Here is a 112,194-nt window from a genome sequence, read left to right on the forward strand (position 1 = left end):
TCCTGCTGCTGCAGCACATTCGGTGCACCGTGCACCGCACCACTGCTGAGTGCCATGCTCTGCTCGCTGGCCGCACGGGTGTCCACCGCCGCGCGGCAGGCAGCCGGGTCACCGGCGGTGCCCTGTACGGCAAACATGCGCTCGCCGTTGGTGCTGGGCACCACCGAATCGATGCGCTGCATGCCGCTGGCCTGCGCTTCCTTGGTCAGTGCAGCGGCGGCGGCCTCCAGTGCATGGCGGTCCTTGAAGGTGCCTGCCGGCAGGCCTTCCATGCCCTTCACGGCCTGGTTGTACATCGGGTTCTGCGGATGGCGCTCGTCATTGAGCAGCGGGCGCTCGCGCGCGTCCTTGATCGCATCCAGCGTCTTCGGGCCGATGATGCCGTCCACTGCCAGACCGTTGTCCTTCTGCAGCTGGCGCACGGCAGCCTCGGTGTTGCGACCGAACTTTCCATCCTCGACCAGTGGCTTGCCATCAGCACCCACATAGCCCAGGTGGCCCAGCTGTTCCTGCGCCCTGCGCACACCTTCGCCGTGTGCACCCTGCTTATGCACTTCGTTGCTGGTCTGCGGCTTTTCCTGCGCTGCCGGCTTCGGCTCGGCCGCACCCTTGGCCTGCGCCTGCTCGTGCGTCTGGCTGCGGTTTTCCAGCAGGTCGCGTGCCTGGTGCAGCGGATCGGAGGCGAACAGCTTCCAGTTCGGGTGGTCCTTCACCTGCTTGAGGTAGTCCTCCACCGGCATGGTATGCACGCCCAGCTTGCCGGTCGACTGGCTGATCAGCAGCTTGTCGGTGTTCGGGTCACGCACCACCATCACGATGTGGTCGATGCCATTCCAGTGCTCGTGCTTGGTCTTGGCCGTATCCAGGCCGATCACCATGCCTTCCTTCAGCGCATGCGGCTTGAGGATGTCGTCGCGCTTGAGCAGCACGCCGGAGTCCTTGTAGGCCTCATGCACGATACCGCCGGAGCCGGCGAAGCCCAGCTTGATCTTGTCGGCGTCGGCGAACACCGCATGGCCGGCTTTCTGGTTGATCTCATCCTGGGTCTTGTTGAGCATCGTGCCGACCCAGCCAGAGCAGTCGATGTAGCCTTGGTCGACGTTCTTGCCGGTGACACCCTTGCCACGGTAGTACTGGCTGGACTCGATGTTGATCGCGTACTTGACGTTGTCGTACTTCACGCCGGCGTTGTAGGCCGCATCCAGCGAAATGCCGGGTGCATCCGGCTTGGCTGCTGCGGCCGTGGCGGTAGCGGCGATGGCTGCGGCACCGGCGGCGACAGCGGCCTGCGCGGCGGGGGTCACGGTCTGCGTCGGTGCGGCCTGCACCGGTGCCGGACGCGCCTGGGCCTCGGTGATCGGTGCGATGTTCTTTTCCGGGATGCTGATCGCGTCGTACTTGCGGTCGTAGTACTGGGCGAAGGTGCTGGCCAGGTCGCGATCATTCATCGTGCGCATCTCGGCGCGCGTATGCCCGGTCAGCGCTTCGACGTCACCGCCGATCTGGCCCATGATGCGCGGGCGCATGTCGATCGGATCGCCGTGGCCGTCGCGCACGACGCCGAACGTGCCGGTGGCGATCGCGGTCTGGATCGAACCGTAGCCGGCCGCACCCTGCTGGTGTGCCAGATACAGGTCAAGGCCGCTCGGCTTGTCATCACCGGACAGGTAGGGATGGCCGGTGCGGTCATGGCGCTTTTCCATGTCCACCAGGTTGCGCTTGAACATCTCCGCTGCCGCTTCGGTATTGCGGGTCGGGTCGTACTCGTGGCCGGTCAGGCCGTACTGCTTGGCCGACGACGGCAGGAACTGGAACAGGCCCTTGGCATCGGTCTTGTCGTTGTGCGCGCGCTCGTTGAAGCGGCCACCGGTCTCGATGTGGGCAAAGCGCAGGAAGTCCTCGCTGGCGATGCCCTTGCGCTGTGCCACCTGCTCGATGATGTCGAGAACTTCCTTTTTGCTGTAGTCACGTTGTGCCATGACACTTCCTCTGGGGTTGATGGAGCGGCCTTTGCCGCGATACGCCAACCGGACTCATCCGTGAGTCTTCAACATGTCGGTCAACAGGTGCTGCGGGGTGGTGCGTCTTACTTTTCGACGTAGGCCTTGCGGGCAGCGTCGTAGTGGTACTGGCGCGCGTCGGCCGCACCCAGCGCACGGGTCTGGCCCGGGCCGGAAATGGTGGTGCCGGTGGCGGTGACCGTGATGGTGGGCAGGTCGCTGCCGGCGACGGCGCTGAAGGCCAGTACGCCTCGGTTGCTGACGCATGGCATCACCTGGCCCTCGTCGCAGGCGGCCGAATTGTCTTCGCCAGTGATCACCGTGCCCGCGCTGGCCCAGACCTGGCCGTCTTCGGACTTCTCGTAGTCCGGGTTGAATACCAGCACGGTGTAGCTTTCGATGCTGGTACCGGTGGCGAAGGTGCTGGTCGGCACCGCCAGCACCAGCTTGCCGGCCGGAGTGCGGTATTCCAGCGGCTTGCGCTTGCTGTCGATGTCCGGCGCGGTGCCATAGGCGCCGACGGTACCGATCCACGGTTCGGCGCCCTTGAACACCCAGGGACGATCCGGCTTGTCGCCGGTCAGGGTGAAGGTGGCTTCGGTCAGGGTGACCTGGCTGTCCGGACCGGCTTCGTCTTCGCCGGGCTTGCCGTACTTCTGCGGTGTGTTCCAGGCAAAGCCGGTGTAATAGCGGGTGCCGGCCAGTTCGAAGGCATGGCCGAACCAGAAGGTGGCGACACTGCCATTGGCTACTTCATACGAAACGGCGCCATCGCCGTCGACGTCGTAGATGAAATACAGCACGCTGCCGGCATCGGGGGGCGTGGCGGTGGCCGTGGTGGCGGGTGTGGCGGAGCTCTGCATCGGGGCAACATCCTGTCGTGGCGCGGTGGCGCCCTGTGGTGACGCGGTCGAAGGCGAGGGGGTGCAGGCGCTGGCAAGCAGCGCAACGAGCAGGCCGGCGAACGTCGCACACAGGCGTGGGCGGACACGGGCCAAGCGGGATTCCGGAAGGATCTTCATGCACCTCTCCATGGTTTGCGGGCGTCGGGCAGGAAGGCCAACGCAGAACACGCCCCGCCCTCGATGAGGGGGAACGTCGTGATGAGCCGGTCGATTCCTTCGACCTCGCATAGGAAAACCCATCGACGCGGATGATGGCACAGATGCGACGGCGATCACAGGGGGCAGGGAGGAGCCTCCCGCCAGAGAACTGCGAACGGTGTCTCAGATCCTGCCGTCGCGCAGGTAGTCGAACAGCTCCGCGTCGCCCTTCAGCCCGAGCTTGAGCATGGCGTCACCCTTCTGGCGGCTGATGGTGCTGACGCTCTTGTGCAGCTGCAGCGAGATTTCCTTGACCGTCATGCCGGTGCCGAGCAGCCGCAGCACCTCCACTTCGCGCGGCGACAACGGCTTGCCGTCACCCTCGCGCATGCGCCAGCTGCCGGCTTCCTCCACCCGCTCGCGCAGGCTGCGGCTGATGTAGGACTGGCCGCGATAGACCGCCTGGATCGCCTGCGGCAGTTCATCCATCGACGAACTCTTGTCGACCAGGCCGAGCACGCCGCTGTCGAGCACCATGCGCAGGATCGCCAGGTTGTTGGAGACGCTGAGCATGAGCACCGGCAGGTCGGGATGGCGGCGGCGGATCATGCCGATCATGGCGAAGCCATCGGCCTGCGGGCTGCCAGGCATCGAGTAGTCGGTGACCAGCAGGTCGCAGGGCTGGGTCGTCAGCAGGGTCATCAGCGCCTGGGCGCTGTCGGCCTCGCCAACGACTCGGCCAACGCCGCTGGATTCGATGACGGCGCGGGTACCGATGCGGACCACGGGGTGATCGTCTGCGATGATGATGCGCAAGGTCATGCTCTAGTATGGCCACCGGCACGCCGGACCGCGACCGTCGCGGTCCCTGGCAGGACTTCCAGGAGATCGTTGCAGATGCGCAGCTGGGCGGCTCGTGGACTGATCCTGTTGACGACCCTGCTGGCGCTGCCGGCGCTGGCCCAGCCTGCGTCCACGCCGGGGCCGTTGCCGCTCAGCCCCCTGCAGCGCGAGTACCTGGCCGCACATCCTGTTGTCGTTGTTGGACAGTATGACAGTGGCTGGCCTCCTTTTGAGTCGATCCAGGACGGGAAGCAGGTGGGCCTGGGCCCGGACTACCTGACGCTTTCGGCCCGGCAGCTTGGCCTGAAGGTGGAGACGCGCCGTTTTGCGGACTGGCCCTCCGTGCTGGATGCGGCATGTCGCGGCGAGATCGACGTGGTAATGAACATCGCGCTCAGCGCCGAGCGTACCCGTTGCATGGTCTACACCGCTGCCTATGCCGAGGCACCGTTGGCCATGGTCGGACGTCCCCAGGACCTGCGTGCATCGGAAGCCCCCGATCTTGATGGCCTGCGCGTTGTGGTCGAGCAGGACTTCATGACCGGACCGCAGGTGCGTGCGCGGTTCCCAAGGGCACGACAACTTGTCGCAGACAACACGCTGACGGCCTTGCGTATGGTCAGAGACGACAAAGCCGACATTTTCATCGGCAATGCCTACGTGGCAACGGAACTGATCGCCGCCAACGGGTTGAAGGGTGTGGCGTTGCTGCGGCCCAGCGATCTGCCGCCGGAGCAGTTGCATTTCGGTGTGCCCAACAGCAAACAGCCGTTGTCCGAGGCACTGGACCTGGCGCTTGCCGCCGTCAGCGAAGCGCAGCGTGACGCCCTGGCGCAGCGCTGGCTGCCACCGCCGCAGTGGTCGGCGTCGGCGCAGCTGGCATTGAGCCAGGCCGAGAAACGCGTGCTGCAGCAACCCTTGAAGATCGGCTTTGCGCCCAACGCCGCGCCGCTGTCGTTCGCCGACAGGAATGGCAAGCCCAGTGGCCTGACCAACGAATACCTGCAGCGCCTGCTGCAGGCCGGCGCCAACCTGCAGGTCGAAAACAGCCATGACTGGTACGAGGTGCGCGAGAAGGCGCGCCGCGGGGAACTGCAGGCGGTGATCGGCATTCCTGCCGATTCGAACTATCTCGGGCCGGAATGGGTGTTCAGCCAACCCTTCATCACCGTGCCCAATGTGATCGTCACCCGCACTGACAGTCCGTCGATGCTGGGTCTGTCGGACCTGGACGGCAAACGCGTGCTGCTGTCCGATCCGGAGCGCATCCGCGGCTATGTGCAGCAACAGGCGCCTTCGGTGAAGATCGTCGCCGCGCGCAGCGCTGAACAGGCCCTGCAACGCCTTGCCGATGGTGAGGCCGATGCCTACGTGGGCAACCTGGCGCTGGTCGACCAGTTGCTGCGCACCCGCTTTCCGGGGCGCCTGCAGCTGGCCGCACCAGCCGGATTCAACGACCAGCTGACACTGGCCGTGGAGCGCCGCCATGCGGCCCTGGCAACGACCTTCGACCGCCTGCTGCTGCAGATGGGCCCCCGCCGCCGCGAAGCCCTGCGCGGCGATTGGCTGTCGGTGGAATACCGTGGGGGGGTGGACTGGGGCACGCTGCTGCGCTGGGGTCTTCCCCTGTTGCTGGTGCTGGCCACTGCGGTGGCGGTGCATGGGCTGGGCCACTGGCGGTTGCGCCGCGAAGTGGCCGGCCGCCGTGAGCTGGAACAGCGCCTCGCCGAGGTGACCGACAACCTGCCAGCCATCGTTTACCAGGCCCGCCGCGAAGCGGATGGCACCCTGAGCTTCCCCTTCATTGCCGGCGATGTGCAGTCGATGTTCGGCATCAGCCGGCAGCAGGCGGAGTCGGATGGACAGGCGCTGCTGGCGTGCATCGATGCCGAGGACCGCGAAAAGGTGCTGCACGCGATGGACCTCGCGGCGCGCAACTTTGCACCGCTTTCCTTCGAGTTCCGTATCCATGGCGACGGAAGCGCGCCCTGCTGGGTGCGCAGCCAGGCACATCCGTATTCAACGGAAGCGGGCGCGGTGACCTGGAGTGGCTACTGGGTGGACGTGAGCCAGGCGCGCGCGCAGGCCGACGCGCTGGCCGCAGCGATGGTCGAAGCCGAGCAGGCTGCAGCAGCGAAATCACGCTTCCTGGCCACCATGAGCCATGAAATCCGCACACCGATGAGCGGTGTGCTGGGTATGTTGGAAGTGCTGGCGCATTCGCCGCTGGACGCCGAACAGCAACGCATCCTCGGCGTGATCGAAGACTCGGCGCAGATGCTGCGGCAGATCCTGGACGACATCCTCGACTATTCGCGGATGGAAGCGGGCGCGCTGCGCCTGGAGCCGGTACCGCTGCCGGTGCGGCCACTGCTGGAAGGGGTCCATCGATTGTTGTTGCCGCAGGCCACGGCGCGCGGGCTGGATCTGCAGCTGGACATCGACGAACAACTGGCCCAGGCCCATGAAGTGGATGGCGTGCGCCTGCGCCAGATCGTGTTCAATCTGCTCAGCAACGCCATCAAATTCACCGTGAAGGGCTCGGTGCGGCTGCAGCTGGAGGTGTTGGGGCCTACTGCCGAGGATGGCAGCCAGCCGCTGCGCCTGAGCGTCACCGACACCGGCATCGGCATCGCGCCGGAACAGCTGCCGACCCTGTTCGAACCCTTCACCCAGGCCGGTGCGTACATCCAGCGCGACCATGGGGGCACCGGGCTGGGCCTGAGCATCTGCCGGCGCCTGGTGCAGAAGATGGACGGCGAACTGAAGCTCGAAAGCACGCTGGGCGAAGGGACGCGGGTTGACGTGCTGCTGTCGCTGGTGGAGGCGCGCAGCGAGGATGTGATCGCGCTGCAGGCCGAGCATCAGCAGATCGCGCTGCTGCCCCCTGATCTGCGCCAGGCACGGGTGATGGTCATTGAAGACCATCCCACCAACCAGGCGATGATGGCCTGGCGCCTGCAGCAGCTGGGCGTGCCGCACGTGCTGGTCGATGACGGGCAACAGGCACTGGACCGGCTGGCGGAGGAATCCTTCGATCTGGTCATCACCGATTGCCGCATGCCGGTGCTGGATGGATTCGGCTTCACCCGCCTGCTGCGCGAGCGCGAGGGGCGCAACGGCCAGCCACGGATGCCGGTGCTGGCGCTGACCGCCAGCGTGCTTGACGATGACGCACGCCGCTGCCGCGAAGCCGGCATGGACGACGTGCTGGCCAAGCCGTTGTCGCTGGCGACGCTGCGGCAGGCACTGCTGCGCTGGTTGCCGCGCGCCGAGGGTGCTGAAGATGACCCGGCCACCGTGGACAGCGATGACGATGAGTCCGATGGTGACGAGGGGCTACCCGACCTGGCGACCCTTCAACGGCGCTTCGGTTCGCGCGAGATCGCCCGGCAGCTGCACGACAGCCTGGTCAAGGCCAGCAACGAGGACATCGCGGCCCTGCAGCGCGCGCTGCACGAAGGCGACCGGGTGACGGCCGCGTTGCACCTGCATCGGCAGGCCGGTGCGCTGGGCGCGGTGGGTGCGCGTAGCCTGGCCGATCGCGCCAACGCGCTGGTGGAACGGTTGCAGGCCGCAGGCGATGCGGAGATCGCATCGACGATCGCCGACGCGGGGCAGTTCGTGGCGCATCTGCAGCAACAGCTACAGCGCTTGGCTCATTGAGCTGCGTGTTCCTGCAGGTAGGCGATCACAAGTGCGCGACGCTCCGGGCTGGGGAACGCGTTGTACATGCGCGTACCGGGCACCAGATGGGTGGGCGACTGCAGGAAGGTGTCCAGGGTCTGCGCACTCCACACGAAGTCGGCATGGCGCATGCCCTGCGAATATCCGTAGTCGGGCAGGCTGCCCGCACGGCGGCCGATCACCCCATGCAGATTGGGACCGAAACGATGGATGCCGCCCGCCTTGACGGTGTGGCAGCCGGCACACAGTTCGAACGCCTGTTGCATGGCCTGCTGGCGCGCCTGTTCGGGCGTACTGGGCGCAGCCGGCGGGCGCTGGCACGCACTGGCGACCAGGATCGTGGCAACAACGGGAAGCAGACGATGGGCACGCATGGACGAGCAGGATAACGGGCGCACGCGCCGTGGGGCTGCGACCGGCCGTCGCAGCCCCATCGCCGGTCACATGCCGGAGTAGTTCGGTCCGCCGCCGCCCTGCGGGGTCACCCAGACGATGTTCTGGGTCGGATCCTTGATGTCGCAGGTCTTGCAGTGCACGCAGTTCTGCGCGTTGATCTGCAGCCGCGCATCGTTGCCGTCGCCGACGAATTCGTACACGCCCGCCGGGCAGTAGCGCGCTTCCGGACCGGCGTACTCGGCCAGGTTCACCTTCACCGGGATGCTCGCATCCTTCAGCGTCAGGTGGCTGGGCTGGTTCTCGTCGTGGTTGGTGCTGCTGAGGAACACCGAGCTGAGGCGGTCGAAGGTCAGCACGCCATCGGGCTTGGGATAGGCAATGCGCGTGTGCTTGGATGCCGGCTCCAGGCAGGCGTGGTCCGGGATGCTGTGGCGCAGGGTCCACGGTGGGTTGCGCACGCCCAGCTTCGGCAGCAGCCACTGCTCGATGCCGGTCATCAGCGTGGCCACGGTCTGGCCCTTCTTGAACCACTGCTTGAAGTTCTTGGACAGCTTCAGTTCGTCGTGCAGCCAGCTGGTTTCAAAGGCGGCCGGGTAGGCGCTGAGCTCATCGTGCTGGCGATCGGCCACCAGCGCGTCGAAGGCGGCATCGGCGCACAGCATGCCGGTCTTGATCGCGGCGTGGCTGCCCTTGATGCGGCTGACGTTGAGGTAGCCGGCTTCGCAGCCGACCAGCGCGCCGCCCGGGAACACGGTCTTGGGCAGCGACATCAGGCCACCGGCGGTGATCGCACGCGCGCCGTAGCCGATGCGGGTGCCGCCTTCCAGATGCTTGCGGATCGACGGATGGGTCTTGAAGCGCTGGAATTCCTCGAACGGGCTCAACCACGGGTTCTTGTAGTCCAGGCCGACCACGTAGCCGATGGCAACCTTGCCGCCGTCGGCGTGGTACAGGAAGGCACCGCCGTAGGTGTCGGTATCCAGCGGCCAGCCGGCGGCGTGCACCACCAGGCCCGGTTCATGCTTGGCCGGGTCGATCTGCCACAGTTCCTTGATGCCGATGCCGTAGGCCTGCGGATCCTTGCCTTCGTCCAGCTTGAAACGGCTGATCAGCTGGCGGCCGAGGTGGCCGCGCGCGCCTTCGGCGAACACCGTGTACTTCGCATGCAGGGCCATGCCGCGCTCGAAGGCCGGACCGATCGTGCCGTCCTTTTCGATGCCCATGTCGCCGGTAGCCACGCCGATCACCGCGCCGTCATCGCCGTACAGCACTTCGGCGGCGGCGAAGCCGGGGAAGATCGCCACTTCCAGCGCCTCGGCCTGCTGCGCCAGCCAGCGGGTGACTTCGCCCAGGCTGATGATGTAGTTGCCTTCGTTGTGGAAGCACTCGGGCAACAGCGCGTGCGGGGTGGTGCGCGCGCCGGTCTCGCTGAGGAACAGGAACTCGTCGCGGGTGACCTTCTGCTTCAGCGGTGCGCCGCGCTCGGCCCAGTCCGGGAACAGTTCGGTCAGCGCGCGCGGGTCCATCACCGCGCCGGACAGCACGTGCGCGCCGGGTTCGGAGCCCTTCTCCAGCACGCATACCGACAGTTCGCGGCCGGCGTCGATCGCACGTTGGCGCAGGCGGATCGCGGTGGCCAGGCCGGCCGGGCCGGCACCGACGACGACCACGTCGAATTCCATGACTTCACGCGGGGGCAGGGCGTTGGCTTCAGCACTCATCGATTGCATGACTCGTGGGTAGTGCCGGCATCGGGGCCACCGGCGGTTGCCTGGGAATCGCGCGTGCAGCCACGGGCGAAACGGTTGTTTGAATGTGTCAGGGTACCGGGACGGGCGTGATCGAGCTAGATCGCCGATGTTCACATCGCAATTGCTGCAATGCAGCGTAATGCGCGTGGTCTGGCAGGTGCCAACCTTGGTGGACGTGAGCGGAAACACCAGCGCCGACCAGGGTCGGCCTCTACCCGCACACCAACTCCGCCCGGATGGCCGACAATGGCGGCAGTCCCGACTGCGTGTGAGTGCCATGGCTTTGGATCCGTACGACCTGTTCGATGTCCGTTCCCTGCTCAGCGAGGAAGAGCGCGCGGTACAGGAGAGCGTGGCCCGCTTCACCAACGAGCGCGTGCTGCCGATCATCGGTGATGCCTTCGACCAGGCACGGTTCCCGTCGGAACTGGTGCCGGAGATCGCCGCGCTTGGGCTGCTCGGCGCCACGCTGCCGGCCGAGTACGGCGGCGGCGACATGGGGGCGGTGAGTTACGGGCTGATCTGCCAGGAGCTGGAGCGCGGCGATTCGGGCCTGCGCAGCTTCGTGTCGGTGCAGAGCTCGCTATGCATGTACCCGATCTTTGCTTACGGCAGCGAAGAACAGCGCCGGCAATGGCTGCCGGCGATGGCCCGCGGCGAACTGATCGGCTGCTTCGGCCTGACCGAGGCACATGGCGGTTCCGACCCGGCCAGCATGAAGACCCGCGCGGTGCGCGATGGCAGCGACTGGCGCATCAACGGCAGCAAGATGTGGATCACCAGCGGGCCGGTGGCCGACCTGGCCATCGTCTGGGCACAGACCGAAGACGGCATCCAGGGCTTCGTGCTGGAGAAGGGCATGCCCGGCTTCACCACCCAGGAAATCAAGCACAAGATGAGCCTGCGCGCGTCGCTGACCGGCGCGCTGTTCTTCGACGACGTGCGCGTGCCCGACAGCCACCGCCTGTCGAACGTGAAGGGGCTGAAGGGGCCGCTGGGCTGCCTGACCCAGGCGCGTTTCGGCATCAGCTGGGGCCCGATCGGCTCGGCCATCGCCTGCCTGGACGAAGCGCTGGGCTATGCCAAGGAGCGCGTCCTGTTCGGCCGTCCGTTGGCCGCCACGCAGAGCGCGCAGATCAAGCTGGCCGACATGGCCAGGCGCATCACCATGGCGCAGCTGCTGGCGTTGCAGCTGGGCCGCCTGAAGGAAGCCGGGCAGGTGCAACCGCAGCAGGTCAGCCTGGCCAAGTGGAACAACTGCCGCATGGCGATCGACATCGCCCGCGAATGCCGCGACCTGCTGGGCGGCGCCGGCATCACCACCGAGCACGTGGCGATCCGCCATGCGCTGAACCTGGAATCGGTGATCACCTATGAAGGCACCGAGACCGTGCACCAGCTGGTGATCGGCCGCGAGCTGACCGGCATCAACGCGTTCTGAGCGGGGTGGGGAACAGCCATCCACGCATGGCGTGGATCTACCCGCGGCTGTTGGGTCCGCCTTGAAGCGGGCCGAGGAGCGCAGGGTACCGGTGCGCAGCACCGGCTCGCGGATGGCGGCGCGTTTCTTTGGTTACTTTCTTGATGGCGCACATTCATGTGCGCCACCCTACGGGCCGGCTACGCCGTTCCGCGCTGCTCCTGCAGCGCGGTGCGCGAGCAAAGAAAGTGACAAACGCGAACTACGCCCCGCCAGCAAACCCATGCTGGCGCCACGCCTCGTACATCACCACCGCAACGGTGTTGGACAGGTTGAGGCTGCGGTTGTCCGGCCGCATCGGCAGGCGCAGCCGGCGACCATCGGGCAGGGCATCAAGCACGTCCTGCGGCAGGCCACGACTTTCCGGGCCGAACAGGAAGGCATCACCGTCTTCGAACGCCACGCTGTCATAGCGGACGCTGGCACGCGTACTCAGGGCGAACAACCGCTTCGGTGCGATCCGCGCCAGCGCAGTGTCCAGGTCCGGATGCACCTGCAGGCGCGAGTACTCGTGGTAGTCCAGGCCGGCGCGCTTGAGCTGCTTGTCTTCCAGTGCGAAGCCGAGCGGCTCGACCAGGTGCAGCTGCGCGCCGGTGTTGGCGCAGAGCCGGATCACATTGCCAGTGTTGGGCGGGATTTCCGGTTGGAACAGGATCACGTGGAACTGGGGCGCGGCATTCATCGGCGCAGTGTACCTGCGACGGCGGCCGCCTTTACGACGCACGCCCCGCGCGGGGCAGGGCGGACGTCGCTTACGGGCGCAGCAGGACCTGGGCGGTTTCGGCAGCGAAGGCCTGCAGCTGGGCGGCGCTCGGACGCACCTGCAGGGCCGGCAGGTTGACGATCACCTGGTTGGCGACGCTGGTGGCGGCCGCTGCCAGGGTGGCGGCGTAGCGCTGGGCTTCCTGCTCGGCAGCCAGGGCGACACGCTGCTCCAGGCTCGGGCGCACTTCAACCGAGGCCAGGGTGGTGATCGGCAGTGCGGCGGCGACCGGGCTGGCGATGAAGCCGCCGCGCTCGGCCAGCTGGTCGACACTCGGACGCACTTCGACAGTGGCCAGGGTCGGGATGCCGCTGGCCTGTTCCCAGGCCTGCTGGACCAGCTGGTCGGCGGCCGGGCGGACCTGCACGGTGGACAGGGTCTTGATGGATTCGGAGGCCTGCACCGACGAAACAACCGCGGTGCCGGCGATCAGGGCGATGGCGATGGCAATGGTCTTGGCGTTCATGACGGGGCCTGTTTAGTGTTGGTGAGCAGTGGTGTGGTAGTAAGGTAGAACACCAGTTCTGGGGATGCAAGCGGAATTTTCGATTTCCTGCTTGTGTTCAGTCTTCAGTCAGCTTTCGTCTGAAGCCCTTCCTGGCGCAGGAAGTACAAAGCAATCCCCGTGCCAACTTTTAGTCGTTGATTCATAAGGGTTTTATGGATCGCCGAAAGTGTCCGCAGGGCGGACACCTGTCCATTCCGGGGCTGCGGACACTGTCCGGACGTGAATCACCGCCGTTCGTGACCCGGGAACGGCCAATCACGAAGGCCGATAGGCCGATCACCCCCAGTGACTGGTGGCCGATACCGGTGGCCGCACGCCCGCGCTAGGATCGGGATTCACCTATGTGACCAAGGACCCGGATATGTCGCTCACCCTGCGCCCGCGCGCCGCGCTGCTCGCTGTTGCTCTCAGTACTGCTCTCGGCACGCTTGCGCCGACCTACGCGCTGGCGGCCAAGCCGGCCGCGACCAGCAAGGTCGATATCCCGTTCGAGCAGTTCACCCTGCCCAACGGCCTGCGGGTGGTGGTGCATACCGATCGCAAGGCACCGATCGTTGCGGTCAACATCTGGTACCACGTCGGCAGCAAGGACGAGCCCGCCGGCCGTACCGGCTTCGCGCATCTGTTTGAACACCTGATGTTCCAGAGCAGCGAGAACCACGACGGCGAGTACTTCGAGCCCTTCAAGCAGGTGGGCGCCACCGGCCAGAACGGCACCACCAATACCGACCGCACCAACTATTTCGAGAACGTGCCGACCACCGCGCTGGACATGGCGCTGTGGATGGAATCGGACCGCATGGGCCATCTGGTTGGCGCGATCGACCAGGCTGCGCTCGACGAACAGCGTGGCGTGGTGCAGAACGAGAAGCGCCAGGGCGAGAACCAGCCCTATGGCCAGGTGTGGGAACAGCTCAACCGCGCGCTGTATCCGGTGGGCCACCCGTACCACCACAGCGTGATCGGCTCGATGAACGATCTCAACGCCGCTTCGCTGGACGACGTCAAGACCTGGTTCCGCACCTGGTACGGGCCGAACAACGCGGTGCTGGTGCTGGCCGGTGACATCGACCTGGCCACGGCCAAGGAAAAGGCCGCCAAGTACTTCGGCAGCATCCCGGCCGGCCCGACCATGGCGCAGCCGAAGGTGGACGTTGCCAAGCGCCCGGCCGACACCCGCGAGGTGATGACCGACAAGGTGCCGCAGGCGCGCATCTACCGCGCCTGGAACGTGGCGCAGGTCGGCACCACCGACGTCGACCAGCTGCAGCTGCTGGCCTATGTGCTCGGCGGCGCCAAGTCTTCGCGCCTGAGCCAGCGCCTGCAGCACCAGGACAAGCTGGTCGACAACATCAGCGCTGGCGCCTACGCCTCGCAGCTGGGTTCCAACTTCATGGTGATGGCCACGGTGAAGCAGGGCCAGGACCCGGCCAAGGTCGAAAAGATCATCGATGAGGAAATCGAGCGCCTGCTCAAGGAGGGCCCGACCGCCGAAGAACTGGCACGTGCCAAGACCGGCTCCCGGGCAGGTTTCATCCGCGGCATCGAGCGCATCGGCGGCTTCGGCGGCAAGGCAGACGCGCTGGCCGAATGCACGGTCTACACCGGCGACCCGGGCTGCTTCCGCACCTCGCTGGCCAACATCGACAAGGCCACCGCTGCCGACCTCAAGCGCCTGGGCGCGCAGTGGCTGGACAAGGGCAGCCACACCTTGGTGGTCGAGCCGGGTGAACGCGTTGCGCTGAAGGAAGATCCTTCGCAGGCGCCGAAGCCGTTCAACGTGCCGGCCGTGGACAGCAAGTACAGCACCCTGCCCGAGCAGGTGGACCGCAAGGCCGGCGTGCCTCAGACCCGCGAGTTCCCGCAGTTGAAGTTCCCGGCCCTGCAGCGCGCCACGCTGAAGAACGGCACCCAGGTGGTGCTGGCCGAGCGCCATGAAATTCCGGTGGTGCAGTTCAGCTACCAGTTCCCGGGCGGTTTCACCGCTGACCAGGGCCGCAAGCCGGGCACCGCCAACTTCACCATGAGCCTGATGACCGAAGGCGCCGGCAAGCTGGGGTCGCTGGCCTTCGCCGATGCAGCCGATGCGCTGGGTGCGGACCTTGATGCGTCCGCCGGCCTGGATTCGGTGGATGTGGAACTGTCCGCGCTGAAGGAGAACCTGGTGCCGTCGTTGGCGCTGTATGCCAGCCTGCTGCGCGAGCCGCGCTTCGAGCAGAGCGAGATCGAGCGGGTCAAGGCGACCTGGATCGCCGGCATCCAGCAGGAGAAGGTCAATCCGGGTGCGGTGGCGATGCGCGTGCTGCCGCCGCTGCTGTACGGGAAGGGCCATCCGTACGCGATCCCGTTCACCGGCAGCGGTGACGAAGCGGCGATCAGCAGCCTGGGCCGCGAGGACCTGGTCGACTTCCACCGCGACTGGCTGCGTCCGCAGGACGGCACCCTGATCGTGGTTGGCGATACCACCCTGGCCGAGATCGTGCCGCTGCTGGACAAGCAGCTGGGCGACTGGAAGGCCACCGGTGATGCGCCGACGATCAAGGCCACCACCGCCGTGGCGCTGCCGAAGAGCCCGCGCGTGTTCCTGATCGACCAGCCGGGCGCGGTGCAGGCCAACCTGTTCGCCGGCCAGGTCGTGCCGCCGTCCAGCGACGCCAGCTCGACCCGCTTCGACATCGCCAACGGCGTGATCGGTGGTGACTTCACTTCGCGCCTGAACATGAACCTGCGCGAGGACAAGCACTGGTCCTACGGCGCCCGCACCAGCGCCAGCAACACCGTGGGCCAGCGCCCGTGGATGGCGATGGCACCGGTGCAGATCGACAAGACCGGCCCGGCCATGGCGGAAATGCGCAAGGAGATCGCCGAGTTCGCCAACGGCAGCAAGCCGGCGACCGACGCGGAAGTGGCGCGCATCCGCAACATCCAGACGCTGAGCCTGCCCGGCGCCTACGAGACAGCCAGCGCGGTGGCCGCGACCATCGGCACGATCGTGCAGTTCAAGCGTCCGGACGACTACGTGCTGCGCCGCAAGGCCGAGATCGAAGCGATGACCCCGGCACAGGTGCAGCAGGCGGCAGCGGAGATCAAGCCGCAGGCGCTGACCTGGGTGGTGGTGGGTGACCTCAAGCAGACCGAAGCGGCCGTGCGCGCCTTGAACCTGGGCGAAGTGACCGTGATCGATGCCGAAGGCAACCCGGTCAAGAAGTAAGGGATGTGCCTGCCCGCTCCGGCGGGCAGGCCTCCGGTGGTAGTGCCGGCCGCTGGCCGGCAACCTCACGATGGGGGCTCACCGGCTATCCCTGATTCAGACGGTTCAGGCACACTCCTGACATTCCCTTCCAGGATCCTGCCCATGCGCGTTCTGCTGCTGTCGTCCCTGTTGCTCACCGTCACCGCCTGCACCTGGGTGCCGATCGAACCGGCCGGCAAGGCGACCCGCGTGCTGCCGGCAGGCCCGGTACCGGCCGGCTGCATCTCCAAGGGCGAAGTGGTGGTGACCGTGAAGAGCAAGGTCGGCTTCTACAACCGCAACCCGCTGCGCGTGCAGGAAGAGCTGGAAACCCTGGCCCGCAACGAGGCCCCGACCACCGGCGCCAATGTCGTGCAGGCCGCTGCGGCCCCGGCCGATGGCAGCCAGCGCTTCGCCGCCTTCCAGTGCCCGCCGCGCTGAATCCTTCACCATACGGCCAAGGCTGAATTCGTAAAGATGCGGTGAAGGGCCGGGGGGTTATAGAATAGCGCCCCCTTTGCCTGAGCCTTGGCGCTAACCTCGATGCTCTTCAAGAATGTCTCGATTGCCGGCCTGGCTCACGTTGATGCGCCGCACACGCTGACGACCAAGGAAATCAACGAACGCCTGCAGCCGACGCTGGATCGCCTTGGTATCCGTACCGACGTCCTCGGCGACATCGCCGGCATCCACGCGCGCCGCCTGTGGGACAACGGCGTCCTGGCGTCCGATGCGGCCACCATGGCTGGCCGCAAGGCGCTGGAAGACGCAGGCATCGATGCGACGCAGGTCGGCCTGTTGATCAACACCTCGGTCAGCCGTGACTACCTGGAGCCGTCCACCGCTTCCATCGTGTCCGGCAACCTCGGTGTCAGCGACGAGTGCATGACCTTCGACGTCGCCAATGCCTGCCTGGCCTTCATCAACGGCATGGACATCGCTGCGCGCATGCTTGAGCGCGGTGAGATCGACTATGCGCTGGTGGTGGATGGCGAGACCGCCAACCTGGTGTACGAAAAGACCCTGGAGCGGATGACCGCGCCGGACGTCACCGCCGACGACTTCCGCAACGAGCTGGCGGCGCTGACCACCGGTTCCGGTGCGGCCGCGATGGTGATGGCCCGTTCGGAGCTGGTCCCCGACGCGCCGCGCTACAAGGGTGGCGTGACCCGCTCGGCCACCGAGTGGAACCAGCTGTGCCTGGGCAACCTGGACCGCATGGTCACCGACACCCGCATGCTGCTGATCGAAGGCATCAAGCTGGCCCAGAAGACCTTCGCCGCCGCCAAGATCGCACTGGGCTGGGCAGTGGAAGAGCTGGACCAGTTCGTCATCCACCAGGTCAGCCAGCCGCACACCGCTGCGTTCATCAAGAATTTCGGCATCGATCCGAAGAAGGTCATGACCATCTTCGGTGAGCACGGCAACATCGGTCCGGCCTCGGTGCCGATCGTGCTGAGCAAGCTCAAGCAGCTGGGCAAGCTGAAGAAGGGCGATCGCATCGCGCTTCTGGGCATTGGTTCTGGCCTGAACTGCTCGATGGCTGAAGTGGTCTGGTAAGCAGCCCGCTGCGTTGATTCCAAGGGCCGGTTTACCGGCCCTTTTTACAGGTGCGATCCGATGTCCCAGCTTCCCGGTTACCCCGCCCACCCGCAGCGTTTCGAGGTCCGCCCCGGCCTGTCGATGAACTATCTCGACGAGGGCCCGCGCGACGGCGAGGTAGTGGTGATGGTGCACGGCAACCCGTCGTGGAGCTATTACTGGCGCACGCTGGTGGCCGGCCTGTCGGACAAATACCGCTGCATCGTGCCGGACCATATCGGCATGGGCCTGTCGGACAAGCCCGACGACAGCCGCTACGAGTACACGCTGCAGTCCCGCGTGGATGATCTGGATGCGCTGCTGAAGCATCTGGGCATCACCGGCCCGGTGACGCTGGCCGTGCACGACTGGGGTGGCATGATCGGCTTCGGCTGGGCGCTGTCGCACCACGACCAGGTCAAGCGCCTGGTGGTGCTCAACACCGCCGCGTTCCCGATGCCGGCGGCGAAGAAGATGCCGTGGCAGATCGCGCTGGGGCGGCACTGGAAGATCGGCGAGTGGATCATCCGCACCTTCAATGCGTTCTCGTCCGGTGCCTCGTGGCTGGGCGTGGAGCGGAAGATGCCGGCCGACGTGCGCCGCGCCTACGTGTCGCCGTACAACAGTTACGCCAACCGCATCAGCACCATCCGCTTCATGCAGGACATCCCGCTGTCGCCGGCCGACAAGGCGTGGTCACTGCTGGAGCGCGCCGGCAAGGCGCTGCCGTCGTTCGCCGATCGTCCGGCCTTCCTCGGCTGGGGCCTGCGTGATTTCGTGTTCGACCACCACTTCCTGAAGGGCTTCCAGGCGGCGTTGCCGAAGGCGCAGGTGCATGCCTTCGAGGATGCCGGCCACTACGTGCTGGAAGACAAGCATGAAGTGCTGGTGCCGGAGATCCGGGCGTTCCTGGACAAGAACCCGATCTGAAGAGTGTGCCGACCAACGGTCGGCACCCACCGGGAGAATGAACGGGTGGGTGCCGGCCGCTGGTCGGCACGCCTGGGGAAGGGATGGGTGGGTGCCGACCGTTGGTCGGCACGCATGTCATGCCGCAATCGGCGCCTGTGGCGAGGGGCTGTTGCCGTTGTCGTCCGGGTGGTCGTCGTCGTTGTCCGCGCCGTCGCGCCAGCGCCAGTCGGCCAGGGTCAGCGGATCCAGCCCATAGGCGATGCGGGCCTTGTCGCACTGCGGGCTGGCCTTGCCGTATTCCCACGATGCATCCACCTCGCGGCACACGCTGGGGCGGTTGGGGTGGATCGTGCAGCGCGAATAGACGCCGATCTGCGCGTCCAGCGCCACGCAGCGCACCGGCTTGGAATGGGTGCCGCGCATGCACAGGCGGTGCGGGTCGAGCACCTCGGTGAGCTGGTGCGGCACGCCGCCGGGGGTGACCTCGTCCGATTCCATCCAGTGGAAGGCCACGCGGTACTGGGTGCAGCAGGCGCCGCAGGTCATGCAGGGATGTTGCATGGGCAAACCGCCTCGGGCGGCATCGGGGAAGGGACGAGGATGCGGATTTTCCACGCTGGCGGCCGCCGCGCAAGAAATTCCGTAAGCGGCGACAATGAACGGATGAACCGATCCTGCAACATCGCCGCGCGGCTGCCCGAGCTGGCGCGTGAACGCCCCGACCAGATCGCCATCCGCTGCCCCGGGCGCCGCGGCGCCGGCAACGGCATGGCGGCCTACGACGTGACCCTGGATTACCGCCAGCTGGACGCCCGCAGCGATGCGATGGCGGCCGGCCTGGCCGGTTACGGGATCGGCCGCGGGGTGCGCACGGTGGTGATGGTGCGGCCGTCGCCGGAGTTCTTCCTGTTGATGTTCGCCCTGTTCAAGCTGGGCGCGGTGCCGGTGCTGGTCGATCCGGGCATCGACAAGCGCGCGCTGAAGCAGTGCCTGGACGAGGCACAGCCGCAGGCCTTCATCGGCATCCCGCTGGCCCACGTGGCGCGGCTGGCGCTGCGCTGGGCGCCTTCGGCGACCCGTCTTGTCACGGTCGGTCGCCGCCTGGGCTGGGGCGGTACCACGCTGGCCGCGCTGGAGCGTGCCGGCGCCAACAGCGGCCCGATGCTGGCCGACACCGATGGCGAGGACACGGCGGCGATCCTGTTCACCAGCGGCTCCACCGGCGTGCCCAAGGGCGTGGTCTACCGCCACCGCCACTTCGTCGGCCAGATCGAGCTGCTGGGCAGCGCCTTCGGCATGGAGGCGGGCGGGGTGGACCTGCCGACCTTCCCGCCGTTTGCGCTGTTCGATCCGGCACTGGGCCTGACCTCGGTGATTCCGGACATGGACCCGACCCGGCCGGCCCAGGCCGACCCGGCGCGCCTGCATGACGCCATTCAGCGCTTCGGCGTGACCCAGCTGTTCGGCTCGCCCGCGCTGATGCGGGTGCTGGCGCGGCACGGGCGGCCGTTGCCGACGGTGACCCGGGTGACTTCGGCCGGTGCGCCGGTGCCGCCGGACGTGGTCGCCACCATTCGCAGCCTGTTGCCGGCCGATGCCCAGTTCTGGACGCCGTATGGCGCGACCGAGTGCCTGCCGGTGGCGGTGGTCGAGGCGCGCGAGCTGGAGCGTACGCGCGCGGCCACCGAGGGCGGTGCCGGCACCTGCGTCGGCAGCGTGGTCGTACCGAACGAAGTACGCATCATCGCCATCGACGATGCGCCGCTGCCGGACTGGTCGCAGGCGCGCGTACTGGCCGTGGGCGAGATCGGTGAGATCACCGTGGCCGGGCCGACGGCCACCGACAGTTATTTCAACCGTCCGCAGGCGACGGCGGCGGCGAAGATCAGCGAAACCCTGGCCGATGGCAGCGTTCGCATCGTGCATCGCATGGGCGATGTCGGCTACTTCGATGCGCAGGGACGGCTGTGGTTCTGTGGCCGCAAGACCCATCGCGTGGAAACCGCCCACGGTCCGCTGTACACCGAACAGGTCGAGCCGGTGTTCAACACCGTACCCGGCGTGGCACGCACGGCGCTGGTGGGCGTCGGCGCGGCCGGTGCGCAGGTGCCGGTGCTGTGCGTGGAGCTGCAGCGTGGCCAGTCCGACAGCCCTGCCCTGCGCGAGGCGCTGCATGCCACGGCCGCTGCGCGTCTGCCCGAGATGAAGCTGGAACACGTGCTGATGCATCCGGCGTTCCCCGTCGATATCCGTCACAACGCCAAGATCGGCCGCGAGAAGCTCGCCGTCTGGGCACGCGCCGAACTGGAGAAGCGCGCATGAAGATCCTGGTCACCGGTGGTGGTGGTTTCCTTGGCCAGGCGCTGTGCCGTGGCCTGGTCGAACGTGGCCACCAGGTGCTGGCATTCAACCGCAGCCACTACCCGGAACTGCAGGCGCTGGGCGTGGGCCAGATCCGCGGTGACCTGGCCGATCCGCAGGCGGTGCTGCATGCGGTGGCCGGCGTCGATGCGGTGTTCCACAACGGTGCCAAGGCGGGTGCGTGGGGCAGCTATGACAGCTACCACCAGGCCAACGTGGTCGGCACCGACAACGTCATCGCCGCCTGCCGTGCGCATGGCATCGGCAGGCTGGTCTACACCTCCACGCCCAGCGTGACCCACCGCGCCACGCACCCGGTGGAAGGACTGGGTGCGGACGAAGTGCCGTATGGCGAGGATTTCCAGGCGCCCTACGCGGCGACCAAGGCGATTGCCGAACAGCGCGTGCTGGCGGCCAATGACGCGACCCTGGCAACCGTGGCGTTGCGTCCGCGGTTGATCTGGGGCCCGGGCGACCAGCAGCTGGTGCCACGCCTGGCCGATCGTGCACGTGCTGGCCGTTTGCGCCTGGTGGGCGACGGCAACAACAAGGTCGATACCACGTACATCGACAACGCCGCGCTGGCGCATTTCCTCGCCTTCGAGGCGCTGGCACCGGGCGCGGCCTGCGCCGGCAAGGCGTACTTCATTTCCAATGGCGAACCGCTGCCGATGCGCGAGCTGGTCAACAAGCTGCTGCAGGCGGTGGGCGCTCCAACCGTGGACAAGGCGATCAGCTTCAAGACGGCGTATCGGATCGGCGCGATCTGCGAGCGGCTGTGGCCGCTGCTGCGCCTGCGTGGCGAGCCGCCGCTGACGCGCTTCCTGGCCGAGCAGCTGTGCACGCCGCACTGGTACAGCATGGAGCCGGCGCGCCGTGATTTCGGCTACGTGCCGCAGGTCAGCATCGAAGAAGGGCTGCGACGACTGAAGGCCGCATCATGACGGCGGCATCACCGCGCTGAAGCCTTCATTACGCGCAGAGATCGCCATCACCGGTTGCACACCGGCAGATGCGCAGGATGGACACAACGCCACCCACGGCCGACCACCTGCGAGGAGCACCATGCTGCATTACGCCGTCATCTTCTTTGTCATCGCCATCATCGCCGCCGTGCTCGGTTTCTCCGGCATCGCCGGTGCCGCCAGCAACATCGCCTGGATCCTGTTCGTGGTGTTCCTGGTGCTGGCGGTGATCTCGATGTTCCGCAAGCGCACATGACCGCTTGAGCAGTAGTGCCGGCCGCTGGCCGGCAACCTCGATTACCCGGGGTTGCCGACCGGCGGCCGGCACTGCCGAAGCGCGGTCAGCGCACCGCGCTGTGCAATCGGCGATCGGCGTCGTGCCGCTCCATCGCCAGTTCGATCAGGCGCGTGATAAGCGCCGTGTAGCCCACGCCACTAGCGCCCCACAGCTTCGGATACATGCTGATGCGGGTGAAGCCGGGCAGCGTGTTGACCTCGTTGATGACGATCCGACCATCCGCGGTCAGGAACACATCCACGCGCGCCATGCCGGCGCATTCCAGTACCTGGTACGCCTGAAGCGCGATGTCCTGGATACGCGCCTGCGTCGCCGCGTCGATCGCGGCCGGCACCACCACTTCGGCGCCATCTTCGTTGATGTACTTGGTGTCGTAGGCGTAGAACTCGTCGTGCAGCACCACCTCGCCACAGATGCTGGCCTGCGGCCGCTCGTTGCCCAGCACCGCGCATTCGATCTCGCGGCCGACCACGGCCGATTCCACCAGAACCTTGTGGTCGTAGCGCAGCGCAGTCCGCAATGCCTCGGCGAAACCGTCGGCGTCCTTCACCTTGCTCACGCCCACCGATGAGCCCTGGTTGGCCGGCTTCACGAACAGCGGCAGGCCGAGTGCCGCGATCAGTGCATCGACATCGACCGCATCGGCTTCATGGCGGCGGATGCACACCCACGGCGCCACCTGCAGGCCGGCATCGCGCAGCAGGCGCTTGGTTACATCCTTGTCCATGGCCACCGCCGAACCCAGTACCGGCGAGCCGACGAAGGGCAGGTTGGCCATACGCAGCAGGCCCTGCAGCGCACCGTCCTCGCCCAGCGGACCATGCACGATCGGCAGCACCACATCGATCTGCCCCAGCGCGCTGCCCGCATCGGTCGGTTGCAGCTGGGCCTGCTCGGTGCCGGGCAGAACCGCCAGCGCGGTACCGGAAGGATGCAGGGCGATGCGCGCCGGATCCTCGGCATTGAGCAGGAAGGTGTCCGGCTGGCTCAGGTGCCACTGGCCCTGCTTGTCGATGCCGATCAGCACCGGTTCGAAGCGCTCGCGGTCGAGCGCGTCGAGAATGTTCTTCGCCGACTGCAGCGAAACTTCGTGTTCGGAAGACCTGCCACCGAAGATGATGCCAACCCGTGTCCGTGCCATGGAAATGCGATGTCCTGTGCGTTGCGTGGCTCCATAGCATGAACCTTCGTCGGCCTTCCGCGTGAGGCACAGATGAACCACAAATCCCTTCGCACGCGTCAATTGCGCATGCCCCTGATCTACCGTGTCGACCAAGGTCGACACCTACCAACCGACCGAGGTTGCCGGCCAGCGGCCGGCACTACCGCAAATGGCTACCGGAAACCTGTCGAAGGCGGGGCGGTGTGGGTTTGCGGGGTGTGAGCCGCATGGATGCGGCGACCAAGCCCCCAAGGACGGGTTCACGGCGGCCCCGCAAACCCACACCGCCCCGCCTCCCCACAGGACGTCGGCTTTTGATGTTGCCGTTGCGTCTGCGGGTGCCGGGCGGCAGCCCGGCCCAAGCCCCCCACCCACGCAGGTAGAATGCGCACATGGCTCTTTCCCTGCTCAAGTCCCTCAAGCCGGTCGCTGGCCGCGCTCTGCAGATCGCCCTGAACCGCGCGCTGGCGCTGGATCCGGATACCCGCCACGCACTGGCCAGCCTCGACGGTCGCCATATCGACCTGACCCTGGACGCGCCGCCGCTGGCAATGCGCATCAGCGTCGACGGCGACCAGTTGCGGGTTGGCCCGGTGGATGCGCAGGAAGCCGACCTGGCCGTGCGCAGCAGCCTGGCCGGCGTGCTGGCACAGCTGCCGCTGCTGGCGCGTGCCCGCCAGGGCGCTGACAACGGCAAGGGGCGCGTGCGCGTGGCCGGCGATGCCGAGCTGGCGCGCCGCCTGCAGCAGCTGGCCAAGGGCTTCGATCCGGACTGGCAGCAGCCGTTCGTCAGCGTGTTCGGCGACGTGCTGGGCGTGCAGGTGGCCAACACCCTGCGCAGCGCCCTGCAGCATGCCCGCCAGGGTGCGATCGACCTCGCCCATAGCGCCGCTGAATTCATCACCGAGGAATCGCGCGACGTGGTACCACGTGCCGAGCTGGATGCCTTCCACGATGACGTGGACGTGCTGCGCGACGATGTCGAGCGCCTCGGCGCACGCGTGCAGCGCCTGCGGGGTGCCGCATGAAGGCGCTGCTGCGGGCCAGCCGCATCGGCCGGGTGATCCTGCGTTATCGCCTCGACGACCTGCTGCAGGGCACCCCGGCCGAGCGCTGGCTGCGCCTGGCCAAGCCGTTCGTGCCGCGCGCATCGGCCGCCATCGCGGCACAGTCGCGGGGTGCACGCCTGCGCCTGGCGCTGCAGGACCTGGGGCCGATCTTCGTCAAGTTCGGGCAGATCCTGTCCACCCGTCGCGACCTGGTGCCGCCGGACGTGGCCAATGAACTGACCCTGCTGCAGGACCGGGTCAAGCCCTTCGACGGCGACGCGGCACGCCGCATCGTCGAGGAAGCGCTTGGCCTGCCGGTCAGCGAAGCCTTCGCCAGTTTCGATACAGAACCGCTGGCCTCGGCGTCGATCGCGCAGGTGCACGCGGCCACCTTGGCCGATGGCCGCCAGGTGGTGGTCAAGGTGCTGCGCCCGGGCATCGAAAAGCAGATCGACGCCGACATCGCCCTGCTCAACTCGCTGGCGACGCTGGTCGAGCGCACCCATCCGCGCGCCGACAAGATCCGCCCGCGCGAAGTGGTGGCCGAGGTGGAGAACACCCTGGCCGCCGAGCTGGACCTGCAGCGCGAAGGCGCCAATGCCAGCGTGCTGCGCCGTTTCTGGGAGAACTCCGACGACCTGTACGTACCGGAAGTGATCTGGAGCCATACCGCCGAGCGCGCGCTGACCTTGGAGCGCGTATGGGGCATTCCTTCCGACGACATCGCCGCGCTGGACAAGGCCGGCATCGACCGCAAGGCGCTGGCCGCCAAAGGCGTGCGGGTGTTCTACACCCAGGTGTTCCGCGACAACTTTTTCCATGCCGACGCGCACGCCGGCAACATCTGGGTCGACATCGATCCGATGCGCCGCGACAACCCGCGCTTCATCGCGCTGGACTTCGGCATCATGGGCCAGCTCTCGCAGGAAGATCAGTACTACCTGGCCGAGAATTTCATGGCCATCTTCAACCGCGACTACCGCCGCATCGCCGAACTGCACGTGCAGGCGCGCTGGATGCCTGACAACGTGCGCATCGATGATCTTGAAGCGGCTGTGCGTTCGGTATGCGAGCCGTACTTCACCCGCCCGCTGTCGCAGATCTCGCTGGCCGAGGTGCTGATGAAGCTGTTCCGCGTGGCCCAGCGCTATCAGTTGACGTTGCAGCCGCAGTTGATCCTGCTGCAGAAGACCCTGCTCAACATCGAAGGCGTCGGCCGCCAGCTCGATCCGCAGATCGACATCTGGGCCGTGGCCAAGCCGGTGCTGGCGAAAATCCTGCGCGAGCGCTACAGCCCGCGCCGCGTGGTGCGCGAGATCGGCAAGCGCCTGCCGGAAATCATGACCCATGCCCCAGACATGCCGCGCCTGGTGCACGCCTGGCTGACCCAGCAGGTGGAAGGTCGCCATGAACTGGCGATGCGCTCGCGCGATCTGGTTGCGCTCGATGCGAGCCTGCAGCGCCTGCAGAAGCATGCGGTCGGTGCGATCACCGGCGTCGGCCTGCTGGCGATCGCCGCGTTGATGTACGTGCTGCAGCCGCCGGGCTGGTACTGGGGCGACGTGCCGGCGTGGAGCTGGGTGTCCGGTGCGGTTGGAGCGTTCGCACTGGCGCGTGCGTGGTGGCGATGACCGCAGCCTGCTGAAGCAGCGACGACGGCGGACCGTCGTCGCCGATGGGCTTACCAGCGGTAGCCCAGGCCCACCTGCGAATGCAGGCTCTGGAAACGATCCAGGCGCGTCTTGTGCCAGGTCTTGCCCAGCCCGACGTCGAGTACCAGGTGCTCTCCCAGCGGCTGGCTGCGGCGCAGGAACACGCGCCGGGCATCGTGCTCGCGCAGCAACAGCGGATCGGCCTCGGCGCTGTAGCCGGAGGTACCGCTGCCCAGCCACAGTTGGGTCGAGCCACGCCCCTGGGCATCTTTCAGCCGTAGCGACACGGTGGTGCCGTACCCGTCGGGGCCGTTGGACTGGCGATGGCGCTCATGCTTGATCGAGGCCATCACCCGCGGAAAGTAGTGCGAAGCACCCACCGACCAGCCGCTCACGTAGCCGCTGCCGTGGTACTCGGCGTACTTGCCGCCCACGCTCAGCACGGTCTGTCCGGCCACCTTCCACAGCATGTCCTGGTTGATCTGGCGGTTGACGAAGACCGGATCGTCGTTGGACGCAATCACCGACGTACGCGTGGCGACGGTGGCTGACCAGTCGTGATGCAACGAACCCTGCACCCGGTTTCCGCTGTAGCGCGAAGTGCCGTAATCGCGCTCGCCGTGGGCCAGGCCCAGGTGCCAGCGGCTGGCGCCGGTGCGACCTGCCACATCCATTGTCTGCACGTCGCGCTTGCCGAAGCCTTCGTTGTAATCGGTGTGGTCCAGCTGCAGGGAAACACGGTCGACGCCGGCATGGGCGCTGGCGGCGGCCAGCAGCAGGGCGCACGGCAGTACGCCACGATTGATGAATCGCATGGTGATTACTCCAGGGGTTGGGAATGCAGGTGTTGCAGCAGGCGATAGCGGCCTGCGGGCAGGTTCCGTTCCACGGTGATCCGCGGACCGAACTGGCTGCCCGGTGCGACGATGCGACCGGGCAGGATGATCACGCCGACGCCCAGCGCCGCGCCTTCGCCAATCCATGCGCCGAGCTTGTCGCGCTGGCTGTCGACGATCTGGCCATCGACATGCACGGCGATCGACGCGCCGTCGAGGCGGTGATTGCTTGTGCGTACGAGAGCGCCAAGATATGCGTCGTCGTCGATGCGGCTGTCACCGATGAAGCACTGCGGACCGATGCTGACCCGCTGGCCGACCACGGCGTTCTTGAGTTCGCTGGCAAAGCCGATGCGGGTGCCATCGCCGATACGCAGCGGACCACGCAGCAGCGCATGATTGCCGATCAGACAGTCGCGTCCGATCAACACCGGACCCTGGATGTGGGCGCCGTGGCAGATGCGGCTGCCGACGCCGACACTCACCGCGCCGCGTACCGTGGCTTGTGGCGATATGTCCGCGCATGGATCGAGGTGGGGCTGTAGCAATGCCAGTTCGCTGGCCATTGCTTCCAGTTCACTCCACCACATGCGGATACCTCGTTGGCTTGTCGCGTGCGGGCTCGCGGCCGGTGAACAGCCCCTTCAGTCCGTGGATCAGCCAGACCGCATAGGCCAGCAGCACATACAGCACGGAGAACGCTGCCGCCGGTACCAGCCATGGACGCCGGTGGTGCACGGCACTGACCACACCCAATGCCATCACGATGCCGATCCAGACCAGCGGCACCATCGCCACTACCAGGCCAGCGGGGCCATGCACCGTAGCGGCGCCAAATCCCACCTGCAGCCCAGCGGCGATCCCCGCCAGCGCCAGCAGGATCATCGGCAGGATGCTGAAGAGCCCGAAGCGGGTCAGCAGCAACCGCCGATGCAGGCGCATGCATACGGCGTAGCCGACGATCCAGCGCCGCCAGCGTCGCCATTCCTCCACCAACGTGCTGCATTCCTGCGGGTACACCACGCAGCGGATGCTCTGCCGCACCCGGTAGCCCTGGGCCACCAGCGACCAGGACATGTCCAGGTCTTCGACCCGGGTGCGGTCGGAAAAACCTACCTTGCGCAGCACGCTGGTGCGGAACAGCCCGCAGGAGCCGGAGACAATGAACGGCGCTCCGCCGAGCCACTGCTGGAAGCTGCGCTTGATGACGATCATCGGCAGCTTCAGGCTGGCCCGCACGTGCGGAAGAAAGCCGGCGCCCTGCAGGCAGGACGATGGCACACCACCCACTGCGTCGGCACCCCGTTCGATTTCCGCCAGCAGGTGGCCCAGGCCGGTACTGCGCGGATCGATGCGGGTGTCAGCATCGGTCAGGAACACCTGGGCGGTGGTCACATGCTGCAGCCCGTGCATCAACGCGCCGCCCTTGCCCGTGTTGGACTGGTGCACGGCGAGCAGTCGCCCCGGCCATTGCAGCTGCAGTGCGTCCAACACCTGCGCGGTGGAATCGGTGGAGCCATCGTTCACGCAGATCACCCGCGCGATGTACGGATTCTGCAGCAGATCGGTGAGCGAACGCTGCAGGCATGGTGCTTCGTTGTAGGCAGGCACGATCGCATCGATGCTGCGCAGCTGCCCGCTGGGCCTGCGCGTTGCGTGGACCAGCAGGCGCACGACGATGAAGGCGCACATCGCCAGGAACAGCAGGGTCTTCATCACAGCACCAGCCGATGGGGCAGGAAGCCCTCGCTGGGGCCGATGCCCACCTGCTGGCCGCGGAACTGGGCATGGCAGCGCAGGTGGCTTTCCTGCATGTAATGGCGATCGCCCTGGCTGGCGTGTTCGCGTAGTGCGCGGATCTTCAGCTCCAACTGCACGCTGATGTCTTCAAACACCTGCGGTGCGAACTGCGGCAGCGTGCTTGGGCTTTCGTAGCACAGGATCTGCGGGACGCTGCGACAGGCGACGATCGAGGCTTCATGGACGGTGCGATGATCCTGGTGATGGTCTTCACCACACATCGTGTAGACGCGTTGCGGTTGGATGGCTTCGCACGCCTGTTCCAGGGCGCTGATGATGGCGTTGCGGCAGGACGGGAAACAGGTATCCGGAAAATCATGCTGCAGCACCTGCCAGGCGCCGAGTCGCCGCAGCGCGCGATGCGACTCGTCGCTGCGATCAGCGCCATCGTGACAACCGCGTCCACCCCGGCTGAGTACCAGGGCATGGATGCGGGCGCCGGCGAAGGCGAGCTTGGCCAAGCTGCCGCCACAGCCCAGTTCGATGTCATCAGGGTGGGCGCCGATTGCCAGGATGTCGTGGGCCATGGCCATGTCCTTGCGGGAATCCAGGGGAAATGCGGCAGATGCGTTGAATGCACTGCAGCGGGCGCGGACTATCGCAATGGCCCGGTGAAACAGGGACTAAGAAAATTACGAAAATGTGTCGACGCTCCCCCCAGGCTTTGCTGCGCAACGAGAAGGACAGGTGCAGCGTCCGCCACCGACTGTTGACGGTGGAGTCCATAGGAGGTGGATGACGTCAATGCGCGGATACGGACACGCGCTGTGGAAGCAGCGAGAATGGTGCTGGCGCATCGCCATCCGGCGATTGCCCGTACCGCGGAGATCGAGCCGATGGACCTGGCTGCACTGAAGGATGAACTGGCCCGCTTCGGCACCAGCAACGATGCGCGCGAAACCGAGCGCGACCGCCGCATGCTCAACATCACCGCCGACACCGGTGAACTGCTGTCGGTGCTGGTGCGTTTCGGCAACGCACGGCGCGTGCTGGAGATCGGCACGTCCAACGGCTATTCCACGTTGTGGCTGGCCGAGGCCGCCGCTGCCATCGACGGCCACGTAACCACGCTGGAGTTCGCCGCCGACAAGGTGGCGATGGCCCGCACGAATTTCGCCCGCAGTGGATTGGGCGAGCGCATCAACCTGGTCCACGGTGATGCCGGGCAGTGGCTGGCGCAGGCCGACGAGGGCTGCATCGACCTGCTGTTCCTGGATTCGAATCGCGGGCAGTACGCGGGCTGGTGGCCGCAACTGCGTCGGGTACTGCGCCCCGGCGGCCTGCTGGTGGTCGACAACGCCACCTCGCATGCCGGTGAGATGGCGCCGCTGCGCGCCCTGCTGGCCGCCGACGCGGCGTTCACCACCAGCCTGGTGCCGGTGGGCAATGGCGAACTGCTGGCGCTGCGCAACACCTGACCGGGCGTCACCCCGGTAGCACGGGTCGCTGGCCTGGTGCGGTAGTGCCGGCCGCTGGCCGGCAACCGCAGTCATCGGGCGACCTCGACGTCGACGTTGCCGGCCAGCAGCCGGCACTACCCTATTCAGCGTGTCATCCGGATAATCGCGCGGTGAGCACCGAACCTGACACCCTCGCCGCGGTCGAGATTGAAACCGCGCCCCTGCAGCTGCTGCACCTGGATGAACGGCTGGCCGTGGTCAACAAGCCGGCCGGGCTGATGGTCCATGACAGCAAGCTGGCCCGTGGCGAAGATGATTTCCTCGCCGATCGCCTGCGCGAGCAGCTGGGCCGGCCGATCTTCCTGGTCCACCGCCTGGATCGCGCCACCAGCGGCTGCCTGTTGCTGGCCTTCGACCGTGATACGGCCAGTGCGCTGGGCAAGTCGCTGATGGGCGGGGAGGTAAGCAAGGATTACCTGGCCGTCTGCCGTGGCTGGCCGGCCGAGGAGGCGTGGCAGGTCGACCACGACCTGGACGGCGGTCCCGGCAAGCCGGTGAAGAAGCCGGCGGTCACCGACTTCCAGCGCTTGGCTACCGGCGAACTGTCGGTACCGGTGGGCGAGTTCACCAGCTCGCGCTATGCGCTGCTGCGCTGCCAGCCGCTGACCGGGCGCTTCCGGCAGATCCGCCGGCATCTGAAGCACCTGTCACATCACCTGATCGGCGATACCAGCCATGGTGATGGCCGGCACAACCGCAACTTCCGCATGCAGGGTGTGCACCGCATGCTGCTGCACGCCGAGCGGTTGCGCTTCCCGCATCCGGATGGCGGCACGCTGGACGTGCGCGCCCCGGTCGACGGTGAATTCCAGAAGGCGCTGGACCTGTTCGGTTGGCAGGTCGTCGACGCCTGAGGGTGGTGCCGGGGCTCTGGCCGGCCGGGCTCTCGTAGAACTCGGCCATGGCCAGCACGTCTTCCTTGCTGAAGGTCTTCTTGTACAGGTCCACGTACATCGGCCGCAGCTGCTGCCACGACAGTGCCTGGCGCAGGGTCTGGCTGGTACGGGCCTGGATGCGCTGCAGCTGTTCCTGCTGCTGGGCGTTGAGCTTGCGCTGTGCGGCGACCTGCTGGAACTGCTGCTGCTGCATCGCTTCGATCTGCGGCAGCATGGTGTCGATCATGCTCTGCGCACGCGAGGCCGACAGCAGGCGGTTGATGTCGCCATCGGTGGGGGCTGCGGCCAGCACCGGTGCGCTTGCTGCGGCCAGCACCAGCAGCAGGGCCGCGCGGCGCAACAGGGAGGGAACGAAGCGGATCATGCGGAGCGTCCTGCAGTACACGGGATGGCAAGCATACCCCCGGCAAAGGCGAAGGCGGCGTGTTCGGTGCCTGATCGGCGGCATACGGGGCGTGATGGCAGCCACGGCAACGCGGCTGCCGCTACAATGCGCGGATGGGCAGTGGACCGGTCATCATCAGCGCGCAGCTTGAAATCCCCGACGGCGAGATCGTCGAGCGTTTCGTGCGTGCCAGTGGTGCCGGCGGCCAGAACGTCAACAAGGTCTCCACCGCGGTGGAACTGCGTTTCGACGTGGCCGGTTCGCCCTCGTTGCCCGAGCCGCTGCGCGAGCGCCTGTTGGCGCGGCGCGACCGGCGCATGACCGGCGAAGGCGTGCTGGTCATCGACGCGCAACGTTTCCGCACCCAGGATCGCAATCGCGAGGATGCGCGCGAGCGGCTGGCGGCCTTCATCCAGGCCGGGCTGAGCGTGCCCAAACCACGCAAGGCCACCAAGCCGACCTTAGGGTCGAAACTGCGTCGTCTGGACGCCAAACGCGGGCGCGCGCAGATCAAGCGCGGGCGCTCATCACGTGACTGGGAGTGATTGCTTGAACAACCCGACGCCGTTGCTGCCGGCCATTCCGCCGAACATGCCGCAGGTCAAGCCCAACCGTTTCCTGCGCTGGCTGGCGCGCTGCACGCTGCGCATGGGCGGCTGGAAAGTGACCGGTACGCTGCCGAACGTCCCCAGGCTGGTCTTCATCATCGCTCCGCATTCGTCCAACTGGGACGGGCTGTGGGGCATGGCCGCCAAGATCGCACTGGGCATGAAAGTGAAGGTGCTGGGCAAGGCCTCGCTGTTCTGGTGGCCACTGGGCCCGCTGCTGCACAAGCTGGGCGTGATCCCGCTGGATCGCAGCTCGCCGCAGGGCACTGTCGGCCAGGCCGTGGACCTGCTGCGCAACAACGAGAAGATGTGGTTCGCCATCACCCCCGAGGGCACCCGCAAGGCCGTGAAGGACTGGAAGGCCGGCTTCCTGAAGATTGCGCGGATGGCCGACGTGCCGATTCTGGCCGCGTATTTCCACTACCCGGAAAAGACCATCGGCATCGGCCCGCTGTTCACGCCGACCGGCGATGATGCCGCAGACATGGCGACCATCCGCGAGTTCTACCGGCCCTGGATCGGCAAGACCCGCGGCACGGTCTGAGCCAGCCGCTGCCGGCAGCGTAGACGCCACGTCCGGCACATGCCGGGCGCCCGTGACAGGAGTAGGGTGGACGGCTGCCATCCCGTACCGTCTGCCCAAGGAGCGTTTTACATGTCGCGTACCGTAGTCCTGGCCGCCGCCATCAGCCTGGCGCTGGCGGCCTGTTCCGGCAAGGAGTCCACCCCCGTGTCCGAAGCCCAGAATGCACCGGCCCAGCAGCCGGCCGAAGCCTCCACCAACCCGCTGCTGGCCGCCAGCAGCCTGCCGTTCCAGGCACCGCCGTTCGACAAGATCAAGGACAGCGATTACCTGCCGGCCTTCGAAGAAGGCATGCGCCTGCATCTGGCCGACGTGCGCAAGATCGCGGACAGCGCCGAGCCGGCCACCTTCGACAACACCATCGTGGCGATGGAGCGCAGCGGCGAGACCCTGACCCGCGTGGCGCGCATCTTCTTCGGCCTGGTCCAGGCCGATACCAACGATGCCCGCCAGAAGATCCAGGAAGAAGTGGCGCCGAAGCTGGCCGCGCACCAGGACGAGATCAACCTCGATCCGAAGCTGTTCGCCCGCGTGAAGTCGCTGTACGACCAGCGCGAGACGCTGGGCCTGGATCCGGTGCAGAAGCGCCTGGTCGAGCATTACTACGATGGCCTGGTGCGCTCGGGCGCACAGCTGTCCGACGCCGACAAGGCAAGCCTGCGCAAGCTCAACGTGGAAGAAACCACGCTGTCCACCCAGTTCCACACCCGTCTGGTGGCTGCAACCGCCGCTGCTGCGGTCGTGGTGGACGACAAGGCCAAGCTGGCTGGCCTGGACGAGGGCGCGGTCAACAATGCCGCCGCCGCCGCCAAGGACCGCAAGCTGGATGGCAAGTTCCTGCTGCCGCTGCAGAACACCACCCAGCAGCCGGTGCTCGGTTCGCTGACCGACCGCGACCAGCGCGCCGCCGTGCTGAAGGCTTCGGAAACCCGTGCCGAGCGTGGCGATGCCAACGATACCCGGCAGACCGTGCAGCGCCTGGCCCAGCTGCGTGCGCAGAAGGCCAAGCTGCTCGGCTTCGACACCTTCGCCGACTACCAGCTGGGCGACCAGATGGCCAAGACCCCGGCGGCCGCACTGAAGCTGCTGACCGACACCGTGCCTGCCGCCACCGCCAAGGCGCGTGCCGAAGCCGGTGAGATCCAGAAGGTGATCGACGCCCAGAAGGGTGGTTTCCAGGTGGCCGCCTCGGATTGGGATTTCTACGCCGAGCAGGTGCGCAAGGCCAAGTACGATCTGGACGAGTCGCAGATCAAGCCGTACTTCGAGCTGGACAACGTGCTGCAGAACGGCGTCTTCTACGCCGCCACTCAGCTGTACGGCATCACCTTCAAGCCGCGCACCGACATTCCGACCTACAACCCGGACATGAAGGTGTACGAAGTGTTCGACAAGGACGGCACCTCGCTGGCCCTGTTCTACACCGACTACTTCAAGCGTGACAGCAAGTCCGGTGGCGCCTGGATGGACGTGTTCGTCGAACAGGACGGCCTGACCGGTGCCAAGCCGGTGGTCTACAACGTCTGCAACTTCACCAAGCCGGCCGCTGGCCAGCCTGCGCTGATCAGCTTCGACGACGTCACCACGATGTTCCATGAGTTCGGCCATGCACTGCACGGCATGTTCTCGAACGTGAAGTACCCGTCGATCGCCGGCACCGCCACCTCGCGCGACTTCGTCGAGTTCCCGTCGCAGTTCAACGAACACTGGGCGCTGGACCCGAAGGTGTTCGCCAACTACGCCAAGCACTACAAGACCGGCGAAGCGATGCCGCAGGAACTGGTCGACAAGATCCTCAAGGCACGCAGCTTCAATCAGGGCTATGCGACCACCGAGTACCTGTCGGCCGCACTGCTCGACCTGGCCTGGCACACGCAGAAGGCCGATGCCCCGCTGCAGGATGTCGGCGCCTTCGAAGCCAGCGCGCTGAAGAAGTTCAAGGTCGACCTGCCGCAGGTGCCGCCGCGTTACCGCACCACCTACTTCGACCACATCTGGGGTGGCGGTTACTCGGCCGGCTACTACGCCTACTTCTGGGCGGAAGTGCTGGACCATGACGCCTACCAGTGGTTCACCGAACACGGTGGCCTGACCGCCGCCAACGGCCAGGAATTCCGCGACAAGATCCTCTCGCGCGGCAACAGCGTGGAGCTGTCGACCCTGTACCGCGATTTCCGCGGCAAGGACCCGTCGGTGGAGCCGCTGCTGAAGTTCCGCGGCCTGAAGTAAGCGCGGCCTGAAGTACGAAAGAAAAAACGGCGGGGGCAACCCCGCCGTTTTTCGTTGTGCTGCTCATCCACGCATGGCGTGGATCCATGTGTCGACCAAGGTCGACACCCACCAAGAGCAGGCCATCACGTCCCTACATGCACCCGGTTCGCCTGCTCGGCCAACCCCAGGTGATCCAGCGCGATATCCAGCGCCAGTACATAGCTTTGCGCGCCGTACCCGGCGGCGATGCCGAGGCGCTGGCCCACGCCAGCCGGCAGGCACGGCTCGGCCACCGCGCCATCGTCATGCACCTCCACGTACGCGTTGTGCAGGTACGGCAGCAGCCGCTGCAGGCGCAGGCTGTCGGCACATGCGCCCGGATCCAGCAGCGTCACCTCGCCACGGCTGTGATCGGCCACGCGCAGCGCGTCCAGCAGTTCCTGCTCCGAACCGCAGGCGCGGATCGCCACGCTGGTGCCCGCATCGATCGCGCGGTGCACCAGTGATTTCAGTACCGGCGCCGGCAGCGGCGCGGCGGTGCGGATCAACGCGCCAGCCGCTTCCGGGCCACGGATGATGAAGATCGACATGGCTCAGCCCTCCCGTGCCAGGCGACGGCTGACGATGGCCAATGACAGCGGATAACCCGCCTGCTGGCTGCGCTGGTCGACCACCACGGCGGCCGGGCCGTGCTGCAGGCGCAGGCGCGCCTCCAGACCGGGCTGGTGCGGCGACTGCAGTTCGATGTACTCCGCCGGCAGACCGTCCAGCGCTGCCTGCAGCGCACCACCCTCGGCACACCATTGCGCCTCGTCGGCGACGCCGACATCAAGCAGCACCCAGTCCGCGGTGCGCGCCTGCGGCTGGCACAGGCACTGGCGCACATCGGCCAGGCTGGCGCAGTCGGTGCACAGCACCGGATGGCCGGACAACTCGGCCGGCAGCAGCGGACGCGGCACCGACGGCGACGCATGCCGGATCACCAGGAGGGTCATACAACACCTTGCGCAAAGCGCCCTGCGGCGCGGTAGGCATACGATGCGCGTGGGGGCCGTAAAGGTGCGATGCCCAGTGCCCGGCCCGGGCGTAAAACCTTCATAACGTCCGGCCGGAATGCACCCGGTGGATGCCGACCGTTGATCGGCACGGGCATGGAGACCGGCATGATGCCCGGGAACCTCACGCCTTCCCTTGCGGTCTGACGCCCACCCACCACCCGGAGCCTGACATGGATGCTGTAGCCCGTCCGCCGTTCCCAGAGCGCGCGCTCACTTGGCTGAAGAAGGAGGCACTGCCGCTGCTGGTGATGCTGGGCCTGCTCGCCGCCGCCCGCGACACCCTCGCCAACCACTACGTCGTGCCCAGCGGTTCGATGCAGCCGACGCTGCAACCGGGTGACCGGGTGGTGGTGGACATGCGCGCCTACGGCCTGCGCCTGCCGTTCACCAGCCAGGAACTGCTGGCTACCGGCACGCCGCAGCGGGGTGAGGTGGCCGTGTTCGATTCACCGGCCGACGGCACCCGCCTGATCAAGCGCGTCGCCGCCGTGGCCGGCGACCACGTGCAGCTGCGCGATGGCCACCTGAGCATCAACGGCCAGCCGCTGCAGATCGCTGACCTGGCCGACACCGAAGCTTTCGGAGAGCGCCGCGCCAGCCTCGATCTGGACAGCGGCGGTGGCCCGGACATCGCGGACCTGCAGGTGCCCGCCGGCAAGGTGCTGGTGCTGGGCGACCATCGTGGCAACAGTTTCGACGGTCGCTTCTTCGGCTTCGTCGATGCGGACAAGATCTATGGCCGCGCGGTGGCGGTGTACTACCGCCGCGGCGACGGCTTCGAGTGGCAGCGGCTGTAAGCTGATCGATATGCCAGAAGTATCAATCATGACCTAATAGGTTATGGATCGACTGGATGGGCGGGCCTAGTCTGGGGCCCGTCCCCTCCAATCCGGCCGCCCCCACGGCCCACCGCTCCCATGACTGGCGATACTCCGGCGGCCCTCGCCGACCGTCCCCGTACTGACGACGCTCCCGTCGACACCCGTATCCAGCAGGGAACGCCGGCCTTCCGCCGCACCGCGCTGGCGCTGTTTTTGGCTGGCTTCTCGACCTTCGGCCTGCTGTACACGGTGCAGCCACTGCTGCCCGAGTTCAGTCGCCACTTCGGTGTGTCTGCTGCCGGCAGCGCGATGTCGCTGTCGCTGACCACCGGCACCCTGGCCGTGGCCATGCTGCTGGCGGGCCTGCTGTCCGATGCGGTCGGCCGGCGCCCGCTGATGATCGTTGCGTTGCTGGCGTCGGCCACGCTGTCGCTGTGCGCCGCACTGGTCGACGACTGGGCCACGCTGCTGGTGCTGCGCACCTTGCTGGGGCTGGCGTTGAGCGGCGTGCCAGCGGTGGCGATGACCTACCTGGTGGAAGAGATGGACAGCCGCGCGCTGGGCCTGGCGATGGGCCTGTACATCGGCGGCAACGCCATCGGTGGCATGAGCGGGCGCCTGCTGGCCGGCATCATCGCCGACCACTGGGGCTGGCGCTGGGGCATCGGCGTGGTCTCGATCATCGCCATCGCCAGCACCGTGCTGCTGTGGCTGCAGCTGCCGCCGTCGCGCCACTTCCAGGCCAGTCGCAGTGGCCTGCGCCAGCTGCCCGCGCGCTGGCGCACGCTGTTCGCCGATCCCGGCCTGCCGTGGCTGTTCGCCACCTCGTTCGTGCTGATGGGTGTGTTCGTCACCCTCTACAACTACCTCGGCTACCACCTGCTGGCGCCGCCGTACCACCTTAGCCAAACCGTGGTCGGGTTGATCTTCAGCGTGTACCTCGTCGGCACCTTCAGTTCGGCGTGGATGGGCCAGCAGGCTACGCGCTATGGGCGCGGTCGCATCCTGTCGATCTCCTTCGGCCTGATCGCCGCCGGCATCGTGCTGCTGGCGATGCCGTGGCTGTCGGCGATGGCCGTGGGTATCGCGCTGGTCACGTTCGGTTTCTTCGGCGGCCATTCGGTGGCCAGCAGCTGGGTCGGCAGTCGCGCTGGTTCGATGCGTGCGGAAGCGTCGGCGCTGTACCTGTTCGCCTATTACCTGGGTTCAAGCGTGCTGGGCGGCGTGGGCGGCCTGGCCTATGCCGCGTGGGACTGGCTGGGCGTGTGCGCATTCGCCGCGCTGTTGACCCTGATCGGCGGTGGCATCGTGTGGGCGCTGCAGCAGCGCGCGCCGCAGCCGGTGACCGCCTGACTTCCTGCAAAGGGTAGTGCCGGCCGCTGGCCGGCAACCTCGTGAGCTGCGCAACCATCGAACAGTTGCCGGCCACTTCCGAATGCGCGCCAGCATCGGCCAGCGGCACGAAGCGTGCACCTTCCACCCGGATGTGGTCGCACGACGAAGGCAGGATCGCCGCACCCAGTCCCGCAGCAGCCAGACTGATCAACGTCGACGCCTCACCGGCCTCCTGCACGATGCGCGGCGTAAAGCCCGCCGCCGCACACAACGCGATCATGTGGTCATGGATGCCCGCCCCGGCGCTGCGGCGGAATGCCACGAACGGTTCCTGCGCCAGATCCCGCAACGCCAGCGTCCCGCCTTTCGACAGGCGACGCAGGGCAGGGTGGTCGGCATGCAGGATCAACGCCAGTGGATCGACGAACAGGCTGTGCGCCACCAGCTCGGCCGGCAGCGTGCGCTTGCGGATGATGCCCACATCCAGGCTGCCATCGAGCAGCGCGTCGATCTGCTGCAGGGTGTTCATCTCGCTCAACTGCAGCCGCACCTGCGGATACTGCTGGCGGTACTGCAGGATCGAACGCGGAATCTGCGGTGACAACGGCGTGGCCCGGGTCAGGCCGATACGCAGCTCACCCTGCTCGCCACGCTGCGCGCGCTGCACTTCATCCACCGCCGATTCCACCTGCTGCACGATGCTGCGCGCACGTTCCTGCAGCAGTTCCCCCGCAGCCGTCAGCTGCACACGCCGGTGGCTGCGCACGAACAACCGCGCACCGATCAGTTCCTCCAGCTGCCGGATCTGCTGGCTGAGCGGAGGCTGTGACATCCCCAACCGCTCGGCCGCCTGGCCGAAGTGCAGGGTATCGGCAACGGCAAGGAAGTAGCGCAGGTGGCGAAGTTCGATGGACATGGATGCAGTCTATCCAGCCCGACGCCGGGAATCGTCATCCACGCATGGCGTGGATCAACCGTGTCGACCAAGGTCGACACCCACCAAGAGCAGGCCATGCCGTTCCGACAGATCGCGGAAATCTGTCAGAGGTGGGGCGGTGTGGGTGGGCAGGACCGTTGGCGCCATGGATGGCGCCATCGAGCCCCCATGGAAGGGTTTACGGCGTGTCCTGCCCACCCACACCACCCCGCCATCCACGGAATGCAGGCCGTTGCCGTTGCCTCTGCCGTTGCCGTCGATTCGGCAGGTGCAGGGCGCAGCCCTGCCGACAACCCCTCACCGCTCCGAATGCCCGCTCTGGTCGTAATCGCGCGGACTGAACAGCTCCGGCTGGATCAACTCGACGAACGCCCGCGCCTGCGCCGACAGCGCCTTGCCGCGCCGCACGATCACCCCATAACTCCGCTCCGGGAACCAGCGCTTCATCGACCGTGCGGCCAACCGTTCGCGGTCAGCATCGTTCAGGCACAGCGCCGGCACGATGGAAATACCCATGCCCATCGCCACGTACTGCTTGATCACTTCCCAGCCGCCCACCTCCAGCGCAACGGTGTAGGCGATGCGGTGACGCTGGAACACCTGGTCCACCAGCCGGTAGGTGATCTGCCGTTTTGGCGGCAGCACCAGCGGGTAACGGGCGATGTCGGCCAGTTCCAGCTCGCCACCGCTGGCCAGTGGATGGTCATGCGGGGCGATCAGGACCTGTTCGAAACGGTAGGCCGGCGCATAGCTGAGGTCGGCCGGCACATCGGTCATCGAGCCGATCGCCAGGTCGGCGGCATCCTCGCGCAGCAGGTCGGTGCCGTCGGCGCTGATGGCGTTGTGCAGGGTCAGGCGTACGTCAGGGTAATGCTGGCGGAAGCGTTCGACGATCTTCGGCAGCAGGTACAGGATGGTCGAACTGTTGGCGGCGATGTTCAGCTCGCCCGCGTCCAGCCCGCGCACCTTGTCGCGGAAGCGCGCTTCCAAGCCGTCCAGGCTCTCCACCAGCGGCTGTGCCATTTCATACAACAGCTGGCCCTCGCGACTGGGGACCAGCCGCCGGCCGCTGCGCTCGAACAGGGGGACTCCCAGCTCGCGCTCCAGCGCCTGCAACTGCAGGCTGATGGCCGGTTGGCTGACGAAAAGTGCCTCAGCCGCCCGTGAGACCGAGCCCAGGCGCACCGTCTGGCAGAACGCGCGCAGCGGCTTCAGCCGATCGGATTTGTAGGAAAAACGAGGACTTGGCGAGGTGCGTGTGGTCATGGCGTCACAAGTATTAGCACAAGTTATGTAAAGCATTGCAAAAACTGTTTTGTCAAATACAGGGCTCCAGCCGCACGGTGGAGTCGTTCCCCCACGCTGGAGTTCTGCCATGTCCGCCGTCGCTTCCGCTGTTCCCTCCACCGCCGCCAAGGCCACGCCGGGCATCGCCCTGGCGACCCAGGTGGCGGGCCAGGCCACCGTGCTGCCGGCGCCGTTGCTGGCCCTGCTGGTGTCCCTGCACCGGGCAGTGGAACCCGGTCGGCAGGCGCGGCTGCAGGCCCGTCGCGAGCGCCAGGCGTTCTTCGACCAGGGCGGCCTGCCGGACTTCCGCCAGGACACCACCGCGATCCGCAGCGGTGACTGGACGGTGGCGCCGCTGCCGGCCGCGCTGCAGGACCGTCGCGTCGAGATCACCGGCCCGACCGACCCGAAGATGGTCATCAACGCGCTGAACTCCGGCGCCAAGGTGTTCATGGCCGACTTCGAGGATTCGACCTCGCCGACCTGGCGCAACCTGCTGGCCGGTCAGCAGTCGCTGGCCGCTGCGGTGCGCGGCGACCTGCAGTACACCGCACCCAATGGCAAGCATTACGCACTGCGCCCCTACGATGAGCAGGCGGTGCTGATCGTGCGTCCGCGCGGCTGGCACCTGGACGAAAAGCATGTGCGCGTGGATGGCCAGTTCCTCGCCGGCGGCCTGTTCGACGCGGCGGTGTTTGCCTTCCACAATGCGCGCGCGCTGCAGTCCAGGGACCGCGGCCCGTATTTCTACCTGCCCAAGCTGCAGAGCATGGAAGAGGCGGCGCTGTGGGAGACCGCGCTGTCGCACATCGAAGGCATGCTCGGCCTGCCGCACGGGCAGATCAAGGTGACCGTGCTGATCGAGACGCTGCCGGCGGTGTTCGAGATGGACGAGATCCTGCATGCGCTGCGCGATCGCATCGTCGGCCTCAACTGCGGGCGCTGGGATTACATCTTCTCGTACCTGAAGACCTTCCGCCGCCACGCTGACCGCGTGCTGCCCGAGCGTGGCCAGGTGACGATGACCCAGCCGTTCCTGAAGGCGTATTCGGAACTGCTGATCCAGACCTGCCATCGCCGCGGTGCACACGCGATGGGCGGCATGGCCGCGCAGATTCCGATCAACAACGATGCCGCCGCCAACGAGCAGGCGATGGCGCGGGTGCGTGCCGACAAGCTGCGCGAAGTGACTGCTGGCCACGACGGCACGTGGGTCGCCCATCCGGCGCTGATTCCGGTGGCGATGGCGATCTTCGACGAGCACATGCCCACGCCCAACCAGCACCACGTGCTGCGCCAGGATGTGCGCGTGGGTCGCGATGAACTGATCGCGCGGCCGCCGGGCACGATCACCCGCGCTGGCTTCGAAGGCAATGTCGAAGTCTGCGTGCGCTACCTGGCTGCATGGCTGGATGGCAACGGCTGCGTGCCGATCCACCACCTGATGGAGGACGCGGCCACCGCCGAGATCAGCCGCAGCCAGCTGTGGCAGTGGCTGCATACCCCGGGCCAGCAGCTGGACGACGGCACTGCCATCGATCTGGCGCTGCTCGATACCACCCTGGCGCAGCTGCCCGCGCGCCTCGGCGACACCTCGGCGCTGCCCGGTGGCGGCCGCATCGAAGAAGCCATCACCCTGCTGGCCGAGTTGAGCCGCAGCAACGAACTGACCGACTTCCTGACCCTGCCGGCGTACGCGCGCATCGACTGACCGCTGCATGCCGGTTTTCCCGCCGCTTCCTTCCCCGCTGCATCCGCACGAACCGAACTGGAGATAGACATGAGCACGCTGCCCACTGCCGAACAGATCCAGCACGACTGGGACACCAATCCGCGCTGGGAAGGCATCCAGCGCAACTACAGCGCCGCCGACGTGGTGCGCCTGCGTGGCACCGTCCATATCGAGCATTCGCTGGCCCGGCTGGGCGCGGAAAAGCTGTGGAAGTCGCTGCATGAGCGTGACTTCGTCAACGCGCTCGGCGCGCTGACCGGCAACCAGGCCATGCAGCAGGTGAAGGCCGGGCTGAAGGCGATCTACCTGTCCGGCTGGCAGGTGGCGGCCGATGCCAACCTGGCCGGGCAGATGTACCCGGACCAGTCGTTGTACCCGGCCGATTCGGTGCCGGCGGTGGTCAAGCGCATCAACAACACGCTGCTGCGTGCTGACCAGCTGCACCATGCCGAAGGCAAGGATGACATCGACTTCCTGCAGCCGATCGTGGCCGACGCCGAAGCCGGTTTCGGCGGCGTGCTCAACGCCTTCGAGCTGATGAAGGCGATGATCGAAGCCGGTGCCGCCGGCGTGCACTTCGAAGACCAGCTGGCCTCGGTGAAGAAGTGCGGGCACATGGGCGGCAAGGTGCTGGTGCCGACCCGCGAGGCGATCGAGAAGCTCAACGCCGCGCGGCTGGCCGCCGACGTGCTGGGCGTGCCGACCCTGCTGGTGGCGCGTACCGACGCCGAGGCGGCTGATCTGCTGACCAGCGACATCGATGGCAACGACAAGCCATTCGCCACCGGCGAGCGCACCGTGGAGGGCTTCTACAAGACCCGCAACGGCCTGGACCAGGCCATCAGCCGCGGCCTGGCCTACGCACCGTATGCCGACCTGGTGTGGTGCGAGACCGGCAAGCCGGACCTGGAATTCGCGCGGAAGTTCGCCGAGGCGATCCATGCGAAGTTCCCGGGCAAGCTGCTGGCCTACAACTGCTCGCCCAGCTTCAACTGGAAGAAGAACCTGGACGACGCCACCATCGCCAGGTTCCAGAAGGAGCTGGGCAGCTACGGCTACAAGTTCCAGTTCATCACCCTGGCCGGTTTCCATGCGCTGAACTACGGCATGTTCAATCTGGCCCACGGCTATGCGCGCCGGCAGATGAGCGCCTTCGTGGAGCTGCAGGAAGCCGAGTTCGAAGCGGCCGAGCGCGGCTTCACCGCGGTCAAGCACCAGCGCGAGGTCGGCACCGGCTACTTCGATGCGGTGACCCAGGCGATCCAGCAGGGGCAGTCCTCGACCACCGCGCTGACCGGCTCGACCGAGGAAGAGCAGTTCCATGGCGAGCGCAGCGAACGGGCTGCGTGATCCGGTCATGCCGGCCGCTGGCCGGCAACCTTCTGTGTTCCCGCAGTCCTTGATGCGGTCGGCCAGCAGCCGGCACGACCAGGGCTCGGGCTGATCAGGGTGGCCAGGGAAGGGCCAGACGACGCCGGCAGATCGGGGGATCTGCCGGCGTTGTTGTATCTGCGGCTGCTGCGACAATCGGCGTCGCGGTCACCGCAAGATATTGATATGGCTTGCTTTCTCCCCGCAGTCAACGGGGGTGAACGGGCAACTCTGCGGCATGCAGGGCGGGGCACCGCGTCTTCACAAAAATGAGAAGCGGCGCACAGTTTGATTCACTGATATGCTCCGCGGCTCACCAGGGGACGCTGGCGGCGGGTGCAGGGAATGACCGGCAGGGGTGCGGCCGAGAACATCGACACGACAACCGGTATCGCCAAGGTGGCGATGGCCGAGATCGTGCATGCGCTGCTTTCCGAAGAAGAGGTTGCCCTGTTCGCCCGGTTTGCCCAGCCCTGCAGGCTGCAGGCGGGCCAGTGGCTGTTCCACCGCGGCCATCGCGGCGAGTGCATGTACATCATCCTGGAAGGCCTGATCGAGCTGGATTTCGGCGAGGACCTGGTGCTCAAGACACTCGGCCGGCATGAGTTCTTCGGTGAGCTCGGCCTGTTGATGGGCGACCATCCGCGCAGCGCCAGCGCGCGGGTGATGGCCGACTGCCACGTGCTGGAGCTGGGACCGGCTGATTTCCATCGCCTGGTCGAGTCCGACCCGGGGCTGGTGGCCTACTTCCTGCGGCGCACGATCCTGCGCGTGCTGACCAACGAGCAGGCCCTGATCAGCCAGCTGCGGCGGCGCAACCATGACCTGGAAGCCGCGCTGGACAACCTGTACATCACCACCCACCAGCTGACCCACACGCGTGAGCTGGTGCGCACCGACGAACTGACCGGCCTGCACAACCGCCGTGGCCTGGCCCTGTTCCTGCAGGAATGCCGCACGCAGGAAGAGGGGCCGCCGCAGGCGCTGCTGCTGATCGATTGCGACCGCTTCAAGCAGATCAACGACCGCCACGGCCACCAGGCCGGCGACCGGGTGCTGCAGAGCATGGGCAACATCCTGCGCTCGATGGCCGGCGAACATGACCTGGCCTGCCGCCTGGGCGGCGACGAGTTCTGCCTGATCCTGCGCCGGGCCAATGTCGAGATCGTGCAGCACGCGGCCGAGTTCATCCTCAGCGCGGTGCACGGCCTGCTCGAGCGCAGCCATGGCACCCCCCACGTCAGCCTGGCCAGCATCGGGGCCAGCCTGCTGGCCCCTGACGCGGACTGGAGCGAGTGGTACGCTCGCGCCGATCGTGCGCTGTACCAAGCCAAGCGCGCAGGCGGCAACTGCCTGCGGTGGACCGATGGTCCGGATGGACAATGAGCGGAGATCCAGGCGATGAATGGCGACAACGGAACGTCGACCCCGCATAACGCCCAACTGCGGGCGCTGCTTTTTACCGACCTGTGCGATTCGCTGCAGCTGGTGGAGCGTATCGGCGATGTCGCCGCCGCCGAATTCTTTCAGCAGCATGACCGCCTGGTCCTGGGGCTGCAGCAGCACTGGAACGGCCAGCTGATCGATCGGTCCGATGGACTGTTCGTTCTGTTTGAGCGCCCCATCGATGGCATTGGTTTTGCGATTTCCTACCAGAACGCCGTCGACGCGATGGGCCACGAGCGCGGCATCGTGCTGCGCGCGCGCGCCGGCCTGCACGTGGGTGACGTGCTGTTGTGGGACAACAGTGCCGAGGCCGTCGCCCACGGCGCAAAACCGGTGGAAGTCGAGGGTCTGGCCAAGCCCATGGCCGCGCGTTTGATGCAGCTGGCGTGGCCTGGACAGGTGCTGCTGTCCTCAGCGGCCGAACAGATGGCGCGGCGGGCCGGCAGCGAGTTGCCTTGGACGGCGGACGAACTGCGTTGGAAGGATCATGGCCTTTGGCGCTTCAAGGGCATCGGCGAACGCCAGCAGGTGTTCGAAGTCGGCATCCGGGGCCGCGCGCCGCTGCGCCGGCCGCGCTCGGGTGACAAGGCCTGGCGGGATCTGCCGCTGTGGCGTCGCCCCGCTGCGCTGCTGACAGAGGCGACGCTGGCGGTGACGCTGGCCGTGGTGATGTGGGCGCTGTTGCGGCCAGCGCCGGCGATCGCGTTCGCCGAGCGCGACTGGGTGATCCTGGCGGCGGTCAGCAACAGCACGGCCTACCCGCAGCTGGATTCCAGCCTGGAACAGGCGCTCTACATCAGCCTGGGGCAGTCGCGCTTCGTCAATATTCTCAGCGAACTGAAGGTGCGTGACACCCTGCAGTTGATGCAGCGCCCGGCCAATGCACGGCTGGACCGCGCACTGGCGATCGAGGTCGCGTTGCGCGATGGCGCGCGCGCGGTGCTGATGCCCAACGTGCTCGAACTCAACGGCAAGGTGCGGGTGGGTGTGGAGGTCGTGGACCCACGTAGTGGGCAGACGGTGTACACGCATTTCGCCGATGGCAATGGCCTGGATTCGATCCTGGCTTCCACCGATACCGTGGTGAAGGCACTGCGCAGCGACCTGGGTGAGGCGCTGCACGATGTCAGCCGCGAGCAGAAACCACTGCCAACGGTGGCCACCGCCAATCTTGATGCGCTGCATGCCTATGCCAAGGGCAGCGATGCGTTGGCGCAGGAGCGTTTCGACGAAGCGTTGCTGTTCTTCCAGCAGGCCACTCGCCTGGATCCCCAGTTCACCTTTGCCTACATCGGGCAGATGCGGCTGCAGTACGCCATGGGCAACGTGTCGGCGGCTGGCGAACTGTACCGCCAGGCGGTGTCGGGGCGCACGCGCTTGAGCGCGCGCGACCAGCTGTACCTGGACGCCTGGGGTGCGGATTTCAGTGGTGCACCCCCGCAGCGCAGTGCGGAAAAGTGGCGGATGCTGACCCAGCTGTATCCGGACGATCCGGCCGGCTGGATGAATCACGCGATGGCCCTGTTTGCCTATGGCGACTATGACGGCGCGCTGGCCGACATGATGCCGCTGCTGGAACGCCATCAGACGCATCGCGCGCTGGTCCTGTCCTTCGTTGGCCGCACCCAGCTTGCGCGTGGCGAGGTCAAGGCCGCCGTCGCTGCGTTCAAGGAAGCAGGCGCGTTGCCGAACTGGCACGGCGACATGCTGGAGGCGGTCGCGCTGCTGCTGGATGGGGAGGTACAGAAGGCGCACGAACGCAGTGAAGCCATCACGTCGCGCGGGCTCGGCGCACGCATGGAGTACAGCGGGCTCCTCGCCCTGCAGGGGCGGGCCAATGATGCGGCCGCTGAGATGACGCAGGCCGTGAAGCAGTGTGCCGATGTGCCGGAGCTGTGCGACATCCTGGCCCTGCAGTCGCTGGCATGGACTGCACAGGCCGACGGCAGCGGGTCCCGGCTGCAGTACGCACGATTGCTGGACCGCACCCTGGCGGCAGTCGATGAGGGTGTCGGCGCCGCACCGCGCCATCGCGCTTTCATTGCGCTGTCGGTGGCCTACCACTTGCAGCGCGCCGGCCTGGACGCCGAGCTGCGCTCCCGCCGGCCTGCACTGCAGGCGCTGGTTGAACGCAGTACTGACCCGCGGCTGCAGGAACTATGGCTGCTGCTTCGCGCGCGTGGTGAGCTGGATGCCGGCAATGCAGAGGCCGCTTCGGCACTGTTGAAGCCGCTGGCCAACGGCACGCTGTACCAGTGGCATGTACTGCAGCTGGATATCGATCGCGCGCTCGGCCGCGATCTGGCCGTGCAGCGCCGGGAGCGCTGGTTGCGCCAGCGCACGGGCATGGCCTTCGCCGAAGACGCCGGTGCCCTGGTTCTGCTGCCATTGAATGTGGCCGACGCGCGCCGGCTGGCCGATGCGGCCAGCCCGCAGCAGGCAGGAGCACCCTGAGGGGGCGTCAGTCCTGCAGTCCCTTCAGGCCGCTTTCGAACATGAAGGGCACCTTGAACGGTCCCGTGGCGGCCAAGCGCTCGCTCAGCAGCGCCGCCGCCCGGGCAAATTCCTCCTTGCCGCCCAGCGAGTCCAGCGGCGTGTTGCAGGCGGCCACGCTGTCGGCGTCTGCGCCCAGCGTAATCAGGGCCTTCGCCGGGTCGGCGGCAAACGCGCTGCGGAAGGCATCGTCGCTGGCCAGGTGCTTGAGCAGGGTCTGGACCACTTCAGGGGAAAGAGGAGAACGGGACATGGTTCACTACCGGCAGGGAGGGGAAAAAAACAGTATCGGCTGGGCGCAGCGGGAATTGATGGTGCGTATCAGCCACCACGCTATCATCGCCGGCCACCCACGCTTCCGGATGCGCATCGAATGAACTTCCGTCGCTGCAGGACGATGATCGTCGAACCGCTGGAGCGGGCGCGTTTCGACCTGGATGCGCTGCTTGCCGGCGGCAGTGGCGTTGGCTTCGAACAATCCTTGCAGGTACGCGCCGCGCATCTGCCGGCGCCACGTACGGTCGATGCGGTCAGCTGCCTGTGGCTGCTCCAGTGCAGCGCGGAGCAGTGGCAGCCACTACCGGCAGAGCCGCAGGCACGGCAACGCGTGCTGTCGCTGCTGGAGCAGGGCCTGCTGATCAGCGATGATCCGGTGCATGCCGAGGCAGCAGCGGTCGAACAGCAGGTACGTGACAGCCAATGGTGGCCGCTATCGGCGCTGCACTACCAGCATTCGCGATGGGATGGCGTGGACAGTGTCGGCGACATGGAGCGCAGCCAGCTTATGACCGCGCAGGACCTGGTGCGCAGCTTCGGCCCGCCGCCCGCCGAAGCGCCGGCCCGGCTGCCCGGTGCATGGCCCTTGCCACGCAGTGACGAGGACCCGATGCAGGCGCAGCTGCAGGCGCGTGCGACCTGCCGCAACTTCGACGGTGCGCGCGCCGTGCCGTTGCCGATGCTGGCCCGGCTGCTGCAGCAGGTGCTGATGGCGCAGGCGCAGGTGGAAACCGAACCCGGTGTGCGCTTCCTCAAGAAGAACATTCCATCGGCCGGCAGCCTGCATCCATTGGAAGCGTATGTAGTGGCGCGCAATGTGGAAGGACTGCCGCCGGGCCTCTATCACTACCATGCCACCGCACACGAACTGGGCCCGATAGCGGTGCCGCCCGGCGACCTGGACAGCTTCTGCCAACGCCTGCTGGCCGGTCAGCACTGGTTCGCCAACGCCCCGGTGCAGCTGATCCTGGTGTGCCGCTTCGAGCGCATGTTCTGGAAGTACCGTGGCCATGCCAAGGCCTATCGCGCGCTCACTCTGGATGCTGGCCACGTATCGCAGGCGATCTACAGCGCGGCAACCGCGCAGGGGCTGGGCGCATTCGTCACTGCGGCGATCAACGAGGCCGAGGCCGAGCGGGCGCTGGGCCTGCAGCCGATGGCCGAGGGCGTACTGGCGGTGTGTGGCGTTGGCTGGCGTGCAGCGGAGCGGGTGACGGCCGAACTGGACCCGCTTGGCCAGGTGTGGCCGGTCACGCGTTGATCGACAACGCGTGACCGGACGGCATCACACCGCTTCGAAATCCACCAGCACCGCACCATCCCCCACCTGGTCACCGGCCTTGGCGCGATAACCCTTCACCGTGCCATCGGCCGGTGCCTGCAGCGTGTGCTCCATCTTCATCGCTTCCAGCACCACCAACGGGGTGCCGCGCTTCACCTGCGTGCCTGCCGCCACCAGTGTCGCCACGATCCTGCCGGGCATCGGTGCCAGCAGGCTGCCGGCGTCGGCGCTGGCCTGTTCCGATTCGCCCACCGGGTCGTGCAGGGTGAAGCGGTGCTGGCCATCGCTGCCGAACAGGTACAGCTGGTCGCCGTCGCGCTGCAGCTGCAACCGCCAGCGACGGTCGTCCAGCTGCACCAACAGGGTGTGGCCATCGGCATGGCCGACGACCTGTTTCGGCGCGGCGTCACCGCACTGCACACGCCAGCCATCGGCCGTGGCCCACACCTTCAGCGTGTGCGCCCGCTCTTCCTGCTGCAGCGGCACCAAGCGCGCGGCAGGCACGCCCAGCCGCCAGCCATCCTGTGCCTGCCACGGTGAATGCGGGTCGCGTGCATCGGCGGCAGCGGCCGGTGTGCTTGCTACCGCGGCGATCGCTGCCAGTTCCCACAGCGCCTGCTCACCGTCACCGGTCATCGCCAGTGCGGCCTGCTCACGCTCGATCAGCGCGGTATCCAGCTTGGCGTTGGCGAACGAGTCGGTCTGCACCAGGCGCCGCAGGAAACCGGCATTGGTGGTTACGCCCACCACCTGGCAGTCGGCCAGGGCCTGGCTCATGCGCCGCAGCGCGGCGTCGCGGTCCACGTCCCAGACGATCAGCTTGGCGATCATCGGGTCGTAGTACGGGGTGATGCTGTCGCCTTCTTCCACACCAGTGTCCACCCGCACGTTGGCCGACGGGGTCGGCAGGCGCAGGCGGCGCAGGGTGCCGGTGGAGGGCAGGAAGCCGCGGTCGGCATCTTCGGCATACAGGCGTGCTTCGAGAGCGTGGCCGTGGATGGCCAGTTCGTCCTGGCGCTTGGGCAGCGGCTGGCCAGCGGCCACGCGCAGCTGCCACTCCACCAGGTCGGTGCCGGTGATGAACTCGGTGACCGGGTGTTCGACCTGCAGCCGGGTGTTCATTTCCATGAAGTAGAAATCGCCGTCCGGGCCGGCGATGAACTCCACCGTGCCGGCACCGACGTAGCCCACAGCGCGCGCGGCATCGACGGCGGCCTTGCCCATCGCGGCGCGGCGGTCGGCGCTCATGCCCGGGGCCGGTGCTTCTTCCAGCACCTTCTGGTGGCGGCGCTGCACCGAGCAGTCGCGCTCGAACAGATACACCGCCTCACCCTGGCCACCGCCGAATACCTGGATTTCGATATGGCGCGGGCGCTCGACATACTTCTCGACCAGCACGTGGTCGTTGCCGAACGCCGAGGCCGCCTCGCGCTGGCAGCTGGCCAGCGCATCGACGAAGTCCTCGCTGCGCTCGACCTTGCGCATGCCCTTGCCGCCGCCGCCGGCGCTGGCCTTGATCAGCACCGGATAGCCGATGCCGTCGGCCTGGGTGCGCAGGAATTCCGGCGCCTGCTGGTCGCCGTGGTAGCCCGGCGTCAGCGGCACGCCGGCCTTGGCCATCAGTGCCTTGGCAGCACTCTTGTCACCCATCGCGCGGATCGCACTGGCGGGCGGGCCGATGAAGGCGATGCCGGCCGCCACGCAGGCGTCGGCGAAGTCGGCGTTCTCGGACAAGAAGCCATAACCCGGATGGATGGCCTGCGCGCCGGTGCGGCGTGCGGCCTCGAGGATGGCATCACTGCGCAGGTAGCTCTCGCGCGCGGCCGCCGGGCCGATGTGGATGGCTTCGTCTGCCAGCCGCACGTGGCGCGCATTGCGGTCGGCATCGGAATACACCGCCACGGTGGCGATGCCGAGGCGGCGGCAGGTGGCGATGACGCGGCAGGCGATCTCGCCGCGGTTGGCGATCAGGACTTTGCTGAACATGGCAACAGACTCGGTCATGGCACAGGTCACATGCGGAACACGCCGAAGCGCGTCTGCTGCGGGGGAGCGTTGAGGCTGGCCGACAAGGCCAGGGCCAGTACCCGGCGGGTATCGACCGGATCGATCACGCCGTCGTCCCACAGGCGCGCACTGGCGTAGTACGGGTGGCCCTGCTGCTCGAACTGGTCGCGGATCGGTGCCTTGAACGCATCCTCTTCCTCGCCCGGCCACTGCCCGCCCTTGGCTTCGATGCCATCACGCTTGACCGTGGCCAGCACGCTGGCGGCCTGTTCGCCGCCCATCACGCCGATGCGTGCGTTCGGCCACATCCACAGGAAGTTGGGCGAGTACGCGCGGCCGCACATGCCGTAGTTGCCGGCACCGAACGAACCACCGATCACCACGGTGAACTTGGGTACCTTGGCGCAGGCCACCGCCATCACCAGCTTGGCCCCGTCCTTGGCGATGCCACCCTGTTCGTACTTGCGGCCGACCATGAAGCCGGTGATGTTCTGCAGGAACACCAGCGGAATGTTGCGCTGGGTGCACAGCTCGATGAAGTGCGCGCCCTTCAGCGCGGACTCGGAGAACAGGATGCCGTTGTTGGCGATGATGCCGATCGGATAGCCGTGCAGATGGGCGAAGCCGGTGACCAGCGTGGCGCCATAGCGCGGCTTGAACTCGTCAAAGCGCGAGCCGTCGACCAGTCGCGCGATCACTTCGCGCACGTCGTAGGGCTTGCGCGTATCGGCCGGGATCACCCCGTACAGTTCGTGCGCCGGCAGCAGCGGTTCTTCCACCGGCTGCAGTGCCATCGCGGCTTCGGGCTTGCGCCAGTTGAGCTGGGCGATGATCGCGCGCACCCGTGCCAACGCCTGCAGGTCGTTGTCGGCCATGTGGTCGGCCACACCGGAAATGCGCGTGTGCACGTCGGCACCGCCCAGTTCTTCGGCCGTCACCACTTCACCGGTGGCCGCCTTCACCAGCGGCGGGCCGCCGAGGAAGATGGTGCCCTGCTCGCGCACGATCACCGTCTCGTCGCTCATCGCCGGCACGTAGGCACCACCGGCGGTGCAGCTGCCCATCACGCAGGCGATCTGCGGGATGCCCTGCGCGGAGAGATTGGCCTGGTTGTAGAAGATGCGGCCGAAATGGTCGCGGTCCGGGAACACCTCGTCCTGCAGCGGCAGGAAGGCGCCACCGGAATCGACCAGGTAGATGCACGGCAGGTGGTTCTGCTCGGCGATCTCCTGCGCGCGCAGGTGTTTCTTCACTGTCACCGGGTAATAGGTGCCGCCCTTGACCGTGGCATCGTTGGCCACGATCACGCACTCCACGCCGCTCACCCGGCCAATGCCTGCGACCACGCCGGCGGCGGGCACGGCATCGTCATACATGCCGTGCGCGGCCAGCGGTGCGATCTCCAGGAACGCGCTGCCCGGGTCGAGCAGCGCATCGATGCGGTCACGCACCAGCAGCTTGCCGCGTGCGGTGTGCTTGGCCCGCGCCGCCTCGCTGCCACCCAGGGCGGTGCGGGCGAGGGTGGCGTGCAGGTCGTCGACTACGGCCTGCATCGCCGCGCGGTTGCTTTCAAACGTTTCGCTGCCCGGTTGCAGCTGGCTGCCTAGGATGCTCATGGGGTGCCTTACAGGGTGCGCTGGAACAGTTCGCGGCCGATCAGCATGCGGCGGATCTCCGAGGTGCCGGCGCCGATTTCATACAGCTTGGCGTCGCGCCACAAGCGGCCGGTCGGATATTCATTGATGTAGCCGTTGCCGCCAAGGATCTGGATCGCCTGGCCGGTCAGCCACGTTGCCTTCTCGGCGGCGTACAGGATCGCGCCGGCCGCATCCTGGCGGGTGGTACGGCCCTGGTCGCAGGCGCGCGCCACGGCATACACATAGGCGCGGCAGGCACCAAGGCCCACGTACATGTCGGCGATCTTGGCCTGGATCAGCTGGAAGCTGCCGATCGGCTCACCGAACTGGTGGCGTTCGTGCACGTACGGCATGACCACGTCCATGGCTGCAGCCATCAGGCCCAGCGGGCCGCCGGACAGCACCACGCGCTCGTAGTCCAGGCCGGACATCAGCACGCGCACCCCGCCGCCGACCGCCCCCAGCACGTTTTCTTCGGGAATCTCGCAATCCTGGAACACCAGTTCGCAGGTGGGCGAGGAGCGCATGCCCAGCTTGTCCAGCTTCTGCGCGGTGGAGAAGCCCTTCATGCCCTTCTCGACCAGGAAGGCGGTGATGCCCTTGGCACCGGCGTCCATGTCGGTCTTGGCGTAGACCACCAGCACGTCGGCGTCAGGGCCATTGGTGATCCACATCTTGTTGCCGTTGAGCACGTAGCGGTCGCCGCGCTTGTCCGCGCGCAGCTTCATCGACACCACGTCCGAACCCGCGCCCGGTTCGCTCATCGCCAGCGCACCGATCTTGGCGCCGCTGCACAGGTCCGGCAGGAAGCGCTGCTTCTGCGCCTCGGTGCCGTTCTTGCGCAGCTGGTTCACGCACAGGTTCGAATGCGCGCCGTAGGACAGGCCGATGCCACCGGAAGCACGCGAGACTTCTTCCATCGCCACCACGTGGGCCAGGTAGCCCATGCCGGTGCCGCCGTATTCTTCTTCCACGGTCAAGCCCAGCAGGCCCTGCTCGCCCAGCTTGGGCCATAGTGCCAACGGGAACTGGTTGGTCGCATCGGTCTCGGCCGCGAGCGGCGCGATCTCGGCAGCGGCAAAATGGGCCACGCTCTGGCGCAGCAGGTCGATATCTTCGCCGAGGTCGAAGTTCAGGGATGGCACGTGCATTGCGATGGCTCCACGAGGGAAGGTGGGGAATGGACGCACCCGGAAGGGGAAGCGGGCGGCCGTTCACAGCAGCGGCCCGCGCGGGCGATTGGACCCCAGCGTAGCGGGGTTCGGGTAAGAAGTGAATACAAATTCAAAAATTGAAACCAGACTCAGAACATGGCCTACAAACGCTCAGCATTGATGGAAGAACGCCTGGCCGGGGCCCGTGAACGGATCCTGCTGGCCACCCGCGAACTGGTCGCCACCGGCGGCTGGCGCAACGCGCCGGTAACCGCCGTGGCCACCCAGGCCGGGGTCTCCACCGGCCTGATCTACCGCCACTTCCCGTCCAAGGCCGAGCTGTTCGTGGAAGTGCTCAACGCTGCCGTGGCCCATGAGGTGGCGATCATGGAGCGCATCGCCAGTGCGCCGCAGCCGGCCAGCGTGCGCCTGCGCCAGGCCATCACCGCCTTCGTCCGCCGTGCCCTGGCCGGCCCGGGCCTGGCCCATGCCTTCATCGTCGAGCCGGTGGATCCGGATGTGGAAGCCGAGCGCATGCGCGGCCGTCGTGCCTTCGGTGACGTGTTCCTGCGCCTGGTGGAAGAGGGCGTGGTGGCCGGTGAACTGCCGGCGCAGGACGCGCATGCTGCCGCCGCCTGCCTGGTGGGTGCCTTCACCGAAGCGATGGTCGGCCCGACCGCGCCCAGCCGCGAAGCGCACCGCGACGAGGACGCACTGGTCGAGGCCATCTGCAGTTTCTGCCTGCGGGCTGTTGGCGCAGGGTGATGCCGCTGTTGCGCGTTCGTCGGGGTGCCGCCGCATGCTGCGCCGCACCAGCCCTGACGCCTGTTGTCGTGCGCGGCGTGCGTTCTATACTCGGCCCATCACGCAGTCGCTCAGCCGTGGTCCAACGACTATCAGCCAGGGGTAACGAAGAGTGCGGAATTACGATCTGGAGTTCCTGAAACGCTTCTCCATGGTGATCGCGCTGTTGATGGCCATCACCCTCGGTCTGATCCTCCTGGCCGCCTTCATCCACACCCGGATTCCGCCCGAGGTGTCGCCCACCGCCGCCAAACGCACCGAACAGCGCATTTCGCCTACCGGTGCGGTGTACGCCGGCAGCACCGGCGCGGCCGCGCAGGCTGCAGCGCATGCCGCCGCGCTGGCCAAGGCCGCCTCGCAGGTGGCCTACGGCGGTACCAAGGACGGCAAGGTGATCTTCGACAACCTGTGCACCGCCTGCCATACCACTGGCGTGGGCATGGCGCCGACGCTGGACCACTCGCACTGGGACAAGCGCCTGGCGCAGGGCAAGGACACCCTCTACAAGCACGCCATCGAGGGCTACACCGGCCCCGACGGCGGCATCATGCCGCCCAAGGGCGGCAACCCGGCGCTCACCGAGGAGCAGATCCACGCCACCGTGGACTGGATGCTGGGCAATCTGAAATAGCGGACGCCGCCGCGGCCGCTGGTGGTGCCGGCCGCTGGCCGGCAGCCACGCATCGCGTGAAGGTCATGAGGCCCAGCCACAGGTTGCGCCGACCTCGGCGCCTGCGCCACGCAGCCCAGCCACCGTCACCCTGGCCGCCGCGCCGGCCGACTGGCGTGCACTGGATGGACAGCACGTGCGCATCGCCGCGCCGCTCACCCTGGCCGGCACCGATGGCCTGGAACGCTTCGGCCAGCTCACCGTCGCCTTCGATGGCCGCCTGTGGCAGCCGACCGAAGTGGCCGCGCCCGGCAGTGCCGGGATCGAACAGGTGATGGCCGACAACCAGCGCCGCCGCCTGCTGCTGGACGATGGCAGCAATGTGCGTGATCCGGCCAGCGTCGCCTACCTGCCGGGCAACCCGGTGCTGCGTACCGGCATGCAGCTGCGCAACGTGGAAGGCACCGTGCGCGTGGACGCGCAGGGCCGGCCCAGCCTGCAGGTGGATGGTGTACTGAAGCTGCCTGACCTGCAGCGCCCGGCCGTGCCGACCGTGCCCGGCAGCCTGCATATCGCCGCGTTCAACCTGGAGAATTTCTTCAATGGTGACGGCAAGGGCGGTGGGTTCCCGACCCTGCGCGGCGCGCGCACGCTGGACGAGCACAAGGCGCAGGTCGGCAAGCTGGTCGCCACCGTCAACGCGCTGGGCGCCGACATCGCCGCGCTGATGGAACTGGAGAACGACGGTTATGGCCCGCAGTCGGCCATCGCCGAACTGGTGGATGCGCTCAATGCCAGCCTCGCCGCAGACAAACAGTGGGCGTTCGTCGATGCCGGCCAAGGCCCCGGCAGCAATCCGATCCGCGTCGGCATCATCTACCGCAAGAGCGAATTCAAGCCGCTCGGCACGCCGCTGACCAAGCTCGACGGTCCCTTCGTCGAACACAGCCGTGCGCCGCTGGCACAGGCCTTCCAGGGCAAGGGCGCACCGTTCATGGTGGTCGCCAACCACTTCAAGTCCAAGGGCTGCCGTGATGCCAGTGGCGCCGACGCCGACCGCAATGACGGGCAGGGCTGCTGGAACGCCACCCGCGTGGAATCGGCCAGGCAGCTCCACACCTGGGTGCAGGCCGAAGCCGCGCGCCTGAAGGTGAAGGACGTGGTGCTGATGGGCGACTTCAACGCCTACGCGATGGAAGATCCGATCCGCACCCTGCACGACCTGGGCTGGCAGGATGCCTTCAAGGTGGCCAAGGTCGAACAGCCCTACAGCTACGTCTACAACGGCTACACCGGCCGCCTCGATCACGCGCTGCTCAGCCCGACCATGGTCAAGCGACTCGCCGGCGCCGCCGAGTGGCACAGCAATGCCGACGAGCAGGACGCCAGCGGCTACCAGGGCCGCAACGTGCAGGGCCCGTGGCGCAGCTCCGACCACGACCCGCTGCTGCTGGGCTTCGACAAGTAAGCCCTCGCCGGGGTCGGATCCCATTCCCACGGAATGGGCTCTGACCCCGGGCATCACTTACCCCCAGGCGATCAACCCGATCGCCAGCACCGCCAGCGCCAGGCCGGCCCGGTTCCAGCGCGTGGTCGGCTCGCCGAAGGCGAACACACCCACCAGCGCACCCAGCACCACTACGCCGATGTTCATGCCGGCGAACACGGTGGCCGGGCTGTCCGGCATCGACTGGTGCGCATGCACGTAGAACAGGATGTTGCCGCCATTGAGCAGGCCCAGCAGTGCACCCGCACCCAGGTTGCGCCAGGCCAGGCGGCTGCGCCCACTGAAATGCCGCCACAACTGCAGCGCCAGCATCAGTACGAAGGCCACGCTGAAACTGGCCAGCACCGCGGCCATCGACGGCGTGCCCGACAGCGCCACCTGCTTCAGCAGCACATCCACCACCGCAAAGCCGGCCCACACGGCCAGCAACCAGCCCCAGCCGCCGGCTGAAGCGGCCACCGCGGGACCGCGCGAGCGCAGGCTGATGGCCACCATCGCCAGCAGGCCCAGGCCCAGCCCGACCAGCTTCCACGGCGTTGCGGTCTGCCCGAAGAACAGGAACGCCGCCGCCAGCGACAGCAGCAGCGACAAGCGCTGCGCCACGTCACTGCGGACGATGCCGGCCACCGCCACCGCGCGGCCCAGCACCAGGAAGATCGAGGGCAGCACCACCGCCAGTGCCAGCAGCGAAACCCACGGCGCATGCGGGGCGCGCAAGGCGTCCAGCGGCGGCTGCAACACCACTGCTGTCATCGTCGCGGCGACCAGATAGTTCCAGGTCACCATCTGTGCAACATCCAGCTGGCGACGGCCAGCCAGCTTCAACAACACCGAAACCAGCACACTGCAGATCACGGCCAGGGACAGGTAGAACATGGGGCGGGCACAGGGCTGGGGCGGGGGACGTTATCATGGTGCCATGCACAAGCCCTCGTTCCCTGTCGCCGCTGGCGAAACCGCATGCCTGGTGCTGGATGGCCCGGTTGGTCCGCTGGAAGTGGTCGTCGACCTGCCCAAGGCCGATGTGCCGATGCAGCCGATCGTGGCCGTCATCTGCCATCCGCTGTCCACCGAAGGCGGCACCCTGCACAACAAGGTGGTCACCATGACCGCCACCACCCTGCGCGAGCTGGGCATTGCCACGGTGCGCTTCAACTTCCGCAGCGTCGGCGGCTCTGCCGGTGAATTCGACCATGGCGTGGGCGAGCAGGAGGACCTCAAGGCCGTCACCGCCTGGGTCCGCCAGCAGCGCCCGGACGACCGCCTGTGGCTGGCCGGTTTCAGCTTCGGCGCGTTCGTTTCGCTGAAGGCTGCCGCCGAGCTGCAGCCCGAAGCGCTGATCTCGATCGCGCCGCCGGCGGGCCGTTGGGACTTCGATGGCATCGCGCCGCCGGCCCGCTGGCTGGTGATCCAGGGCGAGCGGGATGAAATCGTCGACCCGCAGGCCGTGTTCCAGTGGCTGGACACCCTCGATGCCCCGCATGAACTGGTGCGCATGCCCGAAACCAGCCACTTCTTCCACCGCAAGCTGATCGACCTGCGCGGCGCGCTCACCCACGGCGTCAAGCATTGGCTGGGCACGGCGGCATGAGCGAGGTGGAACTGACCCCGACGCAGCGTTATGCGGCCGGGGTGGAACGCGGCGATTGGCAGAACGACCCGGCCCAGCATGCGGCCCTGGCCGAGCTGGACCGGATCCATCTGGCCCTAGTGGACAGCGCCGAGGACGGCTGGCTGGACCGCCTGTCCTCGTTCTGGAAGAAGCCCGAGCCGGTCAAGGGCCTGTACTTCTGGGGCGGCGTCGGCCGCGGCAAGACCTTCCTGGTTGACCTGTTCTACGACGGCCTGCCGATCAAGCAGAAGTACCGCACCCACTTCCATCGGTTCATGCGCAACGTCCACGAGCGCCTGCGCGAGCACCAGGGCCAGAGCGACCCGCTGGCGAAGATCGCCCAGGAATGGCGCAGCAACCTGCGCGTGCTGGTGCTGGACGAATTCTTCGTCACCGACATCGGCGATGCCATGTTGCTGGCGCGCCTGCTGGAGCGGATGTTCGCCGAGGGCGTGACCCTGGTCACCACCTCCAACACGGCGGTGGAAAACCTGTACCTCAACGGCCTGCAGCGCGAGAGCTTCATGCCGGCCATCGGCCTGCTGCAGCGCTACTGCGTGGAGCTGTACGCCGAGGGCACCGAGGATTACCGCATGCGCGCGCTGACCCGCTCGCCGGTGTACCGCGCGCCGCTGGCCGCCGACAGTGACACCTGGCTGGCCACGCGCTGGGGCGAACTGAGCGGCGGCCAACCGGCCAAGGCGGGCAACATCGAGATCGAGAGCCGCAAGATCCCGGTGCGCGCGCGTGGCAAGAGCATTGCCTGGTTCGACTTCGCCGCGCTGTGTGAAGGCCCGCGTGGGCCGTCGGATTACATCGAGATCGCGCACGAGTTCAACACCGTGCTGCTGGGCGGCATTCCGGCCTTCGATCGCCTGAACGAGGATGCCGCGCGCCGCTTCGTCAATCTGATCGACGAACTGTACGACCGCCACGTCAACCTGGTCTGCACCGCCAGCACCTCGCCGGTCGAGCTGTACACCGGTACCCGCCTGCAGGGCGCGTTCGAGCGCACGGCCTCGCGCCTGATCGAAATGCAGAGCGCCGAGTACCTGGGTACCCCGCACCGGGCGTGAGGGATAGTGCCGGCCGCTGGCCGGCATCTGCTCGATGTTTCCAATGGGCATGATGTTGCCGGCCAGCGGCCGGCACTACCTGATGCCGCCCCGTCCACCGGCTGCCCACTGTCTGCCCACCACCTATCCACAGACTTGTCCCTCGCCTGCGTGGTCCTGTCATGTGAAGCTGGCATTGTTCTGCTGGTGGGGTGCTGATTACCGCTACCACGACGCTTTTCGGGCTTGACTGCGCAGCCCGTTCCAGCAGGTCCAAAGCGTCCAAACCGGGCGCCGCTGGCACGATCCTTGCGGCGCAAGGGATTGCCGAATTTCACTACATTTGGCGTTGACGGGCCCCACTACCCCCACTATCTTGTGGCTGTCGGTTGTGGGGACCCCAAGCCGCCGGGTCCATGGAATGGATCGCCGGACCCTCCGGTGATACGCCCTCCATGCCCGCAGCGGCACCGGTCAGCACTGCCAGCGGCAGCCACAGGCGCAGGGTCTCAATCCCTGCGACACCGGTCTGCCACCCTGGGCTGTCATGTCCCGGGCCGCGTCACCCGATGCTCCGAGCCACCATCCATCACGCCAAGAGGACACACGCCGTGACCACCGAGACCAGCGCCACCATCGAGAAGGAAAGCGAATTCCTGTTGACGTCGCCGCCGACGTCCAACGCGATGAGTGTGACCAAGCGCAATGGCACGACCGAACTGGTGGATCTGAACAAGATCGTCCGCGCGGTGCAGCGTTCCTCAGAAGGCCTGCACGCCGTCGATCCGATGCGTGTGGCCACCCGCACCATTTCCGGCCTGTACAACGGCGCCACCACGCAGGAGCTGGACGAACTGTCCATCCGCACCGCGGCGCTGCTGATCGGCGAAGAGCCCGAGTACGGCCGCCTGGCCGCGCGCCTGCTGGCCAACTTCATCGCCAAGGAAGTGTCCAACCAGGAAATCCACGCGTTCTCGCAGTCCGTGGGTCGTGGCCACGAAGTGGGCCTGATCAACGACCGCCTGCTGAACTTCGTGCAGACCAACGCACGCAAGCTCAACGATGCCATCGACATCTCGCTGGACCTGAACTTCGATTACTTCGGCCTGCGTACCCTGTACGACCGCTACCTGCTGCGCCACCCGCACACCCGCAAGGTGATCGAGACCCCGCAGCAGTTCTTCCTGCGCATCGCCAGCGCGCTGAGCGAGGACGTGCCGGAAACCCTGGCGCTGTACAAGCGCATGGGCAACCTGGACTACCTGCCGTCCAGCCCGACCCTGTTCAACTCCGGCACCACCCACGAGCAGCTGTCCTCGTGCTTCCTGCTGGACTCGCCGCAGGATTCGCTGGAATCGATCTACTCCAAGTACGGCGACATTGCCCAGCTGTCCAAGTTCTCCGGCGGCATCGGCGTCAGCTACACCCGCGTGCGTTCGCGTGGCTCGCTGATCAAGTCGACCAACGGCCACTCCAACGGCATCGTGCCGTGGCTGAAGACCATGGATTCGTCGGTGGCTGCGGTGAACCAGGGCGGCAAGCGCAAGGGCGCGGCCTGCGTGTACCTGGAAACCTGGCACGCCGACATCGAGGACTTCCTCGAGCTGCGTGACAACACCGGCGACGAATCGCGCCGTGCGCACAACCTGAACCTGGCCAACTGGATCCCGGACCTGTTCATGAAGCGTGTCGAATCGGACCAGGAATGGTCGCTGTTCGATCCGCGCGTGGTGCCTGAATTCACCGATCTGTTCGGCGAAGCCTTCGAGGCCGCCTACCTGCAGGCCGAAGCACAGGGCAAGGCCAACCGCACCATCTCCGCGCGCAAGCTGTACTCGCGGATGATGCGCACCCTGGCCGAGACCGGCAACGGCTGGATGACCTTCAAGGACAAGTGCAACCGCGCCAGCAACCAGACCCTGCGCGCCGGCAACGTGATCCACCTGTCCAACCTGTGCACCGAGATCCTGGAAGTCACCTCGGCTGAAGAAACCGCGGTGTGCAATCTGGGTTCGATCAACCTGGGCAACCACTTCGACGGCAACGGCGAGTTCGATTTCGACAAGCTGGCCGACACCGTGCGCCTGGCCGTGCGCCAGCTGGACCGCGTGATCGACCTGAACTTCTACCCGATCGAATCGGCACGCCGCGGCAACCTGCGCTGGCGTCCGGTCGGCCTGGGCTGCATGGGCCTGCAGGACGTGTTCTTCCGCAAGCGCCTGCCGTTCGATGGCGCCGAAGCCCGCGCGCTGTCGAAGAAGATTGCCGAGACCATCTACTTCCACGCGCTGGAAACCTCGGTCGAACTGGCCCAGGAACGCGGCAAGCACCCGTCCTTCGCCGACACCCGTGCGGCCAGCGGCGAGCTTCAGTTCGATGCGTGGAACGTGGTGCCGGAAGATGCCGCGCGCTGGGATGCCCTGCGTGAGCGCATCAAGGAACACGGCCTGCGCAACTCGCTGATGATCGCGATCGCCCCGACCGCCACCATCGCCTCCATCGCCGGTTGCTACGAGTGCGTGGAACCGCAGGTGTCCAACCTGTTCAAGCGCGAGACGCTGTCCGGTGACTTCCTGCAGGTGAACCGTTACCTGGTGAACGAGCTGAAGAAGCTGGGCCACTGGACCCCGGAAATGCGCGATGCGATCAAGCTGGCCGACGGCTCGATCCAGGCCATCACCCAGATTCCGGAAACGCTGCGCCACGTCTACCGCACTGCATGGGAACTGCCGATGCGTTCGCTGATCGACATGGCCGCCGACCGTGGCGCCTTCATCGACCAGTCCGCCTCGCTCAACCTGTTCATGGAAAGCCCGAGCATCGGCGCGATGTCCTCCATGTACATGTACGCCTGGAAGCAGGGCATCAAGACCACCTACTACCTACGTTCGCGTCCGGCCACCAAGATCGCCAAGACCACCGTCAGCCACACGGCCAGCGTTGCGCCGGAAAAGGTGTTCAGCCCGGAGGAGGCCATCGCCTGCTCGCTGGAGAACCCGGAAGCCTGCGAAGCCTGCCAGTAACACCGCGCGGTGGATTAACGCGCGGTGGGTGCCGACCGTTGGTCGGCACTGCTGCTCGACTACGGAAATAACAAGGTAGCGCCGGGCCATGCCCGGCGTTTTGACCCGAGAAGACAAGGAAACACCCATGGCCGACAAGCCCAAGCAGATGCTGCTCGATCCCGGTTTTGAACTGACCCTGCGCCCGATGCGCTACCCGCAGTTCTATGACATGTACCGGAATGCGATCAAGAACACCTGGACGGTGGAAGAGATCAACTTCCAGATCGACATCAGCGACCTGCACAGCAAGATGTCGCCGGGCGAGCGCCACCTGATCCACCGCCTGGTCGCCTTCTTCGCCACCGGCGATTCGATCGTGTCCAACAACCTGGTGCTGAACCTGTACCAGCACTTGAACGCGCCCGAAGCGCGCATGTACCTGTCGCGCCAGCTGTATGAAGAAGCGCTGCACGTGCAGTTCTACCTGACCCTGCTGGACAACTACCTGCCGGATCCGGACGAGCGCGTCAAAGCCTTCGCCGCGGTGGAGAACATCGACTCGATCAAGAAGAAGGCCGATTTCTGCTTCAAGTGGATCGATTCGATCCAGGACCTGAAGCGCATCGAGACCCGCGAAGAGCGCCGCCAGTTCCTGCTCAACCAGATCTGCTTCGCGGCGTGCATCGAAGGCCTGTTCTTCTTCGCCGCCTTCGCCTACGTGTACTACTTCCGTTCGCGCGGCCTGCTCAACGGCCTGGCTTCGGGCACCAACTGGGTGTTCCGCGACGAAAGCGCGCACATGGAGTTCGCCTTCGAGTGCGTGGACGTGATCCGCGAGGAAGAGCCGGACCTGTTTGACGACAAGATGAAGCAGGATGTCTACGACATGCTGGCCGAGGCCATCGAGTGTGAAGTGCAGTTCGCCGAGGACGTGCTGTCCGGTGGCGTGGCAGGCATCTCCACCCGTGACATGCGCCAGTACCTGCAGCACTGCGCCGACAACCATTTCCATCGCCTGGGCATGGAGCGCAAGTACAACGTGCGCAACCCGCTGAGCTTCATGGAGCTGCAGGACGTGCAGGAACTGACCAACTTCTTCGAACGCCGCGCCTCGGCCTACCAGGTGGGCGTGAAGGGCGAAGTCGCCTTCGACATGAACTTCTGATCGATCCGATCAGGTCTGTCGCGAAAACCCCGGCAAACGCCGGGGTTTTTCGTTTTTACGGTAGCGCCGGGCCAAGCCCGGCGAGCGCGCAGCGCGGAAGTTTTTTTCATGGACGCATGCCCATGCCCATGCCCGAGCCGTTGCCACCGGGCGCGTGGACTATGGATTCACATGCCACTATCGCCAGCTTTGAAGACTGTGGATCGATTTACCGAGCCGACTTGCCACATCGGCGACTGAGTGCCCACGGCCAATGACCTGCTTGACTCCGACGTCGTGCTAGATTCGCCAAAGTGGGACTCCCGCGAGAGGTACTTTCATGGATGCATGGGTCGAGAAATGCGCTTCTTCATCAAAAGGTGGACTTCGGCGCCGCCCCTGGGTAGCAGGGTATCGCTGCCTCACAATCACTATTGCAGCGTTGGTACTGTCAGCGTGCTCGAGCGGCGCGCCAGCCCTGTCGCATCATTTGAATCAAAGACAGTCCGTCAAATCAGGGAGTGAAACTGGTATGGAGCGATTCAAGAGCGACATCGAGCGTTTGACCAGCGTGCGTTTTGATGATGTCGATGCATTGAATGAACAGCTTCACACGCACCTGGGAGAGCCGACTCGACAGGGCTTGAGGGACGAGCGGATCGCAGAACGCGGAATGTTGGGTGACCTTGAGGTCCGGAACATCACGCTGAGAAGTCCTGCCGACGATCCTGCGCATGCGAACCTGATCTTTGAGGTCGTGCCACCGAGCATTGTGCTCAAGGAAATCATCTGGGAGGACTCCACCCTGTATCCACCTCACCCCGATGCGCCTGATTCCCGCCCTTACTGGTCCGTGCAGGTGAACAGTGCCACGGTCGTGCTCGGGCTCGCCTCTGACAACGTGACGCTGACCTACGTATCGATCAGGCAGCGCTGACCCCCTGTCATTGCGGAGGAGCCGCACCATGGAGCGTACTGAAGAAGTTGGACTGCCACAGCAGCAGGAGGGGGGGCGCCCAGGAGCCGCACGTCGTCCTACATCGCCATTGGCCGACCCCTCGTTTACGCCGATTCTGGCGAAATCCACAACACTTCAAGCGGGTCTCGCCCAAGCAGGACGCGACGGTCTGGATGTTGTCTGGGGGCAAGCCGGTGGCGGCACCTATCTTGTTCCCGGTGTGAAGATCGTTATTGACGAGAACGCGATCGGGCAAGGCCCCAGAATTGCACGTTCTCTTTCTCACGAAGTTGGGCACCATCTCTTCACCGAAGGCCCAGATCGGACTTCCAAGCAATCTTATGTAAACAGCATGTTGCGAGGAGAAGCAGCCGCGACTCTCAGCAATGTCCAGGTCCAGCGCGAAATTGTCGCGGCTGGTGGACCGGATATTGGCGTGTCAGGCACGGGTAATCGACCACAGCAGTATGGGGCTATTGCAGTTGAACTCCAGGCCGGGCGGATCAATCGTAGCCAAGCGCTTGGACAGATCGCTGAGGTATTCAAGACGGAGGTTCCGTCAGTTGGCCGTCATGCGAATTACGAGCTTTACTACGGCGCCTACTATGATCAACACATAGCACCCCCGCAGCGGCGGCAGCGCAGGCCGGAGCCAGAACTTGACGCCGAAAGCACTGCGGTTGCGGAGAGAGTTGGCACTTCCATCGACGACTCGCCGTCGCTGCATCGAGTTTCTTCTTCAACAGCTGAACTCGGTGATGCAGACCGTTCTCTCTATATGCAGATTAGGGCTGGTGTGGAACGCCTGGACGCCGAGCATGGGAAGCCGTGGGACGAGTCGAGCCAGCGGATGACCGCAAGCCTGTTGGTACTGGCGAAGGAGCAGGGGCTTTCGCGGGTTGATCATGTTGTGCTCAACAACCCGACAGAAAGCCTGGCTCGTGGGGAGAGGGTCTTTATAGTGGAGGGGGCAATGGATGATCCTGCCCATCGCCGAGGACACATGAATACGATGGATGCGCTTCGTGCGCCTGAAGCGGAGTCGCTGCGGCGTGCTGATGCGTTGAGTCAATCGCAAGCAGCGAGCCTTGAACAACAGCCGGCACAGCATGTTCATATGCAGGACGGTCCATCGTTCTTGAGATAGGAGTATCGCTGCGGCATCGGAGGCGTCCATGTCCCGGCGCACAGTGCAGACTTCATGGAGAAGCCTGTCATGTCCCCACGAGGCGTGAAGGTGGGGTAGGCGATGCCCGCTGTTCCCTTCCGCTAAGGCTGCAGGGGCGTCAGGTGAAAAAGGCGACGCTGTGCAGGGTCATCACCGCCGCCCATCCACCGCCATGCGCACGGCCAACCCGGCCAGCACCGTGCCCATGAACCACCGTTGCACCGCCTGCCAGGTGGGACGCGCAGCCAGGAAGCCGGCGATGCTGCCGGCCATCATCGCGATGATGCCGTTCACGCTCACGCTGACCAGCAGCTGGGTGGAACCCAGCACCAGCGACTGCATCAGCACGCCGCCTTCGCTGTCCGGGTGCAGGAACTGCGGCAGCAGGGACAGGTACATCACCGCGACCTTGGGGTTCAGCACGTTGGTCAGGAAACCCATCGCGAACAGCTTGCGTGGGCCGTCCACCGGCAGGTCACGCACCGCGAACGGCGAGCGGCCGCCGGGCTTCAGCGCCTGCCACGCCAGGTACAGCAGGTACAGCGCGCCGCCGATGCGCAGCGCATCGTAGGCGAACGGCACGGTCATCAGCAGCGCGGTGATGCCCAGCGCCGCGCACAGCATGTAGAACACGAAGCCCAGCGCCACCCCGCCCAGCGAAATCAGCCCGGCCACGCGGCCCTGGCAGATCGAGCGCGAGATCACGTAGATCATGTTCGGCCCGGGTGTCAGCACCATGGCCAGCGAGACAAGGGCGAAGGCCAGCAGGTCGGACGTGGCGGGCATGGTGGGTTCACGCAGTGGGGGTGCCGAAGTGTAGCGCCGCCTGCACATCACCTGCCTTAAAATCCGTCTCACCCCACACCCGAACCGCCCCCATGACCCCCATCCCCGAGACCGTGCCGCCGACCGAAGTGCGCATGGCCGAAATCGTCTTTCCCAACCACACCAACCACATGGGCACCCTGTTCGGTGGCCAGGCACTGGCATGGATGGACAAGGCCGCCTTCCTCGCCGCCGCCCGCTACTCGCGCCGCACCGTGGTGACCGCGCGCAGCGACCAGGTCGATTTCAAGCTGCCGATCCGCATCGGCCAGATGGTGGAGACGATCGGCCGCATCGTCGAGGTTGGCCGCAGCTCGATGAAGGTCGAGGTGGAGCTGATCGCCGAGGACCTGCACAGCGGCGAGCGCAAGCTGTGCACCCGTGGCCACTTCGTGATGATCGCCCTGGGCGACGATGGCCACCCGGTGACCGTGCCGCAGCTGCCCGGCGCGCCGGCGGCCTGAGCCGATGCTTGCGGGGGCGCCGGTGCGCCCCCATCTGGCTGCCATGACCCCGCCGCTCACCGACTTCATCGACCGCGCCCAGCGCCTGTTCGTGCTGACCGGGGCCGGCTGCAGCACCGCCTCGGGCATCCCCGATTACCGCGATGCCGATGGCCAGTGGAAGCGCACGCCGCCGGTGACCTACCAGGCCTTCATGGGTGAGGCCGCCACCCGCCAGCGCTACTGGGCGCGCAGCCTGCTGGGGTGGCCGCGCTTCGGCCAGGCCCGGCCCAACGGCACCCACCAGGCGCTGGCCGCACTGGAGGACAGCGGCAAGCTGCAGGTGCTGCTGACCCAGAACGTGGATGGCCTGCACCAGCGCGCGGGCAGCCAGAACGTGATCGACCTGCATGGCCGCCTGGACCTGGTGCGTTGCATGGGCTGCGAACGCCGCAGCGAGCGTGAGGCGTTCCAGCAGCGGCTGCTGCAGGCCAACCCCGGCTGGGAATTGCTGCAGGCCGGTATCGCGCCCGACGGTGACGCCGATCTGGAAACCGACTTCTCCGCGTTTGCGGTGCCCGACTGCCCGCACTGCGGTGGCCTGCTGAAGCCGGACGTAGTGTTCTTCGGCGAAAACGTGCCGCGTGAGCGCGTGGCTACGGTGCATGAGCACCTGCAGCAGGCGGATGCAGTGCTGGTGGTGGGTTCCTCGCTGATGGTCTATTCCGGCTTCCGCTTCGTGCAGGCGGCGGCCAAGGCGGGTCTGCCGGTGGCCGCGCTGAACCGTGGCCGCACCCGTGCCGACGACCTGCTGCAGTTCAAGGACGAGCGCGACTGCGCCGAGGCGCTGGCCGGGTTCGTCATCGGGTAGCGCCGGGCCATGCCCGGCGGAAACGGGCTGCCGCGCTGTGCGCTCGCCGGGCGTGGCCCGGCGCTACCCACAACGCGCCCCCACGAAACAGCGATCCACCCACACGGTTGATCTATCGGCCGCACAGCGGTGCAATACGCACCCCCTTTGGTACACCCCCCACTGCCGTGAGCCAGCTGTTTTCGCCGATCTCCTTCGGCCCCCTGACCCTGTCCAACCGCATCGTCGTCGCGCCGATGTGCCAGTACTCCGCCGAAGACGGCCGCGCCAGCGACTGGCACGCCATGCATCTGGGCAACCTGGCGCAGTCCGGCGCGGGCCTGCTGATCCTGGAGGCCACCGCGGTCGAAGCGCGCGGCCGCATCAGCTGGGCCGATCTGGGCCTGTGGGATGACGGCACCGAAGCGGCCCTGGCGCAGGTGCTGGCCAGCGTGCGCCGCTGGTCGCCGATGCCGCTGGGCGTGCAGCTGGGCCATGCGGGCCGCAAGGCGTCGGTGAATCGTCCCTGGGACGGCGGTGGCCAGCTGCCGGCCGATGATGCCCGCGGCTGGGCGACCGTGGCCCCCTCGCCGCTGCCGTTCCATGCCGCCGATCCGGCACCGCAGGAACTGGACGAGGCCGGTATCGCCGAAGTCGTTGCCGCTTTCGCCGCCAGCGCGGTGCGCGCCGAGCGCCTGGGCTTCGAGCTGATCGAGATCCACGCCGCGCACGGTTATCTGCTGCATCAGTTCCTGTCGCCGCTGAGCAACCGCCGCACCGATGGCTACGGCGGCTCGCTGCCGAACCGCCTGCGGATGCTGGTGGAAGTGTTCGACGCGGTGCGTGCCGCAGTGTCGGACAAGGTCGCCGTAGGCGTGCGCATCTCCGCCAGCGACTGGGTCGAGGGGGGTTGGGACATCGTGCAGAGCGAGGCGCTGGCACAGGTGCTGGACGCGCGCGGCTGCAATTTCCTGCATGTGTCCAGCGGCGGCCTGCACGAGCGCCAGAAGATCAGTGTTGGCCCGGGCTACCAGGTGCCGTTCGCGGCGGCGATCAAGGCCAAGAAGGTGCGCATGCCGGTGATCGCGGTGGGCATGATCACCGAGCCGGAGCAGGCCGAATCGATCCTGCGCCACAACCAGGCCGATGCCATCGCACTGGCCCGCGGCATCCTGTACGACCCGCGCTGGCCGTGGCACGCCGCCGCTGCACTGGGCGACAGCGTGGTGCCGGCACCGCAGTACCTGCGCTGCGAACCGCGCGACGCACGCGGCGTGTTCAGCCCGCGCTGAGCACTACACCTGCCAGGCCGGCGGCAGGCCGGCCTGCAGGTGCTCGAACAGCGCGCGGATCTTGGCGGTGAAATCGCGGCGGTCGCTCACGCAGAAGTAGACGTCCATCGGTTCCGGCTGCCAGTCGGTGCCGCAACCGAACACGCACTGCAGGCGACCATCGCGCAGGTAGGGCTCGGCCACGAACGCCGCCAGCCGGGTGATGCCGGCACCGGCGGCGGCCAGCTCGGCCAGCGCGTCGATGTCATCGCAGACCATGCTCGGCGGCAGCGCTGCATCCACCCGCTCGCCGTTCTTCAGCAGGCCCCAGCGCAGTGGCCGGCCATCGGTGGGAAAGCGATGCAGCAGGCCGCGATGGGCGGCCAGCTGCGCCGGTTGCAGCGGCGTGCCGTGCGCCTGCAGGTACGCCGGCGAGGCGCAGAAAACGAACGGGATGCGCGCCAGTGGACGTGCCACCAGCCCGTCCTCCAGCTGCGCGCCGATGCGGATGCTGGCATCCACCGCCTCGGCACCGTGCTGCACGGCGCGATCGGTCAGGCGCAGCTCCAGCTGCAGCTGCGGGTAGCGCTGCTGCAGCGAGGGCAGCAGCGGTGCCAGCACGTGCCGGCCGAACGCGCTGCTGCTGGCGATGCGCAGGGGCCCGGCCGGCTCCACGTCGCCGGCGGTCACCATCGCCTGCGCGCGCGCCAGGTCGGCTTCGATATGCCGCACCTGCGCCAGATACACCGTGCCGGCCTCGCTCAGCGCCAGCTGGCGCGTACTGCGGTTCAGCAGCCGCACGCCCAGGTGGGCCTCCAGCCGGTTGATGTTCTGGCCCACGGCGGTGGCGCTGATGCCAAGGGTGCGCGCCGCAGCGGCAATGCTGCCGGTCTCTGCGGTGCGGGTGAAGCTGCGGATGAGCTGCAACAGGTTCATGACCGACCAGCTTGCCATGCGGAAGGCCAAGTATCGCTTGGGTCTGTCCCAAGCAGTCGGTTGCATCGGTGACCATCGTCCACCGCGCAGCGGCGCTGGCCTACACTCCGGCGATGCGCCCCGATTCCATCCTCACTCTCTCCTGTCCCGACCGTACCGGCATCGTCTACCGCGTGTCGGGCCTGTTGTTCGACCACGGCTGCAACATCCTCGACGCCCAGCAGTTCGGCGACGAGGAGAGCGGTCGCTTCTTCCTGCGCGTGCACTTCGACCGCGATGCGGGCTTGCCGCTGGACACCGTGCACACGGCGATGGCCGCGCTGGCAGCGGACTTCGGCATGGACTGGCAGCTGCATGATGGCCGCCGCCGGCCGCGCCTGCTGGTACTGGTCAGCAAGCAGGGCCATTGCCTGAACGACCTGCTGTTCCGTGCCCACAGCGGCCAGTTGAAAGTGGACATCGCTGCGGTGGCCTCCAACCATGCCGACTTCGCAGCCCTGGCAGCGTCCTACCAGGTGCCGTTCCACCATCTGCCGGTGAACGCGGACACGCGCGCGGCACAGGAACAGCAGATCATCGATCTGGTCGAGCGCGAGCGCATCGACCTGGTGGTGCTGGCGCGCTACATGCAGATTCTCTCGCCCACGCTGTGCCGTGCGCTGGCGGGCAGGGCGATCAACATCCACCACAGCTTCCTGCCCAGCTTCAAGGGCGCGCAGCCGTACCACCAGGCGCATGCGCGCGGGGTCAAGATCATCGGCGCCACCGCACACTACGTCACCGAAGACCTGGACGAGGGCCCGATCATCGAACAGGACGTGGCCCGCGTGGATCACGCAATGACCCCGCGCGAGCTGGTACGGCTGGGCAGCGATACTGAATCGCAGGTGTTGGCGCGGGCGGTACGCCGGCATGTGGAGCACCGCATCCTGCTCAACGGGCACCGCACGGTGGTGTTCCGATAGTTCCGACAGGAATACCAGCGCACGCGCGCCCGGGTAGTGCCGGCCGTTGGCCGGCAGCCACGGAACCTGTGCAGATGCCGGCCAGCGGCCGGCACTACCATCGGTCCCTGCAGGGGCGAAATTACAGAATCGCGATCCTCGCCTTCGCCAGGGCATCGCGCACCATGACGTCATTGGCCTCGGTCACCGGGCGGGTCAGCTCCCACAGGAATTTCACCCGGAACCCCGACTTCACCGCGTCCTGCGCGCTCCACAGCACGCAGTAGTCGCGTGCCAACCCGCACACGTGCACCTCGCGGATGCCGCGTTCGTGCAGCCAGCCGGCCAGTCCGGTAGCCGGACGCGTGCCATCGGGGCCGTGGTTCTCGCGGAAGGCGCTGTACGAATCCACCTGCTGGCGGGTGCCCTTGCGCAGGATCAGGTCGGCCACGGTCCAGTCCACGCCGGGGTGCAGGGCGGCGCCGGTGCTGCCCTGCACGCAGTGGTCCGGCCACAGGGTCTGCGGCTGCGCGTGCAGCAGGATCGCTTCAAAGGGCAGATGCCCCGGATGCTGGCTGGCAAACGAGGCATGGTCGCCTGGGTGCCAGTCCTGGGTGGCCACCACGGTGCGGTAGCGGCGCTCGGCCAGCAGCGCGTTGATCGGTGCCACCAGCGCATCGCCCTGTTCGCAGGCGAGGGCGCCACCGGGCATGAAGTCCGGCTGCAGGTCGATCACCAGCAGGGCGACATCAGCGGGCAGGGTGGTCATGGCAGGTCCGGTACAACGCAGGAGGGGCGAACAGCGTGGCCGCCCCTCGCGTGCACGTCAATCGCCGCTGGCGGCGTCATTGTCCTGCCCGTAATACAGCAGGCCGATCCTGATGCGTTCGCGGCCGTTCTCGCGACGATGACGGTTGGCGTCGCGCAGCGAGTAGACGCAGCCACAGTATTCCTGCTGGTAGAACTGCTCGCGTTTGCTGATCTCGACCATGCGGCTGGCACCGCCGCCCTTGCGCCAGTTGTAGTCCCAGTACTGCAGGCCCTCGTAGCGCGAGGCGGCGCGCACACCGCAGTCGTTGATCTGCGCCATGTTCTTCCAGCGCGAGATGCCCAACGATGAGCTGATGGTGTCGTAACCATGTTCGTGCGCGTACAGCGCGGTGCGCTCGAAGCGCATGTCGAAGCACATCGTGCAGCGGATGCCACGCTCGGGTTCGTTCTCCATGCCACGCGCACGGCTGAACCAGTTGTCGGTGTCGTAGTCACAGTCGATGAAGGGGATGCCGTGCTGTTCGGCGAAGCGGATGTTCTCCTGCTTGCGCAGCTCGTATTCCTTCACCGGATGGATGTTGGGGTTGTAGAAGAAGATCGCGTAGTCGATCCCGGAGGCAGTGATCGCCTCCATCACTTCGCCCGAGCATGGCGCACAGCACGAGTGCAGCAACAGGCGCTGGCCGTTGTCGGGAAGGGTCAGGGTGGGGCGTTGGAGCTCGGTCATCGTCGGGTGCATCTGGGCGTGGGCAGCAGGTCTGGACGGAAACCGTGAACAGGACGCGCGCGGCCACACCGCCTGCACGCGCAGGACGACGATGGCCCCGGCAACCTCCCCGCGGAGATTCCAGGTCGAGTCAGGGGACGGTCGCGTCCCCCGGCCGGGGCCGGTATTCGGGCTGATGGACACGGGCCGGCTGGCCCACCTACTACCTGCCGCTTCCCAGGCGCGAGCCCAGTGCTGTTGGCAGGATTCGTTTCCATTCACCGCTGCGGGGCAGCTCCGGAATGGGCGCGCGAGGCGCCTTCACCGGATTCCCGTTTAAATCCATCCCCTCGCATGAACGCCAGGATGGATACCTTCGGCAGGTGCAAGGTGGACCCGTTGGCAGTCTTGGTCAAGGGACACCATCACGCGCCGAAGCTGTGGCTGCCTTCTCAGGCTGTGAGAGCGTGTCTTGCCATACTGGGCACCGACAGACGGGAGGTGGCTCGTGGCGGCGAAGTACTGCGATCTGGTCATGAAAGGTGGCATCACCAGTGGCATCGTGTATCCCAATGCGGTGCTCGCGCTGGCCCGCGAATACCGTTTCAAGAGCATCGGTGGCACCTCGGCCGGTGCGATCGCCGCTGCCGTGGCGGCCGCTGCGGCATACGGCGACCGGCGCCAGCAGGCCGGCGAAACCCTGCCCGGTGACGCCGGGTACGGTGGCCTGTCGGCGGTGTCGGCACAGTTGTCGCGACGCGGGCTCATCTACAGCCTGTTCCAACCGGCCAGTGGCGCGCGCGCGGCATATCGACTGCTGGTGGTGCTGACCGGCAACGCAGGCTGGCCGCGCAAGTTGCTGTGCCTGGCCATCGCGGTGTTCCAGATCGCGCCGTTGGAAGTGCTGGTGTCGCTGGCACTGTTGCTCGGCCTGGGCTGGTGGGGCGGCGGCTGGAGCGGCGTCGCGGCGACCCTGCTGCCTTCGCTGCTGTGTGCCTATGGCGCAGGCGTGGCCGCCGCTGCGCTAAGGGTGGCACGGGTGGCGCGGCGCAACCTGCTGGGCCTGTGCAGCGGGCTGAGCCGCCGTGCGGACAAGCCCGCGCTGACCGAGTGGCTGCATGAAAGCCTGCAGCAGCTGGCGGGCAAGCCGATGGATGCGCCGCTGACCTTTGCCGACCTGCACGACGCGCCCCGTTACGCAGACGAGCCAGACAGCCCGCATGCCATCACCCTGCAGATGATCACCACCTGCGTGTCGCACAATGAACCGCGCACATTGCCGTTGGGCGGCGCGCAGTTCTGGTTCCTGCGCGAGGAGTTCGAGCAGCTGTTCCCGGCCAGTGTGGTGCAGTGGATGGTCGACCGCGCCGGACCACCGCGCGAGGTTGAAGGCCACAACTACTACCACCTGCCGCAGGGTGCATCGCTGCCGGTACTGGTGGCCACGCGCATGAGCCTCAGCTTCCCGCTGCTGATCAGCGCGGTGCCGCTGCATGAGCCCTCGCGTCGCGAACGTCGCTGCGAGCCGACGTCGACGGCTGCAGGTGAGGCCGGACACAACGTGGCCGACAGCATGGAAGGGCTGACCAGCGCGGGCCAGGCCTGTGGTCCGGTGATCACCGCGTTCCGGGTGTGCTGGTTCTCCGATGGCGGCATCAGCAGCAACTTCCCGATCCACCTGTTCGATGCCGCGCTGCCGCGCTGGCCGACTTTCGCCATCAACCTGGTCTATCCGCAACGTCCCGAGCCGGTGGTGCGCGAGAGCGACAACCGCCAGGCGCTGGAACGCGCGGTGTTCCTGCCTACCGAGAACCGGCATGGATGGCAGCGGCACTACCAGTCCATCGCCACGCCGCTGGCGGCCGGTGAGCTGGGCCGTTTCCTGTTTGCGGTGGTGGCCACCATGCAGAACTGGCGCGACCTGCTGCAGGCGCGTGCGCCGGGGTATCGCGACCGCATCGTGCATGTGAGCCTGCAGGGCGACGAGGGTGGCATGAACCTGGACATGCCACAGGAGGTGCTGACCCGCATCGCCGACAAGGGCAGCCTGGCCGGTGCGCGCTTCTGCTCGTTCTCGTTCGAGAACCATTACTGGATCCGGTGGCGCAACCTGGCCTCGGCCTACCAGCGCTACACGCTGGAGATTTCGCGCACCGACGATCCGGCGCAGCAGGTGCTGGCCTATCGCGCCGCCTATGCGATGGTGGCCACCGGCACGCCGTCGCCGCCGTCGTACAAGCTGGGTTCGGAAGACAAGCGGCTGGCATCGCAGCAGCTGTGGGGGTTGATGGTGGAGCAGGGCCGCAGCTGGGATGACCTTGGTCCCGACCTCACCGACGGCTCGCCACGGCCGTTGCCACAGATGAAGGTGACGCCGATCTATTGATCGCGGTGCGCTGCTGCGCTCGCCGGGCATGGCCCGGCGCTACCGTTGGTTATCGCCACGCCTTGACCACCGCATCGCCGCGCAATGGCGCATACAACGGCAAGGCCAATTCCTGCTTCACCCATCCCGGATTGAGCGCGCGCAATCCCGCCAGGTATTCGCGGGCCAATGCGGTTTCACCCTGCGACATCGCCAGCCGCGCCGCGCGTGCCCACGTCCGGTCCCAGCCATGCGCCAGCGCCAGCGAGGTGGCCAGCGACGCGCGTGCGCCGGCCACGTCGCCCTTTTCCCACTGCTGCTCGGCGCGGATGATCGCTTCATTTGAAAGCCGCACGTCGTACAGCTCGCGCAGGCGCGGCACGGCACGCGGATCGGCATCCACGCGCAGGTCGGTGTCCTGCCAGTCGCCGCCAGGCGTGCGCACCAGCAATGCCGCCGACCATTGCCCGCTGCGTTGTCCACCCGCCGCTTGTCCCGCTTCCAGTGCTGCCAACAGGCGCGCGGCAAGCGCACCGTGGGTGGCCGCAAATGTGCGTTGCATGGCGGCCAGTACCTCTGGCCCTGCCAATCCATTGCCCTGCACGCTGACGTTGCCTTCGCCCTGGGCGCCGGCCCAATCGGCCTGCTGGGCGGTCGCGCCGGTGTACTGCGCGTTACCACCGCGCGCGCTGACCAGGCCTATCTGGCGCTCGGCGATGCTGGTGCCATCGAAGTCGCCATCCTCGTCCAGCAACTGCTTGAGCACCTGTGCCGGCGTGCGACCCTCGGCCAGCAGCGCCAGCCCCTTCGAGCCGTAGGTCGGGTTGGTTTCGAACTGGCTGGCGACCGCGCCGACCTTCGCCTGCGCCCACGGCACGCCGACACCGCCGACGGCGAGATTGTGCGTGGCGACAGCCACCCCGCAGTCGCCGGCTTCGTTGCAGGCGGCAATGGAAAAGGTCGCCCATGCCGGCGCAGCGACAGCAGCCAGCAGCAAGGCCAGGCAGGGGCGCAGCATGAACATGGTCGTCTCCGGTGAAGGCGTTGAACTGGGATGCAACGGACGCGCGGAAGGTTTAGTAGATCCACGCSATGCGTGGATGAATCCCCATCGRAATCGAATAKTYCGACARTTCGTCGAAGAGCATCCACGCATGGCGTGGATCTACCTCGCCATCCCACGGAATGCATGCTGTTGCTGTTGAGGTTGCCGGCCAGCGGCCGGCACTACCGCTTCGGCGGGTACAGGGCGCAGCCCTGCTGAACCCAACCCCTACCTTCCCGGCAACTGGGTAAACGCGCGCTGCATGCAGTCCTCGCGCGGGCACACCCGGCAGCCCGGGCCGATCGACACCGAGTTGCCCGGGCTCTGCACGTCCAGCCCGAGCGAATACACCAGCCTGTCCGCATGCTGCAGGTCACAGCCCAGTGCCACCGCGAAGGTCTTGCGTGGCTGACCGTGGCCCACCGGTCCGCTGCTGACCTGCCGTGCCAGCCAGAAATGGCGGCGGCCATCGGGCATGCGCGCGGTCTGGGTGAGGATGCGTCCGGGCTGGTTGAACGCCTCATAGACGATCCACAACGGGCAGGAACCACCCACCTGCGAGAAGTGGAAATCGGTGGCCGAGTGGCGCTTGGACACGTTGCCGGCGCGGTCCACGCGGATGAAGAAGAACGGCAGCCCCGGCGCACTGCGGCGTGCCAGCGTACTCAACCGATGGCAGACCGCCTCGAATCCCACACCGAACTGATGCGCCAGCAGTTCGATGTCATAGCCGCTGGCCTCGGCCGCGCGCAGAAAGCGCATGTACGGCATCACCAGCGCACCGGCGAAATAGTTGGACAGGCCGATACGCGCCTGTGCGATGCGGGCCTCGTCGGTGAAGCCGGTGCGCGCGATCACCGCATCGATCTGCGGCAGGTAGCCACGCAGCGCCAGCTCGACCGCCATCTGGAACGCCTGCTGGCCCGGCTCCAGGTAGTCGGGCAGCCACAGCGTACGGCTGCCGGCATCGTACTGGCGCTTCTCGCGCCCGGCCTGCAGCGCGGCCACTTCCACCAGCACCCCGTGGCGGTCGGCCAGCAGCTGGCGCAACCGTGGCGCCACGTGTCCCGGCGCCAGCCCCCATTCGGCGAACAACTGCTCGGCCAGTTCGTCCAGCTCGGGGATGTGGTTGTGCATGCGGTTGAAGAACTCGCGCACCTGGTCACCCGCCGGCAACGTGCTGCCCGCACCCGGCTCGCCCAATTGGAACTCCAGCGCGGCGGCATGCTCGCGCAATGCCAGGTGGCGGCGGTGCAGGTCCAGCAGCGCGCGGCTGACCTGCGGCAGGTTGCCGGCCAGCGCGCGCAGTTCGGTGGCGCTGACGTCGGCCAGGCCCAGATCGCGCAGGGTCTCGCCCAGCGACTCCTGCAGCGCGGCGGGCTCATCGTCGTCGAACAGGGGGGAAACATCGCCCAACACCTCGCCCAGCTTCTTCTGCACCGCAGGCGTCAGCGGGCGCTTGTTGCGCTCGATCTGGTTCAGGTAGCTGGCCGACAGCCCCAGGGCGCGGGCAAGGTCGGCCTGGCTGTAGCCGCGCTGCTCGCGCAGGCGCAGCAGTCGCAGGCCGAGCTGGCGCTGGGGGGCTGAATAATTCACAGGATTAACAGGAATCGTGGCGGGCATTGGCCAGATTAAGCGGATTCAGGCCGGAAATCGAGGCGTGGCCTGTGAATAATGCCAAGCATCTTTCGCACCCCGTGGATTGTCGTCATGACTGTTGCAGCGCCCCGTATCCGCATGCTGATCGATGGCCAGTTCGTTGAATCGGCCACCTCCCACTGGCAGGACGTGATCAACCCGGCCACCCAGGACGTGCTGGCCCAGGTGCCGTTCGCCACCACCGGTGAAGTCGATGCCGCCGTGGCTGCCGCCAAGGAGGCCTTCAAGACCTGGCGCAAGACCCCGATCGGTACCCGTGCGCGCATCTTCCTGAAGTACCAGCAGCTCATCCGCGAAAACATGAGCGAGCTGGCGCACATCCTCACCGCCGAACAGGGCAAGACCCTGCCGGACGCCGAAGGTGATGTGTTCCGCGGCCTGGAAGTGGTCGAGCATGCGGCCGCCATCGGCAACCTGCAGCTGGGCGAGCTGGCCAACAACGTGGCCAACGGCGTGGACACCTACTCGATCATGCAGCCGCTGGGCGTGTGCGCAGGCATCACTCCGTTCAACTTCCCGGCGATGATTCCGCTGTGGATGTTCCCGATGGCCATTGCCACCGGCAACACCTTCATCCTCAAGCCGTCCGAGCAGGACCCGATGGTCACCATGCGCCTGGTCGAACTGGCGCTGGAAGCGGGCATTCCCAAGGGCGTGCTGAACGTGGTCCACGGCGGTGAGGAAGTGGTCAACGCCATCTGCGACCACCCGGACATCAAGGCGGTGTCGTTCGTCGGTTCCACCCGCGTCGGTACCCACGTGTACAACCGCGCCTCGCTGGCCGGCAAGCGCGTGCAGTGCATGATGGGCGCCAAGAACCACGCCGTGGTGCTGCCGGACGCCAACAAGGAGCAGACCCTCAATGCGATGGTCGGCGCGGCCTTCGGTGCGGCAGGCCAGCGCTGCATGGCCGCCTCCACCCTGGTGCTGGTCGGTGAAGCACGCGATTGGGTGCAGGACCTGGTCGAAAAGGCCAAGACCCTGAAGGTCAGCGGTGGCACGGTCGCCGGCACCGACGTCGGCCCGGTCATTTCCTGCAGCGCCCGTGATCGCGTCGAAGGCCTGATCGCTTCGGGCGTGGAGCAGGGTGCCAAGCTGGTGCTCGATGGCCGCAAGCCGCAGGTCGATGGTTTCGAGAAGGGCAACTTCGTCGGCCCGACCATCTTTGCCGGTGTCACCACCGACATGCGCATCTACCAGGAAGAAATCTTCGGGCCGGTGCTGGTCATCCTCGAAGCGGAAACGCTGGATGAGGCCATCGCCATGGTCAACAGCAACCCGAACGGCAACGGCACCGCGCTGTTCACCCAGTCCGGCGCCGCAGCACGCCGGTTCCAGGAAGACATCGACGTCGGCCAGGTCGGCATCAACGTGCCGATCCCGGTGCCGGTGCCACTGTTCTCGTTCACCGGTTCGCGCGCTTCCAAGCTGGGCGACCTGGGTCCGTACGGCAAGCAGGTGGTGCTGTTCTACACGCAGACCAAGACCGTCACCGCGCGCTGGTTCGACGACGAGACGCTGAGCCACGGCGTCAACACCACGATCAGCCTGAAGTAACAGCAGGGAGCAGCCATGAGCCACTCGATGACGACGGAACAGGAAGAAGCGCAGCAGGCGTACCGCGAAGCGGCGCGTGACTTCGCACAGGCCGAACTGGCGCCGCACGCCGCGCGATGGGATGCGGAGGGCATCTTTCCGCGCGAGGCGATCGCCAAGGCCGGTGAACTGGGCTTCTGCGGTCTGTACATGGACCCGGAAGTGGGCGGCAGCGGCCTGAGCCGACTGGACGCCGCCGTCGTCATCGAGGAGCTCGCCAACGTCGACCCGTCGACCGCGGCCTACATCAGCATCCACAACATGGCCTCGTGGATGGTGTCCAAGTGGGGCCAACCGGCCCTGCGTGATGCCTGGGGCAATGACCTGTCTTCGGGCAGCAAGCTGGCCTCGTACTGCCTGACCGAGCCGGGCGCCGGTTCGGATGCAGCCTCGCTGAAGACCACCGCCGTGCGCGATGGCGAGTTCTACGTGTTGAATGGCTCCAAGGCCTTCATTTCCGGCGCCGGTGCCACCGAGCTGCTGGTGGTGATGGCACGTACCGGCGGTGCCGGTGCAGGCGGGGTCAGCGCGATCGCGGTGCCGGCCGACCTGCCGGGCATCAGCTATGGCCGCAAGGAAGAGAAGATGGGCTGGAACAGCCAGCCCACCCGCGGCATCACCTTCGAAAACGTCCGCGTACCGGTCAGCCACCTTCTGGGAGAGGAAGGTGGCGGCTTCAAGCTGGCGATGAAGGGGCTCGATGGCGGCCGCATCAACATCGCCGCGTGCTCGCTGGGTGCTGCGCAGGGCGCGCTGGATGCCGCACGCCGCTACATGGGCGAGCGCCGCCAGTTCGGCAAGGCGCTGGCTGATTTCCAGGCGCTGCAGTTCAAGCTGGCCGACATGGCCATCGAACTGGTGGCCGCCCGGCAGATGGTGCATTCGGCTGCGCGCAAGCTCGACGCCGGTGCCAGCGATGCCAATGTGTGGTGTGCGATGGCCAAGCGCTTCGCCACCGATGCCGGTTTCAACGTCTGCAATGAAGCGCTGCAGATCCACGGCGGCTACGGCTACATCCGCGAATACCCGATCGAACGCCTGCTGCGCGATTCGCGTGTGCACCAGATCCTGGAAGGCACCAACGAGATCATGCGGGTGATCGTTGCCCGTCACCTGCTCAACACCGAAGAGGAACTGCGATGAAGGATTGGCGTACCCAGGAACACGTGGGCCTGAAGGTCGAGGCCGATGGCCACACCGCCGTCGTCACCCTGCACAACCCGCCGGCGCATACCTGGACCGTGCACAGCCTGTCGGCGCTGCGCGACCTGGTGGGCGCGCTCAACGCAGACCGCGACATCTACGCGCTGGTGATCACCGGTGATGGCGAGAAGTTCTTCTCCGCGGGTGCCGACCTCAACCAGTTCGCTTCCGGCGACAAGGCTGCCGCACGCGAAGCGGCACGCCGCTTCGGCGAAGCCTTCGAGGCGCTGTCCGGTTTCCGTGGCGTGTCGATCGCCGCGATCAACGGCTATGCCATGGGCGGCGGCCTGGAATGCGCGCTGGCCTGTGACCTGCGGATCATCGAAGACCATGCCCAGGTCGCGCTGCCGGAGGCCACCGTCGGCCTGCTGCCGTGCGCCGGTGGCACCCAGAACCTGCCGCGCCTGGTCGGCGAGGGCTGGGCCAAGCGCATGATCCTGCTGGGCGAGCGCATCAACGCCGAGACCGCACTGCGCATTGGCCTGGCCGAAGAAAAGGTCGGCAAGGGCGAAGCCAAGGCGCTGGCACTGGAATGGGCGAAGAAGGCCGGCAAGCAGAGCCCGACCAGCATTGCCGCCTGCAAGACGTTGGTGCAGTCCACGCGCACCGGCACCCATGCGTCGGCGCTGGTGGCCGAGCGCGAGGCCTTCGTCGATCTGTTCGACACCGCCGACCAGGTCGAGGGCGTGAGTGCCTTCCTTGAAAAGCGCGCCGCGCAGTGGAAAAACGCATGAGTATCGACACCGCTGCCGATGACGCACCGGTGCTGTTCGAAGAGCGCGTGGCCAGCAATGGCACGCGCATCGGCATCGCCACGCTGAACGCACCGCGCACGCTCAATGGCTTCTCGCTGCCGATGGCACACCTGCTGCTGAAGCAGTTGAATGCCTGGGCCGACGACGATGCCATCGCCATGGTGGTGCTGCAGGGCGCCGGTGAGAAGGCGTTCTGCGCCGGCGGTGACCTGCACAGCCTGTACCAGAGCATGCGTGCCTACCGCGACGCCGGCCAAAGTGATATCCGCGGGAACGACTACGCCGCCGAGTTCTTCGACGTCGAGTACCGCGTCGACTACCTGATCCATACCTACGCCAAGCCGATCCTGTGCTGGGGCCATGGCATCGTGATGGGCGGCGGCATCGGCCTGATGTCCGGCGCCAGCCATCGCGTGGTCAGCGAGCGTTCCAAGCTCGCCTTCCCGGAAATCACTGTCGGCCTGTTCCCTGACGTGGGTGGCAGCTGGCTGCTGCCGCGCGTGCCGGGCAACGGTGGCCTGTTCCTGGCCCTGACCGGTGCGCTGCTCAACCCCGGCGATGCGATCTATGCCGGCCTGGCCGACGTGCACGTGGCCGAGGAACGCCGCAGCGCGGTGTTCGATGCGCTGCTGCAGGTCGCGTGGTCGGCCGATGCCGCACGCAACCACGAGCGCCTGTCACAGCTGCTGCTGTCGTTCGCCAGCGATGCAGCTACCGGCCCGCTGTTGGCCAATGCCGCGCAGGTCGATGCGCTGTGCGAAGGCGATGACCTTACCGCCATCGTCGAACGCATCAGCACCCTGCAGACCGATGATGCCTGGCTGCAGGCCGCACAGAAGACGCTCGCCGCCGGTGCGCCGGGTTCGGCACGGCTGGCCTTCGAACTGCAGCGCCGCAGCGCCGGCCAGGACCTGGCGAGCGTGTACCGGCTGGAATACATCACGGCACTGCATTGCGCTGCGCATGGCGATTTTGCCGAAGGCATCCGCGCGCTGCTGATCGACAAGGATCGCAATCCGTCGTGGACCCCGGCCACGCTGGCCGATGCCAGCCGCGCATGGGCCGATACGTTCTTCGCTTCTCCCTGGGCCGATGCCGCGCATCCGCTGGCCGACCTGGGCACCCCTGTCGTTGAAAGGAGCCTGGCATGAGCCGCATTGCATTCATTGGGTTGGGCAACATGGGTGGCCCGATGGCCGCCAATCTGGTCAAGAACGGCCGCACCGTGCGCGTGTTCGATCTGGTGCCGGCTGCTGTACAGGCCGCTGTCGATGCAGGCGCCAGCGCCGCGCCATCGGCACGCGAGACGCTTGCCGACGCTGAAGTGGTGATCTCGATGCTGCCGGCCAGCCGCCACGTCGAAGGCGTGTACCTGGGCGACGACGGCATCCTTGCCGCCATTCCCGCCGGTGCGCTGGTCATCGACTGCAGCACGATTGCCCCGGCCAGCGCGCGCAAGGTTTCCGAAGCGGCCGCCGCACGTGGCCTGCAGATGATCGACGCGCCGGTATCAGGCGGTACTGCCGGCGCACAGGCCGGCACGCTGACATTCATCGTCGGCGGTGAAGAGGACGCGCTGGAACGCGCCCGCCCCGTGCTGCAGGCGATGGGCAAGAACATCTTCCATGTGGGTGCCAGCGGCGCCGGCCAGGTCGCCAAGCTGTGCAACAACATGGCGCTGGGCGTGATCATGGCCGTCACCGGCGAAGCCATCGCGCTGGGCGTTGCGCACGGGCTGGACCCGAAGGTGCTGTCGCAGATGATGGCGGTCAGCACCGGCCGCAGCTGGGCTACCGAAGTGTGCAACCCGTGGCCGGGCGTGCTGGAAAACGCACCGGCGTCGCGCGGCTACAGCGGCGGTTTCGGCAGCGATCTGATGCTGAAGGACATGGGCCTGGCAGTGGAAGCGGCGATGAGTGTCGGCGCCTCGATCCCGCTGGGTGAAGTGGCCCGCAACCTGTACTCGATGAATCACCAGGCGGGCCGCGGCAAGCTGGATTTCTCCAGCGTCGTGCAGCTCATCACGAGCGAAAAGTGACCTGGTAGTGCCGGCCGCTGGCCGGCAACCTCATGCCCCCTTGCGGGACAACGAAGGTGGGATGGGCGGATGCACGGTTTCGACCGGCATCCGCCCATTTTTTTGCCCCGCGCGCGGGTAGTGCCGGCCGCTGGCCGGCATCAGCGCATCAGGCAACGATCAGCGTCACGTCGATGTTGCCGCGGGTAGCGTTGGAGTACGGGCAGACGATGTGCGCCTTCTGCACCAGCTCTTCCACCTGCTCGCGCGGCACGCCCGGCACGTTGATGGTCAGCTCGGCTTCGATGCCGAAACCGGTCGGGATCTGGCCGATGCCGACCTTGCCGGTCACGGTGGTGTCGGCCGGCAGTGCGACCTTGGCCTGGCCGGCGACGAACTTCAGTGCGCCCAGGAAGCAGGCCGAATAGCCGGCCGCGAACAGCTGTTCCGGATTGGTGCCGGGGCCGCCAGCGCCGCCCAGCTCGCGCGGGGTCGACAGCTGGATGTCCAGCACGTTGTCGGAGGACACGGAACGGCCTTCACGGCCGCCGGTGGAGGTGGCCTGGGCGGTGTACAGAACCTTTTCGATGGACATCGGGATGCTCCTGGTCAGTGGGTGGGTGGTGCGTTGGAGCCTACTTTGCCCGGATTCTGCAGACGGTGGGTGACAGTTCGTCTGCAAAACTTGACGGATCGTCCGCCGGGCCTAGATCGTCCATTCCCGGTCAGTGGTGAACATGATGGTCAGCCAGCGGTCCGGCGAGGATTCGCCCAGCGCATCGCCGATTTCGTCGCGCAGGTGATCCCACTCCAGCAGGGGCCGCGGCGGGTCGTCCTCGCGCACCACGAAGAACAGCTCGATCTGTTCGCCACGGCCGACCTGCGCCACATAGCTGCGGTGTTCGACGAAGCCGTGTCGGGCGACGATATCGCGCGCCACCGCATCCACGTGCGCCTGCAGCTCCGGCGGGGTGACCAGCAGGATGCCGGCCAGTGCGCGGCGGACCGTGCCCAGTGGCGCGATCATCACCAGCACGCAGACGAAGGCGAGGATGGCCGGATCGATGTACGGCCCGACCCAGGCCAACGATGTACCGCGCACCAGCACACCGCCGAGGAAGGCCGCCAGGTAACACGCCGACATGCTCGCGGCAATTACCCAGTTCTTCGCATCCAGCGCGATGAATTCCGAGCCGATGCGCCGGTTCGCACGCAGCACGAACCAGGCCAGCGCGCTCTCGGCCACGATCGACAGTGCCGCGAAGATGATCGCGGGACCAAGCGCGATCTGGCGCCCGCCCGACATCAGCGCATCGACCGCATTGACCAGTGCATACAGCGCTGCGCCGATCATCAACGTACCGCTCACTCCCAGCACGATCGGTTCCAGGTGCCAGAACCCCATGGTGAAGCGCTGATTGAGTCGCGACTGCACGGCATCGGTCTGCGTGGACAGGGCGATCAGCCGCGCGACCAGCAACGACAGCCAGGTCATCACCACGTCGATCAGGCCGTAGATGCCGTCGAAGATGATCAGCGAAGAATTGGCCAGCAGGCCGAACACCACCGCAGCTGCAGCCAACAGCAGCGAGCCGACGATGGACAGGCGCAGCACGCCTTGTTCGGTGCGTGGATCGAAGAAGCGGGGCGGGGCCATGACCATGCAGCATTGTAGAGCGGAGCCATGCTCCGCCGCCTTTCACGCAGTCTGGCCTACCTCCGGCTCATCGGCTGCAGTAAACTCCGCCCCTCCCACGCTACCCGACGACACACTGCAGTGATCACGCCACCCTGACCCTTGCCGCCCATCGGCAGCCGGCCCATCCGGCTCAGGAATCCGTGTCTTTCCACTGCAGCGCCACGTGGCCTCGCCCGCGTGTGCGCGGAGCTTTTCCATGCAAACGTCCTATCCCCTGCGCCAGCAATGGCTCGGCAACCTCCGTGGTGATCTGTTGTCCGGCGCCGTTGTTGCCCTGGCGCTGATTCCCGAAGCAATCGCCTTCTCGCTTATCGCCGGCGTCGATCCCAAGGTCGGCCTGTACGCCGCGTTCTCCATCGCGGTGATCACTGCCATCGCCGGTGGCCGTCCGGGCATGATCTCCGCCGCCACCGGTGCGATGGCGCTGGTGATGGTCGATCTCGTTCGTGATCACGGCCTGCAGTACCTGTTCGCCGCCAGCATCCTGGCCGGCCTGCTGCAGGTAGTGGCTGGCCTGTTCAAGCTTGGCTCGCTGATGCGTTTTGTTTCGCGCTCGGTCATCACCGGCTTCGTCAATGCGCTGGCCATCCTGATCTTCCTGGCCCAGATGCCCGAGCTGATCGGTCGCGGTCCTGCGGTCTACGTACTGTGTGCTGCCGCGCTGGCCATCATCTACCTGCTGCCACGCGTCACCCGTGCCGTGCCATCGCCTCTGGTGGCGATCATCGTGCTCACCGCCGTGGTCATCGGCTTCGGCATCGATGTGCGCACGGTGGGCGACATGGGCCAGCTGCCCGACAGCCTGCCGTACTTCCTCATCCCGGATGTGCCCTTCACCTGGGAAACGCTGCGCATCCTGCTGCCCGTGTCGGCCACGCTGGCGGTGGTCGGCCTGCTCGAATCGATGATGACCCTGCAGATTGTCGAAGACATCACCGAGACGCCCAGTGAGCGCAACCGCGAGTGCGTCGGCCAGGGCCTGGCCAACACGGTCACCGGTTTCCTCGGTGGCATGGCCGGCTGCGCGATGATCGGCCAGTCGGTCATCAACGTGACCTCCGGTGGGCGAGGCCGCCTGTCCTGCCTTGTGGCTGGCGTACTGCTGCTGGTGCTGGTGGTGTACGGCAGCGACCTGGTGCGGCAGATCCCGATGGCCGCACTGGTGGCGGTGATGATCATGGTCAGCATCGGCACCTTCAGCTGGCGCTCGTTGCGCGACCTGCGCACGCATCCGCGCAGCTCCTCGGCAGTGATGCTGTTGACCGTGGTGGTCACCGTGGCCACCCATGATCTGGCCAAGGGTGTCCTCAGCGGCGTGCTGCTGTCGGCGCTGTTCTTCGCCCGCAAGGTCGGCCACATGCTCGACGTGCAGCGCGAAGACGTTGCGGACATGCAGGTCTACCGCGTGCGCGGCCAGGTGTTCTTCGCCTCCGCCGGGCAGCTGGGTGCGGCGTTCGACTACCAGCACGTGGCGCCGAAGGTACAGATCGACCTGCGCGACGCCCATCTATGGGACCTGACCGCCGTCGCCGCGCTGGAACGCGCAGGGGAAAAGCTGGCCGCGCACGGCGCCGAAGTCAGTGTTGTCGGCCTCAACGCCGCCAGCCAGACGCTGATCGAACAGGTGGGAGGGCGCGGCGGCGCGCATTGACCGCGCGCTCGCGGCTCCATGCCTCGGACTGGCCAGGCAGTTTCTGCGACGCCGTCCGCGCAAGCTGAATTCAGTCAGCCATCTGAAACCGCCGCTGTCGTAGGATCTGCACCGTGATCGGGGCCGATGGACGGTCCCTCCCCGCCGGCACCCGCTGGCGACACGCAAGGGAGATACAGGCTGATGCAGGCAATGGATGCCCGTCGGGGCAATGAACAGATCGTCTCCGGCCGTCGGTACTGGAAGGTGCTGGCCCTGTGCCTGGCGCTCACCGCGTGCCAGGCACCTTCTTCCCCTGCATCGGCCGAAGCGGCGGCCACCCCGGCACCGCTCGCCGCGGCATCGCCGGCAACCGCCCCCAACCCAGCGACCGGTGATTCCTCTGGGTACCCTGATGCCTCCTACACAGATGGTCGCCTGCGCCCGGCTTATGGCTGGTGCGTGGATGGCGTGGAGGATGCGGGCATGCTGCAGGCCTGCGGCAAGGATGAACTGGCCTATCAGGAGGGGCGCCTGGAAGAAGGTGCCAGCAAAGCCGTGACCGGGCTCGACGGTGCTGCCAAGCATGCGTTCCTGGCTACCCAGGCGACCTGGCGCAGCGATACCGATCGGCATTGCGCCGCTCCGGCCAATGCCGGTGTGGATGACCTGCAGAAGGCACAGGAGTGCCGCCTGTTCCGTGTGGCCAACCGCGCCGACGCATTGCTGGCGCAGAGCGGCCCGCCCGATACCTCCTACACCCAGGCAACGCTTCGACCGGAATTCATCCGCTGTGTGCAGCAGGCCCGTGGCATGAACGACCATATCCAGGCCTGCGGCGATACCGAGCTGGCCTACCACCAGACGCAGCTGCAGGCCGAAGTGGCGCGCCTGATGAACGGCCCCGACGGTCCGGCCAAGGACCGCTGGATGGACGAACAGGCCACTTGGGCCGAGGACACCGACAAGCGCTGCAGCCCGGGTACAGAGAGCGTGGGCCAGGCGCTGGACGCGCAGTCGTGCCTCATCAACCGCTACGCCAACCGCGCGGAGGAACTGCAGGCGCGCGAGCGGCGTTGATGTCGGCTGAAACCTGAATTCAGTCAGGCATCGGCATTCTGCGCTGGCGTAGCATCCTCACCGTGATGGGGCCGATGGACGGCTCCTCTTTGCCGACCCACCCGGCGACTCACCAGGGAGAAGCAAGCAATGCAAGCCTTGAGCGCGCCTGCGCGCATTGATCGATCCGCCTTTGAAATCCGACGCGGAATTGCGCTGGTGCTGTGCCTGTTGCTGGGCGCCTGCCAGGCCCCTTCGGCCGACAGCGCCACGGTTGCCGCTGCCGCCAGTGCAGATGAGCCCACACCGGCAGCCACATCGACACCGGCCAGCGCGACGCCTGCAACTGCAGCCGCCGATGCCGACGCGGATGCCGAAGACTTTCCCGCGCCGCTGCCCGATGCCTCCTACACCCAGGCCAACCTGCGTTCTACGTACACCCGTTGCGTGGACGCCAGCGAAGCGGTGACAGCACGCCTGCAGGCATGTGGCGACGAGGAGTTGAGTTACCAGGAAGACCGCTTGGCCGAGATCGTCGCCGGTGTCGTGGCAAGTCCCGACAGCAAGGCCAAGGATGACTGGATGGATGCGCAGGCTGCCTGGTGGTCGGACACCAATCGCCATTGCCGCTGGGATCCCAAAACCGATGGCCAGGGCCAGAGGTTGGACGCGCAGTCGTGCCGCATCAACCGCGTGGCCAACCGCGTTGACCAGCTGCAGGCCGCTGCACGGAGCAAGTGACCTCAATCCACCGCATTGCCAACTGAGAGGAGTCCTTCGACATGGATGTAGTGACCGATGCAAGGAAGGCGATGGAACACTGGCATCGCGGCCAGACCTCCGCCCGTTTTGAAACCGACAACCGTGGTCCAGGCTGGATTTCCTCGGGCAAGGGTGACCATGGCGGCGTGTCCTATGGCAGCTACCAGTTCGCCAGCGCCGTTGGCGGGGTGGACGAGTACCTGAAGTCGTCCCGCTATGCGGACCAGTTCCACGGCCTGAAGCCTGCGACGGAAGCCTTCAGCGAGCGCTGGAAAGCGGTGGCCGCACGCGACGAAAAGGGCTTCGCCCAGGAACAGCACGATTTCATCCAGCACCAGTATTACGACGTGCAGATGGATCGCCTGAAGAAGGTCGGCGTGGACCTGCAAGGTCGCGGCCCTGCCGTGCAGGACGCGCTGTGGAGCACGTCGGTGCAGTATCGCAACATGACCCGTGGTGTATTCCAGAATGGCCTGAAACAAGCCTATGGTGATGATTACAAGCTGTCCGAGCTGAGTGACGAGCAGATTGTCAGGGCCGTGCAGGATTACAAGCACGCCAACGTCCAGCGCCATTTCGAGAGCTCGCCCAAGCAGTGGGATTCGCTGCGCGAGCGCACGCTCAATGAAAAGTCCGAGCTGGTTGCGCTGGCGCGCTACGACAGGATCAACCACGACCCGCAGCCGTACCTGGGCAAGACCTACGAACAGGCGTTCGGCGAGCCGGCGCATCGTCAGTCCGCCGCGCGCCCGGCGCGTGCACCGATGGCCGACGGTGTGCTGGTGCAGGGCGAACGCGGCAATGAAGTGCTCGCGCTGCAGCAGAAGCTGGCGCAGGCCGGCTACACCGGTGTGGATGGCAAGGTGCTGAAGCCCGACGGCGATTTCGGCAGCGATACCTACCACGCGGTGCGTCAGTTCCAGAAGGCGCATGGGCTGGAAGAAGATGGCAAGGCGGGGCGTGACACGCTGTCTGCACTGAACGCCGGGGTTCGCCCACCCGCACAGACACCGGCACCGCCATCGGTACCCTCGCCGGAACGCCACGAGCCGAAGGCGCCCTCTACGGATGGTGCGCCGGTGGCGGCCGCCCCCGGTGGCGGCCGCATCACGGTGATCGAGCCCTACGGCAATGTCACCAGCAACCGCACGCTGGCCCACGGCATCAGTGGCGAAACGGCCTATCGCGAACTGAAGATCCATCATCCCAACACCAATGCCGAAGCCGTGCGCACCGGCGATGCCCGCAAGGCCGACCGCCAATCGGGCATGGTCGAAGGCGAGATGGAGAACATCCGCACACGTGAGGACAAGAATGACATTCCGCTGGTGCGCAAGGACCTGATCCTCACCGATCGCCTGGGCAGTCGCGATGTGATGATTCCGAACCCGGTGGCCGGCTACGCGCAGTTCAACAAGGACGCGACCAATTCGATCAGCCTCTACAGCCACCCGGCCGGCGATCCGCGCCGTGAGCTGGTAGGCCAGGTGCTGCACGGCGCCGCTGGCACGTCGCCCTACAAGAACGGTGACTTCGTCGAGTACGGCGCTCCGCTGATCCAGCAGTCGAACGCCGGCAGCAAACCGGTGCACGCGCATATCGAAGTAGAGCCAGCGCAGTTCCGCCGCTACCTCGGCGACATGCTCAACGACCGCATCACCCTCGGCGGCAAGGTACACGCGCAGGGGCCCGAAGCCGCGCAGGCCGCACGTGCCACGCAGCAGGCGCCGATGGCTGATGGCATGCTGGTGAAGGGCGAACGCGGTGACGAGGTCAAAGCGCTGCAGGGCAAGCTGGCGGCACTGGGCCACGTGGGCGCCGACGGCAAGCCGCTGGCGACCGATGGCATCTACGGCAAGGACACCTTTGCGGCGGTCAAGCAGTTCCAGGCCAACAACGGCCTGGAGCAGGATGGCAAGGCTGGCCGCCAAACCCTGGGCCGATTGGACGACCCGGCCGCAGTGAAGGCCGGCGCGCAGACCGCCGCCGCCCCGGCGCGCACCGAACCGACCGCACCGGCAGCGCCCAGCATGCGCGATCCTTCGCATGCCGAGAATCCGCGCTTCAACCAGGCCCTGGAGAAACTGCAGGAGCTGCAGCAGCAGCGTGCGCAGGCCGGGCTGTGCCCGCTGTTCGCCAACGCGCAGGAAACCGAACGCGCCGCTGGACAGCTCGCCTACGAAAGCAAGGTCGCCGGCATGCACCAGATCGATCATGTGGTCGCACGCCCGGATGGCAGCGGCTTGTTCGCCGTGCAGGGCAATGTCGGCGACCCGGCCGCGCAGCGCACCTTCGTCGACAGCCGACAGGCCGTGTCGCAGTCGGTCGAGGCCAGCACCCGCCAGAGCGAGGAACTGGATGTCCAGTTCAACCAGCGCGTGCAGGAACAGCAGCAGGAGCAGGTGCGCAACCGCGGCCTGTAAGCCTGCTGCACTGTGGCCGAAGGCTCCGGGCCCAACGACCCGGGGCCTTCTGCGGATTCACTCTGCAGGGCCGACCCGCCGGTACACCCCGAACTGGGTACTGCGCTGGCCCATCGGGATGATCAGGGCCAGCAGGACCGCGCCTCCGCCTACCTGCTTCACCACCAGATCGTTTTCCACAGTGCAGGAGAGTTCCACGCGCGACCAGACGCAGCCGGCGCCGGCCTCGCCCGGTTTGCACGATGACCACCGGTTGATGACCAGCTGTTCTCCTTGGGTGCTGTAGCTCCTGCTGGAAGCGCTGCCTGCAGCCTCGATGCCGGTGCCGTCGGCGGCATGGAAGCGGGCCACCAGCCGGCTCGCCTCCTGGTGGATCGTGACCTGGTGGATGTCCTTGTTGTAGTCGCCAAAGAGCCTGGAAAGCGCACCGATGGGTGCATTTTCCTGCCCCGCCGACAGGTAGGCCGGCCGGTTGTCGAAGGTGGCGCCTTCGGTGAAGTCGCATCGTGGGCCCGGCCTGATTTCGGTGAGGCGTGCGTCGCGGACGCTGCTGCAACCACTGCCCAGGGCCAGTCCCGCCAGCAGGGTGAGGCAGGCGAGGCCAGAGCCCGCCAGCGAGGATGCAGTCGGTTTCATTGTGGCTTCCCTTCCAACAGGCGCGGTGCAACAGGAACTCGCGTGCCGAGTATCCCCACGCAACGGCGGCAGCGGCAACCCGGCCTGCAACCCGGCTGCCCGTCGCCATTCATCCGCCCGGTGTAAACTATTGATCTCACTGGCAATGCCAGTCTCCACGATCAACCGCCCGATGACGTCCGCCACCGCCCGTTACGCTGATTCCCTGCGTCTGTCCGTCGCCCCGATGATGGACTGGACCGACCGCCATTGCCGGGTGTTCCACCGCCTGCTGGCACCGGGTGTGCGGCTGTACACCGAAATGGTGCACGCCAATGCGGTCATCCATGGCGATCGCCAGCGCCTGCTCGGTTTCGATGCCAGCGAACAACCGCTGGCACTGCAGCTCGGTGGCAGCGATCCGGCCCTGCTGGCGCAGGCCGCGCGCATCGCCGCCGATTGGGGCTACGACGAGGTCAACCTCAACTGCGGCTGCCCGTCCGACCGCGTGCAGGCCGGGCGCTTCGGTGCCTGCCTGATGCGCGAGCCGGTGCTGGTGGCCGAATGCGTGTCGGCCATGGTCGAGGCGGTTGACATCCCGGTGACGGTGAAATGCCGCCTGGGCGTGGACGAGGACGACAACTACGACGTATTCGCCAGCTTCGTCGACCGCCAGGTTGAGGCCGGCGCCGCGATGGTAGTGGTGCACGCCCGCAATGCCTGGCTGAAGGGCCTGTCGCCGAAGGAGAACCGCGAGGTTCCGCCGTTGAAGTACGACTGGGCCTACCGGCTGAAGCAGGAGCGCCCGGCACTGCCGGTGGTGCTCAACGGCGGCTTGGCCAGCATCGAGGCTGTGCAGGCGCAGGCCGCGCACGTCGATGGCGTGATGCTGGGCCGCGCGGCCTACCACGATCCCTACCTGCTGCATCAGCTGGAAGCGCTGCAGACCGGCGCGCCGCTGCGTGCGCGCGGTGAGCTGCTGCGCGCTCTGCGCCCGTACATCGACGCCCGCCTGGGCGAGGGCCTGGCCCTGAAGCACATCACCCGCCACATCCTCGGCCTGTTCCACGGACAGCCCGGTGGCCGCGCATTCCGCCAGGTGCTGAGCGAGGGCGCCCATCGTCCCGGTGCCGACTGGACGTTGATCGAGCAGGCGCTGGCAGTCACCGAACGCGAAGCCGACCGTGCCGCTGCGTGACGTCAGTCACATTCCTGACTTGACAAGGGCGGCCGTTTCGTCCCGAATGTTCACTTAGCTGAACAACGGTCTGGAGCATCTGGAAAAGTTCAGACCGGATTCACTGCCCGAAACCAAGAATTTGCAAAAGATTTGTAAAACGCCGGGTTCCATTCCGGTGCCCGGATTTACGACTTTTGAACGAATCGCCGTGCTCGGCTAGGATCGCATCGATGTCTTCCGCTCCCTTCCACCGCTGTATTGCCCTGGCCACCTGCGTGGTCCTGGCGGCTGCCCCGCTGTCTTCGGCGCTGGCGCAGGACCCGCAGCGGGAACAGGGGCGCGCAGAAATGATGGAGCGTGGAGGCCGTGGCGCCAGCAACGAGCGCTCGCTGTCCGATGCCGTGCGCCGCGTGCAGCGCACCACCGGTGGCCACATCCTGGGCGCCGAGCGTGTGCCGTTCGATGGTCGTGACATCAACCGGGTCAAATACATGGACGACCGCGGTCGGGTCCGCTACATGGACGACCCCGCCCCGGCACGTTCACAGCCGCGCACGCCGCGGTCGGATATGTCATCACTACGCGGCGATAACCCCTGAACAGGGATAGTTGTCGCTATCAACCCGTACCCACAGGCCTCCGGGCCGCACCCAGCACACTAGGGAGAGTTCATGCGTATCCTTCTGGTCGAAGACGAAGCCCCGCTGCGTGAGACCCTGGCAGCCCGGCTCAAGCGCGAAGGTTTTGCCGTCGATGCAGCGCAGGACGGCGAAGAAGGCCTGTACATGGGCCGCGAAGTGCCGTTCGACGTCGGCATCATCGACCTTGGCCTGCCCAAGATGTCGGGCATGGAGCTGATCAAGGCCCTGCGCGACGAAGGCAAGAAGTTCCCGGTGCTGATCCTGACCGCGCGTTCGAGCTGGCAGGACAAGGTCGAGGGCCTGAAGCAGGGCGCCGACGATTACCTGGTCAAGCCGTTCCATGTGGAAGAGCTGCTGGCCCGCGTCAACGCGCTGCTGCGCCGCGCCGCAGGCTGGAGCAAGCCGACCCTGGAATGCGGCCCGGTTGCTTTGGATCTGGCAGCGCAGACCGTCAGCGTGGCCGGCAGCAATGTCGACCTCACCAGCTACGAGTACAAGGTGCTGGAGTACCTGATGATGCATGCCGGAGAACTGGTCTCCAAGGCCGACCTCACCGAGCACATCTACCAGCAGGACTTCGATCGTGATTCGAACGTGCTGGAAGTGTTCATTGGCCGCCTGCGCAAGAAGCTGGACCCGGATGGCGAACTGAAGCCGATCGAGACCGTGCGCGGTCGTGGCTACCGTTTCGCGATTCCGCGCAACGAGGGCTGAGGCCTTCAGCAGGCGATAAACGATGTCCGGCCGTCTGTGGTTCTTCCGACGCTGGCGGCCGCGCTCTCTGCAGGCGCGCCAGATGTTCGCCGCGTCCGTGGGTCTGGTCGCGTTCCTGGCCCTGGCCGGTTACGCGCTTGATGCCGCCTTCGCCGATACGGCGAAGGCGAACCTGCGCGAGCGCCTGAAGAACTATGCCACCGCCTATGCGGCCGGCATCGACTTCACCCGCGACCGCTCGCTGTACATCCGCGAGCAGCCGCCGGATCCGCGTTTCGACGTGCCCGGCAGCGGCCTGTACCTCCAGGTCGTCATGCCCGACGGCAAGGGCAATTCGATGTCCGCCGAAGGCCCGATGCTGCCCACGGTCGGCGGTGGCCTGCTGGCCCCGCGCCAGGAAGTCTTCGAAGGCCCGCTGCCGATGATCCAGATCGACGGCAGCCAGGGCTCGGTGTATCGCTACGGCCTGGGCCTGGTGTGGGATGCCGACGCCGACCCGGCCACCGAATTCCCGTACACCATCTACGTGATGGAAGACTCGCGTGCGTTGGGTGCGCAGCTGCGCGTGTTCCGCAGCCGGGTCTGGTTCTACCTGGGCGGCATCGGCCTGATCCTGCTGCTGCTGCAGACGGTCATCCTGCAGTGGAGCCTGCGCCCGTTGCGGCGGGTGATTACCGAACTGACCAAGGTCCAGCGCGGCGAGACCGAGCGCATGAGCGAACGACACCCGCGCGAGCTGGAGCCGTTGACCGACAGCATCAATGCCTTCATCGAGGGCGAGCGTGAGAACCTCGAACGCCAGCGCAATACCCTGGCCGACCTGGCGCACAGCCTGAAGACGCCAATTGCGGTGCTGCGTACGCAGATGGACAGCGGCGCCGGCGATGGCGCCCTGCGCGAAGAGCTGGACGTGCAGCTGCAGCGCATGAACAACCTGGTGTCCTACCAGCTGGCACGCGCGGCCTCGTCGGGCCACAAGCTGTTCTCGGCACCGCTGCCGATCGAATCCAACGCCGAGGAGATCGTGCGCGGCCTGGAGAAGGTCTATGCGTCCAAGGGCGTACTGTGCGAATTCGACATCGACCCGGCCGCGCGCTTCCACGGCGAACCGGGTGACCTGCAGGAACTGCTGGGCAACCTGCTGGAGAACGCGTTCAAGTGGGCCAAGCGCCGCGTGCTGCTGACCGCGCAGCCGTTGCCGGCGCCGAATGCGCGTCGCGCCGGTCTGCTGCTGGCGGTGGATGACGATGGCCCGGGTATTGCTCCGGAGGACATCGGCAAGGTGCTGCAGCGTGGCGTGCGCGGCGATGAGCGCGTACAGGGCCACGGCATCGGCCTGTCGATCGTGCAGGACCTGATCAAGGACTACCGCGGCGAGCTGCAGGTGTCCCGCTCCAGCGAACTGGGCGGCGCCCGTTTCGAAGTGCGGCTGCCGCCGGGGCCGTAAGCCTCCGCACTCGGTAGTGCCGGCCGCTGGCCGGCAACCTCATGATCTTCGATGGCATTGCCAGGTTTCCGGCCAGCGGCCGGCGCTACCGTATTTCTATCCTCGGCGGCTCGCCGTAGAACCGCCTGAGATGCGCAGCCACCTCCGGCAACGCTTCGGACAGCAGGTCCGGCGCAGAGAAGTGGTACTCACTGGCCACCGCGAAGAACTCTTCCGGCGCCTCTGCCGCATACGGATCGATCAGTGTTTCCACGCCGGCATCCACCTGCGCACAGAACGCGTCGTACGATCTCTGGAAGTCAGCTGCCCACTCGCGTTGCCACGCACGCGGCAACGGTGGCGTGCCGTCCATCGCACCGTCGAGCGCATCCAGCTTGTGCACCATCTCATGCACGGCCACGCAGTAACCCTCATGCGGTGCCGCCAGATCGGCCTGCACATCGGCCCACGAAAGAATCAGCGGACCGCTGTCCCACGACTCGCCGATCAGCTCGTCATCCCACTCGTGCAGTACCCCGGCGGCATCCATGTGGCTGCGATGCACGCGGAACGCATCGGGGTAGACGATCAGCTGCGACCAGCCTTCCAGCCCCACCTCGCCGAACTCCAGCAGCGGCAGGCAGCACAGTGCGGCCAGCAGCACGCCATCGGCCGGCTGCAGCTGCAGGTCGCCGATCGGGGAGATGGTTTTCTCATGCAGGAAACGCGTGGTCAGCGCGCGCAGGCGTGCATGCCGTTCGTCGTCCAGGCCGCGCAACCACGCTGCGCGGTGGCAGGCATCGTTCCAGTGTGCGTCTTCGATCGGTCGCGGCGCGGGCCGCAACCACTGCAGCAACGACTTGATCAGCGGAACATACCCGGCAGGTAGCTGTGCCACTTCGGCGCACGGATGCGCTGCAGTACATCGTCGTCGCCGCCACCGCCGCTGCTGGTCGCGGCGGCCGGACGTACCGGTGCCGGCTTGGCGGCCGTCGCTGTCGGCGTGTTGGTCGGTGTGCGCTGCGAGGCTGCATCGCTGGCCGAGTAGACGCAGGCGCCACGGCTGTCATCAAGCGCTGCTGTTGCAGACGCCGCAAAGGGCATCGTCAGCAGGATCAGGCAATGGGCATAACGGCGCATTGACGACATCCACGTTAAGGGAAGGTGAGTTCCCGATTCTAGCCCGAACCCGGCGCCAGATTGGAAGCCCGCCGGAACCGGGGCTGGCGGGCGTCGCTGGCGGGTTTCCCGCATAATTCCGTCCTGACCTTGTGGAAGCTGCCGTGGACGATCGCCAATTGCTGGCCAAACTCGCTGCCGGTCGCCTGTCCGGCGACGCCCTGGCCCGTGAGCTGGGCCAGACCCGGGCCGCCATTTGGAAGCGTATTCAAGGGCTTAGGGCCGCCGGCGTTGAGGTTGAAGGGCGTGCAGGCGAGGGTTACGGGCTGACCCGGCCGGTCGACCTGCTGGAAGCCGGAGCCATCCGCGCCGGCCTGCCCAAGGAGGCCGCAACACTGTTGCACGACCTGCAGGTGGTCTGGACGGTGGATTCCACCAACGCCGAATTGCTGCGCTGCAGCGCGCCCCAGCGCGGTGTCAGCGTCCTGTTGGCCGAGCGCCAGACCGGCGGCCGTGGCCGTCGCGGGCGCACCTGGGCGTCGCCGCTGGCCGCGCATGTGTATCTGTCGGTGCTGCGCCTGTTCGAGGGTGGGCTCGGCCGCTTGGCCGGGCTGAGCCTGGTCGCCGGCGTCGCCGTGGCCGAAGCCCTGCACGACCTGGGCTACACGCAGGCGCAGCTGAAGTGGCCGAACGACGTGCTGGTCGATGGCCGCAAGCTGGTGGGCCTGCTGGCCGAGGGTGGTGGCGAATACGCCGGCCCGGCGCGTGCAGTGATCGGCATCGGCATCAACGTGCACATGCCGCCGGCGTTCGCCGAACAGATCACCCAGCCATGGGTGGACCTGGACACGCTGGCCGGCGCATCGGTGGATCGCAACACGGTGGTGGCCGCGGTGCTGGCACGCCTGCTGCCGGCGCTGGAAGCGTTCGATCGCGAAGGGCTGGCACCGTTCCTGCCGCGCTATGCAGCGTTCGACATGCTGGCCGGGCGCGAAGTGCGCGTGCAGCTGGATGGCGAATGGCAGCACGGTACCGCGCTCGGCTTGGCTGACGATGGCGCGTTGCGCGTGCGTATCGATGGCCGCGAGCGCCTGCTGCATGCCGGCGAAGTCAGTGTGAGAAAAGCATGAGCGACTGGTTGTTCGATCTGGGCAATTCGCGCTTCAAGTTCGCGCCGTTGCAGGGTGACCGTGCCGGTGACGTGCAGGCCTGGGCGCATGGCGCCGAAGGCATGGCCGGGCAACCGCCGCACAGCCTGCCCAGTGGCGGCACCGCGTTTGTGGCCAGCGTCGCCGCGCCGTCGCTGACCAGCGCGATGCTGGATCAGCTGCAGCGCCGCTTCGAGCACGTGCATGTGGTGCGCACCAGCGCCCAGTGTGCGGGTGTACGCATTGCCTACGCCAAGCCGGAAAAATTCGGTGTCGACCGCTTCCTGGCGCTGCTGGCTGCCGCCAAGGCACAGCGGCCGGTGCTGGTGGTCGGTGTCGGCACCGCGTTGACCATCGACCTGCTGGATGCCAACGGCCAGCATCACGGCGGACGCATTTCCGCCTCGCCTACCACCATGCGCGAGGCGCTGCACGCGCGCGCGGTGCAGCTGCCGGCCAGCGGCGGTGACTACAGCGAATTCGCCAACGACACCGCCGACGCGCTGGCCTCCGGCTGCGATGGTGCCGCCGTGGCGCTGGTTGAACGCAGCGCCCGCCAGGCACAGGCGCTGCTGGGCGTCATGCCGTCGCTGCTGGTGCATGGCGGTGGCGCACCCGCGCTGATGCCGCTGCTGGACGGCGCCGACTATCACCCCTCGCTGGTGCTGGATGGCCTCGCCCGCTGGGCGGTGCACCAGCCCGCAGGCTAGTATCGGCGCATGCTGACCCGTGCCCTGATCGTCGTGCTGGCGATCCTCAATCTTGGTGTTGCCACCTGGTGGCTGTTGCGCGATGAACCCGCGCGCGCGCCGTTGCCACCGCCCCCGACCGGCGTGGCCGAGCTGCGCTGGTTGCCCGGTGGCACCGATGCGGCTGTGGCCGCGCAGGCCTCGGCAGCGGCACCCACTGAAGCACTGGTGGAGCGTGAGGCAGCGCCGGCTACCGCAGTGGCCGCTGCACCCGCACCGGCAGCGGCGACACCTGCAGCACCCAGCAAGCCCGCCGAACCAGTGAAGGCGCCTGAGCCGGTGGCCGCCGTCGCCAAGCCAGCGCCGGAACCGGTGGCCGAGAAACCCGCAGGCCCTGCAGCACCGCCGCGCTGCCTGGCGCTGGGCCCGTTCGCCGACCGCGCCGCTGCCACCGCTGCGCAGAGCCGTGCGGGCAACCTGTTGAGCCAGGTGCGCCTGCGCGAGCAGCCCGCCGCCAGCGGCAGCGCCCGTTACCGCGTGCTGCTGCCCGCCGCCGCCAGCCGCGATGACGCGCAGGCCACGGTCAAGCGCATCGTCGCTGCCGGGCTGAGCGACTACTACATCATCAGCCAGGGCGACGAGACCAACGCCATTGCGCTGGGCCAGTACCGCAACCGCGAGGGCGCCGAACGGCGCATGGCCGCGGTGCAGGCCGCCGGCTTCCAGCCACGTCTGGTGGCCAGCGGCGATGCCGGCCAATGGTGGCTGGAAGGGCAGCTGGCCACCGGCAGTGAACCGGCCCAGGCGCAGCAGCGCAGCGGTGCCGCGCAGCAACGGTCGCTGGAATGCACGCGACTGCGCTAGAATTCCCCAACCACGGCGCTGCCGTAGGCGTTTCACCCCGTGCCGCTTTAGCTCAGTTGGTAGAGCAACTGTCTTGTAAACAGTAGGTCATCCGTTCGATTCGGATAAGCGGCACCATCTCCCGACAATCTCCATTGGCCCTTTTGTTGCATGGGGCCGGCTAGTGTCTGTGTGCCTACGCCGCATGCAGCTGCAGCTCCACATACTCCGCCAATCCCCGGCACGCCAGCAGCAGCCCTTCGCGCGTTCCGTCGCCGATCTGCTGCCGGTCTTCTCCATCGACCCGCACGCGCTCGGCAGCGTGGAATATTTCCAGCAAGGTGGTCAGCCCGGCAGCGGCGCGGTCGGCGCGTGCCATGGCCATGCCCTGGCCGGGTGTCAGCGCTGGACTGCGCCATGGCTGGCCGTCGGCACCATCGCCGTTGCGGATGCGCTGCAGGCAGCCCTGCAACGTAATCGGGTCCGGCACATCGACGGTGGCGGCGAACGCGGCTTCCAACGGCTGCGCAAGCTCGGGGGGCAGGCGTTCGGCGGCGTCGCCCAGCGTGGCGGTCAGATAGGGATAGTCAGGAACGGGCATGTGGGCAACCTCGGGTGCAAGAGAGGCGCCACCGCAGGGGGTGGCGGACGATGCGTGGTTTCCAATACCGGTGAGTTGAGAAGCCGGTGGGCGCGAGGCCCCCACGCACCGCCCGCCGTAACGCAGCAGACGGATTGCCAGCCGGCGCCACCCCCGAGGTGGTGGCGCCGGCTGACAAGCGTAAACAACTCAACTCATTCGGGATTGGAAGCCCCGGCCATCCGTCGTCGATGGCGATTCATCATGCGCACGCAGAATCACGGGGTGCCAGTCGATTGTTCCGATGGCATCGCGCTGTTTGAAAGGAAAAGTGAATTATCGCAATTGGCTTGTCGTGGCCAATCCCAAGGCAAAAACGACATCCTGCGCGGCGTGCTGTTGGATCATGAAACAGGCAGAAGCGCTGCAGTCGCACGGCGCAAAGCCGGCGCAACGTGTCAAGCCAGCTTAACCACGTCACCAAGCAATCCACTCAACCATCATACGCACCCGCGCGGCGATCAACGCGTCCCCGGATCACCCGGCACCAGGTGTCGCCACGGAAACACATCCTTGGCGAAATGGCTGGCATAGCCCCCCGTCGCGGCCTGAATGACCATGAACGACAACCGTGGGCGCATGGCCTGCAGCGTCTGCAGCTGCGCCACATCCAACGCGCTGTTGCGCAGCCGGAAGGTATGCAGCGCATCGAAGGCTTGGCTGGCGAACAAGCGCTCATAGGCCGCGAAAGGCGTGACCGCATCGGTCTCACGGGCATCAGCCCAGACGAATTGCAGCTCCGTCGATTCGCAGAAATCCAGCAGGCCCAAGGCAGGCAGGTTGCGTGATCCGGCAAGGTTGTCGATGAAGCGCTGCGTATCTGAGCCACCGCCGATGCGCAGGCTGTGCAGGTGCGGCAGCGGCACCTCGAAAAACGCGGCGTCCGGTGCATTCGGCACCACCAGTTCGCTGAGGTATGGCGCCCTGGAAACGAAGCGGGCGATCTCGCCAGCTTCTTCCATGAGGCTGCCCGCGCGCTGCACCAGCGACATGTTGTGGTCGGCCGGTTCTGTGGGGGAGATCGACAGCGAGCGCAGGCGTGGGAAACGCACATCGCTATCCAGCAGCGCGGTGAACTCCCACTCGCGCGTGCCATTGGCCCCCTCGTCCGGGCCGGTGAACGACAGCGACATGATCGCATCGGCCACGCCTTGGTCGGACAGGCAGGCCAGCGTCCACGCGAATGGCTCTTCCCATGGGTTGCCGAAGAACTCCACGTGCAGGCCACCGTACAACGGCGCCACGGTTACCCGTTCCTGTAAGGCTTCCCAGAGCGGGCTGGCTGGGTCCTCGATGTCCAGCTCATGCTCAGCCGCGCTGTCCAAGGTGAAGGCATGGATGCGTTGCTGCAGCGCCAGCAGCTGCTGCTGTGCGTGGCCGAAGGGTGGAGCTGTCATGTGTGCATACCGGACGTCCGTGTGATGCGCCCGATGATAGCGCTGGCCTGATGGCGGCGGTCTGCGGCCCGCGATCGGTTGCTTGATATTCCTCACGGTCGAGCAACTCCGGCAGCCCCCATACTGGCGCCCTCCGCTCAATTCTCACAAGGAAGCCGACCATGCGCCGCCACCGCTTGCCGTTGACCGTCGCGCTGCTCGCCAGCGCCTTCACAGCACCGGCGATGGCCGCCGTGCCGTTCTTCAATGCCAGCTGCCCCGGTGGGCTGGATGTACATGCAGACGAGGGCGGGCCGGTCTACGTGCAGGGCCGCGAGACCACGCTCAAGCGCTTCAACGATCGCTATTTCGAAGCGCGCGATGCCAGCAGCGGCACCACGCTTTCAATCAGCACCGGTGACGACGGTACGCAGCAGGTCAGCTACACCGGACGCGGCGGTGCCAACGGCATCTGCCAGGTCAGCAACAACGGCACGCCGGCGGCCGCCGTGGAAGGCGGCAGGCACCACCGTGATCAGGATCGCGATGACGATGCAGCACTGCCACGGGAAGTGACCTGCGAATCCACCGACCAGCGCCAGGTGTCCTGCGACATGGATACGCGCGGCAATGTGGAGATCGTGCGCCAGCTCAGCCGTACCCGTTGCGAGCAGGGCAGCAACTGGGGCCTGTCGCGGCATTCGGTCTGGGTCAACGGTGGCTGCCGTGCGACGTTCCGCAACATGTCCAAGGCTGCAGCCAACGCGTCAGCGGGCGATACCGCGCTCGGTTCGTGCAATGCAAGCAAAGGCGCACAGGGCACGCTGGTGACCCAGGTGCCGGTTGGAACCGATTATCAGGAACTGATCATCGATTATCCCGAGGGCCGCTTCCTGTGCATGATGCGCAACGACGGCCGGGTGCAGAGCGTGACGCCGATTCGCCGCCGCGGGGGTTGAGCTCATCGTGCCTGCAGCCCTAAGGTGACCACCCTTACACCCGTCTGGCGGCACCACCATGTCCCATCTTCTGGCCAAGGCAGCCGAGAAACAGGATCTTGACCGAATCGACGCATTGCTGGATGCGGGTGCCGATATCGAGTGGCAGCACAAGGGCACCGGACGTACTCCGCTGCTTTCGGCTGTGATCGCCGGAAAGACTGACTCGGTGTTGCGGCTTTTGGACCGTGGCGCCAACATCCAGCACGCCTGCACGGCGGTGGGCTTTACCGCAATGGGATGGGCGGCCGAGCGCAACGACGCAGACATCGGACGCCTGCTGATCGCACGCGGCGCCTCGCTGGACGCGGCCTCCCCGGAACTGCATCGCACACCGCTGATGGTGGCGGCGCAGGGCGGTCATCTGCCGATGGTCGAGCTGCTGCTGGCTGGCGGTGCTGATGTCGCACGCGTGGATTTCGAAGGACGTAATGCGCTGTCGCTGGCCGAAGCGCGCGGGCATGCGGCTGTGGTGCAGTGCCTGCAGGCAGCGGGCGCGCAGATGCCACCGATGTTGGAGGAGGCGCCGCCGCTTGCGTGGCCTGAACCGGCCGCAGAGGGGGAACCGGCATCAGTGGTGCGTGGCTATATGCTGGCCTGCAATGAGTGGGAAACGCGTGGTTACCGTGATGCCAAGGTCGGTGGAGTCCTGCTCGGTAGTGCAGCATTCCAACAGGAGCGCGCGGACATCCTCGCGGCCTGGTGTACCGACCGGAAGCGGGTGTATTCCAAGGGCATGTCGGTGGGCAATCCCCCGGTGCACATGCCGGAGGACCTGCTGGCCGCGGTCTGTCAGCCGACGGCCTCCAAGGCCGAAGTCCTGGTGCGTGACCATGCACAGAAATCCCGCGCGCTGCGTTACGAGCGCCTGTTCGTGCTCAAGCGCGTGGCAGGGCAGTGGCGGATCGACATGCTGAAGAAGCGCCTGTTCCGCACCGAAGCGTGGTCGTCGGCGATTCTCTGAGCACGGCCCGAAGTGCCGTCAGCCGGCAGCGTTGTACAGCACTACCCACGCCAGCATCAGGGCGAACATGCCGGCGAACGTCAGGCCAAACCACAGCGCCGCCACCTTCACGTTGCCGATCAACGCTGCCAGCATCCGCTGCGGCTCGCTCTTCAGGATCGGATATTCGGCGTGTGCCTTGCGCAGACGCTGCCAACCCAACCCGAGGAATACCAGGGTCGAGAACGGCACCAGCAGGAGCGTCGCCTGCATCAGCCAGCCATTCGGCGACGCATCCATCGAGCTGCTCAACAGAATCGCGAAAACGGCGATGGGCAGCGCCCCGATGAAAAAGCGCGGCCAAGCGGTGTTGATGAAGGGCGACATCGCAATCTTCCATGAAGGGCGGTCGGGTCCGCGCGGCATCATGCCATGCGATGGCCCTGCTGCACCGCCGCGAGTGGTGTCACATGCGTCTGGCTAGACTGTGCTTCTTTTTCGTTCGCAGGAGGCACCCATGGCCCATCATCCCGCCGTTACCCTGATCGGCGTCCCCACCGACATCGGGGCGGGCCATCGCGGCGCCCGGCTGGGGCCGGAAGCCCTGCGTGTGGCCGGCCTGCCTGAAGCACTGGAAGCGCGCGGCGTGGACGTGCGCGACCTCGGCAACCTGGACGGCCCGCGCAACCCGTGGACCGCGCCGGTGCAGGGCTACCGTCACCTAGACGAAGTAGTGGCGTGGAACCACGCGCTGATGGAAGCCAGCTACGCCGAACTGCAGGCCGGCCGCATGCCGATCATGCTGGGGGGTGACCACTGCCTGGGCATCGGTTCGATCACTGCCGTCGCGCGCTGGTGCCGCGAGCAGGGCAAGGACCTGCGCGTGCTGTGGCTGGATGCGCATTCGGATTTCAACACCAGTGAGGTGACCCCTTCGGGCAACATCCACGGCATGCCGGTGGCGTGCCTGTGCGGCCTCGGCCCGGATGCGCTGACCAGGCTGGGTGGCACCTCGCCGGCCATCAAGCCTTCGCAGATGCACCAGATCGGCATCCGTTCGGTGGACCCGGAAGAAAAGCGCCTGATCAAGACCCACAAGGTCGATGTCTACGACATGCGCTACATCGACGAGAACGGCATGAAGCGCACCGTGGAAGCGGCGCTGGCCGGCATCGACGAGAACACCCACCTGCACGTCAGCTTCGATGTCGATTTCCTCGACCCGAGCATCGCCCCGGGTGTGGGCACCACCGTGCCGGGCGGGGTGAACTACCGCGAAGCGCAGCTGGTGATGGAGATGATCGCCGACAGCGGCCGCATGGGCTCGCTGGATATCGTCGAACTCAATCCGCTGCTGGACAACCACAACAGCACCGCCGAACTGGCTGTGGACCTGGTCGAAAGCCTGTTCGGGAAATCGACCCTGATGCGCGACTGAGAGAGTCCAGCCTGAACGGTTGGACGAACCGTTCACACGCGCTCCACGCCCCTGCCGCCAGATTGCACCTCACGCGGCAGTGTTGGCTTCGAGCCAGCCTGCCGCCCCGATCATTACAACCGAACCCCGTGATTGAGCGGTGTAGCGGCAAACCCAAGGAGAAGCCCATGAAGCGCGTAGTTGCCCTGATGCTGTTGTCGATGTTCTCGGTGGCCCTGCTGGCCGGTTGCAACACCGTTGCCGGTGCCGGCAAGGACGTGCAGAAGGCTGGTGAGAAGGTTGAGGATGCCGCCAAGGGCAACTGAGCCTGAGGTGGTGCGCACTACGGAAAAGGCCGGGATCTTCCCGGCCTTTTTCATGCGCGATTGCTGCGTGTGTACGCCGCGTGCCGACCGGTAGTGAACCATTCAAGCAGGTGAGCGGCGCTTTCATGGCCGGTTGACCGTGCTTCAACGTGCACTGCGCGATGCTGCAGCCACGGTAACAACGCCGTTGCATACCAAGGAAGCCTCAGCAATGAACAAAGACATCATTTCCGGCAAGTGGTCCCAGCTCAAGGGCAAGGCCCAGGCGAAGTGGGGCGATCTGACCAATGACGATTTCGATGTGGCCGAGGGCAATGCCGAATATCTGGCGGGCCGCCTGCAGGAGCGCTATGGCTGGGCCAAGGACCGCGCAGAAACCGAAGTGCGCGATTTCGAGAAAGCGATGCACAAGGACTACCCGGACTACAAGTAACGGGCCGGACTACAAGTAACGGGGCGTCGAACGCCCGCGTTATGCCCCCACAGACAACGCCCGCGCCGGAAGGTGCGGGCGTTGTGCTGTGTGCAGATCAACGCGCCGGCGGGTCGGGCACGTAGCGGTTGGGGAAGGCCTGTGGCTGGCGGTCCAGGCGCGAGGGCGAATCGAGCAGGATGCCGCGTGCACGCAGGTTGCGGGCGCTGTCGTAGCGCAGCTGCAGCACCTGTGCCGGGCTGCGGGTGGCGCGTTCGAAATCGGTATCGCGCACCGATGAACTTTCGCGCGCACCATGCCCGGTGCCCAGTGCGGGTGCCTGCGACTTGGCCGAATAGCCTTCGATGCGGCTGGCGCTGGCGTCGGCCGCCGCCGAGGCTTCGGCCGCCGCCGGTGCCGGCCCGGCGCGACCGCGCAGGATCGGCTGCGGACGCGGGTACCAGCGACGCGCTTCCTCGAACACCGCCACGCCGACCACACCGACGTTGTCCGGGCGGCCGGTACGGCTGGCATAGCTGCCGCTGGGGCTGCTGAAGACGAACTGGGCCACTTCGTCCTGGGTCTTGCGCCAGCCGGTGATATCGGCGCGCTGGCCAGGGTTGAGCACGTAACCGGTCTGCGAGGGATCGGCGTCTTCGCCGGAGATCGCGTTGACCCCGTCCACCGACAGCACCACCAGCACCCGTCGCGGGCTGTCGTTGTACAGGCGCACGGCATAGCGGTGGCCGCGCTCACCGGCCACCCAGCGCTGGCCGTCGGCCGGGTAGCTGCGCAGCTCGGTACCGCGGTCGCGGTCGACCAGGGCCACGCGCACCGGGCCGTCCTGCGGCATCGGCGGGGGCAGCGGAGCCGGGCGGAAGCCGGCCAGGGGCAGGATCAGCAGCAGGGGCAGCAGGCGTTTCATCGGGCGTCTCCAGCGGGGTTGGGTGAATGAACGCGCCGGAGGCCCTGACGGGGTTGACCGTGTGCACGGTAAACTGGCCGCGTTCATAGAAGGTTTCCGCACGCAGTCATGACGACCCGAGTCCTTACCGGCATCACCCCCTCCGGCACGCCCCACCTGGGCAACTACGTTGGCGCCATCCGCCCGGCCATTGCGGCCAGCCGCGCGCCGGACATCGAGAGCTTCTTCTTCCTGGCCGATCTGCACAGCCTGATCAAGTCGCAGGACCCGCAGCGCACCCAGCGCGCGACCCTGGAGATCGCTGCCAGCTGGCTGGCCTGTGGCCTGGACCCGGAACACGTGTGGTTCTACCGCCAGAGTGACATCCGCGAGACCACCGAGCTGATGTGGTTCCTGACTGCCATCGCCAGCAAGGGCATCCTCAACCGCGCCCATGCCTACAAGGCGGCGGTGGACAAGAACCGGGAGGAAGGCCAGGACGAGGACGCAGGTGTCAGCGCCGGCCTGTTCATGTACCCGGTGCTGATGGCGGCCGACATCCTGATCTTCAAGGCCAACCAGGTACCGGTGGGCCGTGACCAGATCCAGCACATCGAGATGGCGCGTGACTTCGCCCAGCGCTTCAACCACGTATACGGCAAGGAGTATTTCCCGCTGCCGGACGTGGTGATCGACGAGCAGGTGGCAACCCTGGCGGGCCTGGATGGCCGCAAGATGAGCAAGAGCTACCACAACACCATTCCGCTGTTCGTGCCGCGCGAGGAGCTGAAGAAGCTGGTGTTCTCGATCCTGACCGATTCGCGTGCACCGGGTGAGCCGAAGGACACCGAAAGTTCGGCGCTGTTCCAGATGTACCAGGCGTTCGCCACCCCGGAGCAGACCGCTGCCTTCGCCAAGGCCTTCGCCGATGGCATCAGCTGGGGCGATGCCAAGCAGCAGCTGTTCGAGCGCATCGACAGCGAACTGTCGCCGCTGCGCGAGCGCTACAACGCGCTGATGGCCGAGCCGGAGAAGATCGAAGCACTGCTCAAGCGCCGTGGCCAGCAGTTGCGTGAGCAGCTGGCAGCACCGCTGCTGGAAGAACTGCGCCATGCGGTGGGCCTGCGTGATCTGTCCGATGCCGGCGACATCGCCAGCGAAGATGCCGGTGAAGCCCGCGCCGCTCCGCCGCTGTTCAAGCAGTACCGCGAGAAGGACGGCCGTTTCTACTTCAAGCTGACCGCCGGTGACGGCACGCTGCTGATCCAGAGCGAAGGCTTCGACTCGCCGCGCGATGCCGGCCAGCTGATCGCCGTGCTGAAGCAGGCCGAGCAGGGCGACCAGCTGCAGAGCGACCTGTTCAAGCTGGAAGCCGAGGTGGATGCGGTGCTGGCGGCGTTGGCCGTGCTGCGCGAAGCGTAAAAAGGTAGTGCCGGCCGCTGGCCGGCAACTGCAATCACCCGGCGCGCCTGGGGATGCCGGCCAGCGGCCGGCACTACCCGGGAACAGCGGCCATGGCATGATGTGCGCGCGCCTTCGGCGCGATGACATGGAGTCTGCAATGGCCTGGTTGTCGCTGCTGCTGTTCCTGCCCTGGTTCATCCTGCTGGGCAGCTTGTACTGGCTGTTTCCGCGCCAGCCGCGTACCGCGCGGCGACGCCTGTTCGATGGCGCCATCCTGGCGCTGGCGCTCGCCCTGAGCATCGTGGCGATGCTGTGGGGCCACCACATCGGTCTGGTACAGCCGGGCGCCGGACCGATCTGGCCGCAGGTGCTGGCGGTGCTGTATGCCTATGGCGCGTTCCTGGCGGTGCTGGTACTGGCGCTGCTGCTGCGGCCGCGATTCGCTTTGCGCTGCAGCTGATCGGTAGTGCCGGCCGCTGGCCGGCAACTGCATTCAACTGGCTAACCCGGGGTTGCCGGCCAGCGGCCGGCTCCATCCGACCAAAGCCGCATCGATCACGCCATGCCGGCGCGCCTACCATGGGCATCTGTTCCCGATCCTGCCAGGTGCGCGTCGATGACCGCCGATCCCAGCATCCACACCATCGATACCGGTTTCCAACGGCCGGATTTCGATGCCGCTTACCTGATCATCGAAAACGGTCGTGCCGCGTTCGTCGACTGCGGTACCGGCCTGTCGGTGCCGGCGATGCTGCAGGCCTTGACCGACAACGGGCTGGGCGTGGAGGCGGTGGACTGGCTGCTGCTGACCCACGTGCACCTGGATCATGCCGGTGGCGCTGGCCTGCTGATGCAGCAGCTGCCGAATGCGCGTGCAGTGCTGCATCCGCGCGGCGCACCGCACATGATCGATCCGACCCGATTGATCGCCGGGGCCACCGCCGTCTATGGCGCCGAGGAAATCGCGCGCAGCTATGGCCGCATCGAAGCGATTCCCGAGCAGCGCGTGGTGGTGGCTGACGACGGCCAGCGCATCGACCTGGCCGGCCGCGAGCTGGTGCTGCTGCATACCCCGGGGCACGCGCTGCACCACTACTGCGTGTGGGATGGGCGCAGCCGCAGCTGGTTCACCGGCGATACCTTCGGTATCTCCTACCGCGAGCTGGACAGCGCGCAGGGCGCTTTCATCTTCCCCACCTCATCGCCGGTGCAGTTCGACCCGGAAGCGATGAAGGCGTCGATCCAGCGCATGCTCGGTTACGCACCGCAGGCGATGTACCTGACCCATTACGGTCGTGTCGAACAGGTCGAAAAGCTGGCCGAAGATCTGTTCGAACAGATCGATGCGATGGCGGCCATCGGCCGCCAGTGCGACGGACGTCCCGACCGTCATCGCTGCCTGCTGGCCGCGCTGCAGGCGCTGTACCTGGAGCGTGCACAGCAGCATGGCTGCGCACTGGACCTGGCCACAGTGACCGAGGTGATGGCGATGGATATCGAACTCAACGCACAGGGCTTGGCCTGTTGGCTGGACCGCGCGTCGCGCTGACCCGCAGTGCTTGGCGGCGGCAAGAGGGTAGATCCACGCCACGCGTGGATGACGCGCGCCCAGGCTGCGCCGCGATGTCACGACCACGTTACACTCTGGTGACTTCCAAGCTAGCCGTGGTATTGCCGTGAACCCGATGCGCGTGTTGCTGCTGTCGTCCTGCCTGTTCGTCGGTGGCCTGGCCCATGCGGCCAATGACCTGCCCGGCGGCGGCATCGATCCGCAGGCGCTGTCGCGTCATGTGCGCGTGCTGGCATCGGACGAATTCGAAGGCCGCGCACCGGCCACCGAAGGTGAAGAACGCACCGTGCAGTACCTGATCGAGCAGTTCCGCAGCTACGGCCTGCAGCCGGGTGGCGTGGACGGCAGCTGGGTACAGCCGGTACCGCTGGTGCGCGCGCAGCTGGATGGCCCGGCCAAGGCCAGTCTCGCCCTGAAGGGCGGCAAGCGTGCGCTGGCCAATGGTGTGGACGTGACCCTGCAGAGCCTGCAGCCGCGCACGCGCGTGCAGATCAAGGATGCACCGCTGGTGTTCGTCGGCTATGGCATCGATGCGCCCGAGCGCCACTGGAACGACTACAAGGACGTGGACCTGCACGGCAAGATCGCCGTGATGTTGATCAACGACGCCGATTTTGAAGCCGACGCGCCAGGTGCGTTCGATGGCAAGGCGGTGACCTACTACGGCCGCTGGACCTACAAGTTCGAAGAAGCCGCGCGCCGTGGTGCCGAAGGCGTGCTGATCGTGCATGAGACCGCACCGGCCGCCTACGGCTGGGCCACGGTGAAGAGTTCGGGTACCTCGCCGCTGTTCGACATCGAGCGCGGCCAGGCCGAAGCGATGGCCCAGCACACGCCGCTGCGCGGCTGGATGCAGCGAGAGCTGGCCGAACAGATCTTCGCCGACGCCGGGCTGGATTTCGATGCCGAGAAGCGCAAGGCGATGAGTGCGGACTTCCGCCCGGTTGCGCTGGACAACGCGAAGCTGAGCGTCGATTTCGCGCTCAAGCGCGAGCAGGTGGTGACCCGCAACGTGGTGGCCAAGCTGCCCGGCGGCGAGCACGCCGATGAGGCGGTGATCTTCTCGGCGCACTGGGATGCCTTTGGCATCGGCCAGGCCGACGCCAAGGGCGATCGTATCCGCCGCGGTGCGATCGACAACGCCACCGGCGTGGCCACCGTGCTGGAACTTGGCCGGGTGTTCGCCGCCGGCCCGCAGCCGCAGCGCACCCTGTACTTCGTCGCCCTGACCGCCGAGGAGAAGGGCCTGCTGGGCGCCAGCTACTACGCCGCGCACCCGCTGGCGCCGCTGGACAAGACCGCTGCGGTGCTGAACATCGAGATGTTCAGCCCGGATGGTGCCACCCGTGACATCGCCTCGTGGGGCAAGGGGCGGGTGTCGCTGGAAGGCGACCTGGAACGCGTGGCCAAGGCCCGTGGCCGCAGTTACAGCCCGGATCCGAACCTGGAAGCCGGCTTCTTCTACCGTGCCGACCACTTCGCCTTTGCCCGCCTGGGCGTGCCGGCGATCACCATCGGCCCGGGCCTGGACAAGCTTGAGGGCGGCGTCGAGGCCGGTCGCGCGCTGCGCGAGAAGTACTTCGCCGACTGCTACCACCAGGCCTGCGATGCATGGACGCCGAGCTGGGATCCGGCGGGCCACGCGGCCGACACCCTGCTGGTCTACGACCTGGGCGCCGAACTGGCCAACAGCCGCCGCTGGCCGCAGTGGGAGAAGGAATCCGAATTCCACGGCGCCCGCGAGAAGAGCGAAGCCGCCCGCCGGTAAACGCACGGCAATGCCGGCCTCTGCTGGCCGGCAACCTCTGAACGCGCGGGCAATGCCGGCCGGTGCCCGTTAACCTCTGAACGCGTGGCAGTGCCGGCCGCTGGCCGGCAACCTCATGAACCTTCCTAAGGGATGCGCAGATGCCGGCCAGCGGCCGGCACTACCACGTCTTCCGCAGCAGCTTCCAGGCACCCCAGCCGGCGGCCACAAGCGCGCCCAGGTAACAGGCCATCATCGTGCGCAGACCGGCCACCGGTGCGGGGTTGATGCCCCGGCTCAGGCGCAGATGCAGGGTGCTGGTACCGCTGCCCAGATCCACTGCCAGCTGCAGCATCAGTGCAGCGCAGAACGCCAGCAGGGCAATGCCGAAGCCGATACGTGGCCAACTCGCTTGGGCGCCGGGCCGGCAGATCATCCATGCCAGCAGGGTTGCCGCGCCCAGACCCAGTGCGAGCCATACCAGCGGCGTGGCAGGAGACGCGGCGGCCACCGGCATTGCACCGGTGGCCGCGATCACTACGGCGCGTTTACTTGCGCGTGCCGTCGAGCCAGTTGGGGCCCTTGTTGGTGAGGAAGAACACATAGACCACCAACGATACCGCGATCGTCGCGGTGACGTAGATGGCGAACCAGTCCACGTGGCCGGTCTTCAATGCGCCCTGGTACAGCAGCGGCGCGGTGCCGCCGAACAGCGAGTTGGCCAATGCATAGCCGAAGCCCACGCCCAGCGCACGAATGTGGGTGGGGAACAGCTCTGCCTTCACCACGGCGTTGATGGAGGTGTAGCCGGTGAGGATGACAAAGCCCAGTGCCAGGGTGAGGAAGGCGAGGGTGGCATCGTGCTGGTGCGGCAGCTGGGTGATCAGGTACCAGCTGTACAGCACGCCGCCCACACCGAAGAACACCAGCAAGCTCTTGCGGCCGATGATGTCCGACAGCCAGCCGCCCACCGGCTGCAGCACCATCAGGAAGGCCAGCACACCCAGGTTGATCAGGGTGCCGGTCATCGGATCGTTGCCGGCGAAGGCGCTCTGGATCATCTTCGGGCCGTTCACCGAGTAGGTGTAGAAGGCGATGGTGCCACCGGCGGTGATCAGGAAGCACAGCAGCAGCGGGCGCCACTGGTGCACGAACAGCTCGTACATCGAGCCGGACTTTTTGTCCTTGCCTTCGCGCGCGGCCTCGATGGAGGATTCCGACAGCGACTCGTCCATGCCACGGCGCAGCCAGAACACGACCACGGCGGCGATGCCACCGATGCCGAAGGCGATGCGCCAGCCCCACTCGGAGATTTCCGGCTTGGCCCAGAACGTCAGCATCACGAACAGGGTCAGCTGGGCCAGCACATGGCCGCCCACCAGGGTGACGTAGTGGAACGAGGACAGGAAACCGCGGCGGCCCGGAATGGCGGCCTCGGACATGTAGGTGGCGCTGGCACCGTACTCGCCACCGGTGGCGAAGCCCTGCAGCAGGCGCGCGAACAGCAGGATGATCGCCGCCCAGATGCCGATGCTGGCAGCGGTGGGGGTGATGGCGATGATGAACGAGCAGAAGGCCATCAGCGTGACCGACACGGTCAACGCAAGGCGACGGCCATGACGGTCGGCGAAGCGACCGAAGAACCATGCGCCGATCGGGCGCATCAGGAAGGTCGCGGCGAAGATCGCCCACACGTACATGGTGGAGTTCTTGTCTTCGGGCGAGAAGAACTGCGATTCGAAGTACACGGCGAACACCGAGTACACGTAGACGTCGTACCACTCCACCAGGTTGCCGGCGGAGCCCTTGAGGGTGTTGGAGATGGAACGCCGCAGGGCGGCGCCGTCGGTGCTGGGGACAGCGGATTGGGACGTAGTGCTCATCCGGGTGGGGATCCTCGATGCGGTGCGTCCATGCGGGAAATTGCGCTGCCAGGCGCGCGGTGCGCTGCCGGCCAGCCTC

101 protein-coding genes, 1 tRNA gene, 2 pseudogenes and 1 riboswitch (1 of these 105 only partly in view) are annotated in these 112,194 nt (G+C 66.7%); of the genes and pseudogenes, 64 read left to right on the forward strand and 40 right to left on the reverse strand.

The genetic code is table 11. The features are described from left to right. From AB4Y98_RS06060 to AB4Y98_RS06070, 3 genes are all read right to left on the reverse strand, one after another. Nucleotides 1-1,979, reverse strand: the 5' portion of a protein-coding gene (locus AB4Y98_RS06060; protein WP_442243979.1) for an XVIPCD domain-containing protein. Its footprint begins 49 nt before the window's first position; only the first 1,979 of its 2,028 coding nucleotides appear in the window; the start codon lies at nt 1,977-1,979; its stop codon lies off the left edge, out of view. A 107-nt stretch (nt 1,980-2,086) separates the two neighbouring features. Then, complete coding sequence (locus AB4Y98_RS06065) at nt 2,087-3,022, reverse strand: hypothetical protein (protein ID WP_442243980.1); 936 nt, start codon at nt 3,020-3,022, stop codon at nt 2,087-2,089. Between the two features lie 204 nt (nt 3,023-3,226). Beyond that, nucleotides 3,227-3,865 carry a response regulator transcription factor gene (locus tag AB4Y98_RS06070; protein ID WP_282280333.1) on the reverse strand — a complete coding sequence of 213 codons (639 nt, stop codon included), beginning with the start codon at nt 3,863-3,865 and terminating at the stop codon, nt 3,227-3,229. Nucleotides 3,866-3,940: 75 nt separating this feature from the next. Between AB4Y98_RS06070 and AB4Y98_RS06075 the strand changes: the two genes are divergently transcribed. Beyond that, nucleotides 3,941-7,552, forward strand: a complete 3,612-nt coding sequence (locus AB4Y98_RS06075) for an ATP-binding protein (protein WP_442243981.1) — start codon at nt 3,941-3,943, stop codon at nt 7,550-7,552. On the opposite strand, the gene AB4Y98_RS06080 is transcribed toward AB4Y98_RS06075, so the two are convergent. Together AB4Y98_RS06080 and AB4Y98_RS06085 are read right to left on the reverse strand one after the other, a co-directional pair. Continuing rightward, entirely contained in the window at nt 7,546-7,947 is a 402-nt protein-coding gene (locus tag AB4Y98_RS06080) for a c-type cytochrome (RefSeq protein WP_442243982.1), read from the reverse strand. The two genes, AB4Y98_RS06075 and AB4Y98_RS06080, sit on opposite strands and share 7 nt — an antisense overlap. A gap of 66 nt (nt 7,948-8,013) precedes the next feature. After that, nucleotides 8,014-9,690, reverse strand: a complete 1,677-nt coding sequence (locus tag AB4Y98_RS06085) for an electron transfer flavoprotein-ubiquinone oxidoreductase (RefSeq protein ID WP_025875865.1) — start codon at nt 9,688-9,690, stop codon at nt 8,014-8,016. A gap of 307 nt (nt 9,691-9,997) precedes the next feature. Between AB4Y98_RS06085 and AB4Y98_RS06090 the strand changes: the two genes are divergently transcribed. Then, nucleotides 9,998-11,161 (forward strand): acyl-CoA dehydrogenase family protein, encoded by a 1,164-nt coding sequence (locus AB4Y98_RS06090; protein ID WP_442243983.1) that lies wholly within the window; start codon nt 9,998-10,000, stop codon nt 11,159-11,161. Between the two features lie 241 nt (nt 11,162-11,402). Here the strand turns inward: AB4Y98_RS06090 and AB4Y98_RS06095 are convergent, their stop codons facing one another. After that, nucleotides 11,403-11,882, reverse strand: coding sequence for a tRNA (cytidine(34)-2'-O)-methyltransferase (locus AB4Y98_RS06095; protein ID WP_005407625.1), 480 nt, complete (start codon nt 11,880-11,882; stop codon nt 11,403-11,405). 70 nt (nt 11,883-11,952) lie between these two features. Then, entirely contained in the window at nt 11,953-12,429 is a 477-nt protein-coding gene (locus AB4Y98_RS06100) for a hypothetical protein (RefSeq protein ID WP_313251988.1), read from the reverse strand. A gap of 403 nt (nt 12,430-12,832) precedes the next feature. Here AB4Y98_RS06100 and AB4Y98_RS06105 point away from each other — a divergent pair, with 403 nt between their 5' ends. From AB4Y98_RS06105 to AB4Y98_RS06120, 4 genes are all read left to right on the forward strand, one after another. After that, complete coding sequence (locus tag AB4Y98_RS06105) at nt 12,833-15,682, forward strand: M16 family metallopeptidase (protein WP_442243984.1); 2,850 nt, start codon at nt 12,833-12,835, stop codon at nt 15,680-15,682. 144 nt (nt 15,683-15,826) lie between these two features. After that, entirely contained in the window at nt 15,827-16,144 is a 318-nt protein-coding gene (locus AB4Y98_RS06110; protein WP_442243985.1) for a DUF4156 domain-containing protein, read from the forward strand. 102 nt (nt 16,145-16,246) lie between these two features. Next, nucleotides 16,247-17,263 (forward strand): 3-oxoacyl-ACP synthase III, encoded by a 1,017-nt coding sequence (locus AB4Y98_RS06115; protein WP_100554389.1) that lies wholly within the window; start codon nt 16,247-16,249, stop codon nt 17,261-17,263. A gap of 60 nt (nt 17,264-17,323) precedes the next feature. After that, nucleotides 17,324-18,214, forward strand: coding sequence for an alpha/beta fold hydrolase (locus AB4Y98_RS06120; protein WP_442243986.1), 891 nt, complete (start codon nt 17,324-17,326; stop codon nt 18,212-18,214). Between the two features lie 117 nt (nt 18,215-18,331). Here the strand turns inward: AB4Y98_RS06120 and AB4Y98_RS06125 are convergent, their stop codons facing one another. Beyond that, nucleotides 18,332-18,757: a YkgJ family cysteine cluster protein gene (locus AB4Y98_RS06125; protein ID WP_025875849.1), complete on the reverse strand. Its 426-nt coding sequence runs from the start codon at nt 18,755-18,757 to the stop codon at nt 18,332-18,334. Nucleotides 18,758-18,859: 102 nt separating this feature from the next. Between AB4Y98_RS06125 and oleC the strand changes: the two genes are divergently transcribed. The 3 genes from oleC to AB4Y98_RS06140 all read left to right on the forward strand — a co-directional run bounded on the left by oleC (nt 18,860) and on the right by AB4Y98_RS06140 (nt 21,778). Beyond that, nucleotides 18,860-20,518, forward strand: a complete 1,659-nt coding sequence (gene oleC, locus AB4Y98_RS06130) for an olefin beta-lactone synthetase (RefSeq protein ID WP_442243987.1) — start codon at nt 18,860-18,862, stop codon at nt 20,516-20,518. Next, complete coding sequence (gene oleD, locus AB4Y98_RS06135) at nt 20,515-21,501, forward strand: 2-alkyl-3-oxoalkanoate reductase (protein WP_105163252.1); 987 nt, start codon at nt 20,515-20,517, stop codon at nt 21,499-21,501. Before oleC ends, oleD begins: the two co-directional genes overlap by 4 nt. A 121-nt stretch (nt 21,502-21,622) precedes the next feature. Next, a complete protein-coding gene (locus AB4Y98_RS06140) occupies nt 21,623-21,778 on the forward strand; it encodes a DUF1328 domain-containing protein (protein WP_025875842.1) in 156 nt (51 codons plus the stop codon). Nucleotides 21,779-21,863: 85 nt separating this feature from the next. On the opposite strand, the gene ddlA is transcribed toward AB4Y98_RS06140, so the two are convergent. Further along, entirely contained in the window at nt 21,864-22,961 is a 1,098-nt protein-coding gene (gene ddlA, locus AB4Y98_RS06145; RefSeq protein WP_363734270.1) for a D-alanine--D-alanine ligase, read from the reverse strand. A gap of 413 nt (nt 22,962-23,374) precedes the next feature. On the opposite strand from ddlA, the gene AB4Y98_RS06150 reads away from it, so the two are divergent. Together AB4Y98_RS06150 and ubiB are read left to right on the forward strand one after the other, a co-directional pair. Beyond that, nucleotides 23,375-24,010, forward strand: coding sequence for a ubiquinone biosynthesis accessory factor UbiJ (locus tag AB4Y98_RS06150; RefSeq protein ID WP_025875838.1), 636 nt, complete (start codon nt 23,375-23,377; stop codon nt 24,008-24,010). Next, nucleotides 24,007-25,662 carry a ubiquinone biosynthesis regulatory protein kinase UbiB gene (gene ubiB / locus AB4Y98_RS06155; RefSeq protein WP_442243988.1) on the forward strand — a complete coding sequence of 552 codons (1,656 nt, stop codon included), beginning with the start codon at nt 24,007-24,009 and terminating at the stop codon, nt 25,660-25,662. The genes AB4Y98_RS06150 and ubiB overlap by 4 nt, the downstream gene beginning before the upstream one ends. A gap of 50 nt (nt 25,663-25,712) precedes the next feature. Here ubiB and AB4Y98_RS06160 read toward each other — a convergent pair whose 3' ends face one another. The 4 genes from AB4Y98_RS06160 to AB4Y98_RS06175 are packed head-to-tail and all read right to left on the reverse strand — an operon-like array spanning nt 25,713 to nt 28,846. Beyond that, entirely contained in the window at nt 25,713-26,498 is a 786-nt protein-coding gene (locus AB4Y98_RS06160) for a YaiO family outer membrane beta-barrel protein (RefSeq protein WP_312786675.1), read from the reverse strand. 5 nt (nt 26,499-26,503) lie between these two features. Continuing rightward, entirely contained in the window at nt 26,504-27,085 is a 582-nt protein-coding gene (locus AB4Y98_RS06165; RefSeq protein ID WP_363734274.1) for an acetyltransferase, read from the reverse strand. Nucleotides 27,086-27,095: 10 nt separating this feature from the next. Beyond that, the gene (locus tag AB4Y98_RS06170) at nt 27,096-28,235 is read right to left on the reverse strand and encodes a glycosyltransferase (protein WP_363734276.1); all 1,140 of its coding nucleotides are present in this window, start codon (nt 28,233-28,235) and stop codon (nt 27,096-27,098) included. Further along, nucleotides 28,235-28,846: a PIG-L deacetylase family protein gene (locus AB4Y98_RS06175; protein ID WP_442243989.1), complete on the reverse strand. Its 612-nt coding sequence runs from the start codon at nt 28,844-28,846 to the stop codon at nt 28,235-28,237. Before AB4Y98_RS06175 ends, AB4Y98_RS06170 begins: the two co-directional genes overlap by 1 nt. Nucleotides 28,847-29,155: 309 nt before the next feature. On the opposite strand from AB4Y98_RS06175, the gene AB4Y98_RS06180 reads away from it, so the two are divergent. Continuing rightward, complete coding sequence (locus AB4Y98_RS06180; RefSeq protein ID WP_442244041.1) at nt 29,156-29,737, forward strand: O-methyltransferase; 582 nt, start codon at nt 29,156-29,158, stop codon at nt 29,735-29,737. A 152-nt stretch (nt 29,738-29,889) separates the two neighbouring features. Beyond that, on the forward strand, nt 29,890-30,633 hold the full coding sequence (locus AB4Y98_RS06185; RefSeq protein WP_312108683.1) for a pseudouridine synthase: 744 nt from the start codon (nt 29,890-29,892) through the stop codon (nt 30,631-30,633). Between the two features lie 13 nt (nt 30,634-30,646). On the opposite strand, the pseudogene AB4Y98_RS06190 reads toward AB4Y98_RS06185, so the two are convergent. Next, nucleotides 30,647-31,039 (reverse strand): annotated as a pseudogene (locus tag AB4Y98_RS06190) (DUF2059 domain-containing protein); the annotation flags it as partial. A gap of 134 nt (nt 31,040-31,173) precedes the next feature. Here AB4Y98_RS06190 and arfB point away from each other — a divergent pair. The 3 genes from arfB to dcp all read left to right on the forward strand — a co-directional run bounded on the left by arfB (nt 31,174) and on the right by dcp (nt 34,480). Beyond that, entirely contained in the window at nt 31,174-31,605 is a 432-nt protein-coding gene (gene arfB / locus AB4Y98_RS06195) for an aminoacyl-tRNA hydrolase (protein ID WP_442243990.1), read from the forward strand. Nucleotides 31,606-31,609: 4 nt separating this feature from the next. Further along, complete coding sequence (locus AB4Y98_RS06200) at nt 31,610-32,212, forward strand: lysophospholipid acyltransferase family protein (protein WP_025875827.1); 603 nt, start codon at nt 31,610-31,612, stop codon at nt 32,210-32,212. A 111-nt stretch (nt 32,213-32,323) separates the two neighbouring features. Continuing rightward, complete coding sequence (gene dcp, locus AB4Y98_RS06205) at nt 32,324-34,480, forward strand: peptidyl-dipeptidase Dcp (protein WP_442243991.1); 2,157 nt, start codon at nt 32,324-32,326, stop codon at nt 34,478-34,480. Between the two features lie 125 nt (nt 34,481-34,605). On the opposite strand, the gene AB4Y98_RS06210 is transcribed toward dcp, so the two are convergent. Further along, nucleotides 34,606-35,052 (reverse strand): hypothetical protein, encoded by a 447-nt coding sequence (locus AB4Y98_RS06210; protein ID WP_025875822.1) that lies wholly within the window; start codon nt 35,050-35,052, stop codon nt 34,606-34,608. Between the two features lie 3 nt (nt 35,053-35,055). Next, on the reverse strand, nt 35,056-35,457 hold the full coding sequence (locus AB4Y98_RS06215) for a hypothetical protein (RefSeq protein ID WP_032978120.1): 402 nt from the start codon (nt 35,455-35,457) through the stop codon (nt 35,056-35,058). A 233-nt stretch (nt 35,458-35,690) separates the two neighbouring features. Between AB4Y98_RS06215 and lepB the strand changes: the two genes are divergently transcribed. Continuing rightward, nucleotides 35,691-36,317 (forward strand): signal peptidase I, encoded by a 627-nt coding sequence (gene lepB, locus AB4Y98_RS06220; RefSeq protein ID WP_025875818.1) that lies wholly within the window; start codon nt 35,691-35,693, stop codon nt 36,315-36,317. Nucleotides 36,318-36,437: 120 nt separating this feature from the next. Further along, nucleotides 36,438-37,694: an MFS transporter gene (locus AB4Y98_RS06225; protein ID WP_442243992.1), complete on the forward strand. Its 1,257-nt coding sequence runs from the start codon at nt 36,438-36,440 to the stop codon at nt 37,692-37,694. A 73-nt stretch (nt 37,695-37,767) separates the two neighbouring features. Here AB4Y98_RS06225 and AB4Y98_RS06230 read toward each other — a convergent pair. Next, nucleotides 37,768-38,592, reverse strand: a pseudogene (locus AB4Y98_RS06230) (LysR substrate-binding domain-containing protein); the annotation flags it as partial. Nucleotides 38,593-38,910: 318 nt separating this feature from the next. Further along, entirely contained in the window at nt 38,911-39,879 is a 969-nt protein-coding gene (locus tag AB4Y98_RS06235) for a LysR family transcriptional regulator (protein WP_363734279.1), read from the reverse strand. Nucleotides 39,880-39,988: 109 nt separating this feature from the next. Between AB4Y98_RS06235 and aceB the strand changes: the two genes are divergently transcribed. The 4 genes from aceB (at nt 39,989) to AB4Y98_RS06255 (ending at nt 46,903) form a co-directional block, all read left to right on the forward strand. Further along, on the forward strand, nt 39,989-41,611 hold the full coding sequence (aceB, locus tag AB4Y98_RS06240; RefSeq protein ID WP_363734280.1) for a malate synthase A: 1,623 nt from the start codon (nt 39,989-39,991) through the stop codon (nt 41,609-41,611). Between the two features lie 69 nt (nt 41,612-41,680). After that, entirely contained in the window at nt 41,681-42,982 is a 1,302-nt protein-coding gene (gene aceA / locus AB4Y98_RS06245; protein WP_025875808.1) for an isocitrate lyase, read from the forward strand. A gap of 366 nt (nt 42,983-43,348) precedes the next feature. Then, complete coding sequence (locus AB4Y98_RS06250; RefSeq protein ID WP_442243993.1) at nt 43,349-44,389, forward strand: diguanylate cyclase domain-containing protein; 1,041 nt, start codon at nt 43,349-43,351, stop codon at nt 44,387-44,389. A 15-nt stretch (nt 44,390-44,404) separates the two neighbouring features. Further along, nucleotides 44,405-46,903, forward strand: coding sequence for a putative peptide modification system cyclase (locus AB4Y98_RS06255; RefSeq protein WP_442243994.1), 2,499 nt, complete (start codon nt 44,405-44,407; stop codon nt 46,901-46,903). 7 nt (nt 46,904-46,910) lie between these two features. Here AB4Y98_RS06255 and AB4Y98_RS06260 read toward each other — a convergent pair whose 3' ends face one another. Beyond that, nucleotides 46,911-47,195, reverse strand: a complete 285-nt coding sequence (locus AB4Y98_RS06260) for an NHLP-related RiPP peptide (RefSeq protein WP_442243995.1) — start codon at nt 47,193-47,195, stop codon at nt 46,911-46,913. On the opposite strand from AB4Y98_RS06260, the gene AB4Y98_RS06265 reads away from it, so the two are divergent. Together AB4Y98_RS06265 and AB4Y98_RS06270 are read left to right on the forward strand one after the other, a co-directional pair. Continuing rightward, the gene (locus tag AB4Y98_RS06265) at nt 47,194-47,319 is read left to right on the forward strand and encodes a hypothetical protein (protein ID WP_258223209.1); all 126 of its coding nucleotides are present in this window, start codon (nt 47,194-47,196) and stop codon (nt 47,317-47,319) included. The two genes, AB4Y98_RS06260 and AB4Y98_RS06265, sit on opposite strands and share 2 nt — an antisense overlap. After that, nucleotides 47,316-48,479, forward strand: coding sequence for a putative peptide maturation dehydrogenase (locus tag AB4Y98_RS06270; protein WP_442243996.1), 1,164 nt, complete (start codon nt 47,316-47,318; stop codon nt 48,477-48,479). Before AB4Y98_RS06265 ends, AB4Y98_RS06270 begins: the two co-directional genes overlap by 4 nt. A gap of 24 nt (nt 48,480-48,503) precedes the next feature. Here the strand turns inward: AB4Y98_RS06270 and AB4Y98_RS06275 are convergent, their stop codons facing one another. The 3 genes from AB4Y98_RS06275 to AB4Y98_RS06285 are packed head-to-tail and all read right to left on the reverse strand — an operon-like array spanning nt 48,504 to nt 53,295. After that, a complete protein-coding gene (locus tag AB4Y98_RS06275) occupies nt 48,504-50,486 on the reverse strand; it encodes an acetyl/propionyl/methylcrotonyl-CoA carboxylase subunit alpha (protein WP_442243997.1) in 1,983 nt (660 codons plus the stop codon). Nucleotides 50,487-50,512: 26 nt separating this feature from the next. Further along, nucleotides 50,513-52,123, reverse strand: a complete 1,611-nt coding sequence (locus tag AB4Y98_RS06280) for a carboxyl transferase domain-containing protein (protein ID WP_032978141.1) — start codon at nt 52,121-52,123, stop codon at nt 50,513-50,515. A gap of 8 nt (nt 52,124-52,131) precedes the next feature. Then, nucleotides 52,132-53,295 carry an isovaleryl-CoA dehydrogenase gene (locus AB4Y98_RS06285; protein ID WP_312787401.1) on the reverse strand — a complete coding sequence of 388 codons (1,164 nt, stop codon included), beginning with the start codon at nt 53,293-53,295 and terminating at the stop codon, nt 52,132-52,134. A gap of 159 nt (nt 53,296-53,454) precedes the next feature. Here AB4Y98_RS06285 and AB4Y98_RS06290 point away from each other — a divergent pair, with 159 nt between their 5' ends. The 3 genes from AB4Y98_RS06290 (at nt 53,455) to AB4Y98_RS06300 (ending at nt 56,180) form a co-directional block, all read left to right on the forward strand. Continuing rightward, nucleotides 53,455-54,063: a TetR/AcrR family transcriptional regulator gene (locus AB4Y98_RS06290; RefSeq protein ID WP_442243998.1), complete on the forward strand. Its 609-nt coding sequence runs from the start codon at nt 53,455-53,457 to the stop codon at nt 54,061-54,063. 151 nt (nt 54,064-54,214) lie between these two features. Beyond that, on the forward strand, nt 54,215-54,733 hold the full coding sequence (locus tag AB4Y98_RS06295) for a c-type cytochrome (RefSeq protein WP_088100772.1): 519 nt from the start codon (nt 54,215-54,217) through the stop codon (nt 54,731-54,733). 34 nt (nt 54,734-54,767) lie between these two features. Next, nucleotides 54,768-56,180, forward strand: a complete 1,413-nt coding sequence (locus AB4Y98_RS06300) for an ExeM/NucH family extracellular endonuclease (RefSeq protein WP_442244042.1) — start codon at nt 54,768-54,770, stop codon at nt 56,178-56,180. A 57-nt stretch (nt 56,181-56,237) separates the two neighbouring features. On the opposite strand, the gene AB4Y98_RS06305 is transcribed toward AB4Y98_RS06300, so the two are convergent. Then, on the reverse strand, nt 56,238-57,095 hold the full coding sequence (locus tag AB4Y98_RS06305) for an EamA family transporter (protein WP_312786610.1): 858 nt from the start codon (nt 57,093-57,095) through the stop codon (nt 56,238-56,240). Nucleotides 57,096-57,138: 43 nt separating this feature from the next. On the opposite strand from AB4Y98_RS06305, the gene AB4Y98_RS06310 reads away from it, so the two are divergent. The 6 genes from AB4Y98_RS06310 (at nt 57,139) to AB4Y98_RS06335 (ending at nt 65,140) form a co-directional block, all read left to right on the forward strand. Further along, nucleotides 57,139-57,810, forward strand: a complete 672-nt coding sequence (locus AB4Y98_RS06310) for an alpha/beta hydrolase (RefSeq protein ID WP_442243999.1) — start codon at nt 57,139-57,141, stop codon at nt 57,808-57,810. Continuing rightward, the gene (gene zapE / locus AB4Y98_RS06315) at nt 57,807-58,907 is read left to right on the forward strand and encodes a cell division protein ZapE (protein WP_059064012.1); all 1,101 of its coding nucleotides are present in this window, start codon (nt 57,807-57,809) and stop codon (nt 58,905-58,907) included. The genes AB4Y98_RS06310 and zapE overlap by 4 nt, the downstream gene beginning before the upstream one ends. 590 nt (nt 58,908-59,497) lie before the next feature. Further along, nucleotides 59,498-61,909, forward strand: coding sequence for a ribonucleoside-diphosphate reductase subunit alpha (locus AB4Y98_RS06320; RefSeq protein ID WP_033832762.1), 2,412 nt, complete (start codon nt 59,498-59,500; stop codon nt 61,907-61,909). Nucleotides 61,910-62,036: 127 nt separating this feature from the next. After that, nucleotides 62,037-63,056, forward strand: a complete 1,020-nt coding sequence (locus AB4Y98_RS06325; protein WP_025875781.1) for a ribonucleotide-diphosphate reductase subunit beta — start codon at nt 62,037-62,039, stop codon at nt 63,054-63,056. 511 nt (nt 63,057-63,567) lie between these two features. After that, on the forward strand, nt 63,568-63,972 hold the full coding sequence (locus tag AB4Y98_RS06330; protein ID WP_248148361.1) for a hypothetical protein: 405 nt from the start codon (nt 63,568-63,570) through the stop codon (nt 63,970-63,972). A 28-nt stretch (nt 63,973-64,000) separates the two neighbouring features. After that, nucleotides 64,001-65,140, forward strand: a complete 1,140-nt coding sequence (locus AB4Y98_RS06335; RefSeq protein ID WP_442244000.1) for an XVIPCD domain-containing protein — start codon at nt 64,001-64,003, stop codon at nt 65,138-65,140. A gap of 171 nt (nt 65,141-65,311) precedes the next feature. On the opposite strand, the gene AB4Y98_RS06340 is transcribed toward AB4Y98_RS06335, so the two are convergent. Continuing rightward, nucleotides 65,312-65,947, reverse strand: coding sequence for a LysE family translocator (locus AB4Y98_RS06340; protein ID WP_089241505.1), 636 nt, complete (start codon nt 65,945-65,947; stop codon nt 65,312-65,314). A gap of 92 nt (nt 65,948-66,039) precedes the next feature. Here AB4Y98_RS06340 and AB4Y98_RS06345 point away from each other — a divergent pair, with 92 nt between their 5' ends. The 3 genes from AB4Y98_RS06345 (at nt 66,040) to AB4Y98_RS06355 (ending at nt 68,571) form a co-directional block, all read left to right on the forward strand. Beyond that, entirely contained in the window at nt 66,040-66,450 is a 411-nt protein-coding gene (locus tag AB4Y98_RS06345; protein WP_025875773.1) for an acyl-CoA thioesterase, read from the forward strand. 43 nt (nt 66,451-66,493) lie between these two features. Next, nucleotides 66,494-67,300 carry an NAD-dependent protein deacetylase gene (locus AB4Y98_RS06350; protein WP_442244001.1) on the forward strand — a complete coding sequence of 269 codons (807 nt, stop codon included), beginning with the start codon at nt 66,494-66,496 and terminating at the stop codon, nt 67,298-67,300. Nucleotides 67,301-67,467: 167 nt separating this feature from the next. Next, entirely contained in the window at nt 67,468-68,571 is a 1,104-nt protein-coding gene (locus AB4Y98_RS06355) for an NADH:flavin oxidoreductase/NADH oxidase (RefSeq protein ID WP_105163262.1), read from the forward strand. Between the two features lie 3 nt (nt 68,572-68,574). Here AB4Y98_RS06355 and AB4Y98_RS06360 read toward each other — a convergent pair whose 3' ends face one another. Further along, a complete protein-coding gene (locus tag AB4Y98_RS06360) occupies nt 68,575-69,486 on the reverse strand; it encodes a LysR family transcriptional regulator (RefSeq protein ID WP_059064056.1) in 912 nt (303 codons plus the stop codon). A gap of 113 nt (nt 69,487-69,599) precedes the next feature. On the opposite strand from AB4Y98_RS06360, the gene purU reads away from it, so the two are divergent. Continuing rightward, nucleotides 69,600-70,451: a formyltetrahydrofolate deformylase gene (purU, locus tag AB4Y98_RS06365; RefSeq protein WP_099819594.1), complete on the forward strand. Its 852-nt coding sequence runs from the start codon at nt 69,600-69,602 to the stop codon at nt 70,449-70,451. Between the two features lie 121 nt (nt 70,452-70,572). Here the strand turns inward: purU and pncA are convergent, their stop codons facing one another. Together pncA and AB4Y98_RS06375 are read right to left on the reverse strand one after the other, a co-directional pair. Further along, nucleotides 70,573-71,199: a bifunctional nicotinamidase/pyrazinamidase gene (gene pncA, locus AB4Y98_RS06370; RefSeq protein ID WP_442244002.1), complete on the reverse strand. Its 627-nt coding sequence runs from the start codon at nt 71,197-71,199 to the stop codon at nt 70,573-70,575. Between the two features lie 57 nt (nt 71,200-71,256). Continuing rightward, the gene (locus AB4Y98_RS06375) at nt 71,257-71,928 is read right to left on the reverse strand and encodes an epoxyqueuosine reductase QueH (RefSeq protein ID WP_312786999.1); all 672 of its coding nucleotides are present in this window, start codon (nt 71,926-71,928) and stop codon (nt 71,257-71,259) included. A 141-nt stretch (nt 71,929-72,069) separates the two neighbouring features. Further along, nucleotides 72,070-72,300, reverse strand: a riboswitch (cobalamin riboswitch). Between the two features lie 142 nt (nt 72,301-72,442). Here AB4Y98_RS06375 and AB4Y98_RS06380 point away from each other — a divergent pair. Continuing rightward, nucleotides 72,443-74,293 (forward strand): RpoH suppressor, encoded by a 1,851-nt coding sequence (locus AB4Y98_RS06380; protein WP_442244003.1) that lies wholly within the window; start codon nt 72,443-72,445, stop codon nt 74,291-74,293. A gap of 49 nt (nt 74,294-74,342) precedes the next feature. On the opposite strand, the gene AB4Y98_RS06385 is transcribed toward AB4Y98_RS06380, so the two are convergent. Together AB4Y98_RS06385 and AB4Y98_RS06390 are read right to left on the reverse strand one after the other, a co-directional pair. After that, nucleotides 74,343-75,296, reverse strand: coding sequence for a DUF1028 domain-containing protein (locus tag AB4Y98_RS06385; protein ID WP_442244004.1), 954 nt, complete (start codon nt 75,294-75,296; stop codon nt 74,343-74,345). Between the two features lie 249 nt (nt 75,297-75,545). After that, nucleotides 75,546-76,940 carry a helix-turn-helix domain-containing protein gene (locus AB4Y98_RS06390; RefSeq protein WP_442244005.1) on the reverse strand — a complete coding sequence of 465 codons (1,395 nt, stop codon included), beginning with the start codon at nt 76,938-76,940 and terminating at the stop codon, nt 75,546-75,548. Between the two features lie 87 nt (nt 76,941-77,027). Between AB4Y98_RS06390 and AB4Y98_RS06395 the strand changes: the two genes are divergently transcribed. From AB4Y98_RS06395 to mmsB, 5 genes are read left to right on the forward strand one after another with little or no spacing between them, the layout of a single operon-like run. Then, complete coding sequence (locus tag AB4Y98_RS06395) at nt 77,028-78,533, forward strand: CoA-acylating methylmalonate-semialdehyde dehydrogenase (protein WP_442244006.1); 1,506 nt, start codon at nt 77,028-77,030, stop codon at nt 78,531-78,533. A gap of 15 nt (nt 78,534-78,548) precedes the next feature. Next, entirely contained in the window at nt 78,549-79,715 is a 1,167-nt protein-coding gene (locus AB4Y98_RS06400; RefSeq protein WP_442244007.1) for an acyl-CoA dehydrogenase family protein, read from the forward strand. Then, nucleotides 79,712-80,509 carry an enoyl-CoA hydratase gene (locus AB4Y98_RS06405; protein WP_136639106.1) on the forward strand — a complete coding sequence of 266 codons (798 nt, stop codon included), beginning with the start codon at nt 79,712-79,714 and terminating at the stop codon, nt 80,507-80,509. Before AB4Y98_RS06400 ends, AB4Y98_RS06405 begins: the two co-directional genes overlap by 4 nt. After that, nucleotides 80,506-81,681 (forward strand): enoyl-CoA hydratase/isomerase family protein, encoded by a 1,176-nt coding sequence (locus tag AB4Y98_RS06410; protein WP_442244008.1) that lies wholly within the window; start codon nt 80,506-80,508, stop codon nt 81,679-81,681. The genes AB4Y98_RS06405 and AB4Y98_RS06410 overlap by 4 nt, the downstream gene beginning before the upstream one ends. Further along, complete coding sequence (mmsB, locus tag AB4Y98_RS06415) at nt 81,678-82,568, forward strand: 3-hydroxyisobutyrate dehydrogenase (protein WP_442244009.1); 891 nt, start codon at nt 81,678-81,680, stop codon at nt 82,566-82,568. Before AB4Y98_RS06410 ends, mmsB begins: the two co-directional genes overlap by 4 nt. A gap of 148 nt (nt 82,569-82,716) precedes the next feature. On the opposite strand, the gene AB4Y98_RS06420 is transcribed toward mmsB, so the two are convergent. Together AB4Y98_RS06420 and AB4Y98_RS06425 are read right to left on the reverse strand one after the other, a co-directional pair. Beyond that, nucleotides 82,717-83,142: an organic hydroperoxide resistance protein gene (locus AB4Y98_RS06420; RefSeq protein WP_004153735.1), complete on the reverse strand. Its 426-nt coding sequence runs from the start codon at nt 83,140-83,142 to the stop codon at nt 82,717-82,719. A gap of 111 nt (nt 83,143-83,253) precedes the next feature. Beyond that, complete coding sequence (locus AB4Y98_RS06425) at nt 83,254-84,204, reverse strand: cation diffusion facilitator family transporter (RefSeq protein ID WP_442244010.1); 951 nt, start codon at nt 84,202-84,204, stop codon at nt 83,254-83,256. A 238-nt stretch (nt 84,205-84,442) separates the two neighbouring features. On the opposite strand from AB4Y98_RS06425, the gene AB4Y98_RS06430 reads away from it, so the two are divergent. The 4 genes from AB4Y98_RS06430 to AB4Y98_RS06445 all read left to right on the forward strand — a co-directional run bounded on the left by AB4Y98_RS06430 (nt 84,443) and on the right by AB4Y98_RS06445 (nt 90,120). Then, a complete protein-coding gene (locus AB4Y98_RS06430; protein ID WP_442244011.1) occupies nt 84,443-85,897 on the forward strand; it encodes a SulP family inorganic anion transporter in 1,455 nt (484 codons plus the stop codon). 192 nt (nt 85,898-86,089) lie between these two features. After that, the gene (locus AB4Y98_RS06435; RefSeq protein ID WP_442244012.1) at nt 86,090-86,956 is read left to right on the forward strand and encodes a lysozyme inhibitor LprI family protein; all 867 of its coding nucleotides are present in this window, start codon (nt 86,090-86,092) and stop codon (nt 86,954-86,956) included. A gap of 129 nt (nt 86,957-87,085) precedes the next feature. Beyond that, complete coding sequence (locus tag AB4Y98_RS06440) at nt 87,086-87,676, forward strand: lysozyme inhibitor LprI family protein (protein WP_442244013.1); 591 nt, start codon at nt 87,086-87,088, stop codon at nt 87,674-87,676. A 41-nt stretch (nt 87,677-87,717) separates the two neighbouring features. Continuing rightward, on the forward strand, nt 87,718-90,120 hold the full coding sequence (locus AB4Y98_RS06445; RefSeq protein WP_442244014.1) for a peptidoglycan-binding protein: 2,403 nt from the start codon (nt 87,718-87,720) through the stop codon (nt 90,118-90,120). Nucleotides 90,121-90,177: 57 nt separating this feature from the next. On the opposite strand, the gene AB4Y98_RS06450 is transcribed toward AB4Y98_RS06445, so the two are convergent. Then, complete coding sequence (locus AB4Y98_RS06450) at nt 90,178-90,756, reverse strand: hypothetical protein (protein ID WP_442244015.1); 579 nt, start codon at nt 90,754-90,756, stop codon at nt 90,178-90,180. A gap of 145 nt (nt 90,757-90,901) precedes the next feature. On the opposite strand from AB4Y98_RS06450, the gene dusA reads away from it, so the two are divergent. From dusA to AB4Y98_RS06470, 4 genes are all read left to right on the forward strand, one after another. Then, nucleotides 90,902-91,933: a tRNA dihydrouridine(20/20a) synthase DusA gene (dusA, locus tag AB4Y98_RS06455; protein ID WP_312787151.1), complete on the forward strand. Its 1,032-nt coding sequence runs from the start codon at nt 90,902-90,904 to the stop codon at nt 91,931-91,933. 212 nt (nt 91,934-92,145) lie between these two features. After that, nucleotides 92,146-92,514: a hypothetical protein gene (locus AB4Y98_RS06460; RefSeq protein ID WP_025878314.1), complete on the forward strand. Its 369-nt coding sequence runs from the start codon at nt 92,146-92,148 to the stop codon at nt 92,512-92,514. 72 nt (nt 92,515-92,586) lie between these two features. Next, nucleotides 92,587-93,270 carry a response regulator transcription factor gene (locus tag AB4Y98_RS06465; RefSeq protein ID WP_004136763.1) on the forward strand — a complete coding sequence of 228 codons (684 nt, stop codon included), beginning with the start codon at nt 92,587-92,589 and terminating at the stop codon, nt 93,268-93,270. Between the two features lie 22 nt (nt 93,271-93,292). Further along, the gene (locus tag AB4Y98_RS06470) at nt 93,293-94,717 is read left to right on the forward strand and encodes an ATP-binding protein (RefSeq protein WP_032978238.1); all 1,425 of its coding nucleotides are present in this window, start codon (nt 93,293-93,295) and stop codon (nt 94,715-94,717) included. A gap of 85 nt (nt 94,718-94,802) precedes the next feature. Here the strand turns inward: AB4Y98_RS06470 and AB4Y98_RS06475 are convergent, their stop codons facing one another. Further along, complete coding sequence (locus AB4Y98_RS06475; RefSeq protein ID WP_428704076.1) at nt 94,803-95,594, reverse strand: zinc-dependent peptidase; 792 nt, start codon at nt 95,592-95,594, stop codon at nt 94,803-94,805. Continuing rightward, nucleotides 95,561-95,836 (reverse strand): hypothetical protein, encoded by a 276-nt coding sequence (locus AB4Y98_RS06480; protein WP_088100739.1) that lies wholly within the window; start codon nt 95,834-95,836, stop codon nt 95,561-95,563. Before AB4Y98_RS06480 ends, AB4Y98_RS06475 begins: the two co-directional genes overlap by 34 nt. A 143-nt stretch (nt 95,837-95,979) precedes the next feature. On the opposite strand from AB4Y98_RS06480, the gene birA reads away from it, so the two are divergent. From birA to AB4Y98_RS06500, 4 genes are all read left to right on the forward strand, one after another. After that, nucleotides 95,980-96,945 carry a bifunctional biotin--[acetyl-CoA-carboxylase] ligase/biotin operon repressor BirA gene (gene birA / locus AB4Y98_RS06485; RefSeq protein WP_442244016.1) on the forward strand — a complete coding sequence of 322 codons (966 nt, stop codon included), beginning with the start codon at nt 95,980-95,982 and terminating at the stop codon, nt 96,943-96,945. Then, nucleotides 96,942-97,673, forward strand: coding sequence for a type III pantothenate kinase (locus tag AB4Y98_RS06490; protein ID WP_025878323.1), 732 nt, complete (start codon nt 96,942-96,944; stop codon nt 97,671-97,673). The genes birA and AB4Y98_RS06490 overlap by 4 nt, the downstream gene beginning before the upstream one ends. Before the next feature lie 9 nt (nt 97,674-97,682). Beyond that, nucleotides 97,683-98,516 carry an SPOR domain-containing protein gene (locus AB4Y98_RS06495; protein WP_105163274.1) on the forward strand — a complete coding sequence of 278 codons (834 nt, stop codon included), beginning with the start codon at nt 97,683-97,685 and terminating at the stop codon, nt 98,514-98,516. Between the two features lie 41 nt (nt 98,517-98,557). Further along, nucleotides 98,558-98,633 (forward strand) — tRNA-Thr (locus tag AB4Y98_RS06500). Between the two features lie 58 nt (nt 98,634-98,691). Here the strand turns inward: AB4Y98_RS06500 and AB4Y98_RS06505 are convergent. After that, the gene (locus AB4Y98_RS06505) at nt 98,692-99,096 is read right to left on the reverse strand and encodes a hypothetical protein (protein ID WP_312110407.1); all 405 of its coding nucleotides are present in this window, start codon (nt 99,094-99,096) and stop codon (nt 98,692-98,694) included. 500 nt (nt 99,097-99,596) lie between these two features. Beyond that, the gene (locus tag AB4Y98_RS06510; protein ID WP_442244017.1) at nt 99,597-100,532 is read right to left on the reverse strand and encodes a hypothetical protein; all 936 of its coding nucleotides are present in this window, start codon (nt 100,530-100,532) and stop codon (nt 99,597-99,599) included. Nucleotides 100,533-100,693: 161 nt separating this feature from the next. On the opposite strand from AB4Y98_RS06510, the gene AB4Y98_RS06515 reads away from it, so the two are divergent. Continuing rightward, nucleotides 100,694-101,470: a DUF3011 domain-containing protein gene (locus AB4Y98_RS06515; RefSeq protein WP_363734324.1), complete on the forward strand. Its 777-nt coding sequence runs from the start codon at nt 100,694-100,696 to the stop codon at nt 101,468-101,470. Between the two features lie 58 nt (nt 101,471-101,528). Beyond that, nucleotides 101,529-102,473, forward strand: a complete 945-nt coding sequence (locus AB4Y98_RS06520; protein WP_442244018.1) for an ankyrin repeat domain-containing protein — start codon at nt 101,529-101,531, stop codon at nt 102,471-102,473. Nucleotides 102,474-102,491: 18 nt separating this feature from the next. On the opposite strand, the gene AB4Y98_RS06525 is transcribed toward AB4Y98_RS06520, so the two are convergent. Then, a complete protein-coding gene (locus AB4Y98_RS06525) occupies nt 102,492-102,839 on the reverse strand; it encodes a hypothetical protein (protein ID WP_093820738.1) in 348 nt (115 codons plus the stop codon). A gap of 130 nt (nt 102,840-102,969) precedes the next feature. On the opposite strand from AB4Y98_RS06525, the gene rocF reads away from it, so the two are divergent. The 3 genes from rocF (at nt 102,970) to AB4Y98_RS06540 (ending at nt 104,628) form a co-directional block, all read left to right on the forward strand. Continuing rightward, complete coding sequence (gene rocF, locus AB4Y98_RS06530; protein ID WP_164280003.1) at nt 102,970-103,890, forward strand: arginase; 921 nt, start codon at nt 102,970-102,972, stop codon at nt 103,888-103,890. A 167-nt stretch (nt 103,891-104,057) separates the two neighbouring features. Further along, nucleotides 104,058-104,195 (forward strand): entericidin A/B family lipoprotein, encoded by a 138-nt coding sequence (locus AB4Y98_RS06535; RefSeq protein ID WP_019661832.1) that lies wholly within the window; start codon nt 104,058-104,060, stop codon nt 104,193-104,195. Between the two features lie 211 nt (nt 104,196-104,406). After that, nucleotides 104,407-104,628, forward strand: coding sequence for a CsbD family protein (locus AB4Y98_RS06540; protein ID WP_025878332.1), 222 nt, complete (start codon nt 104,407-104,409; stop codon nt 104,626-104,628). Between the two features lie 97 nt (nt 104,629-104,725). On the opposite strand, the gene AB4Y98_RS06545 is transcribed toward AB4Y98_RS06540, so the two are convergent. Beyond that, a complete protein-coding gene (locus AB4Y98_RS06545; protein WP_140227886.1) occupies nt 104,726-105,532 on the reverse strand; it encodes a hypothetical protein in 807 nt (268 codons plus the stop codon). Between the two features lie 108 nt (nt 105,533-105,640). Here AB4Y98_RS06545 and AB4Y98_RS06550 point away from each other — a divergent pair, with 108 nt between their 5' ends. From AB4Y98_RS06550 to AB4Y98_RS06565, 4 genes are all read left to right on the forward strand, one after another. Then, nucleotides 105,641-106,933 carry a tryptophan--tRNA ligase gene (locus AB4Y98_RS06550; protein ID WP_442244019.1) on the forward strand — a complete coding sequence of 431 codons (1,293 nt, stop codon included), beginning with the start codon at nt 105,641-105,643 and terminating at the stop codon, nt 106,931-106,933. Between the two features lie 139 nt (nt 106,934-107,072). Further along, entirely contained in the window at nt 107,073-107,375 is a 303-nt protein-coding gene (locus AB4Y98_RS06555) for a hypothetical protein (RefSeq protein ID WP_442244020.1), read from the forward strand. 156 nt (nt 107,376-107,531) lie between these two features. Then, nucleotides 107,532-108,464, forward strand: coding sequence for an MBL fold metallo-hydrolase (locus tag AB4Y98_RS06560; protein ID WP_442244021.1), 933 nt, complete (start codon nt 107,532-107,534; stop codon nt 108,462-108,464). A gap of 136 nt (nt 108,465-108,600) precedes the next feature. Further along, nucleotides 108,601-110,253 carry a M28 family metallopeptidase gene (locus AB4Y98_RS06565; protein ID WP_223497545.1) on the forward strand — a complete coding sequence of 551 codons (1,653 nt, stop codon included), beginning with the start codon at nt 108,601-108,603 and terminating at the stop codon, nt 110,251-110,253. Between the two features lie 160 nt (nt 110,254-110,413). Here AB4Y98_RS06565 and AB4Y98_RS06570 read toward each other — a convergent pair whose 3' ends face one another. Together AB4Y98_RS06570 and AB4Y98_RS06575 are read right to left on the reverse strand one after the other, a co-directional pair. Continuing rightward, on the reverse strand, nt 110,414-110,749 hold the full coding sequence (locus AB4Y98_RS06570; protein ID WP_442244043.1) for a hypothetical protein: 336 nt from the start codon (nt 110,747-110,749) through the stop codon (nt 110,414-110,416). Between the two features lie 31 nt (nt 110,750-110,780). Further along, entirely contained in the window at nt 110,781-112,115 is a 1,335-nt protein-coding gene (locus AB4Y98_RS06575; RefSeq protein WP_025878340.1) for an MFS transporter, read from the reverse strand. Nucleotides 112,116-112,194 lie beyond the last annotated feature (79 nt).

It is taken from the genome of Stenotrophomonas sp. 2YAF26, assembly GCF_052114625.1.
Classification (GTDB): domain Bacteria; phylum Pseudomonadota; class Gammaproteobacteria; order Xanthomonadales; family Xanthomonadaceae; genus Stenotrophomonas; species Stenotrophomonas indicatrix.

Bases quoted from the DNA above. Each gene is read 5' to 3' on its own strand.
- AB4Y98_RS06515 (WP_363734324.1), top strand. From the start codon at position 100,694: ATGCGCCGCCACCGCTTGCCGTTGACCGTCGCGCTGCTCGCCAGCGCC.
- AB4Y98_RS06395 (WP_442244006.1), top strand. From the start codon at position 77,028: ATGACTGTTGCAGCGCCCCGTATCCGCATGCTGATCGATGGCCAGTTC.
- AB4Y98_RS06275 (WP_442243997.1), bottom strand. From the start codon at position 50,486: ATGTTCAGCAAAGTCCTGATCGCCAACCGCGGCGAGATCGCCTGCCGC.
- AB4Y98_RS06110 (WP_442243985.1), top strand. From the start codon at position 15,827: ATGCGCGTTCTGCTGCTGTCGTCCCTGTTGCTCACCGTCACCGCCTGC.
- AB4Y98_RS06280 (WP_032978141.1), bottom strand. From the start codon at position 52,123: ATGAGCATCCTAGGCAGCCAGCTGCAACCGGGCAGCGAAACGTTTGAA.
- AB4Y98_RS06225 (WP_442243992.1), top strand. From the start codon at position 36,438: ATGACTGGCGATACTCCGGCGGCCCTCGCCGACCGTCCCCGTACTGAC.
- AB4Y98_RS06360 (WP_059064056.1), bottom strand. From the start codon at position 69,486: ATGAACCTGTTGCAGCTCATCCGCAGCTTCACCCGCACCGCAGAGACC.
- AB4Y98_RS06140 (WP_025875842.1), top strand. From the start codon at position 21,623: ATGCTGCATTACGCCGTCATCTTCTTTGTCATCGCCATCATCGCCGCC.
- AB4Y98_RS06450 (WP_442244015.1), bottom strand. From the start codon at position 90,756: ATGAAACCGACTGCATCCTCGCTGGCGGGCTCTGGCCTCGCCTGCCTC.
- pncA (WP_442244002.1), bottom strand. From the start codon at position 71,199: ATGACCACCCTGCCCGCTGATGTCGCCCTGCTGGTGATCGACCTGCAG.
- AB4Y98_RS06180 (WP_442244041.1), top strand. From the start codon at position 29,156: ATGGACCTGGCTGCACTGAAGGATGAACTGGCCCGCTTCGGCACCAGC.
- AB4Y98_RS06120 (WP_442243986.1), top strand. From the start codon at position 17,324: ATGTCCCAGCTTCCCGGTTACCCCGCCCACCCGCAGCGTTTCGAGGTC.
- AB4Y98_RS06305 (WP_312786610.1), bottom strand. From the start codon at position 57,095: ATGTTCTACCTGTCCCTGGCCGTGATCTGCAGTGTGCTGGTTTCGGTG.
- AB4Y98_RS06470 (WP_032978238.1), top strand. From the start codon at position 93,293: ATGTCCGGCCGTCTGTGGTTCTTCCGACGCTGGCGGCCGCGCTCTCTG.
- AB4Y98_RS06335 (WP_442244000.1), top strand. From the start codon at position 64,001: ATGGAGCGTACTGAAGAAGTTGGACTGCCACAGCAGCAGGAGGGGGGG.
- arfB (WP_442243990.1), top strand. From the start codon at position 31,174: ATGGGCAGTGGACCGGTCATCATCAGCGCGCAGCTTGAAATCCCCGAC.
- AB4Y98_RS06070 (WP_282280333.1), bottom strand. From the start codon at position 3,865: ATGACCTTGCGCATCATCATCGCAGACGATCACCCCGTGGTCCGCATC.
- AB4Y98_RS06235 (WP_363734279.1), bottom strand. From the start codon at position 39,879: ATGACCACACGCACCTCGCCAAGTCCTCGTTTTTCCTACAAATCCGAT.
- AB4Y98_RS06345 (WP_025875773.1), top strand. From the start codon at position 66,040: ATGACCCCCATCCCCGAGACCGTGCCGCCGACCGAAGTGCGCATGGCC.
- AB4Y98_RS06555 (WP_442244020.1), top strand. From the start codon at position 107,073: ATGGCCTGGTTGTCGCTGCTGCTGTTCCTGCCCTGGTTCATCCTGCTG.
- AB4Y98_RS06430 (WP_442244011.1), top strand. From the start codon at position 84,443: ATGCAAACGTCCTATCCCCTGCGCCAGCAATGGCTCGGCAACCTCCGT.
- AB4Y98_RS06435 (WP_442244012.1), top strand. From the start codon at position 86,090: ATGGATGCCCGTCGGGGCAATGAACAGATCGTCTCCGGCCGTCGGTAC.
- aceB (WP_363734280.1), top strand. From the start codon at position 39,989: ATGTCCGCCGTCGCTTCCGCTGTTCCCTCCACCGCCGCCAAGGCCACG.
- AB4Y98_RS06210 (WP_025875822.1), bottom strand. From the start codon at position 35,052: ATGTCGATCTTCATCATCCGTGGCCCGGAAGCGGCTGGCGCGTTGATC.
- AB4Y98_RS06460 (WP_025878314.1), top strand. From the start codon at position 92,146: ATGTCTTCCGCTCCCTTCCACCGCTGTATTGCCCTGGCCACCTGCGTG.
- AB4Y98_RS06480 (WP_088100739.1), bottom strand. From the start codon at position 95,836: ATGCGCCGTTATGCCCATTGCCTGATCCTGCTGACGATGCCCTTTGCG.
- AB4Y98_RS06465 (WP_004136763.1), top strand. From the start codon at position 92,587: ATGCGTATCCTTCTGGTCGAAGACGAAGCCCCGCTGCGTGAGACCCTG.
- AB4Y98_RS06330 (WP_248148361.1), top strand. From the start codon at position 63,568: ATGGAGCGATTCAAGAGCGACATCGAGCGTTTGACCAGCGTGCGTTTT.
- AB4Y98_RS06350 (WP_442244001.1), top strand. From the start codon at position 66,494: ATGACCCCGCCGCTCACCGACTTCATCGACCGCGCCCAGCGCCTGTTC.
- AB4Y98_RS06215 (WP_032978120.1), bottom strand. From the start codon at position 35,457: ATGACCCTCCTGGTGATCCGGCATGCGTCGCCGTCGGTGCCGCGTCCG.
- AB4Y98_RS06290 (WP_442243998.1), top strand. From the start codon at position 53,455: ATGGCCTACAAACGCTCAGCATTGATGGAAGAACGCCTGGCCGGGGCC.
- AB4Y98_RS06380 (WP_442244003.1), top strand. From the start codon at position 72,443: ATGAAAGGTGGCATCACCAGTGGCATCGTGTATCCCAATGCGGTGCTC.
- AB4Y98_RS06420 (WP_004153735.1), bottom strand. From the start codon at position 83,142: ATGTCCATCGAAAAGGTTCTGTACACCGCCCAGGCCACCTCCACCGGC.
- zapE (WP_059064012.1), top strand. From the start codon at position 57,807: ATGAGCGAGGTGGAACTGACCCCGACGCAGCGTTATGCGGCCGGGGTG.
- AB4Y98_RS06160 (WP_312786675.1), bottom strand. From the start codon at position 26,498: ATGCGATTCATCAATCGTGGCGTACTGCCGTGCGCCCTGCTGCTGGCC.
- AB4Y98_RS06255 (WP_442243994.1), top strand. From the start codon at position 44,405: ATGAATGGCGACAACGGAACGTCGACCCCGCATAACGCCCAACTGCGG.
- mmsB (WP_442244009.1), top strand. From the start codon at position 81,678: ATGAGCCGCATTGCATTCATTGGGTTGGGCAACATGGGTGGCCCGATG.
- AB4Y98_RS06090 (WP_442243983.1), top strand. From the start codon at position 9,998: ATGGCTTTGGATCCGTACGACCTGTTCGATGTCCGTTCCCTGCTCAGC.
- AB4Y98_RS06150 (WP_025875838.1), top strand. From the start codon at position 23,375: ATGGCTCTTTCCCTGCTCAAGTCCCTCAAGCCGGTCGCTGGCCGCGCT.
- AB4Y98_RS06105 (WP_442243984.1), top strand. From the start codon at position 12,833: ATGTCGCTCACCCTGCGCCCGCGCGCCGCGCTGCTCGCTGTTGCTCTC.
- AB4Y98_RS06425 (WP_442244010.1), bottom strand. From the start codon at position 84,204: ATGGCCCCGCCCCGCTTCTTCGATCCACGCACCGAACAAGGCGTGCTG.
- AB4Y98_RS06250 (WP_442243993.1), top strand. From the start codon at position 43,349: ATGACCGGCAGGGGTGCGGCCGAGAACATCGACACGACAACCGGTATC.
- AB4Y98_RS06520 (WP_442244018.1), top strand. From the start codon at position 101,529: ATGTCCCATCTTCTGGCCAAGGCAGCCGAGAAACAGGATCTTGACCGA.
- AB4Y98_RS06165 (WP_363734274.1), bottom strand. From the start codon at position 27,085: ATGGCCAGCGAACTGGCATTGCTACAGCCCCACCTCGATCCATGCGCG.
- rocF (WP_164280003.1), top strand. From the start codon at position 102,970: ATGGCCCATCATCCCGCCGTTACCCTGATCGGCGTCCCCACCGACATC.
- AB4Y98_RS06175 (WP_442243989.1), bottom strand. From the start codon at position 28,846: ATGGCCCACGACATCCTGGCAATCGGCGCCCACCCTGATGACATCGAA.
- AB4Y98_RS06400 (WP_442244007.1), top strand. From the start codon at position 78,549: ATGAGCCACTCGATGACGACGGAACAGGAAGAAGCGCAGCAGGCGTAC.
- AB4Y98_RS06375 (WP_312786999.1), bottom strand. From the start codon at position 71,928: ATGACCGAGCTCCAACGCCCCACCCTGACCCTTCCCGACAACGGCCAG.
- dusA (WP_312787151.1), top strand. From the start codon at position 90,902: ATGCCAGTCTCCACGATCAACCGCCCGATGACGTCCGCCACCGCCCGT.
- AB4Y98_RS06510 (WP_442244017.1), bottom strand. From the start codon at position 100,532: ATGACAGCTCCACCCTTCGGCCACGCACAGCAGCAGCTGCTGGCGCTG.
- aceA (WP_025875808.1), top strand. From the start codon at position 41,681: ATGAGCACGCTGCCCACTGCCGAACAGATCCAGCACGACTGGGACACC.
- dcp (WP_442243991.1), top strand. From the start codon at position 32,324: ATGTCGCGTACCGTAGTCCTGGCCGCCGCCATCAGCCTGGCGCTGGCG.
- AB4Y98_RS06325 (WP_025875781.1), top strand. From the start codon at position 62,037: ATGGCCGACAAGCCCAAGCAGATGCTGCTCGATCCCGGTTTTGAACTG.
- AB4Y98_RS06545 (WP_140227886.1), bottom strand. From the start codon at position 105,532: ATGAAACGCCTGCTGCCCCTGCTGCTGATCCTGCCCCTGGCCGGCTTC.
- purU (WP_099819594.1), top strand. From the start codon at position 69,600: ATGCGCCCCGATTCCATCCTCACTCTCTCCTGTCCCGACCGTACCGGC.
- AB4Y98_RS06445 (WP_442244014.1), top strand. From the start codon at position 87,718: ATGGATGTAGTGACCGATGCAAGGAAGGCGATGGAACACTGGCATCGC.
- AB4Y98_RS06085 (WP_025875865.1), bottom strand. From the start codon at position 9,690: ATGAGTGCTGAAGCCAACGCCCTGCCCCCGCGTGAAGTCATGGAATTC.
- AB4Y98_RS06125 (WP_025875849.1), bottom strand. From the start codon at position 18,757: ATGCAACATCCCTGCATGACCTGCGGCGCCTGCTGCACCCAGTACCGC.
- oleC (WP_442243987.1), top strand. From the start codon at position 18,860: ATGAACCGATCCTGCAACATCGCCGCGCGGCTGCCCGAGCTGGCGCGT.
- AB4Y98_RS06100 (WP_313251988.1), bottom strand. From the start codon at position 12,429: ATGAACGCCAAGACCATTGCCATCGCCATCGCCCTGATCGCCGGCACC.
- AB4Y98_RS06550 (WP_442244019.1), top strand. From the start codon at position 105,641: ATGACGACCCGAGTCCTTACCGGCATCACCCCCTCCGGCACGCCCCAC.
- AB4Y98_RS06525 (WP_093820738.1), bottom strand. From the start codon at position 102,839: ATGTCGCCCTTCATCAACACCGCTTGGCCGCGCTTTTTCATCGGGGCG.
- AB4Y98_RS06575 (WP_025878340.1), bottom strand. From the start codon at position 112,115: ATGAGCACTACGTCCCAATCCGCTGTCCCCAGCACCGACGGCGCCGCC.
- AB4Y98_RS06080 (WP_442243982.1), bottom strand. From the start codon at position 7,947: ATGCGTGCCCATCGTCTGCTTCCCGTTGTTGCCACGATCCTGGTCGCC.
- AB4Y98_RS06115 (WP_100554389.1), top strand. From the start codon at position 16,247: ATGCTCTTCAAGAATGTCTCGATTGCCGGCCTGGCTCACGTTGATGCG.
- AB4Y98_RS06310 (WP_442243999.1), top strand. From the start codon at position 57,139: ATGCACAAGCCCTCGTTCCCTGTCGCCGCTGGCGAAACCGCATGCCTG.
- AB4Y98_RS06540 (WP_025878332.1), top strand. From the start codon at position 104,407: ATGAACAAAGACATCATTTCCGGCAAGTGGTCCCAGCTCAAGGGCAAG.
- AB4Y98_RS06490 (WP_025878323.1), top strand. From the start codon at position 96,942: ATGAGCGACTGGTTGTTCGATCTGGGCAATTCGCGCTTCAAGTTCGCG.
- oleD (WP_105163252.1), top strand. From the start codon at position 20,515: ATGAAGATCCTGGTCACCGGTGGTGGTGGTTTCCTTGGCCAGGCGCTG.
- AB4Y98_RS06405 (WP_136639106.1), top strand. From the start codon at position 79,712: ATGAAGGATTGGCGTACCCAGGAACACGTGGGCCTGAAGGTCGAGGCC.
- AB4Y98_RS06095 (WP_005407625.1), bottom strand. From the start codon at position 11,882: ATGAATGCCGCGCCCCAGTTCCACGTGATCCTGTTCCAACCGGAAATC.
- AB4Y98_RS06270 (WP_442243996.1), top strand. From the start codon at position 47,316: ATGAACTTCCGTCGCTGCAGGACGATGATCGTCGAACCGCTGGAGCGG.
- AB4Y98_RS06065 (WP_442243980.1), bottom strand. From the start codon at position 3,022: ATGAAGATCCTTCCGGAATCCCGCTTGGCCCGTGTCCGCCCACGCCTG.
- AB4Y98_RS06410 (WP_442244008.1), top strand. From the start codon at position 80,506: ATGAGTATCGACACCGCTGCCGATGACGCACCGGTGCTGTTCGAAGAG.
- ubiB (WP_442243988.1), top strand. From the start codon at position 24,007: ATGAAGGCGCTGCTGCGGGCCAGCCGCATCGGCCGGGTGATCCTGCGT.
- AB4Y98_RS06535 (WP_019661832.1), top strand. From the start codon at position 104,058: ATGAAGCGCGTAGTTGCCCTGATGCTGTTGTCGATGTTCTCGGTGGCC.
- AB4Y98_RS06440 (WP_442244013.1), top strand. From the start codon at position 87,086: ATGCAAGCCTTGAGCGCGCCTGCGCGCATTGATCGATCCGCCTTTGAA.
- lepB (WP_025875818.1), top strand. From the start codon at position 35,691: ATGGATGCTGTAGCCCGTCCGCCGTTCCCAGAGCGCGCGCTCACTTGG.
- AB4Y98_RS06260 (WP_442243995.1), bottom strand. From the start codon at position 47,195: ATGTCCCGTTCTCCTCTTTCCCCTGAAGTGGTCCAGACCCTGCTCAAG.
- ddlA (WP_363734270.1), bottom strand. From the start codon at position 22,961: ATGGCACGGACACGGGTTGGCATCATCTTCGGTGGCAGGTCTTCCGAA.
- AB4Y98_RS06560 (WP_442244021.1), top strand. From the start codon at position 107,532: ATGACCGCCGATCCCAGCATCCACACCATCGATACCGGTTTCCAACGG.
- AB4Y98_RS06570 (WP_442244043.1), bottom strand. From the start codon at position 110,749: ATGCCGGTGGCCGCCGCGTCTCCTGCCACGCCGCTGGTATGGCTCGCA.
- AB4Y98_RS06075 (WP_442243981.1), top strand. From the start codon at position 3,941: ATGCGCAGCTGGGCGGCTCGTGGACTGATCCTGTTGACGACCCTGCTG.
- AB4Y98_RS06565 (WP_223497545.1), top strand. From the start codon at position 108,601: ATGCGCGTGTTGCTGCTGTCGTCCTGCCTGTTCGTCGGTGGCCTGGCC.
- AB4Y98_RS06285 (WP_312787401.1), bottom strand. From the start codon at position 53,295: ATGCACGTGCCATCCCTGAACTTCGACCTCGGCGAAGATATCGACCTG.
- AB4Y98_RS06265 (WP_258223209.1), top strand. From the start codon at position 47,194: ATGGTTCACTACCGGCAGGGAGGGGAAAAAAACAGTATCGGCTGGGCG.
- AB4Y98_RS06170 (WP_363734276.1), bottom strand. From the start codon at position 28,235: ATGAAGACCCTGCTGTTCCTGGCGATGTGCGCCTTCATCGTCGTGCGC.
- AB4Y98_RS06385 (WP_442244004.1), bottom strand. From the start codon at position 75,296: ATGTTCATGCTGCGCCCCTGCCTGGCCTTGCTGCTGGCTGCTGTCGCT.
- AB4Y98_RS06390 (WP_442244005.1), bottom strand. From the start codon at position 76,940: ATGCCCGCCACGATTCCTGTTAATCCTGTGAATTATTCAGCCCCCCAG.
- AB4Y98_RS06505 (WP_312110407.1), bottom strand. From the start codon at position 99,096: ATGCCCGTTCCTGACTATCCCTATCTGACCGCCACGCTGGGCGACGCC.
- AB4Y98_RS06340 (WP_089241505.1), bottom strand. From the start codon at position 65,947: ATGCCCGCCACGTCCGACCTGCTGGCCTTCGCCCTTGTCTCGCTGGCC.
- AB4Y98_RS06495 (WP_105163274.1), top strand. From the start codon at position 97,683: ATGCTGACCCGTGCCCTGATCGTCGTGCTGGCGATCCTCAATCTTGGT.